Genomic DNA, 114169 nt, shown 5'->3' with positions numbered 1-114169 from the left:
CTCTGACGAACCCGAATGGCAGCATGAACAGCATTGCCGGTATTTTAAGTCAGAACACCCGTATCTGTGGCATGATGCCTCACCCGGAGGATCTGGTTGATCCTCTGATGGGCGGAGAAGATGGCCTGCCATTATTTACTGGTCTTGTGGAGGCGATTGTCCGGTGAAAAAGACTGTTGATGAAGCTCTGGCGCAGGAATTTGGCCTGACGTCAGAAGAATACGCCCGTGTTATTGATATTATGGGCCGCACCCCAAGCCTGACAGAGCTGGGTGTGTTCTCTGTCATGTGGTCAGAGCACTGCTCCTATAAATCTTCACGCAAATGGCTGCGTACGCTGCCGACTACGGCACCATGGGTTATTCATGGACCGGGTGAAAACGCAGGCGTTGTTGATATTGGCGAAGGCTATGCTGCCATTTTCAAAATGGAAAGTCATAACCATCCGTCATTCATCGAGCCTTACCAGGGAGCTGCAACCGGCGTTGGCGGCATTCTGCGTGACGTCTTTACCATGGGTGCCCGACCTGTTGCCAACCTGAACGCCCTGCGTTTTGGCAGCCCCGAAACCCCCAGAACACGTCAGATTATTGATGGCGTTGTGCGTGGTATTGGCGGTTATGGTAACTGTGTTGGCGTGCCAACAGTGGGGGGTGAAATTAACTTCCACCCGGCTTATGACGGTAACCCGCTGGTTAACGCCATGACAGTTGGTATTGCCCGCAAAGACCGCATCTTCCTTTCCGCCGCAGCTGGTATTGGCAACCCGGTCGTTTATGTCGGTTCGCGCACAGGACGTGATGGCATTCATGGTGCCACCATGTCTTCTGCCGAGTTTGACGAAAATGCACTGGCAAAACGTCCGACTGTTCAGGTTGGTGACCCCTTCATTGAAAAACTGCTCATTGAGGCCTGCCTTGAGCTGATGGCAACTGACGCAATTGTTGCTATTCAGGATATGGGTGCAGCTGGTCTGACCTCATCTTCTGTCGAAATGGCGGGCAAGGGCGGCGTTGGTATCGACCTCAACCTTGACGATGTGCCACAGCGTGAACCTGGCATGACAGCTTATGAAATGATGCTGTCTGAAAGCCAGGAGCGTATGCTCATGGTGCTCAAGCCTGAACGCACTGAAGTTGCCCGTAAAATCTTTGAGAAATGGGAACTCGATTTTGCGATTATCGGGCATCTGACAGACACAGGTCATATTGTTGTCAGGCATAAAGGTCAGGTTGAGGCTGATATTCCACTCGACCCGCTGGCTGAGCAGGCCCCGATCTATGATCGCCCGGCCACACGTACAGCTCCACCCGCACCGGTAGCAGACATTCACGCTCCTCTGTCGCTTGAAGATATGCTGCTGAAACTTGTTGCCTCTCCCGACCTGGCGTCTCGTTCATGGGTATGGAACCAGTATGACAGCACCGTTGGTGGTCAGACAGTTCGTCGCCCCGGAGCGGCAGATGCTGCCATTGTCAAAATTGAAGACACCTCACTGGGCCTCGCCCTGACAACCGACTGCACGCCACGTTATTGCCAGGCTGATGCCAAAACCGGTGGTGCCCAGGCTGTAGCCGAAGCATGGAGAAATATTACAGCAGTTGGCGCACGCCCCTTAGCTGTGACAGACAACCTGAACTTTGGTAACCCTGAAAAACCTGAAATTATGGGGCAGTTTATTGCCGCTATTGAAGGTATGGGCGATGCCTGCCGTGAGCTCGACTTCCCTGTCGTGAGCGGTAACGTCTCACTCTATAACGAGACACGCCAGCCGGATGGATCAACCATGTCCATTCTGCCAACACCGGCTATTGGTGCTCTGGGCGTGCTTGAAGACGTAAACAAGGCCATTGGTCTGGCCATGCAGGATAACGCGGATATCGTTCTGATTGGCGACACCAAAGGTGAGCTGGGCCAGTCCGTCTGGCTGCGCGAAATTCTTGGGCGTGAAGAGGGAGCTCCTCCGCCGGTCGATCTGAAAACAGAAAGACGGAATGGTGATTTTGTCAGGCAGGAAATTCTGGCAGGTCATGTGCTCTCCTGTCACGACCTGGCTGACGGTGGCATTCTTGTCGCCCTGGCAGAAATGGTCATGGCTGACGGTGTTGGCTGTACTCTTGAAAGCCCGGCATCAGGTATCAGACCTGAAGCTTTCTGGTTTGGTGAAGATCAGGCCCGCTATATCGTCTGCGTTAAAAATGCGCCTGACCTGTGCGCCCGCGCTGAAAAAGCCGGGGTTCCGGCACGCGTGCTCGGGCGTTCAGGCGGCAGCGATTTGATTTTGCCAAGCGGCGTTACCATATCAGCAGCACGTCTTCGTACAGCGCATGATTCTTTCTTTCCGGCTCTTATGGCCAGCTGAGAAATACTAAAAAGGTTTTTTGACTATGGCTATGTCCGTCTCTGAGCTTGAAGGTTATCTGACCAAAGCTTTTCCTGATGCACAGATCAAAATTACTGATCTGGCAGGCGATGGTGACCATTATTCCTGCGCGATTGTCAGCGAAGCCTTTCGCGGACTTTCGCGCGTCAGGCAGCATCAGCTGGTTTATCAGGCTCTTGAAGGGCACATGGGTGGAAAACTTCATGCTCTTGCACTCCAGACCTCTACGCCTGAAGCGTAATTTTTAAAGGATCTACCATTATGTCTGATACCGCTCAGCAGATCATTCAGAAAGAAATCGACTCAAACCCGGTTGTTCTGTTCATGAAAGGCGATGCAGATTTTCCACAATGTGGATTCTCTGCCCGTGTTGTACAGATCCTGTCTCACCAGGGCGTACCATTTAAAGCCATTAATGTTCTGGCTGACCCTGCCATTCGCCAGGGGATTAAGGACTTTTCAAACTGGCCGACTATTCCTCAACTCTATGTTAACGGGGAATTTATTGGCGGATGCGACATCGTGACTGAGATGTTTCAGTCCGGGGAGCTCCAGAAACTCCTGGATGAAAAAAAAGTTAGTTAACCTGTGAAATCCTGATTTTTCGGTTGTCAGGATGATGGTGGCCCGTGTAGTTTATTTTCAGATTTCATGGGCTGCCTGGGGTAATATCATAATGCGTTTTTCGTCTGTTCGTTGTGCTCTGTTCGTTGCAGGCATGAGTGTCTGTGCAATTACAACAGGGCCCAGCGCCCATGCTGAACGCATTATCTCTGATTATGAAGCGACCAAACTGACCTTTGCTTCTTTAACAGCGCCGCCTCCGGTTATTCATGTGCGTCGCAAGGCACATGCTGTGCCTGGCTACCGTCTGGCAAGCACACGCCATACCTCAGCACGTAACATGGTTCATCTGGTTTCTTACCCGGTGAAACATAACAGAGTGCATGTTGTCCGCCGCCATCATACCTGATAGCTGGCTTTTCTACTTCTTCTTCAGAGAGATCCTCTTCTCTGAAGAAGAACTTTATTCCACATATTAATATTCTCTGAGAATATCTTTCACCTGATATTCGTTACCTTTTGCGTCCGTTACGATCAGGTCAAAGCGAATATTTTCATAGTGCCAGTCGGAATAAACTGACAAAAGATATTCAGCCGCTTTATACAGGCGCCTTTGCTGTTGTGGCCGAAGGCTACAGAGAGCCCCCTCTATAGTTCTGCGCTTTTTGACTTCTATAAAGCATAATAAATTTTCTTTTAAAACAACCAGATCAATCTCTCCGCAGGGTGTTCTTGCGCGCTCAAGTAAAATCTGCCACCCTGAGATAATCAGCTTCTCTTTAATATCATGTTCTGCCTGCCTGCCACTCTGATGAGCCAGAGCACCGTTCAGACGGCGCTTTTCCTTCAGATATCCCGGCGTGCTGCCTGTGATATCTTTTGATGTAAGCAATCGTTTACTCCTTATGCAAATACGAAGCCATGATCCCTTTTGATATTCTGCCACATCTTCCGTTCATCACAGCGGCTATTATACGCTTTATACTGGTTATAACGGTTTCTTTGCATATTTTACTTACAAAAAGAAATACATCATCAGCTATAGGATGGATAGGTATTTGTATCCTTATGCCTGCCATGGGTACAATACTATATCTTATGTTTGGCATTAACCGGGTGCGCAGACTGGCCCGGAAACTGGTCGACAATTCTCAGCTCGATACGTCAGGCTCAAACCATGCATCACAATGGATACATAACCCCCAGGGAGACCTCGCTCCTCTGGCCGTTATGGTGCGTAAATTAACTGATCGACCATTAACCGAACATAATAAAATTACCTGCCTGCATGACGGAGATAATACATACCCCCTGATGCTTCAGGCCATTGCAGATGCTGAGCAGAGCATTCTTATATGCTCTTATATTTTTCGTAATGATAAAACGGGCCGTGATTTTATTGAAAAATTATCTCAGGCCCACAAAAGAGGGGTGCAGGTTCGCGTGCTGGTAGACGGCATAGGAAGCGGTTATTTCCTCTCCCCGGTTTATCATCGGCTCAGGCGGGCAGGGGTTCCATGCTCACGCTTTATGCATTCTCTGCTTCCCTGGCGTATGCCTTTTATCAACCTGCGCAACCACCGAAAAATTCTCGTTGTTGATGGTAAAATCGGCTTTATGGGGGGGTTAAATATTGCAGATGAAAATCTTGTCTTACAACATCCCAAAGAGCCTGTATCAGATACGCATTTCCAGCTTGAAGGACCGATAGTCAGGCAACTGGCGGAAGTTATTGCCACCGACTGGTGTTTCTCTACCGGAGAGATACTTAAAGGCGATATTTACTTCAAAGAACATGTAGCAGATTCCAACATTGCCGCACGTATTGTCACTGCGGGCCCTGACAGTGACCTTGAAAAAATAGAATTTACAATGATGCAGGCTGTTACGCTCGCCCGCAAACAGGTCAGAATTATGACCCCTTATTTTTTGCCCGGGTCACGCGTCTTATCCGAACTGGCTCTGGCTGCCCTGCGTGGTGTTGAAGTTGATATCATTATCCCTCAGCACAGCAACCATCCGTTGATGGACTGGGCCTGTGCCGCCAACATAGGGCCTGCACTTGATGCCGGTGTGAAAGTGTGGCTGGTTAAGCCACCCTTTAATCACTCCAAACTCATGGTTGTGGATCGTAAATGGACCTTCGCTGGCAGCTCAAATATGGATATAAGAAGCCTGCGTCTGAATTTTGAAATTAATTTTGAAAGCTACGATGAAACACTGGCAGGTAATGTCGATGATTTTATGAGTAAACATAAACATATAAGACTGACCCACCATCACCTGGATCAGCGACATAATCTGATAAAAATCAGAGATGCAGCAGTACGACTATTTATGCCTTATCTGTAGAGTTAATAAACCAGCCTGACAGCAATTGGCCTGTGATCGGAAGCAAATACAGGCAGCACCTGCGATTCAACACAATGCATGCCGCTTACCAGGCAGCGGTCAATACGAATGGGAAAAACTGAGGCCATATTGTGTGTTGGCGCTTTAGGCCCGGCGTCCTGAAAGCCAGGAACCATCGTTGGGCCAATCAGGTTAAAGTCACCCAGAATTGCACAGGGCGCAGGCATAAGTGCCGCGATACGCCTTAACTGCCGCCTGTTTAAAACCTGCCCATGCGACAAATGTACATTAGCAAGAGAAAACCCGGGATATTCAATGATCAGGGTATGACGCTTAACAACAGCCCCTGAGGGAATAATACAGGCTCGTGGCTGCCTGAGAAACTCTCTGCGGCTCCAGCAGGCAACTCCGTGAATACGCCCGGGCAAAGGAGCGCGCTCATAATAGCCGCCCATAATTTCAGGTAACAGATCAATTTCTTCAGTTGCTTCCTGCATCAGAAGAATATCAGGCTGCTCTGCCTCAATCAGCTGGGTTACATCGTGAACCGTAGCTCCTGTACGGCGCAGCAAATTCCAGCTGATAATTTTTACCGCATTGCCAGCAACATGAATATGTTCAGGTATCAGCCCTTGCTTGGGGCGCAGCATCTGCGTAAGCGGTTCTAAACGTAAACGACGGCGCATCATGAAGACACACTCCTGCTATCACTCTCAGACATAAGAGACGAGGGGCCACGCCCTGCATATTCTATCGTCAGCGTATACCCGACAGCCAGCAAAACAGGTCCTATAAACACACCTAATGCGCCAAAAGACACAACGCCACCAATGACGCCCATTATTGTAAGCAGGTAAGGCATTTTTGCACCACGGGCAATAAAAAACGGTCTGATGATATGGTCCGCTCCGGAAATAAATATAATACCGAATAAAAGTAAAAAAATACTTTTTATTATCTGATGATCAGCCATCAGCCATATCCCTGCCGGAACCCACAGCAGAGGCGCGCCAATCGGAAGAACAGCCAGAAAAAATGCAATAACACCAAACATCACCGGGTCAGGAAGAGCAACACAGCGAAAGCCAATACCTGTCAGCAGGCCCTGAATAATTGCTGTACCTAAAATTCCATACACGGTGCCACGTACCGTACCACCTATCAGATGCAGATGTCTTTCGCCATGACGCCCGGCAATACGGGTTGCGATAGTGTGCAAGGCATCAACCATCGACAGGCCACTCAGCCAGAAGAAAAAAGAAATAAAGAGCGCCATAACCAGATGCAGAGCCCCACTTGCAAGCTGCATAAAAAGGGCAAATGACGCTTCAACCATTTTATCAGCATAAGGGCCTATCTCTGGCCTGAGATGATTAATGGCATACTCCAGCCTGATCCATTTTTTGCTTAGCTCATGCCCCACCATGGGCAGTTGTGTCAGCCAGCCCGGTAACGGGGGTAGGGTATGCTGCACACTAAAAATATCCATCAGCTTTTCAGCCCAGCGCGGGCTGACTGCTATAATAGTCGAAGCCAGAAATGCCAGTGGCATAACGACGCACACACTACACAAAGCAACCATGCTCAGGCTGGCTGGCACGGGTTTCATCCGTCGCCTTAAAAACCGAAAAACAGGCCATGTTGTGTAGGTAATCACTGCCGCCCACAAAATCGATTCTGACAAGGGTGTCAGAACCACAATGCAGCCAAAAGCAATAGCACCAACCAGAAGAGTCTGTAGTATCCGCTCGGTCGTAATTCCGGAAGGACCAGTCATCGTTTCAGCTAACCGTACAATTTATTTCTCTCACCCTGATCATGACCAGAATGAGCCGACATGCAAGCCGGCACCTTTATATGCCTGTTTTATATACCCTGAGATTATGAAAAGTGATTGCAGAGAAATAAATCTTCGGTAACATCGGAGAAATATTATTTTTTCCTGCCCTGCCGCCTTCAGGGTGCTGTTTCAAAGTTGGTAACATGATGTCACCTCTTATTTCTGTGGCTGCCCTGCAAAAGCATATCAGCGATCCTAAGATACATATTCTTGATGCCACGGCACTACTTCCCGGGCAGAACTTCAACCCCCGGGAGGCATTTACCGGCAATCATATCCCCGGCAGTGCATATTTTGATATCGACCTGTTCTCAGACCCGGAAAGTACACAGCCGCACACAGCGCCGGGAGCTGCACATTTTGAACAGCACTTTGGCGCTCTGGGTATATCTCACGCTGATACGGTAGTTTTTTATGACCAGGGCAATGTTGCTTCATCCTGTCGGGGCTGGTGGCTGTGCAGATTATTTGGCCATGACAATGTTTACGTTCTTGATGGCGGATTACCGGCCTGGGTGAACCATGATTTACCGACAGAGCAAGGCATCTCTCCGGCTAAAGCTGCCGCCGTTTATCACAGTAAGACCCACTACAGTCGCATTAAAGGGCTGGGGGATATGCTGGATTGCGTTCTTGATGGCTCGAACCCGGTTCTGGATGCCCGCTCAGCGGACAGATTTTATGGCCGCGTGCCGGAACCCAGAGCCGGAGTTGCTTCAGGCCATATGCCAGGAGCCGTAAACCTGCCTTACCAGAATGTTCTTAACGCCGACAAAACCTTCCTCAGCACCGAAAAACTATGTGATATTTTTAGTCAAGCCGGGGTCTCTGCCTCCGGTGCGCCTGCTATCACAACATGTGGCTCCGGCATGACAGCAAGTGTGCTGAGCGTTGCTCTTGCTCACGCCGGGCTGCCTCAGGGCGCACTTTATGATGGTTCGTGGGCCGAATGGGGCGCGCGCACTGATACACCTATAACTAAAGACAAATAGCACCATGACATCAGATCATTCCGTCAAAAACGGCTGGCAGGCTCTTGCAACGCTGCTCACACATCAGGCCAGGCCGGAACAAAATGCTGCGGGCACTTCTGTAAACGTCCCCCTGACACGAGGCTCAACAGTTCTCTTCCCGACACTGGAGGATATGAACGCCAGGGGGAAGCTCCGGTATGAGCATGAATATATTTATGGTGCTATGGGCTCACCTCCGCAGCATGAGCTTGAGAAAATTCTTGCGACGATAGAAGGTGGTACCCACTGTCAGGCTGTCAGCTCAGGCCTTGCGGCCTGCACTATGCCTTTTCTGACCTTTCTGAAAACAGGTGATCACTGCCTGCTGCCCGACAATGTCTATGGCCCGACCAGACGCTTTGCCAACCACACACTCAAACGCTTTGGGGTAGAAACCACCTTCTACCCACCATCTCTTTCACCTGAAAAACTCCAGGCGTATTTTCGCGACAACACACGTATGCTGTTTACGGAAAGCCCAGGCAGCCATACCTTCGAAGTGCAGGATATTCCTGCACTTGCAGCACTCGCACATAAAAACAATGCTCTTCTGACACTCGACAACACCTGGGGCTTTGGCATTTTCAAACCGTTTGAGCATGGCGTTGATATCTCAGTACAGGCCCTGACCAAATACCCTTCAGGGCACTCAGATGTCATCGCCGGGGCCATTATCGTTAACACCCCAGAGCACTGGAAAATATTACGCGATACGGCCATTGAACTTGGGCAGCTTGCCGGTGCTGATGACTGCTGGCTGACATTACGCGGCCTGCGTACAATGGGTGTCAGGCTTGCGCATCAGTCTCAGTCCGCTCTGGCTATTGCTCAATGGTTAACAACCCGACCTGAAGTAGAAAAAGTTCTTCATCCGGCGCTGCCTGACTGCCCTGGGCACGAATTCTGGAAGCGCGACTTTAAAGGCGCTGGCAGTTTATTTGGCGTCATTCTGAAAGCGGACTATGCGCAGAGCGCTATGGAGCGATTTATCAATAACCTGCAGCTTTTCGGTATTGGCGCCTCATGGGGCGGATATGAAAGCCTGGTTCTGCCAACATCAGGCGGTATGATTACCCGCAATTATGAGGCCCCGACAGATGGTGCCGGGCCGTCCTTCAGACTGCAGATCGGTCTGGAAAATATCGAAGACCTTAAAGCTGATCTCTCACAGGCTTTTGTGCTTTTAAAATCATAAAATGGTCAATTAACTTCCTGACCTCGAACGATAGATCGCGGCCTCCGCAATATGCGGGGGCCCTATATTTTCTGCGCAGGCGAGATCGGCTATTGTCCGTGCAATGCGTATCATACGTGTGTAACCACGTGCTGAAAAATGAAAACGGGCCGCTATTTTCTGTGCCGTAGCTTCAGCATCGGCTGACATGCTCATGTTTTCTGGCTTTGCCTCAGCATTTTTCACATCGTCCTGCCTGACCTGCTGCCGCTTACGAGCAGCAAGCACACGCTGAGCCACAGCAGCGCTGCTTTCACCTGCTGGCCGGACCATATAATCAAGCGGTGTGAACGGATTAAACGCTACGAACAAATCTATTCTGTCCAGCAACGGCCCCGACAGCCGGGCCATATAATCCTCCGCACAACGCGGGGCTTTTCTGCACTCTTTTTCTGCATCACCCATATAGCCACACCGGCAGGGATTCATCGCTGCAACCAGCTGAAAACGGGCAGGGTAGGTCACATGAGCCGTTGCCCTGGCAATACTGATACGGCCTGTTTCAAGCGGCTGACGTAAAGCCTCAAGCACGGTCCTTGAAAATTCAGGCAGCTCATCCAGAAACAACACACCATGATGCGCCAGGCTAATCTCTCCGGGAGCGGCTTTCATGCCTCCGCCAGTTAAAGCGGCCTGACTGGCGGAATGATGAGGGTCACGTACAGGGGGGCGCCTGAGAGGTCGCCCGCCCTGCAACAACCCGGCAGCGCTATAAATACGTGAAACCTCAAGACTTTCCTGCGCTGTTAAATCTGGCAAAAGAGAGGGCAGGCAGGCTGCAAGCATTGACTTTCCTGCACCAGGAGGACCTGAAAATAAAAGAGAGTGCCCGCCTGCAGCAGCTATTTCGAGCGCGCGCCTGCCTGTCTCCATCCCTCTGACGTCTGATAAGTCAGGGAGCTTCTCTGAGTGTGCCTCTGTTTCGGGGGAAGAAAAAACCGGCTGCGGCAAGACCTGCGCACCATTGAAGTGATTAACCAGCTCAAGCAGATTAGTCGCTGCCAGAACCGGAATATTGCCCCCACACAGAGCTTCTTCTCCCTGCGCATGCGGACAAATAAGACCCAGCGTCATTGAAGCCGCCTCAATCGCAGCTGATAAAACACCTGCGACAGGATGCAGAGAGCTGTTTAACGACAACTCTCCTAACGCTGCGAACTCAGTTATTTGTTCTGGGGGGATAATACCCATAGCGACAAGAAGAGCGAGTGCTATAGGCAGATCGAAATGTGAGCCTTCTTTAAGAAGGTCCGCCGGCACCAGATTAACAACGATACGCTTAGGAGGGAGAGATAACCCGACGGAAGCAAAGGAGGCTCTGACCCGCTCACGCGCTTCACCAACGGTTTTATTCGGCAGGCCAACAATCTGAAACGAAGGCAGACCTGTCGAGATCTGGACTTCAACCCAGACAGGCCTTGCCTCGATACCTGAAAAAGAAAAACTGCGGATACGAGCATTAATCATATCCGCATTTATTACATAAAATTAATGACCTTTATAGATCAATCTTGCGCGGATTGTACCCTCAAGAGAGCGCAGAGCGGCAAGAATACGGTCATCAAGCTCTGTGTTACGCTGGGTATCAGCTTCAATGACAACATAACCAATTTCACCATCGGTCTGAAGAAACTGTGCGGTTACGTTACTTTTTTCCTGAAGGAAAATTTCATTGAGGCGCATCATCATGCCGGGCACATTATGGTGCACATGCATAAAGCGCGTACCTCCGGGGCTTTCAGGCAACTGAACACCCGGGAAGTTCACGGCACCAAAAGTCGAGCCAACATCAGAATACTCAACAAGCTTACGGGCTACTTCAACCCCGATACGCTCCTGCGCTTCAGCGGTAGAACCACCGATATGCGGTGTCAGAATAACATTCTCCAGGCCAAGCAGCGGAGATTCAAATTTTTCAGCCGGGCCTTTAGGCTCTTTAGGGAACACGTCAATTGCAGCACCGAGCAGGTGGCGGCTTTTGAGAGCCTCAGCAAGAGCATCCAGATCAACAACATTGCCACGTGCATTATTGATGAGAAAGGAGCCTTTTTTCATAGCCTTAATCTGGCTGGCACCCATCAGATTTTTTGTAGATGGCAACTGCGGCACATGCAGGCTGACCACATCACTTTCTGCCAGCAGTTCTTCCAGCGTATCAACGGCTCCCGCGTTGCCATGCCCCAGCTTATCTGTCACGTCAAAATAAATAACGCGCATGCCAAAGGCTTCAGCGAGCACAGAAAGCTGTGAGCCAATAGAGCCATAGCCAACAATACCCAGAGTTTTACCGCGCACTTCCCAGCTGTCAGTCGCTGATTTATTCCAGTCACCGTTATGGCAGCCGACTGAACGGGGGAAAATACGGCGCATCAGCATAACGATTTCACCCATCACCAGTTCGGCGACAGAGCGTGTGTTACTATATGGCGCGTTAAAAACCGGAATACCGTTCATCCGGGCGGCTTCAAGGTCAACCTGATTGGTACCAATGCAGAAACAGCCGATAGCAATAAGGCGATCTGCTTTTTCTATGACCTCTTTTGTCAGCTGTGTGCGGGAACGGATCCCGACAATATGCACACCTTCAAGTGCTTTTGTAAGGGCCTCCCCCTCCAGGGCTCCCTTATGACGGACAACATTCTCGTACCCGCTGGCTTTAAGCAGCGCGACGGCACTGTCATGCACGCCTTCAAGCAGAAGAATGCGAATCTTATCCTTAGAGAGAGATAAGTGTGTATTCATGTCGGAATGACCATCCCTGTTGTGGCAACGCGATCACATATCGCATAACGAAGAAAAATTCCAAGCTCTGCCCTGTCAGATATCCTGAGAAGACCGTAACATTCTGACTGCTTTTTCATGCAGCACGGCGTTACCGGCTGCCAGTACAGTCCTGTCACCATCTGCTCTCAGGCTGCTCCCGTCCCAGGCTGTAATTTTACCACCGGCCCCCTCGATAACAGGCACAAGTGCAGCCCAGTCCCATGGGTTCATATCACATTCAGTAATGAGGTCGATCTGCCCCAGCGCAAGGAGGCCATATGCATAGCAGTCCCCCCCCCACGTCATACGAGCAGTATTCTGCTTAAGCACTTTCCAGCCTTCATGGGGTGCCATTTCAAGCATCTCGGGGGAGGTACATGACATTTCAGCCTGTGCCAGCTCATGACAGGCGCGGGTCTGTGCATTCCCTCCCAGCGGGGAAGTAAAGAGTGTTTTCTGGCCTTTTACACCCAGCCAGCGCTCCTGGGTGACAGCCTGATCGATAAGACCAATAACCGGCTCTCCATCCTCCAGCAGCGCGATCAGTGTGCCAAATAAAGGCCGGCCTGTCACAAAGGACCGTGTGCCATCAACCGGGTCGAGCAGCCAGCGATAGCGTGCCTTCTCATTCTCAAGGCCGAACTCTTCACCAAACACGCCATGTTCTGGCAAAAGTTCAGCCAGTATTGCCCTCATAACCCGTTCTGCAGTGCGGTCAGCCACAGTAACCGGGCTTTTATCAGCCTTACTTACAACGTCAAAAGGTGCCCTGAACCAGGGACGGATGACTGTGCGGGCCGCATCAGCCATCATTACAGCAACATCACGAAAAAAATCGCAGGTATCAGGCTTCATGGCTCAGTCTTTACTGCGCTGGCGGTGATGCTTTTTCATCAGCATGACCAAGAGTATGAAGGAATGCGATCAGGTCAGCGCGCTGATCGGCTGAAGGCAGGCCGGGAAATGACATACGCGTACCGGGGGCAAAATGCATGGGTGATGTCAGCCAGTCTGATAATTTCTGATCTGTCCATGACTGATTATTCAGAGCCACCAGAGCAGGGGAGTATGAATAAACCGTCACAGAAGCAATTTTTCGTCCTGCTATGCCGGCGAGGTCGGGGCCTACACTTTCCTGTCCCGCTTTAAACTGATGGCAGATGCCACAAAACTGCTGAGCCAGAACAGCACCACGTTCAGCATTGCCTTTTTTCAGCGCGACCTCTGCAGAGGCTTTTTCCATTCCAGGAACAGAAAAAGCCGGATGAGCAGGGGCCGTATCAGGCACCACGGCACTACCCGCAGCCCAGGAAACTCCTGCCATACCCAGACTAAGCACAACTGCGGCACCCAGCCTGTTAAGAAATATACTCTTCATCTTCTGCTCAACCCACGCCTCTGGTTGCGTTTCATGCGCACCTTTTCTAGACTGCAAACCGCTTCATTCTGAGGCGTCCGCTCCGCATCCTGCTGCGGGTCCAGTATTCACTGCTTAATTCAAGGCTATAATCTGTGGCTGAATATCGAGCAAGCCGATGACATCACCTCTTGTCATCATTCCTGCGAGGCTTGCCTCTACGCGCTTACCGGGCAAACCACTGGCTGATATTGCCGGGAAGCCGATGATTTTGCATGTCATGGAAGCCGCACAGGCGGCAGGAATCGGTCCCGTCATTGTTGCCGCAGCTGACCAGGAAATCTGTGATGTCGTCATCAACGCCGGTGGTCAGGCGTGTCTGACTCCTCCTGAACTGCCATCAGGCTCAGACAGAGCCTGGCATGCAGCCCAGCTGGTGGACCCTGCCGGCAACCATGACCTGATTATTAATCTGCAGGGGGATCTGCCAACATTTGCCCCTGAGCACCTGCACACCCTGGCCCGGGTCATGGACAACCCGGCTTATGATATTGGTACACTTGTCGCTCCCATTACTTCAGATGAAGAAAAAACAGCTTTCTCTGTCGTTAAAGTGGCCTGTAACTTTCGCGAAAATGCCACCAGCGCACTCGCTCTTTATTTCTCCCGCAATGTTATTCCGTGGGGCGAAGGTGTATTCTGGCATCATGTCGGCGTGTACGGATGGCGCAGAGAGGCACTGAAGCATTTTATCAGCCTGCCCGAATCCGGCCTGGAAAAACGTGAAAAACTCGAACAGCTTCGCGCCCTTGAAGCCGGGTTATGCATTGGCTGCGGGCATATCTCTCATGCTCCCTTTGGTGTAGATACCCCCGAAGACCTTGAGCGCGCCCGCAAAGAACTGGGTAACGGCATAGCATGACAAAAAATACGATAGCTTTTCAGGGGCGTCCTGGCGCTTATTCCGATCTGGCCTGCCGCGCAGCCCGACCGGGATGGATTACTCTGCCATGCAAAACCTTTGCTGAAGCCATTGACGCCGTGCACCAGGGGCGGGCAGAGCAGGCTATGCTGGCATGCGAAAATAGCCTGGCAGGCCGGGTTCCTGACATTCATACGTTGCTGCCTAATGCCGGCCTTTCAATTATTGGCGAGCATTTTCAGCGTGTTGAGCACTGCTTACTCGCTGTTCCAGGCACAAAAATAGAAGATATCAAAAGAGTTCATACGCATTCTGTCGCTATGGGACAGATCATGGGACTGCTGCACGACTATAAACTCACGCCGGTTGTGGAATTTGACACTGCCGGTGCTGCAGAAATGGTTGCTGCATGGAACAACCCGGAGGAGGCTGCCGTAGCGTCAGAGCTGGCAGGCACACTCAACGGGCTGACTATTCTGAAGCATAATGTTGAAGATGCCCGACACAACACGACACGCTTCTATATCGTCTCGGAAACAGCAGCCCGGCCAGCAGCTGACGCTAAAAATATTATGACTACGCTTATTTTTAACGTCAGAAATATTCCCGGCGCACTCTATAAAGTGCTGGGAGGCTTTGCGACCAACAACATTAATATGACCCGCCTTGAAAGCTACATGTCGCCAGGGGATTTTGCTGCGACGCGCTTTCTGATGGATGTAGAGGGGCATCCTGAAAGTCCCTCACTTTCAAAGGCTATTGCCGAGCTTGAATTTTTCTCCCGCGAGTCAAATATCCTGGGTGTCTATGCCCAGTCGCCCTTTCGCCGGGAAATTACCGATATCACTTCTGGTACGACACGCACCACCACCACCGCCCAGGACAGCTGACAGATTATGTCTCATACACGCTTTACCGGCTCAGTTACGGCCCTTATTACTCCCATGAATCAAGACGGAAGCCTTGATTTTCCTTCTCTGGAAAAGCTGGTGGACTGGCAGATCAAAGAAGGCACGTCGGCGTTATGTGCTATGGGCACAACCGGTGAAAGCCCGACACTTTCGCATGACGAACACCATGCCGTGGTGGAGCGAACCATCAAAATTGCAGGCGGACGGGTACCCGTTATTGCCGGAGCAGGCTCGAACAGCACAGCTGAAGCTATTGACCTGGCCAGACATGCAGAGAAAGCCGGGGCTTCTGCTGCTCTTGTTGTTACGCCTTACTATAACAAACCTACGCAGGAAGGTCTTTACCGGCATTTCACAGCAATTGCTGACGCCATTTCCATTCCTGTTATCCTCTATAACATCCCTGGTCGTTCTGTCGTTGAAATCAGCGTTGAGACGTTTGCCCGCCTGGCGAAACATGGCAATATCACCGGGGTAAAGGACGCAACAGCTAACCTTCTGCGCCCCCTTCAGCTCCGCCGTGCCATCGACAAACCCTTTAACCAGCTCTCAGGTGAAGATGGCACAGCAGTTGCCTTCCTTGCTGCCGGCGGGGATGGCTGCATCAGCGTGACATCCAATATTGCTCCTGCTTTATGCGCTGCGGTGCAAAAAGCATGGCAATATAATAAAACAGATGAAGCCATTGCCTTACAGGATAAGCTGCTACCACTTCATGATGCACTGTTCTGTGAAAGCAATCCCGCGCCTGTAAAATACGCTGCCAGCCTTCTCGGACTGGCCGGCGAAACGACTCGTCTGCCGCTTGCCCCCCTGACAGAAACCTCACGTCAAAAGGTTAAACAAGCACTTATGGATACCGGATTACTCAGCTAATGGCCCAGAAACCTCGTAAAAGCGCGATGATCTCACACGGTATCGCCGCGCAGAATCGTAAAGGGCGCTTCAACTATGCCATTAAAGAGACAGTTGAAGCTGGCCTGGTACTTAAAGGCGCTGAAGTAAAAAGTTTACGTCTTGGGCGCGCAACAATTACAGAGGCCTATGCAGGCGAGCGTGACGGTGAGCTGTGGCTTTTTAACAGCTATATCCCGGAGTATCAGGGGGGAGTACTCTCGCGTTTTGATACGAAGGCACCTCGCAAGCTGCTGCTGCACCGCAAGCAGGTACAAAAATACCTTGGCGCTGTTGCCAAAGAGGGCGCCACTCTGGTGCCGCTGGATATTCATTTTAATCAAAGAGGTGTTGCCAAAGTCACTCTTGGCCTTGGTGAAGGCAAGAGAAATGTCGATAAGCGCCATGCTATTGCTGAGCGTGACTGGCAACGAAATAAGGCTCGGGTTTTACGTGACAAGGGCAGGGGAGACTACTGAGGAATTCCCTCTCCCGGACTCAGTCATTTTTTATAAAATCTGACCAATAAAAAACCCCGCATAAAGCGGGGCTTTTCATTCTGATTACTCAGAAAAATCAGGCAGGGTCAACCTGAGCTGCTTCCGGGCCTTTCTGACCCTGAACAACTTTAACGTGGGTTGACTGTCCTTCATTAAGGCTGGTCAGACCTGAACGCTCAAGGGCTGAAGCGTGAACAAAAATGTCCTTACCACCGCCATCAGGTGTAATAAAGCCAAAACCTTTTGTGGAGTTGTACCATTTAACAGTACCGCGCACTTCTTCTGCATGCGACATATCCGGAGCCGGGCGAGGCGCACGGGCAAAACCACCGCGGTTACCACCACCTGCGTTAAAACCGCCGCGTGGACGATCTGACGCTTCCTGTGCTGTCGCTGTGCTTTCGTCAACAGAGATAACCTCTGCAACCTGACGACCTTTAGGGCCCTGACCAATACGCACAACCAGAGTTGCACCTGGATTTACACCGTCATGGCCGATCTGAGAAAGGGCATTGGCATGCAGGAACACATCGCCTGAACCGTCAGACAGCTCAACAAAGCCGTAGCCTTTTTCATTGTTAAACCATTTGACTATAGCGCCAATCTCTGCGCCAGAGGCAATAACCTGCGGGCCACCACCACCAGCTGGTCTGCGGGGAGCGAAGCCCCCACGGTCACCAAAGGAAGGGCGCTCGCCATATGATGCTGGCGGTGCAGACATAAAATCATCGTCAAATCCGCCGCGGCGCGGAGAACGAGAGCTGCGGTCGGTCCTGTTACTTCTCAACGGTCTTGATCCTGGAACATGGAGACAGGTTTTACCTTCTCCAGATATTGAAAAACGGAAAGCTTGCCAAACGGCAGTGCAGGTTCCGGCATCATTTTTATAAAACTGACCATGAACTGCACGACATACACCCTTTGGAATAACTTCCTCGCGTCAACGCTAGCATAACTAACCGCAACGCCGCTACAGGAAAGCACGAAAACCAAAAGATTTGCATCATCTTTGTAAAGATACTCACAAAAACGTGAAAAAAACCTTAAAAACTTAGTGGCCAGCTGCGGAGTATGCGCATCAGTAAGGCAAATAGCAGCTTTACCTGGCACATAATTTTCAATTAATAAGGAGTCCTTGCTGATATCCTGCTGTATTAAAAATCAAAGAGAGTGATAATGCCCGCCATCGCCGCCCCTTCTGCGCTCCGGCATAAAGCCACAAAGACTCTCCTGCTGACAGGATGCCTCTTTATAAGCGTCAGTGCAGCGAAAAGCGCGCATGCCACACCTTTACAGGATAAAACAGGGACATGGACTGTCCAGGGTGAGAACGATGCGGTCTCAACTCTGAAAGGTACATCCGATCAGTATTATACCAGTGGCCTGCGCATAAACTGGACATCGGGCACAGATACGCTTCCCGCTCCTATTGCGAAAATCAACAAAGCCATTCTGGGTGAAGGTGTGCAGCGAATCAGCATGGGTATACAGCAGCTGATCTTCACCCCAAGTGACACACAGGTTCGCAGCCCCTGGGCACCCGGGCAGCCACATAACAGCCTGTTACGCACACGCCCCTACAGCGGCGTCTTGCTGGGAACAATCAATCTCATCAACGATACCGATTTATCCCGCAGCGTTTTTGGTATTCAGGCCGGCGTTATGGGACCAGCCTCTCTGGCCAGACAGGTTCAGAACGGCTTTCACAACATGATTGGCGACACAACCAACAAAGGCTGGAGTCATCAGCTGCAGAATCAGATCATCTTCCAGGTTCAGGCTGGTCGGGTCTGGCGCCTGCCAATTGTCAAAGTCTACGGCATTGAGATGGATACCCTGCCATCAGTTGCGGCCGCAGCCGGCGATTTTCAGATTTATGGCAAAATCGGCGACATGATTCGCATCGGTCAGGGGCTAAACAGTGACTTTGGTGTTCCCACTATCACTGCATCAGGTACAGACGGAACAGATGCCTATAAAGCAACGCGTCCCTTTGCATGGTACGTCTTTGGCGGCGTAACAGGGCAGGCTGTTGCCTATGATGCCAGCCTTCAGGGCAACACAATGCGCAGCAACTCTCTGCACGTTGATAAACGGTGGGATGTTGGTGAAATTCACGCCGGTCTGGCCGTCATGTTTTACGGCCTTCGTGTTTCTTACAGCCAGGTATGGCAGACTCAGCAGTTTAAAGGAGCGCGCTCAGGCCTGTTTAACTACGGCTCTGTCATGATCTCTGCGAAATTTTAACACGAAAGCCTAAAAAATAAACTATTGATTAATTTTTAGGCAATTATTTTACCTTCCACTCAAGGTGGTGTGTTTTTTGTGCAACTCAGGCTCTTTTCTGCCTCTTTTGGAGGCGAAAAAGAAACTTTACCGTAGCGGTCCGGATCTGCATCCGATACAAACAGAGGCAACACAGCGCCTCTGATAATGTAATGACAGGATGTAAGATTATGTTGCACACGAACGAAGCATCGTCCGCCTGCCAGATACTTCCATTCCAGCTGGAAATCCTCCCTCATCACCGCGACTATCTTTCACGCTGGCTCGAAGCCGGCCTGCCAATGGGCCTGTGTGATGCAGATGTATTTTCTTCGACCGAGAAACGTGCAGGCTCATCGTCTGAATATGTCGTTGTATGGGTGCGCGAGACCGCTGATCCGGCTTATAAAATTTTCTCTCTTGGCAATAAATGGGTCGTGGTCGATGCCATACGGGAAAATTCACTCGGTCAGTTTTCTTCTTTTGCAGATGCCCTGCTGATGATCCGCCCCGTGCTGCCACGTCAGGAAAAAATTGTTGCAGCAGGCTGATACCGGCTCTGCCGGTATAGTTTTCACCATTTTCTGTCGCTTTACTGCATATTAAGGGCAGAAACTTATTTTAAGGGATTGCATCAAGGGCTTTCTGCTGCTGCAACAACTTTAATCTTAGCTGTGCTGCCAGGGAACCCTTGAAATGACAACCACTCTTACGCTCGCTCATCCGGAAAACACGATACATGAAGCGACTGCAGCGGCCATTATCCGCGTCATTGAAGCGCATGATATTGAACCTGAAGTCACAATTGGTCCTAAAGATATTCTCGGACAGATGCTCAGCGATGGCGAAATTGATCTGTATATCTCTGCCTGGCTGCCAGGAGCTGATGACGCCCTGATTACAAATGGTGTAACGCAGCTTGGCAATTTATTTCAGCCTGGCACGCGCTGCTATCTGCCAGACAGCAACTCAGGGTTTGCGTCGCTTAACGACCTGACAGAAAAAGAAATTCCTTTCTCTCGCACGATTATTGTACAGGATTCCCTGCGCCAGCAGGCCGAAAAAATTATTACCGCATATAACCTGAATGAAGTCGGTTTCACCCTGCAGAGCATGCCAGACGATCAGGCTCTTTCAGCTCTCGCAGACGCGTTAGATAACAATACCGCGTCCCTTATGATTCTGACCGATCCGTGCTTCCTCCTTCATCAGGCCAGCCTGTCATCCCTTGATGAGCCAAAAAACGTTCTTCCTCAGAATAAAGCTGCCCATATGCTGCTTCGCCCGGGCCTCGCTGAAGAAATGGATATTGACCTGCGCGACGAACTTGATGAACTTATGCTCAGCACTAAGATCATCAGCGCCATGGATTACGCCATGCGCACAGAGGGCCTCTCTGCTGATGAAGCGGCTGAGGCATGGCAGCGTGGCAAACTGATTCCGCGCTAAAAGGGGAGCGGACCTTGTCACAACACAACACAACTGATGAGCGCGACAATAGTCTGGCTGCACAGTATGAGTCTTATCCTTACCCTGAGCGCAACCCGCTGGACGAACGAAAAAGGCTGCTGATTGGCAGCCCCAGTCACCTCAGAGAAATTGATTACTGGGTTTTCAAAGCGAGGCGACCACGCACGACCCCACTGAACGTATTGATCGCGGGATGTGGCACAGGTGATGCCGCCATTATGCTTGCGACACACATGACACGAGCTGACCGTTCGGGTGAGGTGCTTTGTCTTGACCGTTCCGATAAAGCGTTATCTGTAGCAAAAGCGCGGGCAGAAGAACGAAAACTTACAAATATCCGCTTCATTCAGGCTTCGATAGATCAGATTCCCTCTCTTAATCTCGGGCTGTTTGATTATATCGACTGCTGCGGTGTGCTCCACCATCTTCCTGACCCTGAAGCCGCGTTACAAATACTGAATAACTCCCTTGCTGCTGATGGCGGCATGGGCCTTATGGTCTATGCACCTTATGGCCGAACGGGGGTTTATATGCTGCAGGATGCGTTGCATCAGCTTGCACCTGTAAGCGACGCGCCAAAAACACGGCTGGACATTGCACGCCGCGTTATGCGTTATCTGCCGGCAACCGCCTGGCTCCGCCAGAATGGTAATTTCGGCGATCATCTGAGCGGTGGTGATGCTGGCTTGTATGATCTCCTCCTCAACCCGAGAGACCGCGCTTATACCGCGCCCAGGTTTCTTGATCTGATCGACAACGCCGGTCTGAAAACAGCATGCCTGCTTGAGCCTGCGCGTTATAATCCATCGCTCTTCCTGCCCGACGCAAAATTACGCGCTGTCATTTCTTCTCTCAACTTCAGAGAGCAGGCGGCTCTTGCCGAATCTCTCGCAGGGAACATGGCCACTCATGTTGCCTATGTCGTAAAAAATACTAACCCGACATTGCCACCGGATTTTATGGCCCATGATTCTGTGCCGGTCATGAGAGAAATCCCCGGTACAGAACTCGCGATGCAAATGACGCCTGATCATATATTACCATTTTCCTTTGGTACGCTGGTGGTTCCCATCGCTCTTCCGCCTCAGGCACGTGGTATTTTACCTTTAATTGATGGCGTTCGGTCTGTCGGTGACATTGCACAGATTCTTGCAACCCGGGGCGTTCCTGACACTAAATTCGAGACAGTATGGCGTGAAACTTTCTCCGTTCTTGAAAGTCTCAACCGCGTACTGCTTCAGGCTCCGTCATAAGCAACGCCTCTGATATCATCTTCTATAATATCAGAGGCAATGCTATGCGAAGGTCTTCGCTTCCATAACAAACACCATCCATTTTTGAGCAAAGTAAAAAGACTATGACCGTTTATGCTTTTGTTTTTCCGGGGCAGGGCAGCCAGTCAGTTGGCATGGGTGCTGACCTTGCAGCCGCTTTTCCCGCAGCCCGCGCTGTCTTTGAGGAAGTTGATGAGGCTCTGGGCGAAAAGCTTTCGAAGGTCATCTTTGAGGGACCGGCCGAAACTTTAACTGCAACAGATAATGCACAGCCAGCCCTTATGGCTGTTTCAATGGCTGTTTTACGGGTTCTTGAAACTGAAGGTGGTCTTGACCTTAAAAAGAAAGCCACTTTTCTGGCGGGGCACTCACTGGGAGAATATGCCGCACTTGCCGCCGGACGCTCACTGAACATAGCAGAGACGGCACGTTTGCTGCGCCTTCGTGGTCAGGCGATGCAGAAAGCCGTGCCGGCAGGTGAGGGTGCTATGGCTGCTATTATTGGCGCAACCCCTGAGCAGGTAAGAGAAATCTGTAAAGCTGCCAGCAGTGACGGAATTGTTGAAATCGCAAATGATAATGGTGGCGGGCAGACTGTTATTTCAGGGCAGACTGACGGCATTGAGAAAGCCATTCTCATAGCGAAAGAAATGAAAATTAAACGTGCTCTGAAACTGCCCGTCTCAGCCCCGTTTCATTGCTCCATGATGCGTCCGGCCCAGGAAACGATGGCTGAAGCTCTGGCTAAAGCCCCTGTTATGCCACCGGTCGTACCTGTTATTGCTAACGTCACCGCCGAGCAGGAAACGGATACTCAAACAATTCGTACAAACCTGATCAACCAGGTCACCGGGCAGGTTCGCTGGCGCGAAAGTGTGGAAAATATGGTATCTGCCGGCGTTGAGTCTTTTATTGAAATCGGAGCAGGCAAAGTGCTCTCCGGGCTGATTCGCCGGATCAGCAGCGAATCATCTGTTCTTTCCGTCGGCACACCGGCTGATATAGAAAATTTTCTGAAAACACTTTAATAAAACACGTTAATTATAAGAGGAAAATTGCAGAATATGTTTAATCTGGAAGGAAAAGTTGCTCTGATCACCGGCGCGACAGGTGGTATAGGCGGCGCTATTGCAACAACACTCCATGAGCATGGCGCTCATGTTGTTCTTACCGGCACGCGTGAACTGGTTTTACAGACGCACACAGAAATGCTGGGTGACCGCCGCGCCAGCTACGTTGTCGCTAATCTTTCCTCCCCCGAAGAAGCCGACACTCTGATTGCCCGCGCTGAAGAAGCCGCAGGGGCTCCTGTTGATATTCTTATCAATAATGCCGGTCTGACACGCGATAATCTTGCCATTCGCATGAAGGACGAAGAATGGGATCAGGTAATTAATCTCGATTTGTCTTCTCCTTTCCGTTTATGCCGTGCTGCCCTGAAAGGTATGCTCCGCAAAAGAAAAGGACGCATTGTCAATATTGCCTCAATCGTGGGGGCAACAGGCAATCCTGGTCAGGCCAATTACTCTGCCGCCAAAGCTGGTCTGATCGGCATGAGCAAATCTCTTGCTCAGGAAGTCGGCTCACGCGGTGTGACGGTTAACGTCATTGCCCCGGGCTTTATTGATACCCCGATGACAAGTGTACTGACGGATGCCCAGAAAGAAAAACTTCTGGCAAAAATTCCGCTGGGAACGCTCGGTGAGCCAAAGGATATTGCAGCAGCAGCACTTTATCTATGCTCTGATGAGGCCAGATGGGTGACAGGCGCTGTACTACACGTCAACGGCGGCATGGCAATGCTCTGACTTTCAGATAACAGCCCATAGAAATCGTGCTTTTTTTTTTCAAATATGCCAGGTAGACATATATGATGTTCTTGCATGAAACCATCTGGAATATATTTTGAGTGGTTGATACTGGCTTGTGTATAAAAAACATGCTATGGGCCGGCACTCTTGTTTTGAGTGGCTATGAGCGTTAAGGCTCAGACCGTAAGTTGCATCAGGATACGACGGACCGCTTTAGGTTCGGATAACCAGTCCCAATTATATATTGGGCACACAGGAAATAGATACAAATGAGCGAAATCGCTGACAAAGTTAAGAAAATCGTCGTTGAACATCTTGGCGTTGAAGAGAGCAAAGTAACACCTGAAGCGTCTTTTATTGACGATCTGGGTGCAGACAGCCTCGACACCGTTGAGCTGGTAATGGCTTTCGAAGAAGCTTTTAATGTCGAAATCCCTGAAGATGCAGCTGAAAAAATCGCAACAGTAAAAGATGCGATCGATTATATCGAAAAACAAAAAGCTGCCTGAAATAAGTATTAGCTTATTCAGGTCTTTAAGAGGGTCCCTCTGATCTGTTGAGGGACCACATTAATTATTTAAATGTGGAGCCATTTCATTTGCGACATTCAGCCAAGGACCGTAGACGCGTTGTCGTTACAGGCATGGGCATTGTGGGGCCTCTGGGCCTCGGCGTAGAGAACGTATGGTCTCGTCTGATTGCTGGTGAAAGCGGTATCGCTCAGATCAGCGCATTTGATCCTGCCGGTCTTCCCTGTCATGTCGCTGGTGAAGTGCCTGAAGGGCCAGCCGCAGAGGGAAAATTAACTCTCTCTGAGTGGATTTCCACCAAAGACCAGCGTAAAATGGACCGTTTCATTTGTATGGGGATGATTGCGGCCACAGAAGCTGTTCAGGATTCCGGCTGGGTACCATCAACTGAAGAAGAGCGTTGCGCAACAGGTGTAATGATCGGCTCAGGCATTGGTGGTCTGCAGACGATTTATGAAACATCATTACAGGTTGCAGAAGGTCGCGCTAACCGCGTTTCACCTTTCTTTATTCCATCTGCTCTGATTAATCTGGTTTCAGGTCATGTTTCTATTAAATATGGCTTTAAAGGACCTAACCACGCTGTGGTAACAGCATGTGCCTCAGGTGTACATGCTATTGGCGATGCTGCTAAAATCATTGCTCTGGGCGAAGCTGATGTAATGGTTGCAGGCGGCACGGAAGCTGCTGTCTGTAAATTAGGCATTGCAGGGTTTTGTGCAACAAAAGCGCTTTCAACCAGTTTCAACGATACGCCTCAGAAGGCATCCCGTCCATGGGACAAAGACCGCGATGGCTTTGTCATGGGAGAGGGTGCCGGGGTTGTTGTGCTCGAAGAATACGAGCACGCCAAAGCCCGCGGTGCAAAAATTTATGCTGAAGTTATCGGCTATGGCATGTCTGGCGATGCTTATCATATTACAGCACCGGCAGAAGGGCATGATGGTGCTTTCCGCGCTATGACTGCCGCCCTGAAAAGTGCAGATATCACAGCCTCTGATATCAACTATGTTAATGCTCATGGCACTTCAACCATGGCAGATGATCTGGAGCTTGAAGCTGTTGAGCGTCTGTTTGGTGATTCTGCCAGGTCCCTGGCTATGTCATCAACGAAATCAGCAACCGGGCATCTGCTGGGTGCAGCTGGCGCTATCGAAGCGATTTTCAGCATGCTTGCCATTCGTGACAATGTTGCCCCACCTACACTGAACCTCGATAATCCATCTCGTGAGAGTGTGATCGATCGGGTAGCGCATACTGCGCAGCAAAGAAAAATTGATGTGGCACTTTCTAACAGCTTTGGCTTTGGTGGCACCAATGCCAGTCTGATTGTACGTCGCGTCTGATAAAGTTTTTTATTTCTGCCGGAAATTAAAAACTAATGCGTAAATTTTTCGTCCTTTTGTGCTTTCTGCTCCTTGCCGGAGCAGGAGGCACATTTTTTTTGCTTAAAAAAGCATATGTCGTACCAGGTCCACTAAGACAGGACACCGCAGTACTGGTACACCATGGCGATCACGCCCGCATTATTAATACACTGCAGCATGAAAGCGTTATCCCTCAGGGGGCCCTCTATGCACGCCTGACCTCTTTCTTTATTTTCCTTACAAAAAAAGACGGGCAGCTACACGCTGCAGAACTTCTTTTCCCTGCCCATGCTTCTATAAAACAAACACTTTCTGTTTTACGTCATGGCCGCCCTATTATGCATAAGCTGACAATTCCGGAAGGTTTATCAGCAGCACAGATACAGGCATTAATTAATAACGCCTCTTTTCTGAGCGGGCATATAACAAGACCAGAGGAAGGGAGTGTACTGCCTCAGACCTATCTTTACCTGCGCAATACCTCTCGTGATGAACTTCTGAAACGCACTCAGGAGGCTATGACCCACGCCGTAGAAAAAATCTGGGAAGATCGTGAGGCAGATGAAAAAATACCGGACAAAAATGCGCTGATCACTCTGGCATCTCTTATCGAAAAAGAAACTTCTGTGCCGTCTGAACGCTCTAAGGTCGCTGGTGTTTTCCTTAACCGCCTGCACAAGGGGATGAAACTACAGACTGACCCTGCCGTGATTTTTGCTCTTACTAATGGACTGGAGCCACTTGACCGGCCTTTAACACATGCTGATTTACAGATCGAAAGTCCCTATAATACTTATCTGCATAAAGGGCTGCCTCCCGGGCCAGTCTGCTCACCTGGTTTTTCCTCTCTTTATGCTGCAGCGCATCCGGCAAAAAGTTCAGACCTGTATTTTATGGCAACAGGTGAGGGAGGTCATAATTTTACGAATGACCTTAAAGAGCATAATAAAAATGTTGAAAATTATTATCGGAACAAAAGAAAATAAGGGTTTTTTCAGGTAAAAGAAAAAACCCTTTATGCGTTAAAGGCTACTTAGCCGGAGACAAAGATTCACTTTTCACCGTGCCAACACCTTTAGATGCTGAGTAAGAAGGCACTGTGTCAGATACAACTGCATCTGAGGCCGCAGCAGAGGTCTTCACTGCCGATGTCGCCTGCTTAACGCCCGCAAGCTTGCTGTAACGCATCAGTACACTTCGCAGCGGATCGGCACCCTGATTATTAACTCTCATTGTAATGAGAATATCTTCCGGGCCAACAACCTGTTTATAATATTGCCGGTTTGCATCGCTGTTTACTTTCAGCTTGCTGCCACCAATTGAAACTCCGGCAAAAGCCCCCTGCGATTTCTGTGCAACATAAATGTCAGTGTTTCTGGCTCCGGCATTACCTGCTTCAGCATTCGTGCTGATCGTTGCAAAATTTGCACTGGCATTCGCATTAAACTGAAACTGACTGTCAAGCAGAGCCTGCAGCCCGCGATCTGTCATAATAAAGAACATCGTCTGAGAGTTCTGAATGCCCAGCTGAATACCAAAAGATCCGGAGCTCATTGTATAAAATGCCGGATCAGACCATGAGCCCCGGGCATCACGTGCCAGCAGTACGCAACCACCGCCGGAGCCACCGAACACGACTGACATTCTGAAAATTGAAGGGCAGATCATGACAGCACGCGCTTTTGCCAGATCAACCGCAACAGCACTGGTCGGCTTTACCCCAAGAAAAATATCCTGAACAGTCAGAGCGGCTTTATCAACCAGTGTCTGATAATCCTGAGCTGCGCTCGCATAGGACGAAGAAGAGCCGGAAAGGGCCACTGCACCGACAGCTAAAGCACAAGCAGAAAAACGACGAACTGACCGCATAATTATGATCTCCATATACCCGGGCAGAAAAACATCTGGTGTGTTTTTCCTTTGATTTTATTAAGCTAACAGAGAGAGGATGAACTGTAACCTCTTATTCAAGAGGAATATTCACTGCCTCAGAAAGAGGGCGGGCAATATGAGGTGCCGCAGCCAGAATAGTTGCGGCACCGGTTAACCCGCCTGTTTTCAGGAAGGGAGAAACGCAGGCTCCCGCTTCAGCCAGCAAAGGCAGGGCAGCGGCAACATCCCATAAGTTAATAACAATCTCGACATACCCATCGAGACGACCACAGGCGACATCTGCCAGTGCCAGAGCGCCGGACCCGCCTGAGCGAGGCATAGCACCCAGCCCCATAATGGCGTCAGTTTTTTCAATAAAAACATCTTTGGGAACGCGATTACTCCAGCCCATTTCAATCATGGCACTGGCCGGATCTTTAACCGAAGAAGCCTGAATGCGCCTGCCGTTAAGAAATGCTCCATGTCCTCGCAGCGCTGTATATACTTCACCCAGAGCAGGCGCCTCTATCACACCGGCAACTGGCTCATCACCTTCAAGCAGCCCCAGAGAGACGCACCAGCGATTGCGACCACGCGCATAGTTTGATGTCCCGTCAATCGGGTCGACAACCCAGCGCAGAGCACCGGCACGTACGACACCTTCTTCCTCCCCCTGAAAACCATCATCAGGGAATAACGTTTTCATCCGCTCTGCAATAAAGGCCTCAACGGCACCGTCAGTCTCTGTCAGCCAGTCCTGGGCAGATTTCTGCGTTGCAACCGGCCCGCCTGAAGGAGGGCGCATCGACATAGCAAGACGAGCTGCATCACTTACAACTGCGCGCGCTGCCTCCAGACGATAAGCAACAGAGGGGCTCAGAACAGAAGACATACCATGCACTCCGACATATAAATTCAGCTGGGATCTGTCTCAGCGTGTTTTACGATATAACGATTTAGGCCAGCGCCGATGTAACCACAACCAGCTTTCAGGCTTTTGTCTTACCCAGCTTTCAAGGCGGTCATTAATCATCTGCACTAATGTTGCCAGATCCTGCTGTTTATCGCCTGTTTGCGGCAAAACCATGGGCGGCTCAACCACAATGCGCAAACGGGCAGGGCCAAGACGCACAACATACCCCGGAATAACCGGGCAACGATATTTAAGTGCCATACTGGCCAGTGCAGGGGCCGTCATAGCAGGCAGACCAAATAAGCGCGCTTCTATGCCGTCATTCATTTTCTGATCAACCAGCATGCCCAGCCTGCCACCTTTTGCCACATAACGTAAAGCCGCCCTGGCGCCCTCAGCTCCTTTAGCAAATAATGGCACAGGGTCGGGGCCCATCGCGGCATCACGCAAAGAACGGATCATCGCATCAACCTTCCGGTTGCCCGCCGCTCTGTAAAACGAAGCAAAAGGAGTGCCGTAACGTGCAACAGCCGGGGGCAGCATCTCCCAGTTTCCTATATGGCCTGAGACAAACAAAACAGGCCCCTGATGTTGAGCCAGTGCCTTCAGATGCTCAGCTCCCTGCACCTCATAACCAGGCTGCCCCTCAGGCGTATTTTCTCTGAGTGTGGAAAGATGAGGAAACTCGCCAGCAGTACGCCCAAGGTTTTCCCATACTCCACGAATAATGTCCTGCCTTTGCTTTGATGTCAGCTCAGGCATAGCCATCTGCAAATTACGGTCAGCAATTTTTGACGGCGGCAGAAACGGACCAAGAAGCCGACAAAATTTTCCGGCTATGTCTGAAGCCCTCACAGGACCTGCTTTTTTCAGGCATGCCAGCACAACAGAGCAAAGCAGAGCCTCAGCTTTCATCAGAGCCGTTTTCTTATTAAAAAAGCTCACAAGCCTGTCTCCGGCATGAGTGTATGCAAAATTTTCTCAGGCACTGCATCATCCTGCCAGACCAGCTCCACATCTGTTACGCTGACAACGGAGCGAAAAAACTCCGGTAATCTGGCATAATCTTTAGGCGTTGTCACAAGCTGTGCCTGATGTTCACCCGCCAGAGCCTGCAAACACTCAAGCTCTGCAGTTTTATAAAAATGATGGTCAGCAAAAGATATGGTTTTCACCAGGGTAATACCAGCCTTCGCCAGGCTGTCAAAAAACTTACCAGGTCGGCCTATACCGGCAAAAGCAATACAGTTTTTATCTCTCAGCGCAATGCTGTCAGCAAAACAGGTTTGCAAACCCGCCTGTATGATTTTTTCTGGCGGGAAACTACCTGCATAACGTGACAGAAAGCCTGTCTTATCCTCACCAATTATCATAATCGCAGAAGCACGTGACAGTGCCCGCTGCGGACTTTCCCGCAACGGACCGGCAGGAAGAACCTGTCCGTTTCCCAGGCCTGCCGCACCATCAATAATCAGCAAAGAAAAATCTTTATGGAGGGTAAAGTTTTGAAAACCATCATCCATAATCAGGCACTGTGCACCACGGGCCACGGCCGCACGCGCTGATAAAGCACGGTTTCCACCGATCCATGTCGGGCTCACTGCTGCGAGCAGCAGTGCTTCATCCCCTACATCTTCAGCTGTATGACGTGTCAGATCAACCTGAACAGGCCCTTTGAGTTTGCCCCCGTAGCCACGCAGTAAAATATGCGGGGTAATATTTTTATTTTTTAAGCGAACAGCAAGGTCGATTACGACCGTTGTCTTACCGGTGCCTCCGGTTGTTATATTACCACAGCATAAAACCGGCACAGGCGCCTTAAAACTGCGCTGCCTCTCTTTTCCTGCGGCAATGAGCTTAACGCCCCAGGCTAAAGGTGAAAGCAGTAATGACTGCCAGCCTGTTTGCTGTTTTTGCCAGAAAAGAGGCGATTGTCTCATGCCTGCACCAGGGCCATAATTTTTTCTGTTAACGTCATCAGTAAACCTGAGTGACCGGCAATAGCTTCTTTAGCGGCGACCGCACGCGCCATCATCACCTGTTTGTCTGACAACACAGAGATGACCCACTCTGCCAGGCTTTCTGCTGAACGCGTTACTGTGACACTCTGACCAAGCATTTCAAAAGCATCGGTAAAGTTTTGGATCAGCGGCCCCGTGGCCAGGGCATTATCAAGCCGGGCAGGCTCAAGCGGATTATGCCCGCCACCATGCCCCTTAACCTCTTCCAGGCTGTTGCCGATAAATACGCAGTCTGAAACACGGTAAAACAAACCCAGCTCATCCAGAGTATCACACACCCATACGGGCATAGTGCTATCAGGGAGCGCCCCCATCGAACGGCGTGGCGCCCCCCCGGCAAGAGCGGCAACAACATTACCACGCTCAGGATGCCGGGGAACGATAACTGTCAGAAGTTGTGGTATTTTTTTTCTTGCAAAAGCAGCCGCCTGCAAAATGATCTCTTCTTCACCCTCATGCGTGGAGGCTGCCAGAAAAACCGGACGCCCCTCAGTGCATTTTTTCACCTGCAGCAAAGCTTTTTCATCAACAGGCAGAGGCGGGGCGGCCATTTTAATATCGCCTGTGGGGCCATAATTCAGACGGCCAAAGGCGGAAAAATGCGCTTTATCCTGCGCCGAGCGCGGAAAAACCCAGCGACACCGCTCAAGCATACGACGAATAACATCAGGTGCTTTTGACCATGTGGCCAGTGAACGCTCTGACATTCGCCCGTTGACCAGGATTACCGGAAGATTTTTAGCATGACACAGGCCGAAAAGATTTGGCCACAGCTCACTCTCAGTGAAAACGGCAACCTGAGGCTGCCAGTAAGACAAAAATCTCTTACCCCAGCGGGGCACATCAAACGGCACAAACTGATGAATGATATTATTATTTGTTTTTAAAGTATTTTTTCTTTTTTCGACAAGCTGAGCAGCTGTCACCGTACCTGTTGTCACAAGCGCATGACAGTCAGGATTATATGTCAGACAACTTTCGACAAGCGGCAAAACTGAAACAACTTCACCAACACTGGCGGCATGGAACCATATCACCTTTCCACTGGGACGAGAGCATGTCGCAAACCCCATTTTCTCACGTACACGGGATGGCAGCTCTTTACCTTTGCTCTGACGCCAGCGAAGGAGAAATGGCAAAGCAGGTGATAAAACGCTTGCAGCACCATACCACAAGCGTGATGGAACAACTTTAACTGGTTTAATAAAAGAAAAATTCTGTGCTGTTTTGCTACTGCGTCTTTTTTCTTCCGCCAGCGTCATTTGCCTGGTCAGACTTTCGGTCAGCTGATGTGTTGCTTTTTCGTTTTTTCTATCGGGATAAATCGGATCTCCACAAACAAAAACACCCCGGCCAAACGGCAGAGGGAAAAACATTTTATCCCATGATTTTAAACGAAAATTTAAACAAGATGCGCCTACGGGTACCACCGGTTTATCCGCCATAGAAGCAATTGCCATGACCCCTTGCTGCACCACACGTCGAGGTCCCCGAGGTCCATCAGGCGTAATGGTAACCAGGCTGCCATTTTTTAAACATGCGCGCATACGGCGTATAGCCGCTGCACCACCTTTATTTTTTCCTTTACGATCAGAAGAGCCTGCAATAGAGCCCACCTGCCATTTCCTGACGATTTCTGCAATAAGCCGCCCGTCAGAGTTCCGGCTGATGAGCACATTCACGCGCAGCAAAGGATTTTGCTGTTTAGCCCACCACCATATTGCCGGAGAAAGTGGTAAGTTTTCGTGCCAGAACGCTATAATACATGTCTGGCCATCCTGCCCGATAAGTAATGCCCGCGTTTTTGGCGCAACCTCAAAACTCCACCGCGTTGTTTTTAAAGCAAAACCAAGATAGGCTCTGACAATATTTGTCAGAGCCTTCTGAAAAAAAGCCTCTTTAACAGAGGGCGTTTTGAGCCGGTCAGAAATGAGACAGCTCTAAAAAAGACGGCGACGCAAAGCAAAGCCTTCAGCGCGTTCGTTCTGCACTGAGGGCTGGTAAGCTACGGTAAAGGCTTTATGCGCACGCTCCCATGCGGCGACATCAGCCCCTTCAGGCAGAACAACATCGGTTACACCACAACGCAGCAAAAACTCATACTGGTCAGGCAGGATATGACCAGATGCGCGAATATCACCGGCAAACCTGAGATGCTCGCGCAAAGCACGCGCCTGGGTAAAACCACGACCATCACGAAACACAGGAAATACCACCTCTACGGCATCAAGCTGAGAGACAAAATTCCGTAAGCTCTCAACCTCATCACCAGAGGCCAGGACGACACCAAGACGCCCCTCTCTGCCATTTTTCTGCCCGATACCAGCATCAAGCTGACTGAGCGGTACAAGGATATCCCCCGATGGCAGAGTATCCTGCTCTGAAACTACAACCCAGGTATCATCCTGAATCTGACCATTTTTAAGCAGAGGCATAAACGGCATCCTTGAACAGTGCATTACCTAAACGGCGGCACGTCTCAATAAACTGCTCACCGGCCTTACGGCTGGCAAGATAGGTGTCAATGATACGTGCAATCGCATCAACGGTTTCATCTTCAGACAGTGCTGAGCCGAGGATCTGCCCGATGGACACTTCGCTCTGGTCAGACGCGCCACCAAGAGTAATCTGAAACGCTTCCTGTCCGCGTTTATCTACACCGAGAATGCCGATATGACCAGCATGGTGATGACCACAGGCATTAATGCAGCCCGAAATATTCAGGCGCAAAGTGCCAATTTCGCGCTGCAGCTCGGGGCTGGAGAAGCGTTCGCTGATTTTCTGAGAGATGGGAAGGGAGCGCGCATTAGCAAGCGAGCAGTAATCCAGCCCCGGGCAGGCAATAATATCAGTAATAAAGCCCGCATTTGCAGTTGCCAGAGCATAGGTCTGAAGGGTTTTCCACAGCGCATAGAGCGCATCCTGGCGCACATGACCCAGCACAACGTTTTGCACGTGTGTAATACGCAGCTCACCAAAACTGTACTGATCAGCAAGATCAGCCAGAACATTCATCTGTTCAGCCGTCACATCGCCGGGAATACCACCCGGAGGTTTGCATGAGACGGTAACAGAAATATAGCCAGGCTGTTTATGCTGATGCGTATTGGTATTAACCCAGGCATCAAACTCCTGGTCAGCTTTACGCTGATGAGCAAGCTTCTCTGCCGCATCTTCAGGAGGCAGAAAAACAGGAGCACCAAAACGGGCACGGATATCCTCCACCACGCTTTCAGGCAGTTTGTAGCGGGCTTTATCCATCGCAGCGAATTCGGCATTAACATGCTCAAGGAATTTTTCGGCACCAAGAGCCTGCACCAGAATTTTAATACGAGCCTTATAGATATTATCGCGACGGCCAAAAGCATTATACACACGCAAAATCGCCTCAAGGTAAGCGATCAGATGTTCTTCAGGCAGGTCGTCACACAGCTTAACGCCGACAACGGGGGTACGCCCAAGGCCACCACCGACATAAACCTCGAAAACAGTACGGCCATCTTTGCCCGGATGCGCTTTAAGGCCAATATCATGGAAACGTGCTGCAACACGGTCTCTTGGGCTGCCTGAAATAGCAATTTTGAACTTACGCGGCAGAAAGGTGAATTCCGGGTGCAGGGTAGACCACTGACGCAAAATTTCAGCATATACACGCGGGTCGAGCACCTCATCACTGGCGGCACCGGCAAACTGATCTGCCGTTACGTTGCGGATACAGTTGCCGCTTGTCTGAATAGCGTGCATTTCAGTTTCGGCCAGAAGCTCAAGAATTTCCGGCGTATCTTCAAGCTTAATCCAGTTAAACTGAATGTTCTGCCTGGTGGTAAAATGCCCGTATCCCCGGTCATAACGCTCTGCGATATGCGCCAGAGTGCGCATCTGTGAAGAGCTGACAACACCATAGGGAATAGCAACACGCAGCATGTATGCATGGAGCTGCAGATAAAGGCCATTCATCAGTCGAAGCGGTTTAAACTCTTCTTCCGTCAGCTCACCGGACATACGGCGTGCCACCTGGTCACGAAACTGGGCAATGCGCTGCTTTAAAAAAGCTTTATCAACAGCATCATAAGAATAGCGCCCGACAGACAGGGCAGGGTGAGGAGTTTGGGGCATTTTTTACCGACTTTGACTGAAGAAGAAAAATAAAATCCAGACAGGCAGATCAGGAGGCCGAAGGAGCAAACTGAGGGTGTGTGCTTGGGCCATCAGCACGTATAATTTCACGTGTTGTCACAGGCACCGGCCCCGCATCTGTCAGAGTGACCTGCACCCCATAAATGCCAACCAGACCTTCCTGCTGAGCCAGACCCTGATATTTGGGCAGAATCTGCTCAATTTCAGTATTATCAAACACTCTGGCCTGTTTGAGGAAAGGCTGCCACGATCCATCTGCCGCCAGCCAGACAATACGACCATCAAGCAGATTGTTCGCGGTCAGAACACTCGACCCTTCTGTGTCACGGCGGTTATTTCTACGGTCCATTTCACACTCTCACAACACATCTGAAGCCAGGCCGGCAGAAATTCACGCCGGCATATCGTTGATAAAATACTGTTATCTGACGAAAAACAGCCAGTATATACTGCATAATAACAGTTTTTTACGTGAAATCAAACAATCCTCTGTCCATTTCTGAAAAGACGGGCCTCTGCAATATTTAACCCCTGGCAGGAATCAGAAATGGACTGGTGCTTTGTATGCACCGGAAAAAATACTGGCACACTACGCTCAGGCAACTGTGCTGAATAATGCAGAAAACCATTGCGCCGGCCATGACGCACCAGCGCAATCTTACCCCCGGTTGCTGCATTTTCAGGAAAAATCTCAAACGGTCGTATCATTGCTTCTGCCGGGCCGGCAGGACATGAGGTTGCAAACGGCAAAACACCGGCTTCGTCAGGTATAAAAAGACCTGTATCAGCCTGGATGACACCTTTGAAACTGACGGCTTCTCCCAGAAACTCCATCACAAAGGCTGTTTCGGGTGCTTCATCAAGCTGGGCCGGGCTTGCATTCTGCACAATACGCCCGTGCTGCATCACGACAATACGATCCGCAACTTCAAGTGCTTCTTCCTGATCATGAGTGACGAGAATAGTTGTCAGGCCAAGCTGATCATGTAACGCACGAAGCCAGGTTCTGATTGCACGGCGCACAATCGGATCAAGAGCACCAAAAGGCTCATCAAGCAGCAACACATCAGGACGCGTTGCGAGCGCACGGGCAAGGGCCACGCGCTGACGCTGACCGCCAGACAGGCGGGAAGGGTAAGCCTTACCCAGATCAGGAATCTGCATAAGGTCTAATAATTCCTGCACACGAGCCGAAATCTCAGATGCTGACGGACGCTGCGCCTTTGACAAAACATCCAGGCCGAAACTGATGTTACGGGCAACTGTCATATGCGGAAAAAGTGCGTAGCTCTGAAACACAAAACCGACTTTTCCCGCTCTCTCCTGAATGCTGGCCAGGGTCTCTCCGTTCAGGGAAACAGTTCCTGAATCATATTTATCAAGGCCGGCGATAGCGCGCAAAAGGGTGGTTTTACCTGCACCTGATGGCCCGACAAGGGCAACAAATGCACCGCTTTCGACTGACAATGACACATCACTGAGTAATATGCGCTCACTACCGGGAGCACATCTGATCAGGTTTTCAACAACAACACTCATGAGGGATCTTCCCGGGTGCGGTTCATAAAATCAGGAAGTGAACGTAAAAAAACAACGGTCATCGACATAAATGCAAGCAGAGCTGCCATCGTGAAGGCTGCCACCGTCTGATAACCATTATACAGGCTTTCAATATGTAAAGGCATTGTTTCTGTCAGTCCCGGGATATGCCCTGACACCACAGAAACCGCACCAAACTCGCCCATTGCACGGGCTGTTGTCATGAGAACACCAGAAAATAACGCGACCCGTGCACCAGGCAATGTCACTCTGAACAAAATTTGCCAGAACCCTGCACCTGCCAGAGTTGCGGCCTCTTCAGCATCGCGTCCCTGCTGCTCCATCAATGGGATAAGTGTGCGCACAACATAGGGCAGGGTAACAAATAATGTCGCCAGAATGATACCAGGCACCGCAAAAGCGATCTGGATCCCCATACGATCAAGTGCAGAACCCCACCAGCCCTGCGCACCAAACAACAAAAGCCAGACCAGACCAGAAACAACAGGAGAAATGCTCAGAGGTAGTTCGACCAGCACCAGCAACAGACCTCGCCCCGGAAAACGAAAGCGGGTCAGAAGCCAGGCTGCAAGAATGCCAAATATCGTATTCAGCACGACCGCAACCACAGTCACCTCAAGTGTCAGCTCAATCGCTGCAATACCATCCGGGTCCTGAAGCGTTTTCAGAGCGGGCATAATGCCATGACTCAGTGCTTCAGCAAGAATAACAGCTGGTGGCATCAGCAAAACCAGGCCTATCAGGCCCCAGGTTGCGCACCACAGAAAAAAGCGGGTCATGATGCAGATGTCCAGACTGAGAGTTTTTTGCGAACGGCGCCGACAAAAATCAGAGACAGAAAAGAAATAAGCAACAAAATAAGAGCGATAGCCGTAGCACCGGAATAATCGAACTCCTGCAGGCGCACGACAATAAGTAAAGGTGCTATTTCACTTTTAAACGGCTGATTACCTGCAATAAAAATAACAGAGCCATATTCGCCCATACCCCGCGCAAAAGCGAGGCCAAATCCGGTTATAACTGTGGGGATAAGGGGTGCGAGCAGAACCCGTCCTATAACCTGCCGGGGTCTGGCGCCAAGAAGTCTGGCTGCCTCTTCAAGCTCGTGGGGCAGGTTTTTTAAAACAGGCTCAATTGTCCTGACCATAAAAGGCAGGCCAACAAACATAAGAGCCAGAACAATACCCGTGCGGGTATAGGCAACATCAATGCCTATTTTGGACAGAGGAGCACCAAGCCAGCCTCTGGGGCTGTAGAGCGTAGCCAGTGTAATGCCTGACACCGCAGTTGGAATAGCAAGTGGCAGATCAATCAGAGCATCAGCCATTTTACGGCCAGGAAGATGACCGCGAACCAGCATCCATGCCAGAAACAAACCCAGAGGAATATTTAAGAGTGCAGCAGCAACCGCACTCGAAAAACTGGTCCATAACGCTGCAAACATACGTGTATCATGCAGCTCGTTCAAAACCATGCCAAAACCATTTTGCCAGGGACGTAATGCCAGAGCAAAAAGAGGCAAAATAATAAAAAAACCGGTCCAGACGAGTGTCACAGTAAGTGACAGACGATAGCCGGGCAGGGTGGAATCTCCTCCCTGCCAGAAGAGAGCAAAAGCTTTTTTCATTTTTCCGGCTACCATAAGCAAGCGTTAGCCCATGACACTAAACAGGTGACTACAGAGTTTTACGCGCAGATGCAGCAAGAGCTACATTGCCTTTAATAAAGTCTGTCAGTTTTTTTACACCCGCATCAGCACCATTGTCAGCTGTTTCAAGGCGCAGGGCAGGACTTTCAGGAGCTTCATACGGCGCATCGATACCGGTGAAACCTGAAATTTTTCCGGCACGGGCTGCTGCATATAACCCTTTAGGGTCACGCTGTTCACACACAGAAAGAGCAGCATCAACAAAGACTTCATTAAAATCTGAGCCAATAATCTGCTGTGCGAGAGCACGATCAGAACGTAACGGGGAAATCAGGGCGACAAGAACAACCTGACCTGCATCACTCAGAATTCTGGCCACTTCAGCTGCACGACGAACATTTTCTGTCCGGCTTTCTTCTGAAAAACCAAGGTCTTTGCACAGGCCTGCACGCAGCGTATCCCCATCAAGCACACTTACATTAAGGCCCTGAGCAAAAAGCTGAGCCTCAGCACCGCGGGCCAGAGTACTTTTCCCTGAGCCGGAAAGCCCGGTCAGCCAGTACACGCCACTGCGATGACCAGCCTGACGTGCACGGTCAGCCTGCGTTACTCGGCTTGCACTGGGGTGAATAGCATTTTCGCCCTGAGCAACTGCAGCAGCACCAATCAGCGGTGCACCGCCAACGATACGCTGCTGACGATCAACCAGAACACCACGACCATCAGCGGTACCCGGTGTAAAAGGGTCAAACAGAATATTTTCTGAAGCGGCAAGTGTAACCTCAGCAAAACCTTCAGCAGGCACTTCATCGCCAGGGTTCTGTGTCAGATTCTCAAGGTCAAGCACACTGTCAATCGATGCAATTGTTACATCATGCTCTGCTGTCGCCAGGCGCAGCTTAAAGCTCTCACCAACATGCAGCGGTTCCTGACGCAGCCAAAACAGACGGGCTTTAATGCGTGATGCACTCACAGGAGATGCCTCGGGCTGAAACAGAATATCACCACGATCGGGGATAACATCCGGCTCAAGCGTTACAGCGACAGACTGCCCTGAAACGGCAGAAATCTGCGGGGCTGTGTGCCAGCTTTCGATAGAGGCAATACGGGCAGGTGTTTTCTGTGTGCCAATAATGACCGTTTCACCAACGCGAACACGACCACGTTCGATACGACCGGCAACATAGCGTTTATCTCCGAAACGATAAACATCCTGCACCGGCAGACGCAGAGGCAGCTCGTTACGGGATTCAGGTGAGGGAACAGCTGACAGCGCTTCTGTCAGTGTCGGACCTTTGTACCATGGTGTACGCTCTGAACGTGCCGCAATATTATCACCATCACGAGCAGAAGCCGGAACAAAAACGGCAGCTTTCAGATGCAGTTTCTCCAGCAGGTCAGTCACTGACTTCTGAACGGCCTCAATTTTTTTCTGATCAAAATCAAGAAGATCAGCTTTATTAAGCAAAACGATGACATGCCTGATGCCGATAAGATGCAGCAACATTGCATGACGACGTGTCTGCTCCTGAGCGCCTTCGGCTGCATCAACAACCAGCACAGCGGCCTCTGCATCGGCGGCACCGGTTATCATATTACGCAAAAACTGACGATGGCCGGGGGCATCAACAATAACAAATTCACGTTTGTTCAGATGAAACGGGATACGGGTTGAATCAACCGTAACGCCCTGGTCACGTTCAATCTGCAAAGAATCGAGCAGAAAGCTCCACTCAATTTTGAGGCCACGTTTTTTAGATGATTCAATAATCTGGGCGACCTTACCATCCTGCAGATTATCTGTATCGTGCAGCAGCCGGCCAATAAAAGTAGATTTACCATGATCGACATGGCCAACAATAACAATTGGCGTTGCTGCTTCGTGAGAAAAAGTATTGCTCTGGGTCATGATCTTTCCTGTCCGCACTAAATATCAGAGATAACCTGCAACACGCAGACGTTCGAAGGCATCTTCAGACTCATGATCCATCGCGCGGCCTGAACGCTCAGATGTCCGTGTCGTTTCCAGCTCTGCAATAACCTCAGCAAGTGTTGAGGCATTACTTTCAACCGGACTGGTAATATCCTGATCACCCAGAGAGCGATAACGTTTACCATCTTTTGCAAAATACAGATCGACCAGGGGGATACCTTCACGCTCGATGTAACGCCAGATATCAATCTCTCTCCATGAAAGAAGAGGGTGAACACGAATATGCATACCTTCTTCATGCGGGGTGGCATACTGGTCCCAGAACTCGGGAGGCTGATTGCGGATATCCCATTTATGGCTGGCACCACGAGGGCTGAAAACGCGCTCTTTAGCACGGGTACCCTGTTCGTCACGACGAATGCCGGCAATAACACCCTGCAGGCGGTGCTTCTCAATCATAGCCGCAAGACCAGCCGTTTTACGGGCAGCCGAACGGGCAGCCGGAGGAAGAGAAGGGTCCATTTCCTCTACAGGCGGGCAATCCCCAAGGAGCAGATCAAGCTCCCATTTTTTTGTATATTCATCGCGAAATTCGTACATTTCACGAAATTTTTTGCCTGTATCAACATGCATGACAGGAAAAGGCACACGACCCAGAAAGGCTTTTTTCGCCAGCCACACCATGACGTTTGAGTCTTTGCCCAGAGACCATAACATGGCCAGAGGACGCAATTTACGATAGGCCTCACGCAGAATGAAAATGCTCTGAGCCTCAAGCTGATCTAAATGGTCCATAATGGATAAAAACCTGTTTCTAAAAAGTAAATTAAACCGTCACAGCATGCACCTTAGCGGGCTGTGTGAATACCGCATTCTGTCTTGGCAAGGCCGGCCCATCGTCCTGACCGTGCATCCTGCCCCTCTTTTACAGAATGTGTGCATGGCGCACATCCGATTGAAGGGTAACCCTCAGCAACCAGGGGGTGCGGAGGCAGGTCACGACGCACCATTTCCTGCCTGATCTCATCAGCTGACCATGCGGCAAGAGGATTGAGACGAACCTGGCCGTCATCTTTAACTTCGACAACAGACAAGGCCTGCCGTGTTATGGCCTGACCACGTTTACGCCCGGTAACAAGCACAGGATAAGGCAGGCAGGCCGTATCAAGCGGCTCAACTTTGCGAATACGGCAACAGGCGTCAGGGTCGAAAGCCCACAGCTCACCTGTAGGATCGAATTCGGCAATTCGGGCAGGGGGCGGAGCCGCGTCCTGCACGTTTGTCAAACCCAGTCTCTCAGCCAGCTCCTTACGGTAACGTAAAGTCTCAGGAAAATGCTGACCTGTTTGCAGAAAAATCACAGGCAAAGCCGGATCAGCCTCAGCGACGAAGGCCAGCAACAGCGCAGATTCAGCGCCAAAAGATGACATGACAGCAATCTTACCAGGCAGCAGTTCAGATGCCCGCCTTAAAAGATTAACCGGATCGTCTTCTGATTTCTTCAGTTCCTGAAGCACACTGGCTGTGACTGTCATCTGATTTCCCTCAAAAACAGGGTCTATGTTCTGATAGTGACTTATTCATTCGTAGTTTGAAATGCAAGCAACCAAATAATTCACTTTCTGATCAGTATTTAAGATTTTAACCGGATTAATGAAAAAAATTATAAAAATTCCACTTCAATAGCGTTGAACCCACAAATTACATATGGTGCTCTCCCGTCGTATTATCATTTAGTTGGCATAATATATCTTATAGGATTTATATATCAGAGGGGGAAACCGATAGTCTCCCGCAACTGAATAATGTTATTTCGATGCTCCTGCCGCTGCCTGATCAGGATTGTTCTGACGAAACAAGGTCCACTGTTCGGTCACTGTACCATCTGGCAAGTGGCAGTATGTTATCTGTCCCTTGCTTTCATTGCGTATCTCAATAGTCCCTTTCTGCTTTATGCAATACACGGTTGCAGGATTAGGCACTCTCAGAGTGCGAACCTGTGTCGTCTTGGTCAGAGATGCATCGGCAGATGGTTGATCAGGATGGCTGCATGCTGTCAGTCCTGCTGCCAGTGCGAAAATAACCATTCCCTTTTTAAAAGATGAAAAATGAATCTGCATATCCTTGAGATACCCCCTTAAATTTCAAGAGAAATGACCTGATATATAAGATCATTTAACACTTTTTTTACTGCTTATTATGAACTATAACTTAAAAAATTAACAGGTGCAGGCCGGACTTCCTTCTCTGTAGCAGAGGGCATCTCTCCTGCTGGCTTTCATGTTATAAAGCGACTATACTCGCCCCATTCTCTATCTCTCAATATTCAGGATTGCATATATTATGGCTGACGGTTCGCCTATCGCCCCCTTCTCTTCTGGTGCACCCCAGTGTCGCAATGACTGGACTGTTGCTGAAATTCAGGCCCTGCTTGACCTCCCGTTTCCTGAGCTGATGTTTCGTGCACAGGCAATACATCGTGCCAGCTTTGACCCGACCGATATTCAGATCTCAACTCTTCTCTCTATTAAAACCGGTGGATGCCCTGAGGACTGTGCCTACTGCCCACAAAGCGCCAGGCATGAAGAAAGCGTGAAAGCTGACCGTCTGATGGCGGTTGAAAAAGTTCTGGAAGAAGCACGTAAAGCAAAAAGCGCAGGTGCAAGCCGCTTCTGCATGGGGGCCGCCTGGCGTTCGCCTAAAGAGCACGACCTGGAAACAGTCTGCTCTATGATTGAGGGCGTGAAGGAACTGGGACTTGAGACCTGTGTAACGCTGGGTATGCTCGATACAGACCAGGCTGAGAAACTTAAAAAATCAGGCCTCGATTATTATAACCACAACCTTGATACATCTCCTGAATTTTACGGTGAAATTATTACAACCCGCACCTATCAGGATCGTCTGGATACACTCTCAAACGTACGTGACGCAGGTATTAACGTCTGTTGTGGCGGTATTGTCGGCATGGGAGAAAATGAAACAGACCGTGCTGGCCTGATTGCTGCCCTGGCTACCCTGCCCGTTCACCCTGAAAGCGTGCCCATTAACCTGCTTGTACGCGTTAAAGGAACCCCTCTGGGTGAAGCTGAAACCGTTGATCCCATAGATTTTGTACGCATGATTGCTGTTGCACGAATCACCATGCCAAAAAGTCGTGTGCGTCTGGCAGCAGGTCGTGAAAACATGAGCGATGAGACACAGACCCTGTGCTTCCTGGCGGGTGCTAACTCAATCTTCTACGGTGAACGCCTGCTCACAACCCCAAACCCTCAGGCGCAGAGAGATCGTAAGCTGCTTGATCGTCTTGGTATGCATACAACAGGTATCGGCCTGGATGCCGTACCAGTACACGCACCTGCATGAGCAACCATAAACCGGCTTTTATTTGATGACGTATTCAGTAAAGGAAATCTTTCTGACACTTCAGGGTGAAGGTGGTCAGGCCGGACGAGCCGCCGTGTTTTGCCGTTTCACAGGATGCAACCTGTGGAGCGGTCGCTCTGAAGACCGTGAAAAAGCACAGTGCCAGTTCTGCGATACTGATTTTATCGGCACCGATGGCCCTGGCGGCGGTAAGTTTGAAACAGCTGAAAATCTTGCCTCTGCCATTGCTTTGCAGTGGCCTGCTGATAGCGATTCTTACAGCCATCGGCTCGTTGTTTTTACCGGGGGCGAGCCACTCCTTCAGCTTGATGACGCTCTGATCAGTGCTATGCACAAACAGGGCTTTTCAGTAGCTGTCGAAAGCAATGGCACTATTGCCGCACCCGAAACGATAGACTGGGTATGTATCAGCCCCAAAGCAGGCACTGACCTTGTCCAGACGAGTGGCACTGAGCTGAAGCTGGTTTATCCTCAGCCTGGGCTTGATCCCGCGTCACTTACCGCTCTTGATTTTAAACATTTCTGGCTCCAGCCAATGGATGGCGCCAATCAGCAGGACAACATACAGGCCGCTATCCGCTACTGTCTGCAGCACCCTCAATGGGGTCTGTCTCTGCAAACGCATAAACTGACAGGTATCCCCTAAGTTATGACCTTTCCGTCGCATTATCTGAATGAATCTGCTCTCGTACTATTTTCAGGTGGTCAGGATTCTGCAACGTGTCTCGCCTGGGCGCTGGCTCAGTTCGGCCGTGTCGAAACGCTTGGTTTCGATTACGGTCAGCGCCATGCTATTGAACTTGAGTGTCGCAAAACCCTCAGAGAGGGTATGACGGTGCTTAATCCATTATGGTCTGAACGCCTTGGTGAGGATCACACCCTTGCTCTGGGGGCTCTGGGCGATATTTCTGAAACGGCACTGACACGCAATGCAGAAATTGCGATGGCCGAAAACGGATTGCCCAATACCTTTGTACCCGGCCGCAACATTATTTTTCTGACTTTTGCCGCAGCTCTGGCTGCCCGTCGTGGTATTCGTCATATTATTACCGGCGTGTGCGAAACAGACTATTCCGGCTATCCGGATTGCCGTGACGATACGATTAAAGCCGTGCAGGTCGCGTTAAATCTGGGCATGGAAAGTCGCTACGTGCTGCACACTCCTCTGATGTGGATCGATAAAGCCGAAACATGGCGCCTGGCAGAAAATATTGGCGGGCAATCCCTCGTCACACTCATCAATCAGGAAAGTCATACCTGCTACATGGGTGAACGTGGCCCGGCTCATGCATGGGGGCATGGGTGCGGTCACTGCCCTGCCTGCGACCTGCGCAAAGCTGGATGGGAAAATTATAACGGGCCTGCGCCACATGCCTGATCTTGTTTTTACCCGTCGTTTTTCCATGGGGCACAGACTGATACACGGAGCAAGCGAGCGCTGCGCCCTTCCCCATGGTCACAATGAATTTGTAACTGTGCGCCTCGCCAGCACAAGCCCTGCTCCGCTTGATGGTTCTGGCAATATGCCGGTCTCTTTTCAGCAGGCAAAAAGTACCTGGCATCATTTCATTGATGAAAAACTCGACCATGCCCTGCAACTGGCAGAGGATGACCCGCTACTATTATGGTTTAAAGCAAACGAACCCGAACGTGCTCAGCGCATCGTCGTCACCCCGGGAGATCCCACAACGGAACTCATGGTCTGCCTGATGATGGCAAAGCTCAATGCCTTTTTAAAGGCAGAGGGCGGACTGTTAGTATGCACTGAGGTCTCATTACAGGAGACCCCCACCAACACTGTCACTTTTGATGGTAACCCGGAGGATTTTTTACCTCGCCCCCGGGCACCTGAACAATGCTGGTGGTACAGGCCGGATATGTCGATATCTGACCCGTTATAAGAGGTCTTTTCAGACCTCTGCCCGCCCTGGGTTGTTAAGTTTCAGTATTTCAGATGTCTTCTCACGCAGCTTGCGACACAGTTCAGGATTATCAGCCAGTTTCTGACCGTAAGAAGGCACAATTTCCTTAAGCTTAGCGTCCCATTCAGGCAATTTATCTGCAAAGCATTTCTTTAGCACTGACAGCATAATCGGGGCTGCAGTTGATGCACCGGGAGAAGCACCAAGCAGTGCAGCAACCGAACCATCCTGGCTCGAAATAACCTCAGTACCGAACTGAAGCACGCCACCTTTTGCTGCATCTTTTTTAATAATCTGCACACGCTGGCCTGCTGTAACCAACTCCCAGTCTTCAGCTTGTGCATCAGGAATAAAATCACGCAGCGCGTTAATACGCTCTTTATTTGATTCCATTACCTGCTGAATCAGATACCGTGTCAGGTCCCAGTTATCACGGGCAACCGCCAGCATTGGCAGAATATTGCCTGTTTTAACAGATTTAGGCAGGTCGAGGAGCGAACCTTTTTTAAGGAAGCGTGTTGAGAACCCGGCATATGGTCCGAACAGCAGAGCACGCTTGCCATCGATCATTCTTGTATCAAGATGAGGTACAGACATTGGTGGTGCACCAACTGATGCCTTGCCATACACTTTGGCACCGTGACGCGCGATGATGTCAGGGTTTTTACACCGCAGGAATTGCCCGCTCACCGGGAAACCACCTACACCGCGTGATTCAGGAATACCGGTTTTCTGGAGTAATGGCAGAGCACCACCACCGCACCCGATAAATACAAACTTCGCCTTAACAGTAAACTGTGTGTTGACTGTCAGATTATGCACTCTGAGCTGCCAGCCACCCGCCGGGTCACGTGTAATATCCAGAACATCATGACCGGTGTTAATGGTGCAGTGACCACTCTCTTTAAGATATTTTGTCAGCAGATGTGTTAAGGCGCCAAAGTTAACATCTGTACCATTAAGGCTGCGTGTAACGGCGAGTTTTTCACCAGGTTTACGATTCTGCATCACGAGAGGCATCCACTCTGCCATCTGTGCAGGATCTTCCGAATACTCCATCCCTTCAAACAGCGGGTGCTGACTCAGCGCCTCGTAGCGTTTACGCAAAAATTCAGTATTTTTTTCACCCCATACAAAGCTCATATGCGGGATAGGCGTAATAAAATCCTCTGGATTTTTAATGAACCCGTTTTCAACCAGAAAGCTCCAGAACTGCCTGGAAACCTGAAAGGCCTCATTCACACCGACAGCTTTGCTGATATCAACGCTGCCATCTGGTTTTTGTGGCGTATAATTCAGCTCACAGAGAGCTGAATGCCCTGTGCCTGCATTATTCCATGCATCTGAACTCTCCTGAGCAACATCCTCAAGACGTTCAAAAATGCTGATCTTCCAGTCTGGCTGCAACTGTGTGAGCAGGGTTCCCAGGGTGGCGCTCATCACGCCTCCGCCGATTAAAGCGACATCAACCGAGGATACATTACTGGTTGGGGTGGAACTCATGATGATCTCCGCAAATAACAAACTTTGCTTTTAACCCGCAAACGATACGAAAAGACCTCAAAAAAAAATATCATCTGACAAGCAAAAACATCAGGCTCATACTAAAAGCACCGTTAAGATGGTGAATATATGGCACAGCTTACACCATCTGCCTTCTCATCTCTGCGAGAGGTGGCATGAATTATAAAATTTATTTAGAAAATAGCGCCAGGCAGGGTATCACAATGATACTCCGGCCTGGCACGGGCGCTTAGCGGCCTGTCTGGCCTCTGTGACGCAAAAGATGATCTGCGAGAACACAGGCCATCATAGCTTCACCAACAGGCACCGCCCGAATGCCAACGCAAGGGTCATGACGACCTTTTGTAATAACTTCTTTCTCCACACCATCGCTTGTGACTGATGGTACAGGAGTAAGCATCGAGCTGGTTGGTTTTACTGCAAAACGTGCAACCACTGGCTGACCGGTAGAAATACCACCGAGAATACCCCCTGCATGGTTAGCACCAAACGCAATCTGACCATCTCGCATAAACAGCGGGTCTGCGTTTTCAACTCCGGTTAAGGCAGCAGAAGCAAAGCCATCACCGATTTCAACACCTTTGACAGCATTAATGCTCATAAAAGCCGCTGCCAGATCTGAATCCAGCTTGCCATAAATGGGCGCGCCTAACCCGGCCGGCACGTTCTCGGCCACAACCTCAATCACGGCTCCGGCTGACAGGCCATTTTTACGGATGGTGGTCAGATACTCTTCCCATGCAGGCACGACAGAGGCATCGGGTGAGAAAAAGGGGTTATTGTTGACCTCACTCCAGTCCCACCCTGAGCGATCAATTTTGTGCGGGCCAAGCTGTATCAGGGCTGCACGTATTCTGACCTGCTCACCCAGAATGCGTCTCGCAACAGCGCCGGCAGCGACGCGCATTGCCGTCTCACGTGCAGAAGAGCGGCCACCCCCCCGATAATCACGAATGCCGTATTTAAGGTCATAGGTCAGATCAGCATGACCTGGCCTGTATGTCTGTGCGATGTCACCATAATCTCGTGAACGCTGATCTGTGTTTTCAATCAGAAGAGAAACAGGTGTGCCTGTTGTCTTCCCCTCAAAAACACCCGAAAGAATCCTGACAGCATCGGGCTCCTTACGCTGTGTCGTAAAAGAAGATGTGCCTGGTTTTCTGCGGTCCAGAAAAGGCTGAATATCAGCCTCTGATAAAGCAAGACCAGGCGGACACCCATCGACAACACAGCCAATAGCCGGCCCGTGACTTTCCCCCCAGGTCGTTACACGAAATAAATGCCCAAAAGTATTATGAGACACCACGTTCCTCTTATTCGATGGAAATATCCGGTGCTGAAGGGTTTTTCATACCAACGATGTGATACCCACAATCGACATGATGAACCTCCCCTGTCACACCGGCGGAAAGATCAGACAACATGTAAAGGCCTGCCCCACCAACATCGTCAAGAGAAACATTACGCTCAAGCGGTGAATTATGCTGGTTCCACTTAAGAATGTAGCGGAAATCGCCAATACCACTCGCGGCAAGGGTTTTGATCGGACCTGCCGAAACAGCATTAACACGAATGCCATCAGCCCCAAGATCGGCTGCCATATAACGTACTGACGCCTCAAGAGCTGCTTTGGCAACACCCATCACATTATAATGTGGCATTACCCGTTCTGCGCCAAGATAACTCAGCGTTAAAAGTGAGCCGCCTTTTTTCATCAGCCTTGAAGCACGCTGCGCAACAGCTGTGAAAGAAAAGCATGAAATATCGATTGCCGTAAGGAAAGCTTCTCTTGGTGTATCAACATAACGGCCGCGCAAATATTTTTTATCAGCCCAGCCGATAGCATGCACAACGAAATCGAGCTCTCCCCATTCTTTTTCCAGACGTTCAAACACGGCATCAATAGCCGCTTCATCTGATACATCGCAGGGCAGAACCAGCTGAGAGCCAACACTTTCAGCCAGAGGGCGCAGACGCTTACCTAACGCCTCACCCTGATATGTAAAAGCAAGCTCACCACCCTGAGCCGCTACAGCACGAGCAATAGCCCAGGCGATAGAATGGTCGTTAGCTACGCCCATAATAAGACCTTTTTTGCCCTGCATCAGTGTACCCTGTGTTGTACAGGCTGTCGCGTGCTCTGTTGTCATGCTCTATTCCTCAATTAAAAATATTGGGTTATTTAAAAATACGGGGTCATTTAAAGCCGGAGGCATCTGCCATACCCCAACACCCACTGATTTGCCTTTCCCGAAAACTAAAAGCAAGTGTATTCTCCCGGTTGACAAAGTGAAAACTAAGGCACTGTGTCTGACGAGCGATACCCTGAGAGATAAAAGAGCGACATATGGGCGATTATTCTCAAAATACAGAAAACACTCAGACGCTTCTTGACCTGAAGTCTGACCCCTTCGATTTATTTACTGACTGGATGGAAGAAGCAGAGGTCAGTGAACCATCAGATGCTAATGCTATGGCTCTGGCGACCAGTACACCCGATGGTCACCCTTCCCTTCGGGTTGTTCTCCTCAAGGGTGTCGACCGAAACGGTTTTGTGTTCTACACGAACAAAGAAAGCCGCAAAGGCCTTGAACTGGCAGAAAACCCTTTTGTTTCCCTGCTGTTCCACTGGAAAAGCCTTCGCCGGCAAATCAGAATTGAAGGCACCGTCTCCCCTGTTTCGGAGCAGGAGGCAGATCTCTATTTTGCCAGCCGCAGCAGAATGTCAAGGCTGGGAGCCGTTGCCTCAGACCAGTCACGCCCGCTTGAAAACCGTGAAATCTTTAAAAAACGCATTCAGGAAGCTGAAGAGCGCTACGAAGGACAGCAGGTGCCTCGTCCTGCCAACTGGTCAGGTTACAGAGTGAAGCCTTCAGCCTTTGAGTTCTGGCAGGAGCGTCCCTACAGATTACATGACAGAGCCCGCTGGACACCTGAAGCGAACACCTGGAGCGCGACAAGACTTTATCCCTGATTGTGATATAACAGCCAAAACAGAGTTAAGGAGTGTTACGCTAATGAAAGATGTAAGAAAGATTTTACTTCCTTTACCCAGTACCTCCAACGCAGAAGCCGCGCTGATACGCGGCTATAATTTTGCGCGGCGCTTTCATGCTCATCTTGCTGTTTTGCACATCAGATCTGATGGAAGAGACATAGCTCCCCTGGCCGGCGAAGGCCTGTCTGGTGCTATGGTTGAGGAGCTGATGCGCTCAGCTGAACATGAGAGTGCGCGAACCGCACACGACGTCCATCATCTGTTTGTCAGGTTTGTTGCCGAGCATAAAGATATCGAAGTTGTGCCCCCGCATTCGCCATTCCCGGCTGATAAAGCAAGCATCAGCTTTTGTACGCTAACGGGCAACCCGGCAGAAATTATACCCTATCACGCACGCCTCTCTGACTTCACACTGGTGCCTCATCCTCAGTCCGGCGAAGAAGTGTCTTCTTCAGAAACCCTTCATTCAGTGCTGTTTGACAGTGGTCGCCCGGTTGTTATCGCACCACAAACGCCGACGACCGGCCTTATCAAACGTGTCTGTATCGCATGGAATGGCACAGCAGAGGCCTCATCAGCACTCCGCGCGGCTCTGGCCTGGGCTGTTGGTGCTGACGCCGTGCGTGTTCTCTACTGCGATGACTATCAGCGCAAAGGGCCTGACGTTGCAGATGTTATAGACTATCTGTCATTCCACGATATCAGGGCTGACACTGTAACATTTGCGCCTGTTAATAAAGATGTTGGCAAAGGGCTGCTCGCGGCCTGTAAAGACTTTGATGCTGATATGCTGGTCATGGGTGCTTACTCCCACTCCAGGCTCAGGCAGCTTATCCTTGGCGGTGTAACACGCCATGTCCTGGAGCATGCCGACATCACAGTGCTTATGAGCCGCTGACTTTTATAAATACTCAGAAAACGTGCGTGGAGGAGAAATCAGATCTCTTCCATGTCACGCTCTGCCTGTGGAAGACTGAGTTTCATACCATCCCAGGCCGCCTCAATCCCAGATGGCAGATTTTTCTCCATCCACTGCCAGTCCATATCAGGCCCCATATGCGTAAGAATAATACGCTGTGGTTTTATAATTGCCTGCCACTCGACAATACGCTCAAGCCAGGCATGAGCAACATGTGGCTCGCGCTGAAAACAGCCAACGACCCAGGTTTCCACTCCGGCAAGAGCCTCCAGAGCCTGATCACTTAACTCAACAACATCGGTACTATAGGCAAAACGGCCGCAGCGAAGGCCAGCGGAACTTACCTTGCCGTGTATTTGCCCGAAAATCGTAAAACGATAGCCTGCCATGTTAAAATGACCGTAATCTGGCAAACAATTTGCTTCAACAACAGCCCGAAAAAATGAGGGCGGTGTCCAGGGCTGAAACACATAGCCAAACTTATTCCGGATATCATCGAGTGTTTCACGGCGGGCAAACGCTTTGATCGGCTCTTTTATAACTCTGTTTATCCCACGCACATCATCAAGACCAGCCACATGATCAGCATGGGCGTGCGTGAAAAATAACCAGCGAAAGGCACTGATACCGTTTGACAGAAGCTGATGACGAAGATCAGGCCCGGTATCAATCAGAATATTTTCGCCATTATCCATCTCAAGGAAAATGGAAGCGCGCGTACGCCTGTTGCGGGGTTCAGACGGATCGCAACATCCCCATATGCCTGAACCGTCATCTCCGCCTATCATTGGCACACCAGCTGACCCGCCGCACCCAAGAATGGTGACTTTCATCTCTGAACCACCTGCCCTGTTATGCTGCTTTTCGGAACAGCCTGAAAAAATTCTCAGTCGTCATGCGGGCAAAATCCTCTTCGCTTTGCCCAAACTCACGGGCAAGGCAGGCCGCTGTATGCGCAACAAAAGCAGGCTCATTTCGTTTGCCACGTTTAGGAACAGGCGCAAGATAGGGTGAATCTGTCTCAACCAGCACCCTCTCCCCTGGTAAAGAGCGGGCTACATCGCGAAACTCACCACATTTCGGGAAAGTCGAAATACCAGAAAAACTGACATAACCACCAAGATCAACCACACACCTGGCCAGATCTGCCCCTGATGCAAAACAATGCAGCAACATCGGGAAAGCACCCTGCTCCGTCTCTTCGCGCAGAATATGCGCAATATCGTCATCAGCCTGCCGGGCATGAATAACGAGCGGAAGACCAAGTTCACGGGCAGCGCCAATATGCCGCCTGAAACTCTCCTGCTGCAAAGGTCTGACCGCTTCTTCACCGTGAAAATAATCGAGACCGCTTTCGCCAATACCGATAACTTCCGATGCGCTGGCGATCTGAACGATATCTTCAACCTCAGGCAGAGTTTCTTCCCCGACGGAATCAGGGTGTGTACCCACTGTGCACCATATACGCACATCTGGCGTTGAAAAACGTGTCAGAGATTTTTGCTGAGCCGCACGTGACAGATAGGTCCCTATCGTGACCATACCGCTGACACCTGCGGCCTGAGCTGCGGCAAGCAGCCCCGGTATTTCTTCATCTTTAAAATGATCAAGATGACAGTGAGAATCAATCAGACCGGTCATAACTCAGCCAGCTTCCTGTTCGACATAACGGGGGAAAATACCCTGAGGCGCTGGCAGACTACGACCAGCCGGCAGCAGAACCTCAAGAGCAGCAAAGCTTCTCTCATTTTCATTAACACCCAGCTGCACCAGCATTTTCTCCATGCTCTGAGGCATAAAGGGCTGAAGCACTGTTGCGATACTGCGCAGCGTATCAAGCAGCACACGAAGAACGTCTTTCATACGCTCCTCATCGGTTTTACGGAGTGCCCAGGGTGCCTGATGGTCGATATAGGCATTACCTGCACGAATGACTTTCCACACATCTTCAAGAGCATCAGTCAGAGCACAGGCTGCCATGCGATCACTCAGAAGCTGCGGCAGAAGAGAAGCCTGACCAAGAAGCTGCTTATCTTCATCCGTCAGTACCCTGCGCTCAGGCACGACACCTCCACAGTTACGGGCAACGAGAGAGAGCGTGCGCTGACACAGGTTGCCCAAATCGTTCGCCAGCTCAATGTTATTTCTCATAATCATTGATTTACGTGACAGATCGCTGTCGCCGCCAAAAGGGACTTCACGCAGCAGAAAAAACCTGACGCTATCCAGACCGAATTCTTTTACAAGTTCACGTGGGTCAACAACATTACCCAGTGACTTGCTCATCTTCTGGCCTTCAACAGTCCACCAGCCATTTGCAAAAATCTTCTCAGGCAGCTCAATACCAGCAGCCATCAGGAATGCAGGCCAGTAAACGGCATGAAAACGAGCAATATCTTTGCCAACAAGGTGCAGACTGGCCGGCCAGAAAGCAGCTTTTTCTGCTGACATATCAGGATAATCAAGCGCGCTCAGGTAATTTGCCAGTGCGTCGAACCAGACATACATCACATGGTCTTCGTCACCTGGGACAGGGACACCCCATTTAAAGCTTGTACGGCTGACAGAAAGATCGCGCAGCCCCTGTTTTACAAAGCTGATAATCTCACGACGTGTGCTGTTTGGCCCTAAAAATTCAGGATTTTTCTCATACAGCTCAAGCAGTCTGTCCTGATATTCTGACAGTTTAAAGAAGTAAGACGGCTCCTTAACCCACTCAACCGGGGCACCGGTAGGAGCTGTTTTTACACCATCTGCACCGGTAACAAGCTCGTCCTCACCATAAAAGCACTCATCACGCAGCGCGTACCAGCCCTCATAAGCACCAGAGTAAATGGCACCATTTTCAGCCACTTTCTGCCACAAAGCCTGAGCACTTTTTATATGGCGCGGCTCGGTCGTGCGAATAAAATCGTCGTACGAAATAGCCATTACATCAGCCATATCGCGAAAATCTGCAGAAATACGATCAGTAAAAAGCTGTGGTGCTATGCCAGCATTCTGCGCGGCCTGTTCAACTTTCTGGCCATGTTCATCTGTTCCGGTCAGAAAGAAAACCTCATGCCCGGATAAACGATGAAAACGTGCGAGAACATCTGCCGCAACCGATGTATAAGCGTGCCCGATATGGGGGGCTCCGTTAACATAATAAATCGGCGTTGTGACGTAAAAACGACTGGTCATACTTTACCCGCAATCATCATCGCTTCGAGAAGCGCTTCCTGTTTATCAAGATTAAAATGGTCGGTCTCATTCTGAAGACGCATAACATTCTCCCACGCCTTAGCGAAAAAGACTGACTTTGTCAGTCCCTGCCTGGCTGAAGAACGGGCCTGTTCCTGCAGGACATTTGATAACAGACTGAAAAATAAATTAAAACCATTCTCTTTTTTCAAAACTGTTTCAGCCACTATGTATGCATCACTTACTGAAACACCGTTAAGGGCCTGCTGCACCAGACCCGCCATCTGCCCGCCTTCATCAGCCAGAAGATCAAACACCCGCCCGGGAGAGCCCTGCGCTGCGGATAAAGCCCGCTCAAGCTCAGCCGGTGCTGTGCCCGGCGCCTCACGCGCGATCACGGCTGCCAGCTCGGAAGAGGACAAAGGTTTAAGATCAATACGCTGGCAACGGCTTCGTATTGTTGGCAGCAACCGCCCTGGTGAGGAAGATGTCAGCAACAACAGTGCAGACGGAGGTGGCTCCTCAAGAATTTTCAGTAACGCATTGGCAGCGTTACGGTTCATCCACTCGGCACCATCAACAATCACGACACGCCAGCCGCCCTCCGCCGCAGTGCGATGAAGGAAATCATTAACCGGACGCACCTCGTCCATAACAATTTCACCACGGTAACGCTGGCGTTTTTCGTCATAACTACGACTGATAACAAGCAAATCAGCATGTGTTGCCGCAGAGATGCGACGACCGGCAGGGCTTTCAGCACTTTCCCCTCCCAGCACCATCCGGGCCAGATGAAATGCCAGAGTTGCCTTACCAATGCCCGGAGGGCCAGTCAGCAGCCAGGCATGCGGCATACGCCCTGAACGCTTAGCCTCTGTGAAAAGCTGAATCGCCGACTGATGCCCCTGTAAATGCAGGGAGGACAAACGGGGATCTTCTCCGGGTGACGTCATTCTACGGCAATCTTGATAAAATATGTTCGACGATTACAGCATTTACTTTTTCAGCCGGCATATGCTCTGTACTCAGGACAATAACCCTGTTCTTATTTTGTTCCGCTATCGTGCGAAAGCCCTCCGCCACACGAATATGAAAGTCCTCATCGGACTTTTCATAACGATCCGTAGGCTTACCTCGCGCTGCAAGCCGCCTACGTGCCGTATCACGCGACACTTCAAGCAGAAACGTCATATCAGGCTGACGACCCAGCTGCTTTTGCAGGTTATTAATCAGAGACAACGTTCCTACTTCACCCTCAGCGCGGCCATAGGCCTGATAAGCCAGAGTTGAGTCAGTAAACCTGTCACACACCACCAGCTTACCTGCAGCAAGAGCCGGTTCTATAACCTGATCAACATGATCAAAGCGTGCGGCAAAATGTGTAAGAATTTCAGAGCGGCGCGAAAAGCTGTGCTGACCAAACAGCAAAAGATTACGTAAATCCTCAGCGACTGGTGAGCCTCCTGGTTCACGCGTTACCAGTATATCCAGCCCACGAGCCTGCAAAGCGCGCTCAAGGAGGGCAAGCTGCGTTGACTTACCAACGCCCTCACCACCCTCCAGTGTAATGAAAAGTCCCTTCGTCATATCTTAAAGATGCATCCGGCGGGCAGCACGTCCAAAGACACCAAGAGCTTGTACGCTTTGTCCGACAATAAGCGGCACGGTCATCTGACGGTTACCGGAGAGAGCGATGGTGACTGTTCCCACAGCCTGCCCCTGCACCAGAGGTGCTGGCAAAGGAGACTGATAATCGAACGACACATGGGTATCATTACGCCAGCCATGAGGCAGCAGCAGAGAGACATCCTGAGCAACCATAAGCGGGACTGTTTTTTCATTCCCCATCCAGACAGGAGCCTGGGTCACCACAGTGCCATGCTCAAGAATTCTCGCTGTCTCGAAATTTGCAAACGACCACCCAAGCAAACGCTCACCCTCACGGGCGCGGGCAGATGATGTCGGCATACCGTTAAGTGCCATCACAACCCGACGACCATCACGCAGCGATGACGCACACAGACCAAAACCACCGGCATCTGTGTGGCCGGTTTTCAGGCCATCAGCCAGACCTTTAACAACGAGGGTATTACGATTTTCCTGACGTATCTTGTTAAAGAAGAACTCTTTTTCTGAGAAGAAATGATAATATTCCGGAAAATCATGGATCAGGCGCACTGCCAGATAAGCGACATCCCGCGCTGACATATAATGCCCTTCAGCAGGCCAGCCCGTTGCATTCATAAAGTGCGAATTTTTCAGCCCCAGCTTTTCAGCTGTTGCATTCATCAGAGCGACAAACTGTTCCTCAGAGCCGGAAATGCCCTCCGCCACCACGATACAGGCATCATTTCCTGACTGAATAACCATCCCCTGAATCAGATCCTGAACAGGAACAGACGCACCAAGAGGCACGAACATGCGTGACCCCTGCATACGCCAGGCCCTTTCACTGACCAGCAGAGACTGGTCGAGCTTAAGGCGCCCTGAACGCAGCATCTCGAAAGTGATATAAGCCGTCATCATTTTTGTCAGGGAAGACGGCGGCATGCGCTCATCAGCTGCTTTTTCAAGCAGAACAGAACCGCTGTCATAATCAAGAATGCAGGCCCAGCGTGCAACCGTATCAACCGGACCAACCGGTGTAATCGCGGCACCTGTCGAAACATCTGCAGCCGATGCTTCAGCAGCATGATTCTTTTTTAAAGATGGAGCATGCCCTTTACGAGCCTGTGCTGCCAATGAGTAGCCACTGCCAGCAAGAGCTACCCCTCCTGCAAGAAGAAACCGCCGAGTATGCACGCTGTATCCTATTCAACAACAATATGAGATCCGGTCTGACCAGCGGCAAGAGAACCTCTCAACGCTGCATCAGCCTCATGTATAGTCGAAAAAGGGCCTAGTCGGACAGACCACATTTGCCCCTGAGGCGTAATTGTTGGCACCACCAGCGCTCCCTGCCCCGCTGCGGCTCTCTGCGCCGTGTAACGTGATGTGAAATTTGCCGTCTCAACCCACAAGTCTGACGCCGGTACGGGTGCTCCCTCCTGCCACACAGCGGGTAAATCCGGCAACGACGTTAACGGTCTGCTTTCAGGGTTCACAGCCGCCGCGTGAGAAACTGCCCCGACAGCATGCGGGGCTTCGCTGCTATCCAGGGTATTCTGCAACACTTCTTTGACAGGCATAGCCGCGATCTGAAGTGCGGGACCACCCGGAAGCTGACCTGCAAGTTCACGGCTGACAGTTTCATTTTCAACAATACGCACTCTCACCGGCTCATGCCCTATACCGAGCACTGATGCGACTCTGGGTGTTACGGCAAGAAGGCGACCAGCCTGGTCTGGCCCGCGATCATTAAGGCGAACAACTGCCTGGCGGCCATTTTCCAGATTAGTCACAGTCACAATCGCCGGCAGCTGCAAAGTCTGATGCGCAGCTGTCATGGTCAGATCGCTTCTGACCTCTCCGTCAGCGGTTAAAGGCGTCGCCCCCTTTACTTTTGGCTGTACGACGGCAAGCCCGGTCTCAGCATATGAAAATGTCTCACGCGGATAAAACCACCGGTTTTCAGCATGCCACGCAGAACCAACCACATAATGGAGAGAGGGCTGTGGTGCCGGCCCTGACTGGTGCGACGTATCGCACCCGAACAGCAACAAACAGGCACCAGACAAAATCAGTTGTTTTTTCACGCTATGGCATCCCCCAGCAGACCAACAGCTAATGCGTAAAAATCAGAGGGATTGTAACGTCTGATAACGTTAAAATTTGCATAGACGATAAAAGCCTCACCACCTGGCCCATCCGGACGAACAATAGCGCCAGGCAGGTCAGGGCGCGCAAAACTGCCCCCCAGTACAGGCGTCACCCCCTTACTGACCCAGTATGATGAAGGACGAACGATCGTACGGCCTGTCTCGCTTTGCGCGAGTGTCTCCGGCGTATGCACTGCTTCTCCCCATGGCTCACCATAGCGCCAGTGGCACTTAGCAAGGTAATTCGCAACTGAGGCAAAAACATCGGCCTCATTCGTCCAGATATTACGTCGCCCGCCTTCGGGAAAACTCACTGCATAACGCTGATAGGCACTGGGCATAAACTGCGGCTGCCCCATAGCCCCCGCATAGCTGCCCAGCATGGCAGAAGGTGTTATGTCACCCTGGTTAAGAATTTGCAGCGCCTTAAACAGCTCGGCACGAAAAAAAGAGGAACGACGCCCGTCAAATGCCAGAGTCGCAAGCGCATCAATCACATGATAGGTGCCTGTTTTTTTACCATATGCTGATTCCAGCCCCCATATACCGGCAATCGCACCTGTGCTGACTTTGTAAAGCGAACTCACCTGAGAAAAAAGAGACTTGCGCTGCGCCACCGCAGACTGACCATCAAGGATTTTTTTATCTGTAAGAACACGCTCTTTATACTGAGCCCAGGTCAGCGTAAATTCCGGCTGGTGCCTGTCAGCTTTGAGCACTTTTGCATTGGGCGCGGGTGTAACCGCCAGAGCGGCATCAACCACAGAAGCAGACATCCCCTGCCTGATGGCTTCACCTCTTACCACACTCAGAAAGCGGGCATAACGACGCCGCTCCGCAGCATCAACAGTATAATCGCTCATAGTATGCGCTGATGCTGCATACGCACCAGCCGGAAGCGCCAGCAATGAAGCGACCCCGCAAACAAATTGCCTTTTTTTGATATTCATCATTGGCTTACTTTAGTTTTATGTGGTTATTCAGCAAAATTAAAAAAATCAGCTGATCCGGTTCAGCGCGGCGAGGTTTTTATGTTCCTTCTTCTTCACTATAAAAGTAAATATTTTTATACAGATCTCTTACTATAACAAGCTGATGTCCGACGATATTTATCTTTCTCAAATCTGACAAAGCTCTTTTTCGATAGTTATATGATACACTCCCTTGAGAATTTTCTGGCCTCCTCTGCGCATTCTCCCATTATTCAGATCCTCATTGTCATACTTGCCACTTTTATTCTCGAGGATGCAGCCACTGTCATAACGGCAATACAGGTCAATTTGCACACACTGGGAGCAGGTGAAGCCCTCATTGCCCTTTATATTGGTATCGTCACAGGAGATATCGGGTTATACGGCATGGGGTATCTGGCAGCACGCTGGCCGCCTGCCAGAAGGTGGGTGGAAACCCCCGACCGGGCCATGCAAAAAAAATGGCTGACCAATAACCTGTTCAGAGTTGTTTTTGTCAGTCGCTTTATACCGGGCACACGCCTGCCACTTTATACCGCCTGTGGTTTTTTCAATGCAGGCCTGAAAGTCTTTACTCTTGCAACCTTTTTCGCAACCCTGATCTGGACTTCAGCTCTCTTTGCCTTATCTCTGCACATAGGCAACCTGCTGCTAACGCACCTTGGACAATGGCGATGGGCAGGCATTGCTGGCTTCGTACTGATTATTATCCTGATGGGGCATCTGGCCACACGTATTCAAAAGCAGAAAAAATGACTTCTCACTCCCCTTCACTCCAGGGTAATTCCGGCCATCCTTTATCCAGCTTTGAAACAATGCCTGACTGGCTGTTTTATATCCCTGTCGTGACTTACTATATCCTGCTGGGTCTTCGTTATGGCGATTTGTGCCTGCCAACAGCGGCTAATCCACGCATTGAAACCGGCGGGCTGTGCGGTGAAAGTAAAAGTGGCATCCTTGATCTTGCCGGCTCTGTCGCCTCACAATGGATAGCCCCCTACGTCACAGTCACAACAAGCACAAAAGACTATGAACGCGCCCTCGAAAGTATGAAGAAAAAGGGCCTGACTCTTCCGGCTGTTGTTAAACCTGATATTGGCTGCAATGGCAGTGGCGTCAAACTCATCAGGACATATGAAGAGCTGGCAGATATTCTTGCTGCGTTTCCAAGAGGCGTTAAACTCGTTATCCAGAAGCTTATCCCATACAGGCACGAGGCCGGTCTTTTTTATATTCGACACCCCGACCGCCCCAATGGCATTATTTCTTCGCTTACATACAAAGATATCCCAACACTCACAGGCAATGGCCGTGACACCATACTCTCCCTTCTCAGACAGGACCCTCGCGCAAGCCTTCTGCTTGATGTTTATACCCCTCGTCTGAAAGACCGGCTTGAAGAGGTTTTGCCAGAAGGTCAGACACTTGACCTGGTATTTGCGGGAAATCATTGCAAAGGCAGTATTTTTCGTAATGGCAAAGACGATATCACACCAGCTCTTACCCGCCGGCTTGATGAAATTATGAAAGATATTCCCGACTTCCATTTCGGAAGAGTCGATGTGAAATTTGATAGTGTTGAATCCCTCCGCGAAGGCAAAAATTTCGAAATTATCGAAATTAACGGCATTGGTTCAGAAGCAACGCATATATGGGATTCAAAAACGACCCTGAGGGAAGCCTACGCCACACAGTTTCACCATTATCATGAGGCTTTCCTTATCGGAGCCAAAAAACGAAAAGAAGGCTGGAAACCCTGCCCTCTTTTCTATGGATTCAGATTATGGTTCAGGCAAAGAGACCTGATTGCCTCCTACCCTCTGAATGACTGATATTCAGCCTCACTCATCACATTCCCGCCCGATGCGGGAATGTTTGCGGCCATAAAAATAATAACTGGCCCACCCAAGGGTGAGATATACAAACAGCAGGAACACAGGCACCGGATTGCCGGAAAAAGACGCGGCCACCATGTCGATAAACAAAGGTGCTGTCATAACAACGCACAGCACCATCCCCATCACCGGCACGTAGCCTATCCATACCCCTCTGATCGTCATACCTCCTCCAGGCACTGAAAATACCCGCGGTGTATCTGGTGCAGTATTACGCACCCATATAACGGTAAAGCAGACAATACCAAATGCTGTCGCTGTACCCAGGCTGACAAGGTCACTGATGATATCAATTGGCAAAACTGCTGTTGCCACGGCTGTTATAACACCGAGCACAATCGTGCCGAGCCATGGCGTTTTAAATCTGGGGTGCAGCGCACTAAATAATGGCATAAGCAAGCCGTCTTCAGCCATCGCAAAAAAGACGCGACTTTGCGCATAAAGCAGCCCAAGCAGCACCGAACAAAGACCTATAACCGCGCCAATTTTTACAAAAAACGCAAGCCAGGGCTGATGCATCGCATTGACAGCAATAGCCAGAGGGTCAGCCACATTCAGTGTTTTCCATGGTACAACACCAATTAATACGGCCGCCACCACAATATAAATCAGTGTACAGATCAGCAATGAACCGACGATACCTGCCGGCACATCTTTACGTGGGTTACGTGCCTCTGCTGATGCTGTTGAAACAGCCTCAAAGCCAACATAGGCAAAAAAAATAATCGATGCTGCCCTGAAAATGCCAGGCACACCATAACGAAACCCCCCTTCATGGGGAGGGATAAAAGGAACCCAGTAAGAAGGATGAACTGCCCGAAGCCCCAGTACAACAAAAACGACCAGAACACCGACCTTAAGAAAGACAATCGCAGTATTGACCCTTAAAGATTCCTGCACTCCTAAAATCAGAAAGCAGGTCACAACTACGACAGAAAAAGCGCCAACCAGGTCAGCCTGCATTCCTGAACTCAGAATACCCTCAAGAGAAACCTGGAACGTCGTAGCACTCACCTGATGGGGAATAACAATGCCAAAATCCTGCAGCAGGCTGACAGCATATCCCGAAAAACCGGCAGCGACCCCGGCACAGGAAACACCATATTCAAGCAAAAGAAGCCAGCCTACACCCCAGGCGCAGGCCTCCCCCATCGAAACATAAGCATATGTATAAGCTGAACCTGAGACCGGCATGGCAGAAGCCAGCTCACCATAAGATAAAGCTGTAAACAGGCAGGCCAGCCCGGCGACAATAAAAGAAAGTAAAATGGACGGCCCTGCATAATTTGCAGCAGCCGTACCGGTCATCACATAAATACCGGCTCCGACGGTGGAGCCCACTCCCAGCATTGTCAGCTGCAATGCCCCCAGCGAGCGCGACAGGCGCTGTGTTTTGTTCTCTTTTTCTATTCTTTCAAGAGATTTACGCCGCGGGTTCCTCTGCTTTACTGATATGTCTCCCATGAAAATTTATATACCCCTCCGAAACAGGTATCAGCACTGTCAGATTGAGAAATGTAAAAGAACGCTCGAAAGGATACCCGCACAGATGCAGTAATAAGCAAAAGGTGAAAGTGCCCATTTGTCGTGATTCTGAAAATAGCGCATCAGAAACGCTGTGCTCAGAAGCGCCACACAGCCGGCGACCAGAGCGGCAAAAAAAGCGACTGAGAGCTGAGAAACATCAAGGTGGAGCGAACGCATCTTCAGGCCTTCTTTAGCCGTTGCGGCCAGAATGACCGGTTCGGCCATTAAAAAGGCAAAGCGTGCCGCTGTATCATGACGCAGCCCCTGAATAAGACCACCGCATATAGTAGCCCCTGAGCGCGAAAAGCCGGGGAAAAATGCAATACACTGAAACAGCCCTATCACCAGGGCATCACGGACAGTCATATCCGCAACAGTACGAACGCCGTATCGCCCTCCAAGCCCCCGCAATTTTTCAGCAATCAGGAGCATCAGCCCATTCAAGATCAAAAAGATCGCGGCAGAAGATGCCGAACCAAAAAACTGGCGCAGGACGTGCTCAAATAAAGCGCCGATAATAACTGCGGGAATTGTCGCAATGACCAGAAGGAGAAGAATATGAACACTCTCGCGCTGAATTTGCCTGCCTTCCAGGCCAAGCGTCCCCCTGAACAAGGCCATCCAGTCACTCCAGAAAAAAATAAGAAGTGCAATTGACGTGCCAAGATGCAACATAACGAGGAACGGCAGGAAAGAAATATCGTGCAGATCATAAGACCAGTGCAGTAAGGCAGGAAGAATGACGGCATGGCCAAGGCTGCTCACGGGAAAGAGCTCTGTTGCGCCCTGTAAAATTGCTATAAAAATCGCCTGTAAGAAAGACATTATTACTTATTCCAGATCGGCTCGTACTAAGCTTGTCCTTGCACCAAGAGCCAGTGTGCTGCAAGCATTGATCGACACAGATCCTGATTATAGATAACAACTGACGGAATTTAATACCCTATGAGCCGAAGAAGTCGCACAGGCGCCAAACTCTTTAGCTATGCGATCCTCGCAGGCACCCTGTCCTTTGCTGTTTATGCAGAATCCACTCAGATGGCATTCGGGAAAAAACAGTATGATCTTTCAGCACGGTTTGTCTCAGCTAATGGCCTGAGCAGAGGTGCGGATGTCGATATGGGGGGCATTCCTGTCGGGCGTGTCACGTCAATCACCCTGGACCCCGCCTCACAGATGGCAATCGTAAATTTTCGCGTTAATGCTGAACTTAAAATTCCCGATAACAGCCAGCTGACAATTGGCAGCCCCTCTCTCTCAGCAAACAACGCACTCATCATAGAACCCGGGAACGCACATACCTATGCCTCAGCGGGCAGCCTGATCACCAGCACACAGGAGCCATCGAGCCTGGAACAGCAGGTCAGCAACTATATTTTTGGCGCGGGAAATCTGGGGCAGTAACCCGAAACAGGCAAATAGCAGGCATATTTAAAAAAAATTGCAGGAATATGCGCATATAGCCTTGACGCCCTCCCTACATCGAAGTAGATCAGGGCCACCAGATTATGGCGGCGTAGCTCAGTGGTAGAGCAGGGGAATCATAATCCCTTGGTCGGCGGTTCAAATCCGTCCGCCGCTACCATTTTCTGGATCTCCCTTTAAATATTAAATAATAAAACTCATATCGTTTTACTATTTAATATACTCAAAAAATCCGGAAACAAAAAAGAGTGATTTCCCGAAAGAAACCACTCCCCATTCTGACACCACGTCTTAATCAGGTGTCAGACAATTCTGGTTGTTCCTGAATATCAGGCTGCGGCTCATCCCCTCTTATGGGACGGTTCACCTCACCTCCTTCAGCATCTTCCTCAGCACTTGCCGCCATACGCTGCTGACGCGCTGCCTGACGTTCTGCGCGCTCCTGCTGGCTTTGCTGTGCAGCCTGAGCCATCGCATTCATGATGCGAAAGAAATGCTCTGCATGCTGAAAATAAGCCTCCGCAGCAACGCGATCTCCGGAACTGGTCGCATCACGGCCGTGCTGAAGATATTTTTCAAAAAGCTGCTGAGCGGTTCCTCTTACTCGTACATCAGGTCCATGGCTATCAAACACATGGTTACGGTTCATCGGAATCTGACCGTTCAGATGGCGACCTGAACCGCCGCCGCCGCCACTCCCACCACCAGGCCGATGATTGCGGGTTCGCATCCGTTTTACATTCATGAGCTATTGCAGCACTTTCTCTTTATGGCATTCGAAAGCAGGAAACTGCCTTGTGTTCAAAAGGGCATATTTTCCGCATGAAGCCTGAATTGTCTGTCTTGAGCGGGCAACCAGCTGGCAAATAATTGCCAGGCAAAGTGTCCTGGAGGCTTAACCTGAGAAATAAACATCTCAGCCACCATAAGCCTTCGGGATATTAGCAAGCCTCAGTCATAAAGCCAACCTGTTTTTTTAACTACTCTTATGTCCGGACTTTCAGAGTAACAGCACGCTCGATGCCGGCCAGGTCAGCACACACCTGCACGACTTCCAGCCCCGCATTTTCTGCAACCGCCTGCAGATCCGGACGCTGATGAATACCTATTTCAAAAATTGCGACACCCTGAGGTGACAGTAAAAATGGCAGACGACTGCATAAAAAACGATAAGCATCCATACCATCAGCCCCGCCATCAAGAGCGGCAACCGGCTCATATAACCGAACATCCGGCATCAGAGTCTGTAAATCAGCTGTCGGAATATAGGGAGGGTTACTGATCACAACATCAAAGCGCACATCCCCTTTCAGGGCATGATCCCAGCTGCCGGCAAAGAAAGATGCACGGCGCGACAGATCACATGATCGTGCGTTTCGGGCGGCAAGCAATGCTGCATCAGGGTTAATATCAATACCAAGCCCCCATGCGTAAGGATATTCATCAAGAGCAGCCAGTAGCAGACATCCCGTCCCTGTCCCCAGGTCTAAAAAAGAGTATGCCCCCTTTTTATCTGCCAGCGCCCCGCTGAGAGAGGAGATAACGGCCTCACTATCAGGCCGGGGGATAAGCGTAGCCGGAGACACCGCGAGATCGAGCGTCCAGAACCCCTGCGCGCCGGTAATATAGGCCATGGGTTCGTGCGCAACCCGTCGAGCAACACAGGCAAGAAACGTAGTTGCCGGCACTATCTCCATCGAGTTGCGCTTTAAAAAAATATGATCAGAACTTTCCCCCAGAGCATACGCCATAAGCATACGGCTTTCCCTCGCAGGGTTTTCTATACCCGCCTGCTCAATCTGCTGCGCTCCGTAAGTCAGAAGCTCTTTCAGCGGCTGGCCTGATATATTATTTTCTGCTCTACTCACGCTCTCTTCCTGTTTTTCCGAAATGGTTATTGCAAATATGTTCTGCGCCCTCCGCAAAGCCACCCTTGCACTCCCGCGGCTACCCGCTGCCCTGACCAGTCTGATGCTTTTGCAGGCCTGCGCAGCACATGCCGGTGAATTTCATATATCTGATAGCAAAGCCAGTGACGAACTCTCTGAAGTTACACGTATTTATATTGACGGGACACTGGCTGCGACTATCAGGCTGGACGATAAAACTCAGGAAAAAACTGTTAAAGTCATGACACCAGCCGGACGGGTTGAGCACACTTACACGCTTTGCGGGCAAATTACGATACGAAACCCCGAAGGTATGGTTGAAACACACGAGGTCAGCAGCGACGGCATCCTCCATCATCCCGACGGCCGCCTGCTTTACGCACTGGGAAGCAACAACTTCACCGAATTCTACCTGCTTGACCCTGATGATCCTGACGCATCAGAACACCATACATCACATTCACGGGTCTGCTCTACGCCCGTCAGTTAGCAATAAAAAAAGCCCCGGCGAAAACCCCGGGGCTTAGCAAAGCCTGCAAAAACAAATCAGGCTACAGCAATTTTGTCGCCATCCTTATCTTTTTTCGCCATTTTTTCAATCGCAACCGGCAGCACTTTAGCAAGGACAGGCAGCAGCGGCGCCAGAGGGAGCCCTGTGCAGCTGGCAATAAGTTTTGCCTGATCACTCGTCAGAACACGCTGCAATTCCTCTGTTGTTAAAGGCTGCGCCGGCCCTGGCCCCACCCATGAGCGGGCCTTATCACCCAGACCAACACTATCAAACTGCTGAATAAGTTTCTCGACACCAGCCTGACCGACACCAGACCCAAGCACCTTTGTCAGCGCGTCTGTTGCTTTGTCTTCAAGCCCCGCAGAGCTTAAAGCTTTATCTTTAAGTTTATTAAGAAAACCACTCATTTGCTTTCTCCCAGTAATCCCGAGAAAAAATTTTCAGCCTCAGGATCTGAAATCGGAAATAAAATAAAAAAATCAGGATAAAACCTGAGATTTAAATAATTATTATAAATAAATATAGCAATAAATTTAATGTAAATATTTCAATTAAAAATAAAATCTATTATTGTTATATAAATCTTAAATATTTTAGAAATATATAACAAAAAAACCCTCTCTGCTTTAACACCAGAGAGGGTCTGTCATTTTAACCAGCTAAAAACGGTATCAAATACCCTGTGCCGCAAGCAAAGCAGCCTGTTCTTCCTGGGTCAGTGCATCAACAAACTCATCAATTTCGCCCAGCATAATACGGTCAATTTTATAAAGCGTCAGATTTACACGGTGATCTGTCACCCTGCCCTGCGGAAAATTATAAGTTCTGATACGCTCTGAGCGGTCACCCGTACCAACCTGAGATTTCCGGTCAGCCGCACGGCTCGCATGGGCCTGTGCACGTTCCTGCTCATACAGGCGGGCCCGCAAAATCTTCATCGCTTTCGCACGATTTTTATGCTGGCTTTTTTCTTCCTGCATTGCCACGACAATACCTGAAGGAATGTGCGTAATACGCACCGCGCTTTCTGTTTTATTCACATGCTGCCCGCCTGCGCCGGACGCACGATAAACATCAATACGTAAGTCTGTCTCAGAAACTGTTACATCAACTTCTTCAGCTTCAGGCAGTACAGCGACGGTCACCGTTGAAGTATGAATACGCCCCTGACTTTCAGTCGCCGGCACACGCTGCACACGGTGCACACCTGATTCGTATTTAAGGCGGGCAAAAACACCACGACCTGTAATTTCGGCAATACCTTCGCGCAGGCCGCCAAGCTCACTCTCATCATAATCCATAACCGAAAACTGCCAGCCCCTCAGGTCAGCATAACGGCGATAAAGATCAAACAGCTCGGAAGCAAACAGGGCAGCTTCGTCGCCCCCTGCAGCCGGACGTATTTCAAGAATAGCACTTCGCTCGTCAGCTTCATCACGCGGCAGCAATGCGAGGCGAACACTCTGACGCAGCTCGGGCAAACTCTCCTGCAAACGAGAAAGTTCCCCTTCAGCCAGCTCTTTCATTTCAGGGTCAGAAAGCAGCTGCTCAGCCTGCTGCGCTTCTTCTTCAGCCTGACGCAAAGCATTAATACGCTCCACAACCGGGCCAATATCAGCATATTCCCGTGAAGCCTGGGTAAACGCCTCACCACTGACACCGCTGGCAAGAATATTCTCAAGCTCAAGAGCGCGGCTTACAATTCTGTCGAGCTGCTCATCAAAATTCATCAGATGGCGGCCTTTTCACCCGATAAAAAGAATGTCGCCGCATCTGATAACACGCTGTCGAGCGTAACTTCGCTCTCCTGCCCGCTTTCCATATGCTTAATACGGCATACACCCCGCTCTACCTCATCTTCTCCCAGAAAGAGAACATAAGCTGCATTCTGCTTACCTGCCCGTTCCATGCGTTTACGCAAAGAACCGCGATAACCCATTTCAACATACACACCCTGCTGACGCAGAGACTGCAAGACCTTAAACACCGTACCTTCAGCGGGAGAGCCAACCGGCACAATAATCACGGGGCGTGCGGACTCAGGTGCTGTGTCAAGCAGCATTGACAAACGCTCAACACCGGCTGCCAAACCAACGGAGGGTACTGCCGGGCCACCCATCTGCTTTACCAGACCATCATAACGGCCACCCGCCATAACAGTACCCTGAGACCCCAGCTTATCTGTCACAAATTCAAACGTGGTGTGATTATAATAATCAAGGCCACGCACAATGCTGGTATTGACCCTGTAAGAAATACCAAAATTATCGAGCGTACGACGCAGATCATCCCAGAATGTGCTGGCCTCAGGCGTAAGAAACTCAGCCATCTGCGGAGCATCAGCCACCAGCGCACGGTCGCTTCGGTCCTTACTGTCGAGAATACGCAGAGGATTTTTTTCAAGACGGACACGACTGTCCTCTGACAGCTGGTCCTTATAACGCGAGAAATACGCGATAAGGGCTTCACGCCAGGCCTCACGACTTGCAGCGTCACCCAGTGTATTCAGCTCAAGCGTAACGTGTTCAGCCACGCCCAGATCCTGCAAAATCTGATACCCTAAGGCAATAACCTCAGCATCTGCCTGAGGTTCGGCAGCGCCCATCAGCTCAACACCAATCTGATGAAACTGACGGTAACGCCCTTTCTGCGGCCGCTCATAACGGAACATCGGGCCGGCATAAAATACCTTCTGCGGCAAAGACTGTGTCAGACCATTTGTCACCAGAGCACGACAAATCGCGGCCGTACCTTCAGGACGTAATGTAATGCTTTCCCCATCACGGTCACTAAAAGAGTACATCTCTTTTGAGACCACATCTGACGTATCCCCCAGTGAGCGCGAGAATACCCGTGTATCTTCAAAAATCGGGGTAGACCACTCTCCAAAGCCGTAAAGCGCAGAGATACGACGTGCTGCAGACACAACATGGCTGTGACGTCTCTGGTTCTCACCGATAAGATCGTGCGTTCCTCTGACGGGCTGGATAGTGCTCACGGGATATAATCCTGACAGATGCCACCGCACCTCTGACCTGAGGCGGGCTTAGTTTTTTTAATACAAATAACAGTTTTCTCAGGCAGAAATACCACCTGAGAAAACCTTACAAAAAGAGATCTGATTATTTTGTAATCAGGGCTTCAGCACGCTCTTTTTCAGCTTTTTCTTTTGCCTCTTCGGCCTGGATATTAGCAACACGCTCTTCAACCAGTTCAACGACATGCTCAATCATATCAGCGGCCGGGATGGTATGATCCTGCTTACCGGCTGAGTACACCATGTGACGACCTGAACCACCACCGGTAACACCCAGGTCAGTCATCAGTGCTTCACCAGGGCCATTGACCACACACCCGATAATAGAGAGTGTCAGTGGCGTTTTAATATGGGCAAGGCGGTCTTCAAGTGTCTGAACCGTCTCGACAACATTAAAGCCCTGACGCGCACAGGACGGGCAGGAGATAATTTTTACACCGCGATGACGCAGCCCCAGTGACTTGAGAATATCCCAGCCAACAAGCACTTCCTCTTCCGGTGCGGCAGAAAGAGACACACGCATTGTATCACCAATACCAGCCCAGAGCAGATTGCCCAGACCGATAGAAGACTTAACAGTACCTGCGCGTTTACTGCCAGCTTCTGTAATACCGATATGGAGGGGATAATCACAGGCCTCAGCCAGCTGCTGATAAGCTGCAACAGCCATAAAGACATCAGATGCTTTTACGCTGATCTTAAATTCACGGAAATCATGATCTTCAAGGATTTTTGCATGCTCGAGTGCACTGTCAACCAGAGCCTCAGGGTTAGGCTCACCATATTTTTCAAGCAAATGCTTCTCAAGAGAGCCGGCATTCACACCGATACGGATAGAGCAGCCATAATCCTTAGCTGCATTAACAACTTCTCTCACACGTTCCGCGCTGCCAATATTACCCGGGTTAATACGCAGGCAGGCAGCACCAGCTTTAGCAGCCTCAATGGCGCGCTTATAATGAAAATGAATGTCAGCGACGATCGGCACATTCACTTCACGTACGATTTCTGCAAGCGCTGCCGTGCTTTCCTCATCAGGGCACGAAACACGTACAATATCCACGCCAGCCAGCTCTGCACGGCGGATCTGTTCAATAGTCGCCTGGGCATCGCTCGTCAGCGTGTTGGTCATTGTCTGCACTGAAATCGGTGCATCTCCGCCCACAGCAACTTTGCCAACGTGAATTTGCCGGGATTTGCGACGTTCGATATGCTGGTAAGGCCGGTAGCCGCTCATCTTGCATCCTTTTGTCAATACGACACTTGGTTAAACAGACCACAACATCACACTGCGTGGCCCTGGTACTACTATGGTGCCTTCCTGCCAAAAACAGTCCGGTTTGGCTATATGAAAGCACATAACAAAAACACTTAGTGCTCTTTTATATGACTTAACTGACCTGCGTTAAGATCATCAGCTGTAGTTTTTTCTGAGGATCCGGAATGTCTTAACGGTCTCACCGCCATCTGAGGTGAAGACGCAACAGGCGCCGCACTATTATTTATCACGCCCTCCTCTGCCCTCTCAGGAGAAAACACGGGGGCTGATAAATCAGCCTTTTCCTCTTCTGTCCGGGCAGCCGGCGCGGCCACCTGCCGTGCAGGCACTGGCACAGCTGTTCCCATAGACGCAGGAGCAGTTACCGCTGCTTTCCCGGCAGATGCCTGATCAGTTTCAGCGGCGGCGGCTCTTACAGCCTCAGGGGTAAGAGACAGACCACGTAACACGGCACCATTTTTACCAAGCGGCAATGTTGTAACATTCCCGGCCTGTAAAACGATACCACCGGCATTACCTGTTGTCATGATGTAGGGGCCATTCTGCAACGGCACACTCCACACATCCCCGGGCTGCATTATATGGTCATATACCACATGACCCTGAGCATCTTTAACCTGTATCCAGCTGGCAGCCGTAGCACGAACACTCAGATCTTCCATGCTGCCTTCTGGTACAGCCAGAGTTTCGGGGGATTGCACAGCCCCTGGGGAATTTTGCCCCTGTGGCACAACAGAAGGCGGCACATCACCGGGCTGTGGTGAAGTTTCTGCAGCCGAATTATCAAATGGTTCAGCTGACGTTGCAGCTGGTGGCGCTTCATTTTTATCAGCCTGAGGAGGGGCTGGAATAACAGGTAATGAACCAGGCTCAGGCAAAAGAGACGCAACCTGAGGTGACGGTGCATGCGCCACTTTCTCCCCTGGAATAACCTGAGCAACAGGGGGAACATGCTCTGGCATAAGCGGGGTGTGGTCCATAAAATGGTACCAGCCTATATAAGCCCCGATAAGAACCACAATACCAAGAGAAACCGTAACGCGTGGCGGAATGCGCCGGTCAGGTGGCGGAGCCGGAAAAGTCAGCTCAGGGGCGCGTATAACAACGGAGCGCCGCTCCTGTTTATAGCAATTCACAACGTGCCCGACATCAAAGCCCAGTGCCAGCGCATAAGATTTAAGAAAGCCAAGAGCATAGACCTCGGCAGGAAGGTCCTGCGTACGCTCTGCTTCAAAAGCTTCAAGATAAATTATACGAATACGCAGCCACTCAGAAAGCTGAGGCAGTGTCCATCCAAGCTGCTCCCGACGCTTGCGCAGCGCGGGCCCTACCCTCAGGCTGTTAACATCAGGCAGCTCATGATAAACGACAGGGAGTTCTCCCTGTCCGGTGTCGGTATCATTGTCAGGCATCAGCATCCAGACGTCGCTTGCGGCGCACAATAGCCTCCAGCGCCTGGTCAACAAGATCTGCTATAATTTCAGCAACAGGCTGTACTGAACGAACCAGTCCGACAGACTGCCCCGCCATAACAGAACCGTGCTCAACGTCTCCGTCTATAACTGCGCGCCTGAGAGCACCAGCCCAGAAATGTTCAATTTCAAGCTGAGCTTCCTCACGAGTGAGGGCGCCACTCTGGAAACGGTTAATGACATCAGCCTGGTGCACGATAAACTGCTGGCTGCCTTCATTACTGAGACCACGCACAGGAATAACAGGAAAACGCGGATCAAGCTGCACCGAAGCGACTGCATCACGGGCGTTGCCGCGCACAAAGGCCTTTTTAAACTTCTCGTGTGCAATGCTTTCTGATGCTGCGGCAAAGCGTGTTCCAAGCTGCGCCCCTGATGCCCCCATATCAAGATAGGAGACCATCGCATCACCGCGACCAATTCCGCCAGCAACAAAAACCGGCACTTCTCTGATAACGGGGAGAATTTCCTGCGCAAGAACCGTCAGTGAAACAGGGCCGATATGTCCACCGGCTTCTGCGCCTTCGATAATCAGAGCATCGACACCCATCTTAATAAGACGCTTTGCAAGCACCAGAGCCGGTGCAAAGGCAATAACCTTGGCACCACCATCTTTTGCCGCCTTAATAGCCGCAGCTGGCGGAATGCCACCAGCAAGCACAATATGACCGACACTGTTTTTAAGACACACATCAACCAGCTCAGAGAGCTGAGGATGCATTGTAATCAGGTTTACGCCAAACGGGCGGTCAGTCATGGCGCGGGTTGCCAGAATTTCAGCCTCGAGCAACTCAGGCGACATCGCTCCGCAGGCAATAACCCCAAAACCACCGGCGTTGGAAATTGCTGAAACCAGATGACGCTCACTCAGCCACGACATGGCTCCACCGAGAATAGCGTATTCAGACCCCAGAAAAGCACTCCCCCGCTGACACGCACGGTGCAGGCTATGCCGTGCAAACTCTTTTTCAGTATCTGTCACAGGAGCGTAAATATTCTCTTCCATAACTTCAGACACCATCCAGACCGTAAGCGGTATGCAAGGCTCTGACAGCCAGCTCAGCATAATCAGCTGAAACCAGAACTGAAACCTTGATTTCGCTGGTTGAAATGACCTGGATATTAATAGAGCGCTCAGACAATGTGCGGAACATAGTGCTGGCAACGCCGGCATGAGAACGCATACCTGTACCAACAACACTGATTTTCACAACGTCATCATCAGTCAGAAGTTCTTCGTACTGGACATTATCATGCACAGATTCAAGCGTGCTGATTGCCCGGGGCAAGTCGGCTTTACCTGTTGTAAATGTCATATCAGTCGTACCGTCAGCACCTGTGCTCTGCACAATCATATCGACGTTCACGCCAGCCTCACTTAACGGACCGAAAATAGCAGCGGCGATCCCTGGACGATCAGGAATGCGTCTGACTGACACTTTGGCTTCATCACGCGAATATGCAATCCCGGTGACCAGTTTATCTTCCACTATTTCGTCCTCATCTACAACCAGAGAGCCTGGGAGTTTTCCTTCAACCAGGGCCTCTCCCTCTACAAAGCTAGACAGCACCTGAACGCGCACTCCCTCGCGCATCGCAAGCCCGACACTGCGTGTCTGCAACACTTTTGCCCCAACTGAAGCCAGCTCAAGCATTTCCTCATAAGTAATTTTATCGAGTTTGCGAGCCTTAGCCACAATACGCGGGTCCGTCGTATAAATACCGTCAACATCGGTATAAATATCGCACCGGTCTGCTTTAACCGCGGCTGCAATCGCAACGGCGGATGTATCAGAGCCACCCCGCCCCAGCGTCGTTATACGCTCATCCGGGCCAATACCCTGAAACCCTGCGACAACAGGCACAATACCATCAGCCATATCAGCCAGCAGGCTTGTACCATCAACAGAAACGATCCCCGCTTTACCGTGCGCCGAATCGGTAACTAACGGAATCTGCCAGCCAGCCCGTGAACGTGACTTCACACCCAGTGCCTGCAAAGCAATGGCCAGAAGCCCGCTTGTCACCTGCTCGCCGGTAGCAACAATAGAATCATATTCTTTTGGGTCATGTAACGGAGATAGTGCGTTACAGTATCCAACCAGTTTATTGGTTTCACCGGCCATAGCAGAAACAACAACAACAACATCGCAGCCAGCATCTTTTTGCTGCTTAACGCGTGCGGCTACTGCTCTGATGCGCTCCAGATCACCTACGGACGTTCCGCCGAACTTCATCACGATCCGAGGTACGGAACCGGGCATAGTCTTCACTCCACTAAAAAACAGGCAAATCAGCGCTCTTTTAGTCTCTTACCGCTTCACATGCAGATATGAAAGACGCAAAAGGAGAGTTATGAAGCCTTGCAAGGCGCGCCACATACTCTTTAAACCCTCTCTCGTCCAGCGGGTAAGCTCCGCAGGAAAGGAATTTTTCACAGTATGACCACCTCCAGCTCCGATTCTTTCTCCTCCGTCGCTCCGGATGAAATCTCACGCTTTAGTGCTCTGGCTGAAAAATGGTGGGACCCACGCGGCCCTATGCGCCCGCTCCATGCCATGAACCCTTTACGCATCAGCTGGGCATGTCGCCATATACCGGTTCAGGGCCGGCATAGCAGACGGGTCTCAGCCCTTGATATTGGCTGCGGTGCGGGGCTGGCCAGCGAAGCTCTCGCTAAGGCAGGTCATAATGTGACGGGCCTGGATGCCTCAGCAAACGGCATTGCCGCCGCCAGAAAGCACCTGGAGACGTATCCGCTGCCACGGGGTGCCGGCTCACTGTCTTACCGTGAAGGCAGCGCAGAAGAGCTTGCAAAAGAGGGCGCAAAATTTGACGCTGTCATAGCGTTCGAAATTATTGAGCACGTTACTAACCCGGCAGCTTTTATGGCCACACTCTCTCAGCTGCTTGAACCAGGTGGCACGCTCATTGTCTCGACAATGAACCGCACTCTCAGCTCACTTGCGGTTGGTAAAATCGGCGCTGAATATTTACTCCGCCTGCTACCCACCGGCACACACACGTGGAAAAAATTTGTCACCCCGGCAGAACTGGGTCGTTACGCACGGGCTGCCGGCCTTACAATTGAAGCTATTGCCGGCATGAGCCCCACAATAACGGGAGACTGGAAAGAAAGCCGCAACCTGAGTATCAATTATATCGCAGCTTTCAGAAAACTCTGAAAGCTGCGAGAGCATATGCCTGTCAGGCTGCGGGCAGCCTGAGAAAAGCAAAACATGTGGGGCTGCCTGCTGGCGTAAAGTCCCACGTGAAGCTTATTTTCCCGGTCGTTTTATCAACACGGAACGAAGTAATCGTATCGCTGCGCTGGTTGGCTACATAGAGATAGCTGCCAGAAGGATCAAAGCTCAGCGCACGGCCGTAATCTGCATGTGTCCAGATTTCATCAACCAGCGTTAAACCGCCATCCTTTGCCATCTGAAACACTGCAAGTGAATCACCAAGCCGATTAGAAACATAGAGGAAGCGCTCATCTGGCGATAAAACAATACCAGCAGCCAGAGTACTTCCTTTAAAATGAGCCGTAACTGTACTGACTGTCTGCCTCGGCGCAATTTTGCCGGTATCAGGATCAAAATCAGCAACAACAACTTTAGAATCCTGTTCACACAGAATATAAAGCCGCCTGCCATCTGAACTGAAACAAAAATGGCGTGGAGCAGAGCCCGGCGTCATATTGGTGAAAGGCACAGCTGCCGGCTTAAGGTGGCCCGTATCGAGGTCGATCGTCCAGACATACATACGATCAAGGCCAGCATCAGCGGCCAGAACAAACTTACCTGTCGGATCAGCCTGCACCATATGCGGATGCGCGGAAGAGTGATCACTGACCGCAAAATTACCTGTCGGGTTATCAGCCGCCCTGTCAGGCATTCTCGGGCCGGAATCATGTATCAGCTCGGTTGTATGCCCCAGTGACCCATCCGCCAGAACGTGAATAACACTCACGGTTCCCCCGGTATAATTGGCAATAAATACATATCGCCCCGAAGGGTGCACACTGACATAAGCGGGGTCAGCCCCGCCGGACGCAACCGTATTCAGCTTGGTCAGGGCTGCCGTTTCATGATTGACAGAAAACGCTGTGACAGAGCCACTATGCGTTGTGTCAAAGTCACTAACCTCACTGACGGCGTATAAAAAACGTTTATCGGGAGAGAGCACGATATAAGACGGGCTGTCTATATCGGTAAACGTCATGACATTCGTCAGCGAACCGGTTTCAGAATTCATTTCGAAAACTGTAATACCTGCCCCGTTCCCGCCGGGCGGGCCATGCTTTGTATATGCCCCGAGATAGCAGAATGTTTTCTGCTTTGATGGCGTAGTATCCTGCTCCGGCGCTTTTGCTGTATCATCCGCAGCAAAAGCACTGTGACTCCCGGCCACAGCTACGCCAGCCAGTCCTCCCAGCCCAAACAGCCGGCGAGAAAGAGAATTTTTCATTTAACGCGTTACCTTCACCCTTGATATCAAGGCAGCATCTTACATTCTGGCCCAATTTTCCCCGGTGTCTGATAACGGCTCCAGACCTGCGTCTCACCAAAAAGAGGCAAGCCTATATAGCCACGCAGCTTGAGCACATTATGTGAGGAGAGCCATATCTGAGCCTGATAAACAGCCCCGCTGTCGGGATCAAGAATTTTCCCGGACCACCGCTTACCGTCAGTCGGTTTAAAATCTGTCAGCATCAGCAGGTTACATTCTGACTTGCCATTTTTGTCACGGGGCACATTTGTGCCTTCGTACTGCAGTGCAACAAGGCGACCACATAATTTATCGCCGCATTCCTCCAGCCTGAACACACCATCCCGTTCCTGGCTCAGCCAGTATCCGTGAAGAGCCGCTTTATCAGACTGAGAAATACTTTTTGCCTGCACTGCAGCAGAACCAAATGGCATAACTGCACCGACACAAGCCAGAGCGGTTACCATCAGCGTAATAAAACATCTTTTTTTTCTGACCACTCTGACCTCACTCCATCTTCCGGAAGTATAACCTGCCGTCAGGACAGACAGTGACACTTCAACACCGCATCCTGCTGCACTCCTGACGATCAACCAGTTTTATGAAAGCACATTCAGCATATTAATATAAACTAATTAATACCCAGCAAATTATCGAGCTTGCCTGCACGATCGAGGCCCATCAGCTCTGTGCAGCCACCCAGAGCCTGATCACCGATAAAAATCTGCGGTACAGTCTGTGCTCCACCTGAACGCTCAATAGCCTCCTGACGCTCAGCCGTGCCACGAGGAGCGTTAATTTCTTTCATTTCCACACCCTTGCTTCGCAGCAGATCGACTGCACGCACACAGTAAGGGCACCCCGGCTGGGTATAAATTTCTACGACTGGCATTACGCCCCCTTTTAAAAAAAATCACAGGTGGCTTCATAAGTAGTGAAAAAATCATTCGTCTTCCAGAATGGATAACCCGAAATCTGCATTTTTTTGCAAAACCACACGTGCAGCAACAAGCAAAAACACCGAACGCACTCCGGCCTGTAACAATGCCTTCGTACAGGCCGAAGCCGTTGCTCCGGTCGTGAGCAGATCATCCACCAGTACAACGTCACGCCCGGCCATATCTGACACATAAGCAGAACGAACAGTGATAGCCCCTTCCATCTCCTGCTGTCGTTCCGCTTTCGTAAAGCCCGCAAGTCGCCCTGTGACACGACGCCTCTCAAGGCCGTCAGGCAAACATCTGAGCTTCGCACAACGGGCAACAGCCCACGCCAGCAACGCAGCCTGATTATAACGCCTTTCCATCAGGCGTTTTTTATGGACAGGAACCGGTATAACCAGGGATCCCTGGCGCAAAACGTCTTCTCCTGCCTGCCACATATAACGCCCGGCAAAGCTGGCATACTCAGGACGGTCCGCATATTTAAGACGCAGTAATAAGTCCCGTGCTGTTTTTTCATATACAAATGCTGAACGTGCAGCATGCCAGGGGGGAGGATGCTGTACACATTCAAGACACTCCCCTTCTGCATTCAGACACTCTGCGGAAGATTGCGGCAAAGCGCATCTGACGCAAAATGGCTGACCAACTGACACAAGATGCGCAAAACAACCTGCACACAGAAGACCTGACTGCTGTATTTCCTCACCACACAGAAGACACGCAGGCGGAAAAATAACATCTATGCCAGCAAGCGTTGCTTTTCTGGCCAATGCTGACAGCTTGCTCCATACTACATGTCTGCTCATTTTACTCTCTCAGTTCTGAAAGCGTGTCTCTGAGACTATGCAAGCTCCTATTATTTTCGATCGCAAAGCAATACGCCAGTATAAAGACAGGGCAGCAGATAGTCTGCATCATGTTGCCCCTGTTTTTGAGGCTGCGGCTGATATTCTTCTCGACAGGCTGAATGATATAACGCGCACGTTTGATACGGCCCTTGATATCGGTGGCAAGGGATTTATTGCACCACATCTCGCCGCAAAAGGTATCACTGTCGTGCAGTGCGAAAGCAGCCTTAAACTAGCGAGAGCCACATCCTCCCGAAGCTGGCACACCCTCTGCGCTGATGAGGAACAGCTTCCCTTTGCGTCTGAAAGTTTTGACCTGGTAACGGCCAGCCTGTCGCTGCACAGCATTAATGACCTTCCCGGCACCTTATCGCAAATACGCCACATATTGCGCCCTGATGGCCTGTTACTCGCCAGTATTCCCATACTGTCAACGCTGCGCCCGTTAAAACAGGCACTGGAAAACGCGGAGCTGGCTCTGTGCGACGGCCTTTCGCCCCGCGTTGCACCTTTGCCAACACAGCACAGCTGCGCAGCACTTTTGCAACGCTGCGGCTTTGCTTTGCCCGTTGTGGATACTGAAATTATACCCCTGCGCTACAAATCGCTCACTGGCCTGCTGCAGGATTTACGCCATGCCGGAGAGAATAATGCTCTGGCATTTCGTAGTAAAAAAATACCACCACGCATGCTGTTCCCCGCGGCAGACGCTGAAATAACCTATGATGAAGACGGTCGCTTCGCCATGCCGCTGCATATGGCAGTACTGACAGCCTGGAGCCCTGCCCCGACACAACCCAAGCCGCTGCAACCCGGACAGTTTACCCACTCTCTGGAAAGCGCGCTGAACGCAGCCCACCCGGACAAAGAATAAAATTACCGTCTTTAACCGCCGGTTACGCTCATATGCCGGGCCGGCCCCGACACTCTGCCCATTTTTTCATCAAGCAAAAAAGTGTGACCTGTGGGCTTACGGGAAATCGCTTCTTCGATACCCGTCAGAATAGCGGCATCATCACCGCCGCTGCGCATAATCTCACGCAGGTCTATACCATCCTCCTGGCCAAGGCAGGTATAGAGACGCCCCGTGCATGAAAGTCGTACACGGTTACAGCTACTGCAGAAATTATGACTCATCGGGGTAATAAACCCGATGCGCTGCCCGGTTTTTTCAACGCGCATATACCGTGCAGGCCCGCCTGTTCTGTCGCTCAGGGGGGTAAGAGACCAGCGTGTACGCAACTGCTCCTGCACCCGTGAGAGCGGCAGGTAAGAAGCTGTGCGATCCTCGCCTGTTTCCCCCATAGGCATGGTTTCAATAAGACAGAGATCAGCACCAATTTCGCCACACCATGACAGCAGCGCGTCAAATTCGTCATCATTGACGCCGGCCATCGCCACGGTATTAATGCGCACGGCAAGACCCGCTGCCCGCGCAGCACGAATACCATTCAGCGTAGTTGCCAGATGCCCCCGGCGCGTGATTTGCCTGAAACGCACATCATCCAGAGTATCAAGACTAACATTAACCCGCCTGACGCCCGCCTTATATAAAAGCTCAGCATAATCGGCCAGCAGAGTGCCATTTGTGGTAAGGGTCAGTTCATCAAGCATACCCTGCTGATCGGAATGATGCAGCCATTGCCCAAGCTCTGTGAAAAACTCTCCTATGTCACGCCTGACCAGAGGCTCCCCCCCGGTAATACGCAAGCGCCTGACACCCTGACGGATAAAAACACGCGATAACCGCAGAAGCTCCTCGAAAGACAAAACATCTTCACGAGGCAAAAAACGCATGTTCTCAGACATGCAGTAAACACACCGCATATCACAGCGATCTGTCACCGAAACGCGCAGGTAGGAGATATGTCGACCATCACGGTCGGTCAAAGAGGACACCATAGGTCCTTTAAGTAACAAAAAAGCTGACCGTTGTCGAAAAATTTAATGTGCCGACGACTGACATAACACAACTATATAAATACGTTATGTCAGTCGTTCAGCCAGTTTCAGCACGCTGGCTGAAATATATGCATATCAGCTATATTTTTTAAGAAACTCTTTAACCTCGCCGGCAAGATCAGGGCGATCAAGCGAGAACGCAATCTGCGCTTCAAGGAAGCCGATTTTATTACCACAGTCAAAACGCTCACCTTCATAGCGCAGGCCATGGAAAGGTGCTTCACCAATGGTTTTTGCCATAGCATCTGTCAGCTGGACTTCACCACCGGCGCCTTTTTCAAGCTTAGCCAGGTACTTCATCACGTCAGCCGTCAGAATGTACCGTCCGATGACTGACAGATTAGAAGGAGCGTCTTCAGGCTTTGGTTTTTCAACAAGCCCCTGCACTTCAACCAGACGGCCGTCGTCTTTACCGGTTTTGAGAATACCATAACGATTGGTATGCGCGCGCGGCACTTCTGTCACGGCAACAACACTGCCACCTGTCTGATAATAGGCATCAGCCAGCTGTTTCATGCAGGGAACGCCGGATTTAACAATGTCATCTGGCAGCAAAATAGCAAACGGGTCATCACCGATAAAGCTGCGGGCACACCAGATAGCATGACCCAGCCCAAGCGGCTCCTGCTGACGCACGGCAACGAGGGATCCTGCCTCGATCGAGCTGGGCTCAAGGGCTTTAAGTGCATCAGTCTTGTTACGCTCACGCAGTGTAGACTCAAGCTCATAAGCAATATCAAAATAGTCAATCAGCGAATCTTTGCCACGACCTGTGATAAGGCAAAACTCTTCAATCCCGGCAGCGCGTGCTTCATCAATGGCATACTGAATGAGCGGACGGTCAACAACCGTCAGCATTTCTTTTGGCATGGCTTTGGTCGCCGGCAAAAAGCGCGTACCCAACCCTGCTACCGGCAGGACTGCTTTACGTAAAGGCTTAGGTCTGGACACGAATACAACACCTTAAAGAATTTAAAGTTTAAATCCGGCACGTCACACGCATCAAAGCTTTTAGCAGCACTGTCACAACGAACAGGGGCAGAGCAACATGCTCCCGCAGTTCGACACAGAAACGAACACAGGAAGTAATTTGATAAACATATAATGAGGAAATTAAAAGGCAGGATCGTATGACAGTTAAAAAAACTGATATTTTTTCGTATAAAAAAGGCAAAAAAAACAGGCCTGAAGCCCGCTTTTTTTGTAACATTTTCAGTTAAATGGTGCGGCCGAGAAGACTCGAACTTCCACGGGGTATTCCCCCACAAGCACCTCAAGCTTGCGCGTCTACCATTCCGCCACGGCCGCACACGTTAACCTGTATCAGAAACTCCAACACCGTGTTACTGAAGAGGCGTATAACCCAACACGTATCAGGCCGCAATGACCAAAAAGCATTTTTTATGGGAAATAAGCAAAAAAACTATTTCCTACCCGTTTGCCTTCAGTCGCATGCAGGAAATCTCTCAGAAAATCAGGCAGGAAGGTGCGGCAGAACGCGTATGGCTGCTTGAACACCCCCCCCTCTATACAGCAGGTACATCAGCAAAGCAGGAGGACCTGTTTAACCCGCAAAATTACCCCACTTATGATGCCGGGCGCGGCGGGCAATGGACTTATCACGGCCCGGGCCAGAGAATCGCTTACGTGATGATGGACCTGCAAAAGCAGCACGGTACCATCCCTCCGCGTGATTTACGCGCTTATGTTCACGGCCTTGAAAAATGGGTTATCAGCACACTTTCAGACCTTGGTGCAGAAGGCGAATGTCGTGACGGGCGGGTTGGCGTATGGGTTACCGACCCCAAAACCGGCAAAGAGGAAAAAATTGCCGCTATTGGCGTAAGGGTCTCCCGCTGGGTCAGCTGGCATGGGGTTTCCATCAACCTGTCACCTGATCTGAATGATTTTGATGGCATTGTACCGTGCGGTATTCGTGAATATGGCGTCACCAGCCTGCAAAAACTCGGGCTTTCTTATACAAAGACACAGCTTGACCAGGCACTGATGAAAAACTGGGCAAAGATTTTCGGATCCCTGCCCTCTGCCTTTACCCCTGTTGAAGAAGATGAACCTCAAGCGTACGCCTGCGCTCATCCGTCACATGAATATCAGACAGGCTAAGTGTATTGTTTGAATCGGCAAATGTCAGTGTCACCAGCCCCTGGGAAGGGTTAGCTGCTCTTGCAAGTGAGATCTGCAAAACACCAGGCTGCTGCCTGACGTCAGTCACCATCACAGCACCTGAAAGCACAATGGGGTTGCCCATCAGTAATCCAAGCGGATTATGCGCAAGCCCCATACTGGTTTCAGAGCCATTCTGCCCATCTTTATACACAGCGTGCAGCCCTCTGGCTTTCAGCTCTGTGCCCGGGGGATCCTGATAAAACAGATACAGATAGCCAGGGCTGTAGGTCAGTTGCCCCATGCCTGTTGCACCATCAGGCCATAGCTGCGTAAACGGCACGGCATTAAGGTGTACAGTGCGTAAATACTGCTCGACGCGGTTAATCTGCACCTGCCTGCCAGCATCAGACGGCTTTTTTGTGCCCGCACAACCAGCCAGACTGAGCATCCCGCTCCATACCAGAACCTGACGACGAGATACTCTCCCCGCAGATATCACGTCGGACATGCTGCATCCTCCTCAGGTGTACGCAGCACCATCGCCAGGGCGTGTAAACCACTATCAAATTCAGGCTGAAGAATTTCATGCACCTTCCTGAAACGGTTAACACGGCTGACCCCTTCAAAGGCCGGACTGACCATCAGCAGACGAAAATGTGTCTCTGTTGCATTCTCTCCTGGTCCGCGCGCCATCGGCGCATGATGTGCATGACGGCTGCTTTCATCAAAAATTTCTAATTTCTGCGCACCAAAAAATTCAGTCAGCTTTTCACGAACACGCACAGAACGGGGGCCTGACGCCTCCTGCCCTGAAGCTTTACGACCAGAACCACTCATATCTTTCCCCTTGCACTGAAGCCTTCATAACGCACATAACCGCAGATGATGAAGCAAAGGAATACCCGACATAAGGCATTCGACCCTGATCCGGATGCACCACAACGATGCTGCGATATGCCTGACTGTACAGAACAGGCAGGATATCGGGCCCCTCGCTCGCGCGATACGCTCAACCAGTATTTCTGGTTTTGCCTCCCGCATGTCCGTGAATATAATTCACGCTGGGACTATTATAAGGGGATGAGCCCGGGGCAGATTGAAGCCCACCTGCGCGCTGATGTATCGTGGGAGCGCCCGTCATGGGCCTTCGGGCAAAGCGCGGCACGCCCAAAACATACACGATTTAATGAAGAGGATGTGCTTGACCCGCTCAACATCCTCAACCGCAGCCGTCAGGCCCGGGCTGAGCAATACCGCAGAAACGCCACGCCACGCGCACCGGCAGAACTGCGCGAACATCTGGCAATACTGGGGCTGAACTGGCCTCTGACCCTGACCGATGCGAAAGCGCGTTATCGTGACCTGGCCCGCAAATACCACCCTGACCGCAATAACGGAGACCGCCAGGCTGAGGAACGCCTGAAAGATATTAATATTTCCTATACAATAGTTAAGGCGCACCTTGATGTCTGAGGGGCTCGAAAAAATACACAAGCCGTGGCATGCTCCCCTCATGCGTTCTTAAAGATCAGCACAGGCAGAGGCTGCATCGTTTTTTCCAACACCACACGCACAAGATGGATAAAGAATGACCGATTCTTTCATTTCTGATTCAGCGGATTCACTTCCTCCTATTTCCGTTCTTTCTGCCCCTGACCTCGAAGTGTCCGCGCGTGACGTCTTTGGTATTGATGCAGACTTTAAAGTGCCGGCCTATTCTGTTCGCACCGAACATGTACCCGATATCGACCCGGCTTATCTGTTCGACCACGATACCACCCTCGCCATTCTGGCAGGTTTTGCCTGCAACCGTCGCGTTATGGTGCAGGGTTTTCATGGTACTGGTAAATCATCCCATATTGAGCAGGTTGCTGCCCGCCTGAACTGGCCCTGTATCCGTATCAACCTCGACAGCCACGTCTCTCGTATTGACCTGATTGGCAAAGATGCCATCGTGGTCAGAGACGGTCAGCAGATCACTGAGTTTCAGGAAGGCCTGCTGCCCTGGTGCCTGCGCCACCCCTGCGCTCTGGTGTTTGATGAATATGATGCCGGCCGCCCTGATGTGATGTTCGTTATTCAGCGCGTACTCGAAATAGAAGGTCACCTGACATTACTTGATCAGAATCGGGTGCTGAAACCACACCCATGGTTCCGCATCTTTGCCACGACCAACACTATTGGCCTGGGCGACACAACCGGGCTGTATCACGGTACGCAGCAGATCAATCAGGGGCAGATGGATCGCTGGAACATTGTTACCTCACTCAACTACCTGCCCCATGCGCAGGAAGTCGGGATCATTCTTTCCCGCATGAAAACCGCCCCGCAGAACAAAGAGGCCCGCAACACGATAGAAAGCATGGTTGCGCTGGCAAACCTGATCCGTGCTGGTTTTATGGCAGGCGACCTCTCTACTGTCATGTCACCGCGTGCGGTCATTACATGGGCTGAAAACGAACGTATTTTTAAAGATATTGCTTTTGCCTTCCGCGTCACATTCCTCAATAAATGTGATGAAGCTGAACGCAATATCGTTGCTGAATATTATCAGCGCTGCTTTAACACCAGTCCGTTTGCAAAATAAGGATGCCTGCGTTTTCTGAAAGAAGGATCGTCATATTATGACTGACAGCAGGACAGGCCCGCAGCCGCCCTCTCCGGGGCATAACCAGACGTCTGCCTCTCATCAGGATAAGCAGGTCGAGGCTTTCAGACAGGCGACAACAGCAGCCTTTCGTGCACTTGGCGGCACAAAAGAAACTGAAGTTTCTTTTCTGACCGGCAACGCACCTCTTGCACCTCTCAGCCATGAAGGTGCGACGGCCCGACTACCCTCGCCCTCCCGCCGCCTGAAAGAGGAGGAGATTTTACGTATTCGTGGTGCTGCTGATGCCCAGGCACTGCGCCTGAAGCACCATAATGCCAGGCTGCACCGCGCCAGGCTGCCTGAAGACAGCACTGCACGCGAGGTTTATGACGCACTTGAGCAGGCCCGAATCGAGTCTGTCGGGGTACGACACCTGAAAGGAGTGGCCGCAAACCTGCGCCACCGCCTTGAAGCGGAGTGTGAAGAAAGTGGCCTGGGTAAAATCACCAGCCCGGCACAGCTCTCACCAGCCGTTGCTCTCTCCCTGCTTGCACGTGAAGTCATGACAGGTGAAGCACCACCTGCCGCGGCAAAAAATATTCTCGAACAGTGGCGTCAGGCTATGCCGGCCAAAGCACTGACAGCTCTGACGCATCTGAAAGAAACACAGGATAATCAGGAGAGCTATGCGCAGGCTGCCCGCCAGCTTATGGGAGCCTTTGCCCTGGCAGAAGAGGAGGAGGAAGACGACACCCCCTCTGATGAACAGGACGATGATCTGCCCGCTGACGAAGCCGCCCCACCTGAAGAAAGTGAAACGCCCGAAACAGAATCAGACGAGACTGAAACCACCCCTGAGGCACTGGAGGAGCAACCCTCGGCTGAAACAGGTGAGAGCTCGCCTGACACGCCGCAGGAGCATGAAGAAAGCGTAAAAAGCGCAGGGGAATCAGCCGGACACGGTCACCACGAAGATTCACCCTCAGACGATACTCCGCCTCCTTACAAAGCCTATACCACACAGTTTGACGAGGAAGTTCCGGCTGAATCGCTGTGTGATCCACAGGAGCTCACCCGCCTGCGTCGTCAGCTGGACCAGCAGCTCACAACCCTGCAGGGCGTTGTGTCGCGGCTGGCTAATAAACTGCAACGTAAGCTTATGGCTCAGCAAACCCGCTCGTGGCAGTTTGACATGGAAGAAGGTCTGCTGGATGCCGGGCGCCTGTCACGCATTATTGTTAACCCAATGCTGTCGCTGTCTTATAAGCAGGAGAAAGATACCGAATTTCGTGACACAGCCGTCACCCTGCTTATCGACAACTCGGGGTCAATGCGTGGACGCCCCATTTCAGTTGCTGCGTCATGCGGTGATATTCTGGCCAGAACACTCGAACGATGCGGTGTTAAGGTCGAAATTCTCGGCTTTACAACCCGTGCCTGGAAAGGTGGACAAAGCCGTGAAAAATGGATTCAGAACGGCAAGCCAGAACAGCCTGGCCGGCTGAATGATCTGCGTCATATTATTTATAAAGCGGCAGATATGCCCTGGCGCAGAGCCCGTGCGAATATGGGACTGATGCTGCGCGAAGGTCTGTTAAAAGAAAATATTGATGGTGAGGCCCTGCTCTGGGCCTATCGCCGCCTGCGCGCACGCCCTGAAGCGCGTAAAATTCTTATGGTCATTTCAGATGGTGCTCCGGTCGATGACAGTACCTTGTCGGCAAACCCGCCTTCATACCTGGAGGATCACCTCAGAGAGGTCATCCATATGATCGAGAATCGCACCCCGGTCGAATTATCAGCCATCGGGATCGGGCATGATGTCGGCCGCTATTACGGGCGGGCTGTGACCATTACTGATGCCGAAGAGCTGGGGGGCACAATGCTCCAGTCTCTCTCAGCATTGTTTGATGACACTTACAAAAGCGGCAAAAACCGCAAAAGCAGATAAGGCAAATAGCCGGTTTATTAACCGGCTATTCTTCTGACAGGGCAGCACCTGCGGCGGCTCTTCTTTTTGTCACCTCAGCGAAGCGACGTGCCAGAATAGCGCAGATAAAAAGCTGTATCTGATGAAAAATCATCAGCGGCAGCACGATAATACCAACACTTGCTGCCGGAAACAGCACGTTAGCCATGGGTACGCCTGATGCGAGAGTTTTCTTTGAACCGCAGAATATAACCGCGACCTCATCACGGAACGGCAGCCCGGCCAGACGGCAGGTCAGTGCCGTAACAATCAGCACAATAGCCAGCAAAATAAAGTCAACGACTGCAATCATGCCCAGCTCACTCAGCGGCAGCTTGTGCCATAGCCCCTGCATCACGGCATCACTAAAGGCGGCATAAACAACAACCAGAATTGAACTGCGATCAGTCAGAGACAACAGCTTTTTATGCCGGCGTGCCCAGTTACCAATCCATGGCTGAAGCAGCTGCCCCGCAATAAAAGGCAACAAAAGCTGAAAGACGATATCAAGTCCGTTACTATCCTGCGCTCCATGCCGAGCAAGGATAAGCCCGACCAGAACAGGTGTTATAAAAATACCAAAGATATTAGAGGCCGTAGCTGCACAGACCGCAGCGGACGTATTACCCCCCGCGATAGAGGTAAATGCAATGGACGACTGTACTGTTGAGGGCAGGCAGCATAAAAATAATACACCAAGCCAGACATCATTCTGCAACAGCCCTGGAAAAGCCGCATGAAAACCAAGGCCAAGCAACGGAAACAAAATAAAGGTGCAGCATAAAATTAAAATATGCAGGCGCCACGCTGTCAGCCCGTCGACAACAGCGCTGCGGGAAAGCCTGGCACCCTGCAGGAAAAACATAATGCCGATGACAATAATCGCCAGCCAGTGAAAAACTTCAACACCCGCGCCATGACACGGCACAAATGTTGCAAGGAGAACGGTGCCTATGAGGCTAAGCAAAAACGGATCAACACCAAACATGTGACTTCATACTTTCACATCCAGAGCTCAGAACATGGGCTATGCAAAAAACGCATAATACAAAAAATTTCCGCCTCCAGAAACTCGTTGCACCAGGCGCCTGCTTGAGCCACCCTTACACCAAATGAAAACACGCCACATCCTCCCCCTTGCCTCTCTCACGTTTGTGAGCGTGGCTTTCTCACCGCGTACGTTTGCAGCCCCACCGGCTGCGTGCGCTATTGTCAATCACGGCGGCAAGCAGGTTACTGATAAAAATATTACATATACCTCTTCCACAATCTCCACGCCGGATCACAAAACCTCTCTCTCTATAGGAGAGATGAGTTACACGATTTCAGCCGCGGCCTCTGCGACTGACCTGCAGGATCAGGCAGATGCGGCATCATTGCTGCTGGTTTCAGCTATGGTCGGGCACCATAATGCCGCCTGTTCAGCATGGCTAAAAAAACAGGGACAGGCCATTGCAACCGGCCTTGAGGCTGGTCAGTCTTATAACCTGACATGGAGCAACGCTTCTATCAGCCACCAGAAAACTGGTATCAGCCTGAGCTCAGCAGCACTGTCCCTGTCGGGTAAAACCGGCGAAGGCAATGCAGCTGCTTCACTGGCTATGCAGGGGCTGGCCTATAAAAACATTGCCAACCAGGATCTCCTCCCCGAATCAGCACATGCGGCCTTCTCTCTGCCTTCTTCCGAGCTGCCAGGACTGATGGCTGCTATCGGTGGCAAAACAAAAGAAGCTCCGGCTGTTCACGTTACAATATCGGATTTAAGTGCACAAAATAGCGACATCACCCTGGGTGGTCATGGCTCAGCCGTATTAACGGGTAATGTCGATGCAACCTCGGCAGAAGGTCATCTGGAAATACAAAATATTGAGAGCCTCATTCAGAAAGTGCGCGCTATTGGCCAGCTTAAGCTTGCTGCTGCACTCGTTATGGCCCGCTTTGTCAGTCATCGCGAATCTGATGGTGGCAACTCATGGAACGCAACCTGGTCTGGCGGTATACTGACCGTTAACGGTATTCCCCTACCCATCAAATAAAAAAAGGGTAGAAAATCTCCCCTTTTTTAACACCTGCGACTATATCAGGGCTTACCAGCCGGGGCCATAGCCAACGAAACCTGGTCCCCATGGAGAATCCCATGCGCCCCATTCGTTCCAGTTCCACTGCGCATCTTCATATGTCTGTGCTGTTGTTGCCTGCTCGTTCAGCAATGCTTTTGTCTGAGCATATTGCTGGTAGCGATCATAGGCAGCCTGATTGCCAACATACAGGCAGTCGCACACGACCGGGTCAGCATAGACATAGTAAACGTCTTTACCTTTAACACGACTGACAAAATGATGTGCCGGAAGACGGGCCAGCATCGCTTTTTGTGCTGCTGTCGTAGCGGGCTTATCAAGAAAACCTGCCGCCGCAAGGTGATCTTCTTTAGCAGCAACTGCCTGCTTTGCAGACTGACAGCCTGGCAAAACGACCAGTGCCCCCAGAACAAAGGCTGCTACACCACCTTTTAATACATACTTCATAATGTATTCCTGTTTTGTACCAACGAACAGGCAGAGCCCTCCGCCTGTTCTTTAGGCAGGCGATATTTGACAGACAGCTCGCCTGTACCAGATCACGACAGATATCAGAGTATTGATTTCTTCTGATAATTTTTATCATTAAAAATTTAACAAAATCAACCTAATAATACCCTCTAAGAATTTTTCTCTGCCAGGCGTGCAAAATCACGCAGAACCCTCCGCGCCAGATCAATACGCTGTACATTTGTCAGCTCGCGCACCACCGCAAGTTTATGATCAGCACGCAGCCTGACTGTGCCATCCTTCCAGCGGTTCATCCATCCTGCCAGCCCCTGCGGGTCACAGAACTGATTTTTACGGAACTGAAGCACCATACCTTTTGGCCCGGCCTCAACACGTTCAACACCGGCACTACGGCACAGACGTTTAAGATCAACAATATCAAGCAGGTTCTTCACTTCAGCTGGGACAGGACCAAACCTGTCAACCAGCTCAGCCTCCATCGCCTCAAGTTCTGCATCACTGGCAAGACCGCTGATCCGCCGGTATAGTCCCAGCCTGACAGGCAGGTCAGGCACATACTCAACAGGAATAAGAACAGGCAGACCGACGATAATGTTAGGGGTCCAGTCTCTGTCCTCAGCGCGTTTGCGTTCTTTATCAGCACGCAGCTCAGCCACGGCATCCTCAAGCATCTGCTGATAAAGTTCTATCCCGACCTCGCGCACATGACCTGACTGCTGGTCACCCAGCAGGTTACCGGCACCACGCAGGTCAAGATCGTGCGATGCCAGGGTAAAGCCTGCACCCAGCGTATCAAGCGTTTGCATAATTTCGAGACGCTTCTGTGCAGAAGCTGAAAGTACGTGCGTTTGTGGCCATGTCAGATATGCATAACCACGCTGCTTACCACGCCCCACACGCCCGCGCAGCTGATAGAGCTGCCCCAGACCGAACATATCTGCACGATGAATAATGAGCGTATTCACCGCAGGCATATCCAGCCCGCTTTCAACAATATTAGTTGAAAGAAGAATATCATACCGGCCATCAGAAAACTCTGTCATGACCTGCTCAAGCTCCGTCGGGCTAAGACGGCCATGAGCCTGAACCATACGAGCGTCCGGCACAATTTCTGCCAGGCGCTTTGCCAGATGGTCAAGGTCTTCTATGCGCGGTGCAACACAGAAAATCTGCCCCCCCCGGAAACGCTCCCGCTGAATTGCTTCACGGATCACCACACTGTCAAACGGCATGATAAAAGTGCGTACGGCCAGCCTGTCAGTCGGTGGGGTGGCGATCAGACTCATCTCCCGCACACCGGAGAGGGACAGCTGCAATGTGCGCGGCAGCGGTGTGGCTGAGAGTGTCAGCACATGGACATCCTCGCGCAGGGCTTTCAGTTTCTCTTTGTGCGAAACACCAAAATGCTGCTCTTCGTCAATAATCAGCAGGTCGAGAGAAGTAAACTGTACGGTTTTTGCCAGCAGCGCGTGAGTACCAATGACAATATTCACTGAACCGTCGGTAATACCCTTACGAACCTGTGTTGCCTCTTTACCTGTCACCATACGCGAAAGCTGTGCGACCTTAACAGGGAAGCCCTCAAAACGTGAGAGAAAGGTTTTATAATGCTGGCGGGCCAGCAGGGTTGTCGGCACAACAACAGCCACCTGCCCGCCCGACATCGCAGCCACAAAGGCGGCGCGTAATGCAACCTCGGTCTTGCCGAACCCAACATCTCCACACACCAGGCGATCCATCGGACGACCAGAGTTCATATCCTCCAGAACATCGGCAATCGCCCTGGCCTGATCATCTGTTTCAACAAAAGGAAAACGTGCACAAAACTCATCCCACAGCCCTTCGGCCGGTGCGAGAGCCGGTGCCTCCTTCATTGCACGGGCTGCAGCTGTACGAATCAGATCAGAAGCCATATCGCGAATGCGCTGCTTCATACGCGCCTTACGACCCTGCCAGGCTACTCCTCCCAGCTTATCCAGCGGTACACTGGCCTGGTCAGAACCAAAGCGGCTCAGCAGCTCAATATTCTCAACCGGCAGATAAAGCTTTTCATTTCCGTCATAAAGCAAACGCAGGCAGTCATGTGGCGCAACACCAACACTTACAGTCTCAAGACCATCATAACGGCCGATACCATAATCCTGGTGCACAACGAGGTCACCGGCAGTAATTTCGCCTGCCTCAGCAATCAGTTCATCAGCACGGCGGCGGCGGCGCGGCGGACGGCCAATACGCTCACCCAGCAGGTCCTGCTCTGAAACAAAGGCCATATTGTCAGCAACGAAGCCGCGTTCCAGCCCCAGAGTGAGCAATCCCACCACACCAGGTTTTGCTTTTTTTGCCTCAGCCCAGCTGTCATAACTCTGGCTGGTCACACCATGCTCGCGCAGCAAAGTCGCAATACGTTCGCGTGAACCACGCGTCCAGGCTGTGACATAAGCCCGGCGTTTCACCTCACCCCACTCGCGCACCTGTTCACCCAGAAGGCCAAAAACCTGCTCGCGCTCAGCACCTGCAACGATTTTAGAGAACATTTTACCAGGGCGGCCACCGACATCGAGGCCACTGGCACCATCGGGCATAGCAAACGGGCTTAATGTCACACAGGGGAAACGGGCGAGAGCAGCATCCCACCCCTTCTGATCAAGATAAAGCAAATGTGGCGGCAAAGCCCTGTAAGGTGTTTCTCCTTCGCGCACAGGCTGACGGCGCGCCTGATAATGATCTTCGATCATCTCAAGGCGTGCATGAAGTATTTCACCCACCTGATAATCGAGAGAGACTGAAGCCCCCGGCAGATAATCAAACAGGGTTTCAAGATTTGTATGGAAAAGTGGCAGCCAGTGCTCGAGGCCCGGATAGCGTCTGCCTTCAGAAACATACTCATAAAGAGAATCAGATGCTGCAGCAGGACTGAACACATCGCGCCAGCCTGTACGAAAACGTGAAATACTGTCGGAATCGAGAGAAAGCTCAGAAACAGGCCGCAGCGTAAGCTCTGTCAGGTGGCCGGTTGAGCGCTGACTGCCCGGGTCGAATGTTCGGATATTTTCAACTTCATCACCGAACAAATCAAGCCTGACCGGCTCTGATGCACCTGCAGGGTACAAATCGAAAATACCACCACGGGTGGCAAATTCACCCGGCTCCATCACGGTGTCAGTGCGGGTATAGCCATTAGCAACCAGCAGCTCACACAAAAATTCCTGATCGAGGCTCTCACCCTGCTTTATGGCAAGAGACTGCCCCTCGAACGTACTGCGGGGTGATACTCTCTGCACAAGGGCAGCTGTTGTTGTCAGCACAAGCCGGGGTTTCCCTCCGGCTGGCTCAAGCAGGCGCGTAAGTGTTGCTACCCGCTCAGCAACCAGGGCCGGGTTAGGTGACACCCGGTCATAAGGCAGGCAGTCCCAGGCCGGAAAACGCAGAACCTCAACATCATCAGCCACATAAGCCAGCAAATCAGCAAGCCGGGCAACGGCGGCATCATCACGGGCAACATGTAAAACGACGTTTTTATGCTCTCTCGCTCTGCGGGCCAGCAAAAAGGCATCATAGCCTTCTGTCACACCCCATACAGAAACAACCTGACGCTCTGAGCCTGCCTGTGCAGTCATTACTATTTATCCGTTATTTTTGGCACGGCAGCTCTCAACCATGCGGCGCAACATAGGGTTCACATTCTCTGCGGGCAAAGGCAATCGTCCAAACAGCCAGTCTGTCAGTTCAGGGTCTGGCATCTGCATCACAGCTTCCATATCGGTCAGTTCTGCTTCTGTCATGGTAGCCACAGTGTCTCTTACAAAATCACCGATTATAATATCGGTTTCAAAAGTACCTCTGTGGTTAGCACGAAAGATCAGCCTGCGACGACGTGCAACGAGTGGATCATTTTCTGTCATGATGTTACTATCATTGTGGTTCATAATGCTGATGTCCTATAGCGTTGGCAGTTCCATCTGTCAGCTGCCCAGCAAAGGCCTGAGTTTCTCCGGTGTCCAGTCCTGTCCCTGTCATAACTGAGTCTTCTCACGCATCTGTCAGCACGACAAGACTTGCCCCCTTACTGGCTCCGCCTGAAAGCCTGTCTGGCGTCAGTGCTGCACGCGGCAAGCTTATAAGACGTATCGCCAGAGGTTCGCGGGTCATCGACCTTTTGTTCTGCCTGCCCGACAGCATTACAGACCGCCGCCTTGCCCCGCCGCTGGCAGAAATAAAACCAGACAACATTGTCACAGTAACAGGCACTATCAAAACCATACGCGCACCGACTCCGCGCACCCGCCAGCCATGGCGTGTTACCCTGTATGACGGGACCGGCGTGCTTGAGGTCGCCTTCTTCTCTCCCTGGCAGGCGAAACAGATTGCTGAGGGGGAGGATATTGTCGTCTCAGGTAAAGCTGAATTCTTTCATGATAAGCTCTGCATTTCAGCTCCGGACTATGTTTTGCCGGCCCGTTCTGCCGGGCGCATTCCACGTCTTGACCCTGTCTGGCCACTTACAGCAGGCCTGTTCAGCGGGCAGGTCAGACAGGCCATGGTACATGCGCTCTCACTGATACCTGAAGGCCTGCCTGAATGGCATGAAACCAGTCTGATTTCATCACACCACTGGCCTGATTTCATCACCGCACTGAATCAGGTCCATTTTCCTGACAACATTCCTGGTAGTGAAAGCGGTGACGCATGGCGCAAGCAATATGCGCTTGCCCGCGCACGCCTGGCCTGTGACGAACTGCTGGCTGACCAGCTGGCAACACGTATCGCACAACGCGCCTCTCAGCACAGGCCTGGTCGTATCATTAAAGGAACCGGGATTTTACAAAAACAGGCCCTGGAAACTTTTGGTCATGCACTAACCCCGGGGCAAAGCAAAGTACTCAGCGAAATAGAGCATGATATGGCGGCTCCGCACCGCATGAATCGCCTGCTCCAGGGCGATGTCGGCGCGGGTAAGACACTGGTTGCCCTGCTGGCCATGCTCAGAGCTGTCGAGGCCGGGGCGCAGGCAGCCCTGATGGCCCCCACTGAAATTCTGGCACGGCAGCATGCGAAAACTTTTAGCAGGCTGACATCCGTTCCGGTTGCCTATCTTTCTGGTTCAGTCAAAGGCAAAGCCCGCAAAACAGTGCTGCAAAGCATTGCTGACGGATCGGCTCCTCTGGCAGTTGGCACGCATGCACTGATGCAGGAGGGAGTATCTTTTTCTGACCTGGCTCTGGCTGTTGTTGATGAACAACATCGCTTTGGTGTTGAGCAACGCCTTGCCCTGGTTGAAAAAGGTCATGAGGCTGACATGCTGGTCATGACCGCCACACCCATTCCCCGCACACTTCTGCTGACACGCTTTGGTGACATGCAGACAAGCCGGCTTGAAGGCAAACCGGCAGGCCGTAAACCTGTACGGACATCTCTGCACAGCATCAGCACAATGCCTGATATCCTTGATGCTCTTGAACGTGCACTGGCAAAAAAGGCACAGATTTTCTGGGTTTGCCCGCTCGTAAGCGAGAGTGAAGCCCTCGATATCGCCGCAGCCGAGGCACGCCACGCAGAGCTGAGCGCACGTTTTGGCCCGCACACCGGCCTGGCCCATGGGCAGCAGGACACTGCGGTGCGCGAAAAAGAGCTGGATGAATTTGCCCGGGGCAATACCCGTTTGCTGGTTGCTACGACAGTCATTGAGGTGGGCGTCGATATACCGGCGGCAACAATTATGGTTATTGAACATGCTGAACGCTTTGGGCTTGCTCAGCTACACCAGCTGCGCGGGCGCGTTGGGCGTGGCAGCGAAGCCTCTTACTGCCTCATGCTGCACGATGATAAGCTCGGCCTGACAGCACGCCGGCGCCTGAACTGTCTGCGTGACACAGAAGATGGGTTTATCATTGCCAACGAAGATTTTCGCCTGCGTGGCGGAGGGGATGCCACAGGGCACCGCCAGTCAGGCCTGCCTGAATACCGCATAGCTCAGGAAGATCTGTTCGATGAACTGCTTGACCTGGCACATAAAGAAGCCGGTTATTTATTTAAACGCTGCGCCTCTGAGCATCAGGCGTCACTCTCCCCTCCGCTTAATATTCTGTTGACGTTATTCAATAAAGCAGATGCCGCACGCCTCTTTTCCGGAGGGTAAACCAGGGCATTGTCAGGACAACACATGAAAAACATGCTTTGCAAACAGGCCAGAGTATTTTGCATCCATATATCAATGGCTGCGGCGTGTTGTTTTAACACGCAGGCAGCCACAATGCCCTCTCTGAAACTTAAAGCTCAGCCCGATTTTGCGAAAAATATCAACAACTTCCCTCTACCGGCTGAAAATAATGCAGTTCTGGATAAAATACGAAAAGATATCATTCTCAACGACAAAACATTCAAAGAGAGCCTTCTTAGCTGCCGCGAAGAATCTGGAACAGGTGCTGATAACTGGTTTCGTAATATATCAGTCACCATGGCTGGCCCTCGTTATCTCAGTTATGTCGTTTTTGAAAACTCAACCTGCGAGTGGGCACCTGAGTTTGAGTATAATCAGTATTCTCTCGTTTATGACTTAAAAACCGGAGAACGCGTGGACTGGTTCGCAGTCCTGCCCAAAAACCTAATTGGCAACAAACCCCAAAATTATAAAACAACAGACAGGTCTATCAGATCGACACAGAGCACTCTCAAAATACTGGCACTCTTTAAAACACAGTATATCAAGGAGATGGATGATACAGAAAACGAATGTTGCGACTGCCTTAATATAAGAACTAATTACTGGGATAAACAGTCAAAAAAAATAGCTCCGTTTTCCTTTTTACTATGGCTGAACGCGAAAGAACATAGCCTTACTTTAGTGCTCCAGGATAATCTTCCTGCTCATGAGATGCGCGAATGCGGCACGGCCTCGGTTAATGTAACGCTCAATATGCTAAAACAAAATGGCGTTTCCCGCGACTTTCTCAACACCCTCAAAAATGCGACAGCCGTGCCAGAAAAGTTCAGAAACGCAGCTGCAGATTAAGCGCCGGCTTCAGTCAGCCAGCGTTTAATCTGCCCCTCCGGGTCAGCATGCTGTGTAAATGCCGACACCGCAGCAACACTGTCAGCACCGGCATCAAGACAAGGCTTAAGCCCCTCAAACGCCACCCCGCCAATAGCAACAAGTGGCAGGTCACCGATCAGCTTCTTCCACTCAGTCAGCTTTGCAACACCCTGAGGACCAAAAGCCATTTTCTTCAGGCGTGTTGGCCAGATCGGGCCAAGAGCCACATAATCAGGTTTAAATGACAGGGCACGGTCAAGCTCTTCGTGGCTGTGTGTACTCAGTCCAAAACGAATACCCGCCTTACGTACAGCCGCGAGGTCGGCTGTATCCAGATCCTCCTGCCCAAGGTGTATATAGTCTATCCCCTCTTCGAGTGCGATCTGCCAGTAATCATTCAACACCAGGCAAACACCATGAGTCCGGGCAAAAATATGCGCCTGACGAATCTCCTCACGCAGCGCCTCACCCTCCAGCTCTTTTACGCGCAGCTGAATGAAACGGGCACCTGCTCCGCCCAGACGATCAACCCAGCGGGCGGTGTCAACAACAGGATATATTTTTTGAGGAAGTCCGCTCACGACAGCATAGCCTTTCCGATAACAGGGGTTGAGGGAACAGCCATATCACGTTCTTCCATCGGGTCGGCCTCACGTGCCAGCACGCCGGCCTCTACCGCCAGGCTGAAAGCACGGGCCATCGTGACCGGATCTCCGGCACCGGCAATGGCAGTGTTAATCATCACAGCATCATAGCCCAGTTCCATCGCACGCAATGCGTGAGAAGGCACACCAATACCCGCATCAACGACAAGAGGAACACCAGGGAAATGGGCACGCAGGGCACGCAGGCCAAACACGTTATTTAACCCCTTACCCGAACCGATAGGCGCCCCCCATGGCATCAACACTTCGCAGCCGGCAGCCATCAGCTTTTCAGCGACGATCAGATCTTCTGTCGTGTAGGGGAAAACCTTAAACCCATCTTCTGACAGGATACGGGCCGCTTCAACCAGGCCGAACACATCAGGCTGAAGTGTGTCAGGCTCGCCAATCACTTCAAGCTTGATCCACTCTGTATTAAAAACTTCGCGGGCCATATGCGCGGTAGTTACTGCTTCCTTAACGGTATAACACCCGGCCGTGTTAGGCAGCACAGACACATTAAGATCACGAATGAGCGACCAGAAGGACTGACCTGCCTGCTCTCCCGCTGACTCGCGTCGCAGTGAAACAGTCACAAGACCAGGCAAAGCTGCCTGCACTGCCTCACGCAGGATCTCAGGAGACGGATACTGCGCCGTGCCCATCATCAGTGGTGAGCGTAAAGAAACCCCATAAAATTCCGCTGACATTTACTATCCTCCCTGCATCGGGGCGACAATTTCAATGCGCGCCCCCTCATGCAAAGCTGTCTCACCACGGCGGGCCAGCGGTATAAACCCTCCGTTCAGTGCTGTCGCAATACGTGCCCCGCCATACCCCAGCTCTTCAACCAGGGCCGCAAGTGTGGTGGCCCGCACATCATGCGCTTCATCATTAACCATAATTTTCATGGTCATTCTCCCTGCGAGCGTATCTCACTCAGTTCGCAGTCATCCGCCTGCATTGCCAAAAATCAGATCTGCGGCCTCACCCGCTTTTGCCGGAGAAAGCAAAAAGCCATGCCGGTACATGCCGTTAACAAAAACCTTATGCCCTTCTTGCACAACCTGGGGCACATTGTCAGGGAAAGAAGGACGAACACCTGTTCCCATTTCAACAATCTCAGCCTCAGCAAAAGCCGGATGCAGGGTCCAGGCCGCATTGAGCAGCTCCGTCACAGACCGGACGGTCATCGCCCCGGCATTTTCACTTTCTATCATCGTCGCTCCCACCATAAAAATATGGTCAGCACGCGGCACGATATAAACCGGGATACGCGGGTGCAGCATACGCACCGGACGATGTAGCGTAACATCAGGGCAGCGCAGCAAAAGCATCTCACCTCTGACACCACGCAACTCAGACAACTCTGTGCGGCCCTGCAGACCAGTGCAGTCAACGACCCAGTCAAAATCAGCACTATCGGGCGCTTTTTCTGACGCATGCACCATAGTTCCTCCCTGTTGCAGGAGGGAACTCAGGAGTGCAGGCAGCGCTTTGCGGGGGTCAACATGCCCTTCCTGCTCAAAAAACAGGCCCTTATGAAAACGACCGGCCAGATCAGGCTCAAGCGCCGCAATTTTTTTACCATCTATCATCTCGCAATGCGATGTGCGGCGGGCAAAACGTGCAAGCTCCCCGACATCACGCGGGGGAGCCAGTACAAGGCTGCCTGCTCTGGTCACGTCAGGCACGTGTGTGGCCCACCAGTCAACAGAAGCGACTGACTGCGCTGTAACCTCCGGCGGGGCAGATTCACCCTCACACCAGGGTGCAAGCATGCCGCCAGCCATCCATGAAGCTCCGGCCCCGACACGCCCGCTCTGATCGTAAACAGTAACCAGCCCGCCACGCTCAGCCAGTGTGACAGCTGTCACCATACCTGCCACACCGGCACCTCTGACCAGAATACGCGGCTTACCCTGCATATTTTATCTCCCCGCAACGCCGGCTCATAATCAAAACAAACGTGCCATCAGCACAACAAGCAGACAACTCTCCATAACAGCAACAGCTATCCAGCGCAGCCCCATATACCCGCGCGGCAGCATCCCGCGGCGCCAGCCTGCCCGCTCAGCAAGCCCCTGCAGAGGCACAGCAACAGCCAGAAGAGCAACAGCCATAACAGCTGACCACATAAAGGCGAGACAGATTGCAAGCCAGGCAAGAGCCGCAGGTATTACCCCCAGCAGCAGACGCACGACATCGCGCGATTCAGCCCCTGCTACCAGAATAGCCCGGTCTGTCTCAAGTGAAAGCCCCCACTGCACTGCCCCCCAGAAAGCCAGACAAATCGCGCCATAAGATACAAAGGCCATAAGCAGATTCGTTACCGGCACACCGGAATTAAAGAACACTATACAGCCGGCACTGAACACGAAAGGCAGCAAGCCCGCTATTGTCAGACCACCTGCGATCACAGATGTTTTTTTCATAAATTGCTATTTCACCTTTTTTGATACGCTTTTACGACAAGAGACAGGTTGACAGAGAAGCCCAACAGGAGGCCACTAGGCAACAGGCCGATGGCCCCTTCGTGTTTTTGAGACACTAAACAACAAAACAGGACCATCGCAGCCGGAGCGCTCTCTGGCTATAAGCAACGGGAATAAAAAACATGAGTGTCATTGCAGATATCGTAGCACGTGAAATTCTTGACAGCCGTGGTAACCCCACTGTTGAGGTTGATGTAGAACTCGCCTCTGGCATAGTTGGCCGGGCTGCTGTTCCGTCAGGTGCCTCAACCGGTGCACATGAGGCGGTTGAACTCAGAGATGGCGACAAAAAACGCTTTGGCGGCAAAGGCGTTCTGAAAGCCATCGAAAATATTGAAAGCGAAATCCTGCCCACACTTCAGGGTTTCGAATCGTCAGAGCAGATCGACATTGATAATGCGATGATCGACCTTGATGGCACACCCAATAAAAGCCGCCTGGGCGCCAATGCGATTCTTGGTGTCTCCCTTGCTGTTGCAAAAGCTTCAGCAGCTGAGCTGGGTGTACCACTCTACCGCTATGTAGGGGGCGTTTTTGCTCACACTCTGCCTGTGCCAATGATGAACATCGTCAACGGCGGTGAGCATGCAGACAACCCCATCGATATTCAGGAATTTATGATCCAGCCCGTTGGCGCACCAACTGTCGCTGATGGTATTCGCTGGGGATCAGAAATTTTTACCCAGCTGAAAAAAGCTCTTAAAGATGCCGGTCATAACACAAATGTCGGTGATGAAGGCGGTTTTGCTCCGGCTCTGAAGTCAGCAGACGAAGCACTGACCTTCATTTCCCGCGCGGTGGAGGCTGCTGGCTACCGCCCTGGTGAAGACATTACCTTCGCGCTCGACTGTGCCTCGACCGAATTTTATCGCGATGGCCGCTATGACATGAAGGGCGAAGGGAAGGTTTTCGATTCTGCCCAGATGGTCGCTTACCTGGAAGATCTGACAAAACGCTACCCTATCGTTTCTATCGAAGATGGCCTGGCGGAAGATGACTGGGAAGGCTGGAGCCTGCTGACCAGCACACTTGGCAAAAAAGTTCAGCTGGTTGGTGACGATTTGTTTGTAACCAACCCCGAGCGTCTGCGTCGTGGCATTGAGACTGGTGTTGGCAACTCTATTCTCATCAAAGTGAATCAGATTGGCACACTGACTGAAACACTTCAGGCCATCGAAATGGCACATAAAGCAGGCTACACTGCGGTTATGAGCCATCGCTCCGGCGAGACTGAAGACTCTATCATTGCTGATCTGGCAGTCGCGACCAACTGTGGGCAGATTAAAACAGGCTCCCTCTCCCGCTCTGACCGCACAGCTAAATATAACCAGCTGATTCGCATTGAGCAGCAGCTGGCAACGGCTGCGCAATATGCAGGGCAGACTATTCTGAAGCGCTAAAATTATCTCATCTGGTACCGCTGGCTTAGCCACGGTACCAGAGCCGCTGCATTTTATGGCAAACAAGCTTACAAAAAGTTCAAAATTCCTGGCACAGGTGGCCAGTAATAGCTTACACTGACGTAACAGGTTAAACAGCAGGAAAGAATATCAACGTGAATCTGGGCCGCATGATAAGGCGCACCGTCCGCGCTGTTGTTCCTCCGCTGGTTTTCTTAAGCATTGCCGGCTATTTTGGCTGGAACGCCACACAGGGCGACCACGGCACCAGAGCGTATAAAGAGCAGCTTGTGCTGCTGGACCAGGCAAAACAGGCTCAGCTTAACGCCACGGCAGAACAAGCCGCATGGCGCCGGCGTGTTAATGACCTGCGCGATCATTCACTCGACAAAGACATGCTGGATGAACGGGCGCGGGCTATGCTCAACCTGGCGAACAAAAATGATATTGTCATACCTTATGACAGGCATGATCCGCTTTTTTAAAACAGCGGAGACTCTTTTTCCTGAAAAGTGCCGGGAGCTGCCTGCCTTGCCCCTGCGGCAGACTGATCCCGCCCCCAAACAAAAACGGCGCCCGTAAGGACGCCGAGTCTGCTGTAATACTGTTTTAAAGAAAAAACAGATTACTTAATTTTTGCTTCGCGAAAAACGACGTGCTTGCGAGCAACCGGGTCGTATTTCTTGAGTTCCATTTTACCGGTGTGCGCACGAGCATTTTTTCTCGTAACGTAGAAATAACCGGTATCCGCCGTGGAAACGAGACGAATTTTGATAACGTTTGTCTTAGCCATAACTTCCTCAGCTGAGCATCATGGGTTAACCGGACACGATGTCCAGCTAGTATTCAATTCGACGCAAAATGCGCATACTAACGCCAAAGGTCAAGTATTCTTGCTGCATAGATATGCACAGAAGAGCCAAAAGGAGCAAAAAAATGCTGGATGTGGCAGTTGCGCGCGCCAGAATTCTCGAAAAAATCTCTCCCTGCGGCCCTGAAACCGTCTCTCTCGCTGACGCAACAGGGCGCATCCTGGTTGAACCGGTGGTCGCCCGTCTGTCTAACCCCCCTGTTTCGGTCTCTGCAATGGATGGGTATGCCGCCCGGACAGAAGACGCCATAAAGGGCGCAGTACTCACGGTTACCGGTGAAGCACCAGCAGGCCACCCCACCACGCAACACATTGCCCCTGGCACCTGTATTCGTGTTTTTACCGGCAGCCAAATACCTGCCGGGACAAGCACAATCATCTTGCAGGAGAATGTAATACGTGAAGGCGAATCTATCTCGCTGCAAACCAGCAGCGACGAACAGCAGTTTATTCGCAGGCAGGGAAAAGATTTTCAGAAAGGGCAAACCCTGCTTAGTGCCGGTAAACGACTGACTGCCCGTGACATCGGCCTGGCAGCAGCCGCTGGTTACACATGGCTCAGCGTTGCACAGCGCCCGCGCGTAGGCATTCTCTCTACCGGAGATGAACTCACCCTGCCAGGTGACCCGACACAACCCGATTCGATTGTGAACTCAGCTGCTTTTATGGTGTCAGGCCTGCTCAGAACCGTCGGAGCTGAACCTGTTATTCTGCCTATCGCACGAGACAACCATACAGCTCTGGCTTCTGCTCTGGCGCATACAACGCGCTTTGATCTCTTCATTACCATTGGTGGCGCCAGTGTTGGCACATATGACATTGTGCAGGACGCTCTGAAAGCTCACGGTCTCTCCCTCGACTTCTGGAAGATTGCTATGCGCCCGGGCAAACCGCTGATGTCAGGGCAAATTCAGGGAACACCCATCATTGGTCTGCCAGGCAACCCGGTTGCGGCTATGGTCTGCTCGGTTATTTTTGTAGCCCCTGCCGTGCACGCCCTTATGGGGCAGCCCGTCTCAGCTGACATTGAAAGTGAAAATGCGATTCTGGGGGCTGACGTCAGGCAGAACGATCACCGGCAGGATTTTCTTCGCTGCACACTGGTCAAGAAGCCTGAAAGCGATCTGCCTGTTGCAGTACCCTTTGACTCGCAGGATTCGGCACAGCTCTGCATCCTCTCCCAAAGCGATGCCCTGTTATTGCGCGCCCCGGGGGCACCACTGGCACAAGCCGGAACCCCCTGCAGGATCATACGCCTCCCCTGATTTCAGAAGGGAGACACATCACTCCAGGAGGGTAACTTCCTGGAGGCTTCAGCAACAGTTTCAGTCGAAACAACCGACTGATGCGGCACCTGTGCCAGAATGCGCACACGCCCTTTTTCTTCGATCACACGGCAATTATCTTCATCCGGTGGCCCGTTAAGCACAACACCGGCTATTGCAACACCACGGTTTCTTAAGGCCTCAAGTGTCAGCAACGTGTGGTTAAGTGTACCCAGGCCACTGCGCGCCACAACGACAACGGGCAAAGCCCAGCGAACAATCAGATCACAGATCATAAGCCTGTCTGTCACCGGCACCATAAGCCCGCCGGCACCTTCGACAACCAGTGGACGATCATTCTCTGCCTGGGGGAGAACAAGGCTGTCAGGGTCAATCTCTGCGCCTTCAGCACGGGCTGCAGCTTCGGGAGACAACGAAGCCTGAAATGCCCCGACAGAAGGCAGGCAGGAGGCGGCATCTGCCCCGGCAAGCTCCGTGACAGTCAATGTGTCACCTGGTTCATCTGCCAGGCCGCTTTGCAGCGGTTTCCAGTAAAGTGCTGACCAGGCTTTTACGAGGCAGGCAGAGATAAATGTTTTTCCTACCCCGGTATCTGTACCGGTTACAAACACACCGGCACGTACGGGCCGCTGAAAACAGCCATAAGCAATATGCCACGAGATGGCACAGCCTCCGCCCTCAAAACGGTTCATAGCCTGACGCAATGCAGCGGGCTGCAACGGCTTATAACCCGCAACAGGAACGCAGGCACCGGTCTGGCTCAGATGATGTAAAAAGGCTCTTGCGCTGTTAAAGGGCTGAATATAACAGGCCCCCTCCCAGCTGCCGGCACATAAAGCCGGCCTGCATGACTGCAGCGCTGCCAGAGTGGGGTAATCAGGTGTCCCCACTGAATGTTCAGATGTACAGGCCTGCTGCCACTCTTCAAAAGTACCCTGTGTCAGCGTGGAAAAGAAGAGCCTGCCACCCGGCTTCAGCATCTTTTCAAGGTGCAGTAAAACAGCCTGCGGGTTATCCAGCCACTGAAACACCAGACTGCCGCAGATAATATCAAAAGACCCTTCGACATCAGGTGCCGCAGCATCCATCACATGACCAGTAACCCGCTCCCCAAGGCGCGCCTGCATACGCTGTACCATTTGCGGTGCAAAATCTGTCGCGATGATCTCTGCATCAGGCCAGTGCGCTGCGAGCAAAGTGGTCAGAAACCCGGTCCCGCACCCCAGTTCAAGAATCCGGGCTGGCTGATGTTGTGCCTGAGCTGTTTTGATACGCTCAAAAAGCTGCCGGGCAACATAGCGCTGCATGCTGGCGGCTTCATCATAGGCCTCAGCATGGTTAAAGCTCTGGCAGATACGATTCTGACGAGAAATTCCGGTCATTTTTATTCAGACTGCCTTACTGATAAAATTTTTAATGTGGTCTGCACAAAACGAGACATGTGTGACGGGTAGCATATGCCCACCATCTGACTGCCAGACGATTTCCGCTTCAGCGGGTACAGCATTTCGTGTCATGGCTGGGGGAACTATCGGGTCAACCCCACCGGCCAGAAGCAATAAATTTCTTTTACAGGCAATATACTGCATCTTCTCACGCACATCACCCTCAGCCAGCAGAGCAAGCCCTTCATCAAGCACATCAGCATTGCAGGAAATACCTTCAGGCACAGGCAGGCCACAGCGCGCCCTGAAGTTTTCTGCCACGTCATACGCATTACGTGTCAGACCTGCCCGCATACGGCTGAGAACACGTGGTGACACACCTGCGGCAAACCCTTCAGTCGCGCTAAAGCGCCCAAAAGCATTGATACCTACAAAACGGCTACCTTCAGGCCAGTCACGCTGTGAAAGCAGCCATAGCAAACCAAGTGAATGACCTGTCGCCAGTATGGGCTGATCGCCTGTTTTCTGCAAAAATTCAGCTGGATTCACACTGCCATTTTGCGGTGATGGTTCAAAATATCCCAGGTCAACACGACAAACTCCGTCCCAGCCAAGCTGCTGCTGCAAAGGTGCCCATATCTCAGGCCCACAGGCCCAGCCATGCACAAAAACAGGTTTGAGACCCTGTATACTCATTGCATGCTCTTCCATGCTGTAACCAGGCAATGGGCCAGTGCATCAATCTGCGGCTCTGTATGGTTGCCATGTATCACAATCCGCAGGCGGCAGGCGCCGGGCGGCACCGTTGGCGGGCGAATCGCTACGGTCAGAAACCCCGCTTCTTCCATCAGCTGCGCAAGACGCAAAGCTGTTTGCTCACGTCCCACTACAACAGGGACAATCTGCGTTGACGACGGCCCCGTCTCCAGGCCTGCTGCGGCAACATGCTGGCGCAAACGTTCAGAGAGAGCGGCAACTTTGCATCTTACCTCTTCAGTTTCAGGCTCAGTCAGCAGATCAAGAGCCGCATCCGCCGCCCCAAGCACCATGGGAGATGGTGCTGTGGAGTAAATATAGCCTGACCCGCTCGTCCGCAGCCACTGGCACACAGCCGACGACGAGCAGACAAAAGCTCCCATCGTACCCAGTGCTTTGCTGAATGTGCCAATAACCATATCTGCATGCCCGTCAGACAGGCCTTTTCCGTTATGGCCAAGAATACCAGTGGCATGTGCCTCATCAACACACAAAAAAGCATTATGGGCCCGGCATACGTTTCCGAGCGCGGCAAGGTCCGCACGGTCGCCATCCATGCTAAATACACTCTCAGTCAGCACAATTTTCATACCCGCGGCATCGGCATGTTTTTCTAAAAGTGTGGCAAGATGCTTCAGGTCATTATGACGAAAACGAATCGGCACGATACCGGCGGCAGCGCAGCCCTGATACAGGCTGGCATGAATCAGCTTATCTGCCAGAATGACAGGCTGCGCCCCTGTTGCTGTCACGCAAAGACGCACAAGGGCCGGAACAAGAGTAGCATTTGCCTGCCAGCCTGATGAGAAAATACAGGCGGCCTCCATCCCTTTCAGAGTGGCAAGGCGTTGCTCAAGCCTGAGTGCGCCCGAGCAGGTGCCACTGACCAGGCGCGAAGCACCTGAGCCTGCACCATAACGTGCTCCCCACTCAGCCGCGCGCTGGAGTAACAGCGGGTGCCTGCGTAACCCAAGATAGTCATTAGAAGAAAAATCAGCCAGAACAGTGCCGTCAGAGCGGATAAAATTATCACCCGAGGAATCAAGGCTGCGCTGGGTACGCAAGCGCCCCTGCTCTGCCAGTTTCTGAAGTCCCTGCTGGAAAAGAGAGTCAAACCGCGTCATGACACATCTGGTGCCGGAGCTGTGCGCCACGGTCAATCTATTTCAATCAGAAAGAATATCAGGATGCCTTCACAGCCAGACCCACTCACCCTATCACAGCCAGACTGGTATGAGCAGGGCCTGCCTCATATCTGGCTGCCATACTCTCAGATGAAAACGGCAGCTCCTCCACTGGCGGCTCACAGCACACAGGGCAGCACGATTACTCTGGCTGATGGCTCGACTCTGACAGACGGGGTTGCGGCCTGGTGGACAGCCTGCCACGGATATAACCACCCCTATATTCGTAAAGCTGTTGAAAAACAGCTCAGTACCATGCCTCACATTATGTTTGGCGGCACAGTACACAAACCGGCCCTGACGCTTGCACACCGGCTGAGCAATATGCTGCCAGGTGACCTTGAGCGTGTCTTTTTTACAGATTCAGGGTCAGTTGCTGTTGAAGTCGCTATGAAAATGGCCATTCAGTACCGCCTGAACAAAGGTGAGAACGGCCGCACGAAAATGCTTGCCTTTAAAGGCGGTTATCATGGTGACACCCTGGCAACGATGGCGGTCTGTGACCCTGAAGAAGGGATGCACCATCTGTATGGCTCAGTGCTGAGTGAGCATATTATCTCCCCTCTGCCAGTCGATGAAAAAAGTACAGCCCGGTTTTTATCTCTGCTCGAACAGCATGCCCACGAGATAACGGCCATTATTACCGAACCTCTGGTGCAGGGTGCCGGTGGCATGCTGTTTCATAGCCCTGATGTTTTGCGCCACATACGCAAAGCCGCCGATGATCATAATATCTTATTGATTTTAGATGAAATTTTTACAGGTTTTGGCCGCACAGGCACTATGTTTGCCTGCGAACAGGCTGATATCGTCCCTGATATTGTTACAGTCTCAAAAGCACTGACGGGCGGGACAATACCGCTGGCGGCCACGATAGCACAACGCCATGTTTATGAAGCTTTTTTGTCAGATAACCCTGAACATGCGCTGATGCATGGGCCAACATTTATGGCCAATCCGCTGGCCTGCGCCTGCGCTAATGCTTCACTCGACCTGTTTGAGCAGGAGCCTCGTCTGGCACAGGTTAATCATATCAATACAGTTCTCACTGAAGCTCTCGAGCCATGCAGAGCACTGCCTGGTGTCAAAGATGTAAGAACATTAGGCGCTATTGGCGTGGTGGAGCTGGAAAAAATTGAGAATGCCGATGCCCTGCGTACGAAATTTATTCAGGCGGGAGTATGGGTCAGGCCTTTTCGCAATATTGTCTATCTGACGCCGGCTTTTACAATCAGCGATGCTGAGCTTCTGACATTGACAGACGCCATCTATAAAGTTTTATCAAGCTGATTATAAAAGAAATTTTTAGCTTTCAGCTCCAGAAAGCTGCGGCCTCATCATCCGCAGCTTTAGCCTCAACCCAGACACGACGACCGTCTTTAAACTGCTCACACTTCCAGAATGGAGCACCGGTTTTCAGCTTATCAATTAAAAAAGCCGTTGCCTGAAGGGCTTCAGCCCGGTGTGCCGCAGCAGCCCCGACAAAAACAATCGGGGAACCTACACCCAGCGTACCAACCCTGTGAATAATTGTACAACCCGCGAGATGAAAACGCTCAAATGCTTCAGCACTCAGATTTTGAAGCATTTTTTCTGTCATGCCAGGATAATGTTCGAGTGTCAGACTTTGAAGGTCGCCTGCCGTGTCACGCACACAACCAACAAAAATACTTACACCACCAACATGATCAGATAACTCAGCAAGTCGGGTATATTCATGCCCGACATCAAAAGCTGCCTCCTGTACCACGACATGTTGCATCAGTTTTTCATCCACCCGTCATAGGAGGAAAAAAAGCAACTTCGTCGCCAGGTTTTACCGCCGTTGTAAAAGAAACAAGTGTCTGATTCAAAGCAGCCCGCAAACGTGGAGTTTCGGTCAGCACCGCCTTAACCTGAGGTTTTTTTTCACCGAGAAGAGTAATCAGACTTTGTATATCAAAGCCTGCCTGCGGCACGTCAATGATATCCTCTGCATACCCAAGCTGCTCGCGCAAAGACGCAAAGTATAAAACCTTAATCTTTGCCATTATAATAACTCCTGCTCTGCCAGTTTCACCATCATATATGATCAGTGAGTTGCAGCCGGAGCAGCTGAAGCTTTGATCGTATACACTGAGCCATCAGGACGAATGATGGTTACAGTGCCATCACCATTAGGAATTTGAATGGCGGAGGCATTGCTGCGTTTAGCACCAAACTTACTGGCGGCATCCGGCTCAGCATCCGGCAGCTTGGCACTGGGTGCAACTTTGCTGGATGTATCAAGATTGATTTCACCACCGTCCGGCAACATCTCATCAGCTGAAGAGGTCGCACCCAGAGCTGTGCCAATACGATCTTTCTCAACATCCTCAAGCGTTGGCATAGGCGATGGAGGACCAGGCCAGACGTTACCACCCTGTGTGAGAATGGGTGCTTCAGATGCACCATACCCTTTAACCCGACGCATATTCAGATCAGACCCTAAGGGAGCATTAGGATTAGCGCCCGGCAGTGTCGCAGTATCAGAAACAAATTTGCCGAACCCTGAGCACCCTGTAATCATCAGGCACCCTCCAAGAAGCATCACTTTTCGCATCATTTAAAGTTATTATCCTATATCAATTTTATACTGACGCTGACGCTTTGCTTCATGGCACAAACCGTATACCAGAATTTTTATTATAACCAACCTTTAGCAGGCAATATTCATACTATAATGATACGTGGCGCAGGCCGGTAATCAAATAAGCCCACCCGGTGATTAAAGTTAAAACTGCCGCAATCCACAACAAAACAGCACCAATCAGCGAAACAGGCACCCATGGCAAATGTAGCAAACCAGCTGTGCTGTCACCAGCCAGTAAAAAACCAATAGCAACCATCTGAAATGTTGTTTTCCACTTTGCCAGCTGTGTAACCGGCAGAGTTGCATCTCTCCCGGCAAGATACTCCCGCAGGCCGGAAACAAGAATTTCACGACACAGAATAACAATTGCAGGCCAGAGAGAATAATAAGGCAAGCGATCATAACCCGCCAGCACGAGTATGCTCGCCGTAACCAGCAGCTTATCGGCAATAGGGTCAAACATCCGTCCAAAATCTGACAGCTGCTGCATTGAGCGTGCCAGTTTACCGTCATAATAGTCTGTTATTCCTGCCAGAATGTAGACCAGGCAGGCCAGGGCATCGGTCAGAGGGGTACCCCAGGCGGCAAGAGCCACAACCACAGGAATGACCACAATACGCGAGAGGGTCAGAATATTTGGCAGATTGATCAACATTGTCAGGACACTAACCTATTTTTCATCAGGCTGAAACGCATTATACTCTGTATTCGGCAGTCATTTCTTAAAAATTTACTATATTTTTGCATCCGTCTTATGCCGGCAACCAGTCGGGATGAAAATACCCATAAACTACTCTGGCGACCTCTTTGCTGATACCGGGCACCGATTCTAACTCAGCTATACCAGCCTGCCTGACAGCACGAACAGAACCAAATACATTTAACAACGCTTTTTTTCTACCCGGACCGATACCTGGAACGTCATCAAGCTCAGAACGCACCAGAGCCTTTGAGCGCCCGGCCCGATGCGTTGTAATTGCAAAACGATGCGCCTCATCACGCAGGCGTTGCAGATAGTATAAAACAGGGTCACGTACATCGAGCTGAAAAGCAGGGCGCCCCTGCGTATAAAACCACTCCCGCCCGGCATCTCTGTCTGGCCCCTTAGCAATACCAGCCAGTGTTACGCCTGTTACACCCAGTTCATCAAGCACCCGTCTGACAGCTGAATATTGCCCTGCACCCCCATCAATGAGCAGCAGATCAGGCCAGTTTGAGCGATCCCCCTCCTCTGCCTCTTTTAAAGCACGACCGAAACGCCGTTCGAGAACCTCACGCATCATGGCAAAATCATCACCCGGTGTGACTGGTCCTTTAATCAGAAACTTACGATAGGCCCGCCGGTCAAAGCCTTCAGGGCCGCCAACTATCATCACACCATACGCATGCGAGCCCATAATATGGCTGTTATCATATACTTCGATACGCTGAGGGGGGCTGTCCATACCAAAAACAGCCGCAACGCCTTCGAGCAGCCTGGCCTGACCTGCACTTTCTGCCAGTTTGCGCCGCAGCGCATCTCGTGCGTTGGTCACAGCATGATCAAGAACCTGCTTTTTTTCACCCCGCTGAGGGTTGAGAATTTCAACCCTGCGGCTTTTTTGCAAAGATAATGCCTCTTCAAGCAATACCGATTCTTCAGGCAGAACACTCACCAGCAGCTGGCGAGGTGGCGGTTTATCTTCATAAAACTGCACAATAAAAGCTGACATCACATCTTCCGCACTCTGCTCCTGCACATGCGCGGGAAAGAACGATCTGCTCCCGTTATTGCGTCCACCACGCACAAAAAAGACCTGAATGCAGGTTAACCCACCCTCCTGCCAGATGCCCATCACATCCGCTTCCTCCAGGGAATGCGGATTTATGACCTGAGAATCCTGCATCTGAGCCAGGGCCCGCACACGGTCACGCAACACAGCAGCCCGCTCAAAATCCATATCATCTGAGGCCTGAAGCATCTGAGAGCTGATCTCCTCACGCAGTGTGACGTCCTTCCCGGACAGGAAGTCACGAGCCTGCCTGACCAGCTGTGCATAATGCCCTTCATCAATACGACCAACACAGGGAGCGGAGCATCGTTTGATCTGATAAAGCAGGCAGGCGCGCGTTCGGCTGTTAAAATCAGAATCAGAGCATGAGCGGAGCAAAAAAGCCCGCTGGAGCAGGTTAAGAGTCTGATTTACGGCCCAGGCAGAAGCAAACGGCCCCCATAAATCAGCACCTTTAACTGTTTTACCCCGGTATTTAGTAATTTGCGGAAAGGTATGATCACCGGTCATCATCAGCCACGGATAGCTTTTATCGTCTCGCAGCAGAATATTAAAACGGGGCTTCATCCGTTTGATATAATTGGCTTCAAGCAGCAAAGCTTCAGCCTCTGTGTGCGTGGTCACAATCTCCATCGCAACTGTTTCAGAGACCATACGGCGCAGGCGCTCTGGCAGACGCGCAGTGTGCGTATAAGACACAACACGCTTTTTCAGCGCGAGCGCCTTACCAACATATAAAACCTCACCTTTTGCGCCCAGCATACGATACACGCCTGGCGAGAGGGGCATGGTCCTGAGTGCCTCTCTGATAACCTCAACACCCCGAAGAGCGGCAGCAGATTGCTCCCCCGCGCTGTCAGGTGACGCAGGTTGCGAACAAACCTCTGATGACATCAGATACCCCTTCAGCATAATCATCCACAGATTGTGTGGATAACTTTGTGTATACTATGCTCACATCTTCAGAAAACCGCAGTTTTCTCACAACTTTCACATATTGCTCACTTTTTAATCACATATACTAACATATTGATATAAAAAGATTTTGTTTAATTCAACCTGAATACAGACAGAAAATGCAGGGCGATTACCTGATAAAACCTGTGTCAAGAGGCAATGTGGACAAATAAAATAAAAATTATAGCCCTGCACATTCTTTCTGATATTTAAACCTGAGAAGCGACTTCTTCAGCATTCTTCAGAACACGTAAAAAATTCCCACCCCAGAAAGCCGCAAGCTCACTGTGATCGTACCCGCGTCTGAGCAGCTCTGCCGTCAGCGTCGCGCTCTGAGCAGCGTTACTCCACCCGTCAATAGCTCCGCCGCCATCAAAGTCTGATGAAATGCCGACATATTCAGGGCCAAGCCGTTTTACGACATAATCTATATGATCCACAAAGTCAGAGACCCCTGCTGAATGACGGGCTTCTCCCTCTTTAGGTTTCAGAAAGGCCGGCATAGCCGTAATCTGAATAACGCCTCCGGTTTCTTTCAGCAGATCAAGCTGCTCATCATCCAGGTTGCGTGGATGATCACATAAAGTACGCACGCATGAATGCGTCGCAACAACCGGCACCAGGGAAGCACGGGCCGCCTGCATCATCGTTTTTTTAGACGCATGAGAAACATCAACCACAAGCCCTGTACGATTCATCACTCTGATCGCCTCGCGCCCGAGAGCAGAGAGGCCGCCATGATTTTCAGGCTTATCTCCCAGGCTGGGGCGATGCACTGCTGAGTCAGCCAGGTCGTTATGCCCATTATGTGTAAGCGTTACATACCGGGCTCCCTTTGCCCGAAAACGTATCAAAGCCTCCGGGTCTTCGCCCATCGTATAGCCGTTTTCAACAGCAGGAATAACAGCAATAGCCCCGGCAGCATAAGCTGCTGATATCTCATCGGTTGTTGAGCATACACGCGCTGTTACACCATTATGCGTGCCCTGCATCTGGTTGATCACATCAAGCATGGCCAGGCATTGCTCGTGCGCCCTTGCACGGCCCTCAGCATTCCTGGCCCCCTGGCCAATATATGCAACAAAACAACCGGCCGAAACACCACCCTGCTTCATCTTCGGCAGGTCAGCATGGCGGGCAGCTGTGTTCTCAAAGGCATCATTCTGGTCTGGCCAGGGAATGTCGATATGACTATCGAGAGTAAACAGCGTGTTATGCACAGCCTGCGCCTCGGGCGGCACGCTATGCTCATTCTTCTGAAAAGGCGATGAGTGCGTCATACTCCATGACATGGCGCGGGCTGAGAAGCTTAACAAGTGCCAAAACACTTATATGAGCCATTCAGCCGGTTCTTACACTAAAGAATTTTACTTGCTCTGGCTGACAGGATGCGTAATGGCTCTGACATGCGACTTATCACATGGAACATCAACTCCCTCCGCCTGCGCCTGCCTCATATTGAGACACTGACGCGCACTTTCTCGCCTGATGTCATCTGCCTGCAGGAGACAAAGGTGACTGACGAGCTCTTTCCCGCCTCTGCTGTGCGGGAGATGGGCTACACACACCTGCACTATAAAGGCATGAAAAGTTACAATGGCGTTGCTGTTCTTTCCCGTCTGCCGCTAACGCCGCTGGAAAACCTGCCTGATTGGTATGGCCAGCAGGACTGCCGACATGCAGTCGTCGCACTTGAGTTGCCAGGCGGGCCTGTAACCCTGCATAATTTTTATGTTCCGGCCGGTGGTGACATACCTGACACAACGGAAAACCCTAAATTTGCGCATAAACTTGCGTTTATTGAGGAAGTAACGGCGTGGTTTGCGCAACATCCTCCCTCTCGCAGCATCCTCACAGGCGACCTGAATATTGCGCCACTTGAACATGATGTCTGGAGCCACAAACAGCTGCAGAATGTTGTCAGCCACACCCCACCTGAAACAGAACGCCTGAATAAATGGCTGAATGGCGGCTTTACTGACGCCCTGCGCCACTTTGTGCCTGAAAACGAAAAACTTTACACTTGGTGGTCATATCGTAACCGGGACTGGAAAAAATCTAACCGCGGACGCAGGCTCGACCATATATGGGTAACCCCTGACCTGACACCAGCATTAGAAAGCATGACCGTGCTGCGTGACGCACGCGACTGGTCATCCCCCTCTGATCATGTACCTGTTATGCTCGACCTGAAACTTTAGAGTATATGGAGCGCAGATTTTATAACTTACCTTCCCGCTGTTTTTTCTATTATGGATGAAAATAATGGCTGAAATGACATGGCGTGACGCTATCATCAAGGTTCTTCAGGGTAGTAACTCTGCCATGTCGTATACTGAAATTACTGATTCTATAAATGCATTGCTCATTGAGAGGCTGGAGCCCCCGCAAAATCGCAAAAGAGGCGACGATTTTAACACTACAGAATTTTTACAGGTCAAAGATCCTCGAGTAGAGCACGAAGGGCTGCTTGCGCAATTAGGTGCCCTGCGTGAAAAAATTACCGGAAATTAAGCAAGGCATATTGCGTTTTGAGTGCAGGCCACTACTGCCTGCGCTCAGAAAGTAATTGTATTGCCTTCCACCCGACAAGAATACTCAGCACAAATAACACCGCCTGCGGGGCACCAAGCCCCAGTAACACCAGGGCAGGCCCTGGGCACACACCTGTCAGCCCCCACCCAAAACCAAAAATTACAGACCCGGCTATCAGTGCGACATCAGGCGGCCACCGAGCAGGCCATTGCAGCGCGCCCTCAGACCGACGACGCAGCCACCAGAAGCCTGGCAGTGTAACAGCCACGGCCCCTCCCATTACGTATGCCAGAAGCGGTGTCCACCGGCCGGCAACATCAAGGAAACCAGTTACATTCGCCGGATCAGCCATACCGGAAACCAGCAACCCGATGCCAAAAACCAAACCACTGATACAAGCAAACAGACTTTTCATATGCTTTAGGCTCAGGACCTGTTAATTTCTTGAAGTAAGCGAGAGATTGTGATTCACAGGCTTACCGATGGAGGATGAGCCTGTGAGTGATGTATTTTTACTGTCTGAGAGCCAGAT

Annotated in this window: 120 protein-coding genes and 2 tRNA genes (1 of these 122 cut by a window edge); 47 read left to right on the top strand and 75 right to left on the bottom strand. The window is 51.1% G+C overall.

What is annotated here, in order from left to right; genetic code table 11:
* From purQ to GOB58_RS08410, 5 genes are all read left to right on the top strand, one after another.
* Positions 1-167 carry the end of a phosphoribosylformylglycinamidine synthase subunit PurQ gene (purQ, locus tag GOB58_RS08430; RefSeq protein WP_086554045.1) on the top strand. It extends 535 nt beyond the left edge of the window, so 167 of the gene's 702 nt are visible here — the last part of the coding sequence; its start codon lies beyond the left edge, outside the window; its stop codon occupies positions 165-167.
* Positions 164-2362 (top strand): phosphoribosylformylglycinamidine synthase subunit PurL, encoded by a 2199-nt coding sequence (gene purL / locus GOB58_RS08425; RefSeq protein WP_173559902.1) that lies wholly within the window; start codon positions 164-166, stop codon positions 2360-2362. Before purQ ends, purL begins: the two co-directional genes overlap by 4 nt.
* Positions 2363-2387: 25 nt before the next feature.
* Positions 2388-2624, top strand: a complete 237-nt coding sequence (locus tag GOB58_RS08420) for a BolA/IbaG family iron-sulfur metabolism protein (protein ID WP_086554043.1) — start codon at positions 2388-2390, stop codon at positions 2622-2624.
* Positions 2625-2644: 20 nt separating this feature from the next.
* Entirely contained in the window at positions 2645-2968 is a 324-nt protein-coding gene (gene grxD / locus GOB58_RS08415; protein ID WP_086554042.1) for a Grx4 family monothiol glutaredoxin, read from the top strand.
* Between the two features lie 91 nt (positions 2969-3059).
* Positions 3060-3356: a hypothetical protein gene (locus GOB58_RS08410; RefSeq protein WP_242005277.1), complete on the top strand. Its 297-nt coding sequence runs from the start codon at positions 3060-3062 to the stop codon at positions 3354-3356.
* 66 nt (positions 3357-3422) lie between these two features.
* Here GOB58_RS08410 and GOB58_RS08405 read toward each other — a convergent pair whose 3' ends face one another.
* The gene (locus GOB58_RS08405) at positions 3423-3839 is read right to left on the bottom strand and encodes a YraN family protein (protein WP_158092915.1); all 417 of its coding nucleotides are present in this window, start codon (positions 3837-3839) and stop codon (positions 3423-3425) included.
* A gap of 29 nt (positions 3840-3868) precedes the next feature.
* Here GOB58_RS08405 and cls point away from each other — a divergent pair, with 29 nt between their 5' ends.
* Entirely contained in the window at positions 3869-5299 is a 1431-nt protein-coding gene (gene cls / locus GOB58_RS08400) for a cardiolipin synthase (RefSeq protein ID WP_173559901.1), read from the top strand.
* A 2-nt stretch (positions 5300-5301) separates the two neighbouring features.
* On the opposite strand, the gene GOB58_RS08395 is transcribed toward cls, so the two are convergent.
* Both GOB58_RS08395 and GOB58_RS08390 read right to left on the bottom strand, forming a co-directional pair.
* On the bottom strand, positions 5302-5949 hold the full coding sequence (locus GOB58_RS08395) for an endonuclease/exonuclease/phosphatase family protein (RefSeq protein WP_173559942.1): 648 nt from the start codon (positions 5947-5949) through the stop codon (positions 5302-5304).
* 35 nt (positions 5950-5984) lie between these two features.
* Positions 5985-7076, bottom strand: a complete 1092-nt coding sequence (locus GOB58_RS08390) for an AI-2E family transporter (RefSeq protein ID WP_086635338.1) — start codon at positions 7074-7076, stop codon at positions 5985-5987.
* Between the two features lie 206 nt (positions 7077-7282).
* Between GOB58_RS08390 and GOB58_RS08385 the strand changes: the two genes are divergently transcribed.
* Positions 7283-8131, top strand: a complete 849-nt coding sequence (locus GOB58_RS08385) for a sulfurtransferase (protein ID WP_242005276.1) — start codon at positions 7283-7285, stop codon at positions 8129-8131.
* Positions 8132-8135: 4 nt separating this feature from the next.
* Complete coding sequence (gene metC / locus GOB58_RS08380) at positions 8136-9347, top strand: cystathionine beta-lyase (protein ID WP_173559900.1); 1212 nt, start codon at positions 8136-8138, stop codon at positions 9345-9347.
* A 9-nt stretch (positions 9348-9356) separates the two neighbouring features.
* Here the strand turns inward: metC and GOB58_RS08375 are convergent, their stop codons facing one another.
* The 4 genes from GOB58_RS08375 to GOB58_RS08360 all read right to left on the bottom strand — a co-directional run bounded on the left by GOB58_RS08375 (position 9357) and on the right by GOB58_RS08360 (position 13527).
* Positions 9357-10853, bottom strand: a complete 1497-nt coding sequence (locus tag GOB58_RS08375; RefSeq protein WP_173559899.1) for a YifB family Mg chelatase-like AAA ATPase — start codon at positions 10851-10853, stop codon at positions 9357-9359.
* A 21-nt stretch (positions 10854-10874) separates the two neighbouring features.
* Positions 10875-12128 carry a phosphoglycerate dehydrogenase gene (serA, locus tag GOB58_RS08370; protein ID WP_086554217.1) on the bottom strand — a complete coding sequence of 418 codons (1254 nt, stop codon included), beginning with the start codon at positions 12126-12128 and terminating at the stop codon, positions 10875-10877.
* Positions 12129-12203: 75 nt separating this feature from the next.
* Positions 12204-13004: an inositol monophosphatase family protein gene (locus tag GOB58_RS08365; RefSeq protein WP_173559898.1), complete on the bottom strand. Its 801-nt coding sequence runs from the start codon at positions 13002-13004 to the stop codon at positions 12204-12206.
* Between the two features lie 10 nt (positions 13005-13014).
* Entirely contained in the window at positions 13015-13527 is a 513-nt protein-coding gene (locus GOB58_RS08360; RefSeq protein ID WP_086635408.1) for a c-type cytochrome, read from the bottom strand.
* A 157-nt stretch (positions 13528-13684) separates the two neighbouring features.
* Here GOB58_RS08360 and GOB58_RS08355 point away from each other — a divergent pair, with 157 nt between their 5' ends.
* Genes GOB58_RS08355 through smpB form a run of 4 tightly spaced genes read left to right on the top strand, consistent with a single transcriptional unit; the run spans position 13685 to position 16712 of the window.
* The gene (locus GOB58_RS08355; protein WP_173559897.1) at positions 13685-14428 is read left to right on the top strand and encodes a 3-deoxy-manno-octulosonate cytidylyltransferase; all 744 of its coding nucleotides are present in this window, start codon (positions 13685-13687) and stop codon (positions 14426-14428) included.
* Complete coding sequence (locus GOB58_RS08350; RefSeq protein ID WP_086635343.1) at positions 14425-15318, top strand: prephenate dehydratase; 894 nt, start codon at positions 14425-14427, stop codon at positions 15316-15318. Before GOB58_RS08355 ends, GOB58_RS08350 begins: the two co-directional genes overlap by 4 nt.
* A 6-nt stretch (positions 15319-15324) precedes the next feature.
* Positions 15325-16215: a 4-hydroxy-tetrahydrodipicolinate synthase gene (dapA, locus tag GOB58_RS08345; RefSeq protein WP_173559896.1), complete on the top strand. Its 891-nt coding sequence runs from the start codon at positions 15325-15327 to the stop codon at positions 16213-16215.
* Entirely contained in the window at positions 16215-16712 is a 498-nt protein-coding gene (smpB, locus tag GOB58_RS08340) for an SsrA-binding protein SmpB (RefSeq protein WP_086554212.1), read from the top strand. Before dapA ends, smpB begins: the two co-directional genes overlap by 1 nt.
* A 97-nt stretch (positions 16713-16809) precedes the next feature.
* On the opposite strand, the gene GOB58_RS13225 is transcribed toward smpB, so the two are convergent.
* Entirely contained in the window at positions 16810-17520 is a 711-nt protein-coding gene (locus tag GOB58_RS13225; protein ID WP_086554211.1) for a cold-shock protein, read from the bottom strand.
* Positions 17517-17843 carry a hypothetical protein gene (locus GOB58_RS08330; protein WP_173559895.1) on the bottom strand — a complete coding sequence of 109 codons (327 nt, stop codon included), beginning with the start codon at positions 17841-17843 and terminating at the stop codon, positions 17517-17519. Before GOB58_RS08330 ends, GOB58_RS13225 begins: the two co-directional genes overlap by 4 nt.
* Positions 17844-17909: 66 nt before the next feature.
* Between GOB58_RS08330 and GOB58_RS08325 the strand changes: the two genes are divergently transcribed.
* The 9 genes from GOB58_RS08325 to mltG all read left to right on the top strand — a co-directional run bounded on the left by GOB58_RS08325 (position 17910) and on the right by mltG (position 26436).
* Positions 17910-18980, top strand: a complete 1071-nt coding sequence (locus tag GOB58_RS08325; RefSeq protein ID WP_086554209.1) for a lipid A deacylase LpxR family protein — start codon at positions 17910-17912, stop codon at positions 18978-18980.
* 209 nt (positions 18981-19189) lie between these two features.
* Positions 19190-19549, top strand: a complete 360-nt coding sequence (locus tag GOB58_RS08320; protein WP_086554208.1) for a hypothetical protein — start codon at positions 19190-19192, stop codon at positions 19547-19549.
* Positions 19550-19694: 145 nt separating this feature from the next.
* Positions 19695-20447, top strand: coding sequence for a glycine betaine ABC transporter substrate-binding protein (locus GOB58_RS08315; RefSeq protein WP_173559894.1), 753 nt, complete (start codon positions 19695-19697; stop codon positions 20445-20447).
* A 14-nt stretch (positions 20448-20461) separates the two neighbouring features.
* Positions 20462-21721 (top strand): class I SAM-dependent methyltransferase, encoded by a 1260-nt coding sequence (locus tag GOB58_RS08310; RefSeq protein WP_242005275.1) that lies wholly within the window; start codon positions 20462-20464, stop codon positions 21719-21721.
* A 104-nt stretch (positions 21722-21825) separates the two neighbouring features.
* Positions 21826-22770 (top strand): ACP S-malonyltransferase, encoded by a 945-nt coding sequence (gene fabD / locus GOB58_RS08305; RefSeq protein WP_086554205.1) that lies wholly within the window; start codon positions 21826-21828, stop codon positions 22768-22770.
* 36 nt (positions 22771-22806) lie between these two features.
* Entirely contained in the window at positions 22807-23550 is a 744-nt protein-coding gene (fabG, locus tag GOB58_RS08300; RefSeq protein ID WP_173559892.1) for a 3-oxoacyl-[acyl-carrier-protein] reductase, read from the top strand.
* Positions 23551-23822: 272 nt separating this feature from the next.
* The gene (locus GOB58_RS08295; protein WP_006557907.1) at positions 23823-24062 is read left to right on the top strand and encodes an acyl carrier protein; all 240 of its coding nucleotides are present in this window, start codon (positions 23823-23825) and stop codon (positions 24060-24062) included.
* Between the two features lie 89 nt (positions 24063-24151).
* Positions 24152-25429, top strand: coding sequence for a beta-ketoacyl-ACP synthase II (gene fabF, locus GOB58_RS08290; protein WP_255375961.1), 1278 nt, complete (start codon positions 24152-24154; stop codon positions 25427-25429).
* A 35-nt stretch (positions 25430-25464) separates the two neighbouring features.
* Positions 25465-26436: an endolytic transglycosylase MltG gene (gene mltG / locus GOB58_RS08285; RefSeq protein ID WP_173559891.1), complete on the top strand. Its 972-nt coding sequence runs from the start codon at positions 25465-25467 to the stop codon at positions 26434-26436.
* A 43-nt stretch (positions 26437-26479) separates the two neighbouring features.
* Here mltG and GOB58_RS08280 read toward each other — a convergent pair whose 3' ends face one another.
* The 15 genes from GOB58_RS08280 to GOB58_RS08210 form a co-directional block, all read right to left on the bottom strand.
* The gene (locus tag GOB58_RS08280; RefSeq protein WP_173559890.1) at positions 26480-27319 is read right to left on the bottom strand and encodes a lipid-binding SYLF domain-containing protein; all 840 of its coding nucleotides are present in this window, start codon (positions 27317-27319) and stop codon (positions 26480-26482) included.
* A 94-nt stretch (positions 27320-27413) separates the two neighbouring features.
* Positions 27414-28214 carry an inositol monophosphatase family protein gene (locus GOB58_RS08275; RefSeq protein WP_173559889.1) on the bottom strand — a complete coding sequence of 267 codons (801 nt, stop codon included), beginning with the start codon at positions 28212-28214 and terminating at the stop codon, positions 27414-27416.
* A gap of 39 nt (positions 28215-28253) precedes the next feature.
* Positions 28254-29150 (bottom strand): lysophospholipid acyltransferase family protein, encoded by an 897-nt coding sequence (locus GOB58_RS08270; RefSeq protein WP_173559940.1) that lies wholly within the window; start codon positions 29148-29150, stop codon positions 28254-28256.
* A 26-nt stretch (positions 29151-29176) separates the two neighbouring features.
* Positions 29177-30175, bottom strand: coding sequence for a tetraacyldisaccharide 4'-kinase (lpxK, locus tag GOB58_RS08265; RefSeq protein WP_173559888.1), 999 nt, complete (start codon positions 30173-30175; stop codon positions 29177-29179).
* Positions 30172-32124, bottom strand: a complete 1953-nt coding sequence (locus GOB58_RS08260) for a glycosyltransferase N-terminal domain-containing protein (RefSeq protein ID WP_265793104.1) — start codon at positions 32122-32124, stop codon at positions 30172-30174. The genes lpxK and GOB58_RS08260 overlap by 4 nt, the downstream gene beginning before the upstream one ends.
* Positions 32125-32196: 72 nt before the next feature.
* Complete coding sequence (locus GOB58_RS08255; RefSeq protein ID WP_173559887.1) at positions 32197-32691, bottom strand: DUF934 domain-containing protein; 495 nt, start codon at positions 32689-32691, stop codon at positions 32197-32199.
* Positions 32678-34372: a nitrite/sulfite reductase gene (locus GOB58_RS08250; protein ID WP_173559886.1), complete on the bottom strand. Its 1695-nt coding sequence runs from the start codon at positions 34370-34372 to the stop codon at positions 32678-32680. The genes GOB58_RS08255 and GOB58_RS08250 overlap by 14 nt, the downstream gene beginning before the upstream one ends.
* A gap of 49 nt (positions 34373-34421) precedes the next feature.
* A complete protein-coding gene (locus GOB58_RS08245; RefSeq protein WP_086554196.1) occupies positions 34422-34742 on the bottom strand; it encodes a DUF2849 domain-containing protein in 321 nt (106 codons plus the stop codon).
* A 128-nt stretch (positions 34743-34870) separates the two neighbouring features.
* Positions 34871-35932 (bottom strand): sulfate/molybdate ABC transporter ATP-binding protein, encoded by a 1062-nt coding sequence (locus GOB58_RS08240; RefSeq protein WP_173559885.1) that lies wholly within the window; start codon positions 35930-35932, stop codon positions 34871-34873.
* Positions 35929-36732, bottom strand: coding sequence for a sulfate ABC transporter permease (locus GOB58_RS08235; protein ID WP_173559884.1), 804 nt, complete (start codon positions 36730-36732; stop codon positions 35929-35931). The genes GOB58_RS08240 and GOB58_RS08235 overlap by 4 nt, the downstream gene beginning before the upstream one ends.
* Positions 36729-37580 (bottom strand): sulfate ABC transporter permease subunit CysT, encoded by an 852-nt coding sequence (cysT, locus tag GOB58_RS08230; protein ID WP_086554193.1) that lies wholly within the window; start codon positions 37578-37580, stop codon positions 36729-36731. The genes GOB58_RS08235 and cysT overlap by 4 nt, the downstream gene beginning before the upstream one ends.
* A gap of 49 nt (positions 37581-37629) precedes the next feature.
* Complete coding sequence (gene cysC / locus GOB58_RS08225; protein ID WP_173559883.1) at positions 37630-39510, bottom strand: adenylyl-sulfate kinase; 1881 nt, start codon at positions 39508-39510, stop codon at positions 37630-37632.
* Positions 39511-39534: 24 nt separating this feature from the next.
* Positions 39535-40329, bottom strand: coding sequence for a sulfate adenylyltransferase subunit CysD (gene cysD, locus GOB58_RS08220; protein ID WP_086554191.1), 795 nt, complete (start codon positions 40327-40329; stop codon positions 39535-39537).
* A gap of 53 nt (positions 40330-40382) precedes the next feature.
* Positions 40383-41069, bottom strand: a complete 687-nt coding sequence (locus tag GOB58_RS08215) for a phosphoadenylyl-sulfate reductase (protein WP_086635355.1) — start codon at positions 41067-41069, stop codon at positions 40383-40385.
* Between the two features lie 273 nt (positions 41070-41342).
* Complete coding sequence (locus GOB58_RS08210; protein WP_242005274.1) at positions 41343-41654, bottom strand: putative hemolysin; 312 nt, start codon at positions 41652-41654, stop codon at positions 41343-41345.
* A gap of 223 nt (positions 41655-41877) precedes the next feature.
* Between GOB58_RS08210 and bioB the strand changes: the two genes are divergently transcribed.
* Genes bioB through GOB58_RS08190 form a run of 4 tightly spaced genes read left to right on the top strand, consistent with a single transcriptional unit; the run spans position 41878 to position 44822 of the window.
* Positions 41878-42900, top strand: coding sequence for a biotin synthase BioB (gene bioB / locus GOB58_RS08205; protein WP_173559882.1), 1023 nt, complete (start codon positions 41878-41880; stop codon positions 42898-42900).
* A 25-nt stretch (positions 42901-42925) separates the two neighbouring features.
* Positions 42926-43567: a 7-carboxy-7-deazaguanine synthase gene (queE, locus tag GOB58_RS08200; protein WP_086635357.1), complete on the top strand. Its 642-nt coding sequence runs from the start codon at positions 42926-42928 to the stop codon at positions 43565-43567.
* A 3-nt stretch (positions 43568-43570) separates the two neighbouring features.
* A complete protein-coding gene (queC, locus tag GOB58_RS08195; protein WP_086554187.1) occupies positions 43571-44299 on the top strand; it encodes a 7-cyano-7-deazaguanine synthase QueC in 729 nt (242 codons plus the stop codon).
* Positions 44292-44822: a 6-pyruvoyl trahydropterin synthase family protein gene (locus GOB58_RS08190; protein ID WP_173559881.1), complete on the top strand. Its 531-nt coding sequence runs from the start codon at positions 44292-44294 to the stop codon at positions 44820-44822. The genes queC and GOB58_RS08190 overlap by 8 nt, the downstream gene beginning before the upstream one ends.
* A 9-nt stretch (positions 44823-44831) precedes the next feature.
* On the opposite strand, the gene GOB58_RS08185 is transcribed toward GOB58_RS08190, so the two are convergent.
* The 3 genes from GOB58_RS08185 to fabI all read right to left on the bottom strand — a co-directional run bounded on the left by GOB58_RS08185 (position 44832) and on the right by fabI (position 48517).
* Positions 44832-46346, bottom strand: coding sequence for a malate:quinone oxidoreductase (locus GOB58_RS08185; RefSeq protein WP_086554185.1), 1515 nt, complete (start codon positions 46344-46346; stop codon positions 44832-44834).
* A 250-nt stretch (positions 46347-46596) separates the two neighbouring features.
* Positions 46597-47670: a chorismate synthase gene (aroC, locus tag GOB58_RS08180; protein ID WP_173559880.1), complete on the bottom strand. Its 1074-nt coding sequence runs from the start codon at positions 47668-47670 to the stop codon at positions 46597-46599.
* A 10-nt stretch (positions 47671-47680) separates the two neighbouring features.
* Positions 47681-48517 carry an enoyl-ACP reductase FabI gene (gene fabI / locus GOB58_RS08175; RefSeq protein ID WP_173559879.1) on the bottom strand — a complete coding sequence of 279 codons (837 nt, stop codon included), beginning with the start codon at positions 48515-48517 and terminating at the stop codon, positions 47681-47683.
* A 197-nt stretch (positions 48518-48714) separates the two neighbouring features.
* On the opposite strand from fabI, the gene pdxH reads away from it, so the two are divergent.
* Both pdxH and GOB58_RS08165 read left to right on the top strand, forming a co-directional pair.
* A complete protein-coding gene (gene pdxH / locus GOB58_RS08170; protein ID WP_173559878.1) occupies positions 48715-49341 on the top strand; it encodes a pyridoxamine 5'-phosphate oxidase in 627 nt (208 codons plus the stop codon).
* A gap of 43 nt (positions 49342-49384) precedes the next feature.
* Positions 49385-50263, top strand: coding sequence for a universal stress protein (locus GOB58_RS08165; RefSeq protein WP_086635362.1), 879 nt, complete (start codon positions 49385-49387; stop codon positions 50261-50263).
* A 38-nt stretch (positions 50264-50301) separates the two neighbouring features.
* Here GOB58_RS08165 and GOB58_RS08160 read toward each other — a convergent pair whose 3' ends face one another.
* Genes GOB58_RS08160 through GOB58_RS08125 form a run of 8 tightly spaced genes read right to left on the bottom strand, consistent with a single transcriptional unit; the run spans position 50302 to position 58178 of the window.
* The gene (locus tag GOB58_RS08160) at positions 50302-51117 is read right to left on the bottom strand and encodes an MBL fold metallo-hydrolase (RefSeq protein WP_086635363.1); all 816 of its coding nucleotides are present in this window, start codon (positions 51115-51117) and stop codon (positions 50302-50304) included.
* Positions 51118-51136: 19 nt separating this feature from the next.
* A complete protein-coding gene (locus GOB58_RS08155) occupies positions 51137-51925 on the bottom strand; it encodes a TatD family hydrolase (protein WP_173559877.1) in 789 nt (262 codons plus the stop codon).
* 3 nt (positions 51926-51928) lie between these two features.
* Positions 51929-53467 carry a methionine--tRNA ligase gene (gene metG, locus GOB58_RS08150; protein ID WP_173559876.1) on the bottom strand — a complete coding sequence of 513 codons (1539 nt, stop codon included), beginning with the start codon at positions 53465-53467 and terminating at the stop codon, positions 51929-51931.
* Positions 53464-54420, bottom strand: coding sequence for a DNA polymerase III subunit delta' (locus tag GOB58_RS08145; protein ID WP_173559875.1), 957 nt, complete (start codon positions 54418-54420; stop codon positions 53464-53466). The genes metG and GOB58_RS08145 overlap by 4 nt, the downstream gene beginning before the upstream one ends.
* 1 nt (position 54421) lies before the next feature.
* Positions 54422-55054: a dTMP kinase gene (gene tmk / locus GOB58_RS08140; RefSeq protein ID WP_086635366.1), complete on the bottom strand. Its 633-nt coding sequence runs from the start codon at positions 55052-55054 to the stop codon at positions 54422-54424.
* Between the two features lie 3 nt (positions 55055-55057).
* Entirely contained in the window at positions 55058-56269 is a 1212-nt protein-coding gene (locus tag GOB58_RS08135; RefSeq protein ID WP_173559874.1) for a D-alanyl-D-alanine carboxypeptidase family protein, read from the bottom strand.
* Positions 56270-56277: 8 nt separating this feature from the next.
* Positions 56278-57162, bottom strand: coding sequence for a septal ring lytic transglycosylase RlpA family protein (locus GOB58_RS08130; RefSeq protein ID WP_265793061.1), 885 nt, complete (start codon positions 57160-57162; stop codon positions 56278-56280).
* Positions 57159-58178: a lytic murein transglycosylase gene (locus GOB58_RS08125; protein ID WP_407651743.1), complete on the bottom strand. Its 1020-nt coding sequence runs from the start codon at positions 58176-58178 to the stop codon at positions 57159-57161. The genes GOB58_RS08130 and GOB58_RS08125 overlap by 4 nt, the downstream gene beginning before the upstream one ends.
* Positions 58179-58376: 198 nt before the next feature.
* On the opposite strand from GOB58_RS08125, the gene GOB58_RS08120 reads away from it, so the two are divergent.
* Both GOB58_RS08120 and GOB58_RS08115 read left to right on the top strand, forming a co-directional pair.
* Complete coding sequence (locus GOB58_RS08120; protein ID WP_173559873.1) at positions 58377-58952, top strand: DedA family protein; 576 nt, start codon at positions 58377-58379, stop codon at positions 58950-58952.
* Entirely contained in the window at positions 58949-60028 is a 1080-nt protein-coding gene (locus GOB58_RS08115; RefSeq protein ID WP_086635369.1) for an ATP-grasp domain-containing protein, read from the top strand. The genes GOB58_RS08120 and GOB58_RS08115 overlap by 4 nt, the downstream gene beginning before the upstream one ends.
* 9 nt (positions 60029-60037) lie before the next feature.
* Here GOB58_RS08115 and GOB58_RS08110 read toward each other — a convergent pair whose 3' ends face one another.
* Positions 60038-61555, bottom strand: coding sequence for an amino acid permease (locus GOB58_RS08110; protein ID WP_086635370.1), 1518 nt, complete (start codon positions 61553-61555; stop codon positions 60038-60040).
* 39 nt (positions 61556-61594) lie between these two features.
* On the bottom strand, positions 61595-62443 hold the full coding sequence (locus GOB58_RS08105) for an undecaprenyl-diphosphate phosphatase (protein ID WP_086554171.1): 849 nt from the start codon (positions 62441-62443) through the stop codon (positions 61595-61597).
* Positions 62444-62563: 120 nt separating this feature from the next.
* Between GOB58_RS08105 and GOB58_RS08100 the strand changes: the two genes are divergently transcribed.
* Both GOB58_RS08100 and GOB58_RS08095 read left to right on the top strand, forming a co-directional pair.
* Complete coding sequence (locus GOB58_RS08100; protein WP_086554170.1) at positions 62564-63022, top strand: MlaD family protein; 459 nt, start codon at positions 62564-62566, stop codon at positions 63020-63022.
* A 106-nt stretch (positions 63023-63128) separates the two neighbouring features.
* Positions 63129-63203: transfer RNA gene (locus tag GOB58_RS08095), tRNA-Met, on the top strand.
* A 135-nt stretch (positions 63204-63338) separates the two neighbouring features.
* Here the strand turns inward: GOB58_RS08095 and GOB58_RS08090 are convergent.
* Positions 63339-63788 carry a DUF4167 domain-containing protein gene (locus tag GOB58_RS08090; protein ID WP_086635372.1) on the bottom strand — a complete coding sequence of 150 codons (450 nt, stop codon included), beginning with the start codon at positions 63786-63788 and terminating at the stop codon, positions 63339-63341.
* Between the two features lie 241 nt (positions 63789-64029).
* Positions 64030-64911, bottom strand: a complete 882-nt coding sequence (gene prmC, locus GOB58_RS08085) for a peptide chain release factor N(5)-glutamine methyltransferase (protein WP_173559872.1) — start codon at positions 64909-64911, stop codon at positions 64030-64032.
* Positions 64912-64948: 37 nt separating this feature from the next.
* Between prmC and GOB58_RS08080 the strand changes: the two genes are divergently transcribed.
* Positions 64949-65422, top strand: coding sequence for a hypothetical protein (locus tag GOB58_RS08080; protein WP_233127664.1), 474 nt, complete (start codon positions 64949-64951; stop codon positions 65420-65422).
* 56 nt (positions 65423-65478) lie between these two features.
* Here the strand turns inward: GOB58_RS08080 and GOB58_RS08075 are convergent, their stop codons facing one another.
* The 7 genes from GOB58_RS08075 to GOB58_RS08045 all read right to left on the bottom strand — a co-directional run bounded on the left by GOB58_RS08075 (position 65479) and on the right by GOB58_RS08045 (position 73495).
* Positions 65479-65850 (bottom strand): YidB family protein, encoded by a 372-nt coding sequence (locus tag GOB58_RS08075; protein ID WP_086635374.1) that lies wholly within the window; start codon positions 65848-65850, stop codon positions 65479-65481.
* 264 nt (positions 65851-66114) lie between these two features.
* On the bottom strand, positions 66115-67173 hold the full coding sequence (prfA, locus tag GOB58_RS08070) for a peptide chain release factor 1 (protein WP_086554166.1): 1059 nt from the start codon (positions 67171-67173) through the stop codon (positions 66115-66117).
* Positions 67173-68441: a histidine--tRNA ligase gene (gene hisS / locus GOB58_RS08065; RefSeq protein WP_173559871.1), complete on the bottom strand. Its 1269-nt coding sequence runs from the start codon at positions 68439-68441 to the stop codon at positions 67173-67175. The genes prfA and hisS overlap by 1 nt, the downstream gene beginning before the upstream one ends.
* A gap of 124 nt (positions 68442-68565) precedes the next feature.
* Positions 68566-69717 (bottom strand): flavodoxin-dependent (E)-4-hydroxy-3-methylbut-2-enyl-diphosphate synthase, encoded by a 1152-nt coding sequence (gene ispG / locus GOB58_RS08060; protein ID WP_086635377.1) that lies wholly within the window; start codon positions 69715-69717, stop codon positions 68566-68568.
* Between the two features lie 134 nt (positions 69718-69851).
* Positions 69852-71171 (bottom strand): helix-turn-helix domain-containing protein, encoded by a 1320-nt coding sequence (locus GOB58_RS08055; protein WP_173559870.1) that lies wholly within the window; start codon positions 71169-71171, stop codon positions 69852-69854.
* Positions 71164-72252 (bottom strand): NAD(P)H-dependent flavin oxidoreductase, encoded by a 1089-nt coding sequence (locus tag GOB58_RS08050; protein ID WP_086554163.1) that lies wholly within the window; start codon positions 72250-72252, stop codon positions 71164-71166. Before GOB58_RS08050 ends, GOB58_RS08055 begins: the two co-directional genes overlap by 8 nt.
* A complete protein-coding gene (locus GOB58_RS08045; RefSeq protein ID WP_086635378.1) occupies positions 72242-73495 on the bottom strand; it encodes an aspartate kinase in 1254 nt (417 codons plus the stop codon). The genes GOB58_RS08050 and GOB58_RS08045 overlap by 11 nt, the downstream gene beginning before the upstream one ends.
* 177 nt (positions 73496-73672) lie before the next feature.
* Here GOB58_RS08045 and ubiG point away from each other — a divergent pair, with 177 nt between their 5' ends.
* Positions 73673-74416, top strand: coding sequence for a bifunctional 2-polyprenyl-6-hydroxyphenol methylase/3-demethylubiquinol 3-O-methyltransferase UbiG (gene ubiG / locus GOB58_RS08040; protein WP_173559869.1), 744 nt, complete (start codon positions 73673-73675; stop codon positions 74414-74416).
* A 22-nt stretch (positions 74417-74438) separates the two neighbouring features.
* On the opposite strand, the gene GOB58_RS08035 is transcribed toward ubiG, so the two are convergent.
* The 4 genes from GOB58_RS08035 to GOB58_RS08020 all read right to left on the bottom strand — a co-directional run bounded on the left by GOB58_RS08035 (position 74439) and on the right by GOB58_RS08020 (position 77472).
* Positions 74439-75701, bottom strand: coding sequence for a lactonase family protein (locus tag GOB58_RS08035; protein WP_173559868.1), 1263 nt, complete (start codon positions 75699-75701; stop codon positions 74439-74441).
* 26 nt (positions 75702-75727) lie between these two features.
* Positions 75728-76279, bottom strand: coding sequence for a DUF2147 domain-containing protein (locus GOB58_RS08030; RefSeq protein WP_233133311.1), 552 nt, complete (start codon positions 76277-76279; stop codon positions 75728-75730).
* 74 nt (positions 76280-76353) lie between these two features.
* A complete protein-coding gene (grxC, locus tag GOB58_RS08025) occupies positions 76354-76614 on the bottom strand; it encodes a glutaredoxin 3 (protein WP_086554159.1) in 261 nt (86 codons plus the stop codon).
* 51 nt (positions 76615-76665) lie between these two features.
* On the bottom strand, positions 76666-77472 hold the full coding sequence (locus GOB58_RS08020; protein WP_173559867.1) for a ComF family protein: 807 nt from the start codon (positions 77470-77472) through the stop codon (positions 76666-76668).
* Positions 77473-77509: 37 nt separating this feature from the next.
* Here GOB58_RS08020 and GOB58_RS08015 point away from each other — a divergent pair, with 37 nt between their 5' ends.
* Positions 77510-78388: a methyltransferase domain-containing protein gene (locus GOB58_RS08015; RefSeq protein ID WP_173559866.1), complete on the top strand. Its 879-nt coding sequence runs from the start codon at positions 77510-77512 to the stop codon at positions 78386-78388.
* 11 nt (positions 78389-78399) lie between these two features.
* Here GOB58_RS08015 and moaA read toward each other — a convergent pair whose 3' ends face one another.
* The 3 genes from moaA to GOB58_RS08000 all read right to left on the bottom strand — a co-directional run bounded on the left by moaA (position 78400) and on the right by GOB58_RS08000 (position 80784).
* The gene (gene moaA, locus GOB58_RS08010) at positions 78400-79416 is read right to left on the bottom strand and encodes a GTP 3',8-cyclase MoaA (protein WP_086554156.1); all 1017 of its coding nucleotides are present in this window, start codon (positions 79414-79416) and stop codon (positions 78400-78402) included.
* 135 nt (positions 79417-79551) lie between these two features.
* A complete protein-coding gene (gene galU / locus GOB58_RS08005) occupies positions 79552-80427 on the bottom strand; it encodes a UTP--glucose-1-phosphate uridylyltransferase GalU (RefSeq protein ID WP_173559865.1) in 876 nt (291 codons plus the stop codon).
* Between the two features lie 270 nt (positions 80428-80697).
* Positions 80698-80784, bottom strand: a tRNA-Leu gene (locus GOB58_RS08000).
* 75 nt (positions 80785-80859) lie between these two features.
* Here GOB58_RS08000 and lipB point away from each other — a divergent pair.
* Positions 80860-81600 (top strand): lipoyl(octanoyl) transferase LipB, encoded by a 741-nt coding sequence (gene lipB, locus GOB58_RS07995; RefSeq protein WP_173559864.1) that lies wholly within the window; start codon positions 80860-80862, stop codon positions 81598-81600.
* Here the strand turns inward: lipB and GOB58_RS07990 are convergent.
* A complete protein-coding gene (locus GOB58_RS07990) occupies positions 81527-82111 on the bottom strand; it encodes a LolA family protein (RefSeq protein WP_173559863.1) in 585 nt (194 codons plus the stop codon). The genes lipB and GOB58_RS07990 overlap by 74 nt on opposite strands.
* Positions 82099-82440 (bottom strand): BolA family protein, encoded by a 342-nt coding sequence (locus tag GOB58_RS07985; protein WP_173559862.1) that lies wholly within the window; start codon positions 82438-82440, stop codon positions 82099-82101. Before GOB58_RS07985 ends, GOB58_RS07990 begins: the two co-directional genes overlap by 13 nt.
* A 45-nt stretch (positions 82441-82485) precedes the next feature.
* On the opposite strand from GOB58_RS07985, the gene GOB58_RS07980 reads away from it, so the two are divergent.
* The 3 genes from GOB58_RS07980 to cobT all read left to right on the top strand — a co-directional run bounded on the left by GOB58_RS07980 (position 82486) and on the right by cobT (position 86144).
* Positions 82486-83076, top strand: coding sequence for a J domain-containing protein (locus GOB58_RS07980; protein ID WP_086554151.1), 591 nt, complete (start codon positions 82486-82488; stop codon positions 83074-83076).
* Positions 83077-83191: 115 nt separating this feature from the next.
* On the top strand, positions 83192-84190 hold the full coding sequence (locus tag GOB58_RS07975) for an AAA family ATPase (RefSeq protein ID WP_173559861.1): 999 nt from the start codon (positions 83192-83194) through the stop codon (positions 84188-84190).
* Between the two features lie 37 nt (positions 84191-84227).
* Entirely contained in the window at positions 84228-86144 is a 1917-nt protein-coding gene (gene cobT / locus GOB58_RS07970; protein ID WP_173559860.1) for a cobaltochelatase subunit CobT, read from the top strand.
* Positions 86145-86169: 25 nt separating this feature from the next.
* On the opposite strand, the gene GOB58_RS07965 is transcribed toward cobT, so the two are convergent.
* Complete coding sequence (locus GOB58_RS07965) at positions 86170-87150, bottom strand: bile acid:sodium symporter family protein (RefSeq protein WP_086554148.1); 981 nt, start codon at positions 87148-87150, stop codon at positions 86170-86172.
* A gap of 124 nt (positions 87151-87274) precedes the next feature.
* On the opposite strand from GOB58_RS07965, the gene GOB58_RS07960 reads away from it, so the two are divergent.
* A complete protein-coding gene (locus GOB58_RS07960; RefSeq protein ID WP_173559859.1) occupies positions 87275-88198 on the top strand; it encodes a hypothetical protein in 924 nt (307 codons plus the stop codon).
* 51 nt (positions 88199-88249) lie between these two features.
* Here the strand turns inward: GOB58_RS07960 and GOB58_RS07955 are convergent, their stop codons facing one another.
* From GOB58_RS07955 to GOB58_RS07945, 3 genes are all read right to left on the bottom strand, one after another.
* Positions 88250-88687 carry a hypothetical protein gene (locus GOB58_RS07955; protein ID WP_233127668.1) on the bottom strand — a complete coding sequence of 146 codons (438 nt, stop codon included), beginning with the start codon at positions 88685-88687 and terminating at the stop codon, positions 88250-88252.
* Between the two features lie 173 nt (positions 88688-88860).
* The gene (gene mfd / locus GOB58_RS07950; protein ID WP_173559858.1) at positions 88861-92328 is read right to left on the bottom strand and encodes a transcription-repair coupling factor; all 3468 of its coding nucleotides are present in this window, start codon (positions 92326-92328) and stop codon (positions 88861-88863) included.
* 6 nt (positions 92329-92334) lie between these two features.
* Positions 92335-92613: an FAD assembly factor SdhE gene (locus tag GOB58_RS07945; RefSeq protein ID WP_086554145.1), complete on the bottom strand. Its 279-nt coding sequence runs from the start codon at positions 92611-92613 to the stop codon at positions 92335-92337.
* Between the two features lie 92 nt (positions 92614-92705).
* Here GOB58_RS07945 and recG point away from each other — a divergent pair, with 92 nt between their 5' ends.
* Both recG and GOB58_RS07935 read left to right on the top strand, forming a co-directional pair.
* Entirely contained in the window at positions 92706-94847 is a 2142-nt protein-coding gene (gene recG, locus GOB58_RS07940) for an ATP-dependent DNA helicase RecG (protein WP_173559857.1), read from the top strand.
* A 114-nt stretch (positions 94848-94961) separates the two neighbouring features.
* A complete protein-coding gene (locus tag GOB58_RS07935) occupies positions 94962-95720 on the top strand; it encodes a hypothetical protein (RefSeq protein WP_173559856.1) in 759 nt (252 codons plus the stop codon).
* On the opposite strand, the gene GOB58_RS07930 is transcribed toward GOB58_RS07935, so the two are convergent.
* Genes GOB58_RS07930 through GOB58_RS07910 form a run of 5 tightly spaced genes read right to left on the bottom strand, consistent with a single transcriptional unit; the run spans position 95717 to position 98820 of the window.
* Entirely contained in the window at positions 95717-96322 is a 606-nt protein-coding gene (locus tag GOB58_RS07930) for a thiamine phosphate synthase (protein WP_173559855.1), read from the bottom strand. The genes GOB58_RS07935 and GOB58_RS07930 overlap by 4 nt on opposite strands.
* Entirely contained in the window at positions 96319-97095 is a 777-nt protein-coding gene (locus tag GOB58_RS07925) for a thiazole synthase (protein WP_086554142.1), read from the bottom strand. The genes GOB58_RS07930 and GOB58_RS07925 overlap by 4 nt, the downstream gene beginning before the upstream one ends.
* A 3-nt stretch (positions 97096-97098) precedes the next feature.
* On the bottom strand, positions 97099-97296 hold the full coding sequence (gene thiS, locus GOB58_RS07920) for a sulfur carrier protein ThiS (RefSeq protein ID WP_086554141.1): 198 nt from the start codon (positions 97294-97296) through the stop codon (positions 97099-97101).
* A gap of 39 nt (positions 97297-97335) precedes the next feature.
* A complete protein-coding gene (gene thiO / locus GOB58_RS07915; protein WP_173559854.1) occupies positions 97336-98313 on the bottom strand; it encodes a glycine oxidase ThiO in 978 nt (325 codons plus the stop codon).
* A 30-nt stretch (positions 98314-98343) separates the two neighbouring features.
* Positions 98344-98820 carry a DUF3429 domain-containing protein gene (locus GOB58_RS07910; RefSeq protein WP_086554139.1) on the bottom strand — a complete coding sequence of 159 codons (477 nt, stop codon included), beginning with the start codon at positions 98818-98820 and terminating at the stop codon, positions 98344-98346.
* A gap of 182 nt (positions 98821-99002) precedes the next feature.
* On the opposite strand from GOB58_RS07910, the gene eno reads away from it, so the two are divergent.
* A complete protein-coding gene (eno, locus tag GOB58_RS07905) occupies positions 99003-100280 on the top strand; it encodes a phosphopyruvate hydratase (protein ID WP_173559853.1) in 1278 nt (425 codons plus the stop codon).
* A 155-nt stretch (positions 100281-100435) separates the two neighbouring features.
* Complete coding sequence (locus GOB58_RS07900; protein ID WP_086554137.1) at positions 100436-100765, top strand: FtsB family cell division protein; 330 nt, start codon at positions 100436-100438, stop codon at positions 100763-100765.
* A gap of 140 nt (positions 100766-100905) precedes the next feature.
* Here GOB58_RS07900 and rpmG read toward each other — a convergent pair whose 3' ends face one another.
* On the bottom strand, positions 100906-101073 hold the full coding sequence (rpmG, locus tag GOB58_RS07895; protein ID WP_086554136.1) for a 50S ribosomal protein L33: 168 nt from the start codon (positions 101071-101073) through the stop codon (positions 100906-100908).
* Between the two features lie 68 nt (positions 101074-101141).
* Here rpmG and GOB58_RS07890 point away from each other — a divergent pair, with 68 nt between their 5' ends.
* Positions 101142-102416, top strand: coding sequence for a molybdopterin molybdotransferase MoeA (locus GOB58_RS07890; protein WP_173559852.1), 1275 nt, complete (start codon positions 101142-101144; stop codon positions 102414-102416).
* Positions 102417-102418: 2 nt separating this feature from the next.
* Here GOB58_RS07890 and bioD read toward each other — a convergent pair whose 3' ends face one another.
* Genes bioD through GOB58_RS07875 form a run of 3 tightly spaced genes read right to left on the bottom strand, consistent with a single transcriptional unit; the run spans position 102419 to position 105702 of the window.
* Positions 102419-103819: a dethiobiotin synthase gene (gene bioD / locus GOB58_RS07885; RefSeq protein WP_173559851.1), complete on the bottom strand. Its 1401-nt coding sequence runs from the start codon at positions 103817-103819 to the stop codon at positions 102419-102421.
* A gap of 6 nt (positions 103820-103825) precedes the next feature.
* On the bottom strand, positions 103826-104518 hold the full coding sequence (locus tag GOB58_RS07880; protein ID WP_173559850.1) for an alpha/beta fold hydrolase: 693 nt from the start codon (positions 104516-104518) through the stop codon (positions 103826-103828).
* On the bottom strand, positions 104515-105702 hold the full coding sequence (locus GOB58_RS07875) for an aminotransferase class I/II-fold pyridoxal phosphate-dependent enzyme (RefSeq protein ID WP_173559849.1): 1188 nt from the start codon (positions 105700-105702) through the stop codon (positions 104515-104517). The genes GOB58_RS07880 and GOB58_RS07875 overlap by 4 nt, the downstream gene beginning before the upstream one ends.
* Before the next feature lie 63 nt (positions 105703-105765).
* On the opposite strand from GOB58_RS07875, the gene GOB58_RS07870 reads away from it, so the two are divergent.
* Complete coding sequence (locus tag GOB58_RS07870; RefSeq protein WP_173559848.1) at positions 105766-107052, top strand: adenosylmethionine--8-amino-7-oxononanoate transaminase; 1287 nt, start codon at positions 105766-105768, stop codon at positions 107050-107052.
* Between the two features lie 22 nt (positions 107053-107074).
* Here GOB58_RS07870 and GOB58_RS07865 read toward each other — a convergent pair whose 3' ends face one another.
* The 6 genes from GOB58_RS07865 to GOB58_RS07840 form a co-directional block, all read right to left on the bottom strand.
* A complete protein-coding gene (locus GOB58_RS07865; protein WP_407651740.1) occupies positions 107075-107524 on the bottom strand; it encodes a molybdenum cofactor biosynthesis protein MoaE in 450 nt (149 codons plus the stop codon).
* Between the two features lie 7 nt (positions 107525-107531).
* Positions 107532-107792, bottom strand: a complete 261-nt coding sequence (gene moaD, locus GOB58_RS07860; RefSeq protein WP_086554230.1) for a molybdopterin converting factor subunit 1 — start codon at positions 107790-107792, stop codon at positions 107532-107534.
* Positions 107793-107833: 41 nt separating this feature from the next.
* Complete coding sequence (locus GOB58_RS07855; protein WP_233133310.1) at positions 107834-108346, bottom strand: hypothetical protein; 513 nt, start codon at positions 108344-108346, stop codon at positions 107834-107836.
* Between the two features lie 112 nt (positions 108347-108458).
* A complete protein-coding gene (pgsA, locus tag GOB58_RS07850) occupies positions 108459-109028 on the bottom strand; it encodes a CDP-diacylglycerol--glycerol-3-phosphate 3-phosphatidyltransferase (RefSeq protein WP_086554130.1) in 570 nt (189 codons plus the stop codon).
* A gap of 97 nt (positions 109029-109125) precedes the next feature.
* Positions 109126-111039, bottom strand: a complete 1914-nt coding sequence (gene uvrC / locus GOB58_RS07845) for an excinuclease ABC subunit UvrC (protein ID WP_173559847.1) — start codon at positions 111037-111039, stop codon at positions 109126-109128.
* Between the two features lie 272 nt (positions 111040-111311).
* Positions 111312-112382: a dipeptidase gene (locus GOB58_RS07840; protein WP_173559846.1), complete on the bottom strand. Its 1071-nt coding sequence runs from the start codon at positions 112380-112382 to the stop codon at positions 111312-111314.
* 126 nt (positions 112383-112508) lie between these two features.
* On the opposite strand from GOB58_RS07840, the gene xth reads away from it, so the two are divergent.
* Both xth and GOB58_RS07830 read left to right on the top strand, forming a co-directional pair.
* Positions 112509-113303, top strand: coding sequence for an exodeoxyribonuclease III (xth, locus tag GOB58_RS07835; RefSeq protein ID WP_173559845.1), 795 nt, complete (start codon positions 112509-112511; stop codon positions 113301-113303).
* Positions 113304-113367: 64 nt separating this feature from the next.
* Complete coding sequence (locus GOB58_RS07830; protein ID WP_173559844.1) at positions 113368-113616, top strand: hypothetical protein; 249 nt, start codon at positions 113368-113370, stop codon at positions 113614-113616.
* A gap of 31 nt (positions 113617-113647) precedes the next feature.
* On the opposite strand, the gene GOB58_RS07825 is transcribed toward GOB58_RS07830, so the two are convergent.
* On the bottom strand, positions 113648-114052 hold the full coding sequence (locus tag GOB58_RS07825; protein WP_173559843.1) for a DUF6691 family protein: 405 nt from the start codon (positions 114050-114052) through the stop codon (positions 113648-113650).
* Positions 114053-114169 lie beyond the last annotated feature (117 nt).

Origin of the sequence: Acetobacter thailandicus, assembly GCF_011516655.1 — a bacterium.
Taxonomy (GTDB): domain Bacteria; phylum Pseudomonadota; class Alphaproteobacteria; order Acetobacterales; family Acetobacteraceae; genus Acetobacter; species Acetobacter thailandicus.
Note: the sequence above shows the minus strand (reverse complement) of the source record. Positions and strands in the feature narration are given on the sequence as shown.

Bases quoted from the DNA above. Each gene is read 5' to 3' on its own strand.
- uvrC (WP_173559847.1), bottom strand. From the start codon at position 111,039: ATGTCATCAGAGGTTTGTTCGCAACCTGCGTCACCTGACAGCGCGGGG.
- cysC (WP_173559883.1), bottom strand. From the start codon at position 39,510: ATGACCCAGAGCAATACTTTTTCTCACGAAGCAGCAACGCCAATTGTT.
- GOB58_RS07875 (WP_173559849.1), bottom strand. From the start codon at position 105,702: ATGACGCGGTTTGACTCTCTTTTCCAGCAGGGACTTCAGAAACTGGCA.
- GOB58_RS07890 (WP_173559852.1), top strand. From the start codon at position 101,142: ATGCGCATACTAACGCCAAAGGTCAAGTATTCTTGCTGCATAGATATG.
- GOB58_RS08395 (WP_173559942.1), bottom strand. From the start codon at position 5,949: ATGCTGCGCCCCAAGCAAGGGCTGATACCTGAACATATTCATGTTGCT.
- GOB58_RS07865 (WP_407651740.1), bottom strand. From the start codon at position 107,524: ATGCAACATGTCGTGGTACAGGAGGCAGCTTTTGATGTCGGGCATGAA.
- GOB58_RS08365 (WP_173559898.1), bottom strand. From the start codon at position 13,004: ATGAAGCCTGATACCTGCGATTTTTTTCGTGATGTTGCTGTAATGATG.
- GOB58_RS08145 (WP_173559875.1), bottom strand. From the start codon at position 54,420: ATGACGTCACCCGGAGAAGATCCCCGTTTGTCCTCCCTGCATTTACAG.
- GOB58_RS08035 (WP_173559868.1), bottom strand. From the start codon at position 75,701: ATGAAAAATTCTCTTTCTCGCCGGCTGTTTGGGCTGGGAGGACTGGCT.
- metC (WP_173559900.1), top strand. From the start codon at position 8,136: ATGACATCAGATCATTCCGTCAAAAACGGCTGGCAGGCTCTTGCAACG.
- GOB58_RS07825 (WP_173559843.1), bottom strand. From the start codon at position 114,052: ATGAAAAGTCTGTTTGCTTGTATCAGTGGTTTGGTTTTTGGCATCGGG.
- GOB58_RS07990 (WP_173559863.1), bottom strand. From the start codon at position 82,111: ATGTCCGACGTGATATCTGCGGGGAGAGTATCTCGTCGTCAGGTTCTG.
- tmk (WP_086635366.1), bottom strand. From the start codon at position 55,054: ATGACGAAGGGACTTTTCATTACACTGGAGGGTGGTGAGGGCGTTGGT.
- GOB58_RS08125 (WP_407651743.1), bottom strand. From the start codon at position 58,178: ATGATGAATATCAAAAAAAGGCAATTTGTTTGCGGGGTCGCTTCATTG.
- queC (WP_086554187.1), top strand. From the start codon at position 43,571: ATGACCTTTCCGTCGCATTATCTGAATGAATCTGCTCTCGTACTATTT.
- GOB58_RS08410 (WP_242005277.1), top strand. From the start codon at position 3,060: ATGCGTTTTTCGTCTGTTCGTTGTGCTCTGTTCGTTGCAGGCATGAGT.
- metG (WP_173559876.1), bottom strand. From the start codon at position 53,467: ATGACCAGTCGTTTTTACGTCACAACGCCGATTTATTATGTTAACGGA.
- GOB58_RS07880 (WP_173559850.1), bottom strand. From the start codon at position 104,518: ATGAGTATACAGGGTCTCAAACCTGTTTTTGTGCATGGCTGGGCCTGT.
- GOB58_RS08385 (WP_242005276.1), top strand. From the start codon at position 7,283: ATGATGTCACCTCTTATTTCTGTGGCTGCCCTGCAAAAGCATATCAGC.
- GOB58_RS08050 (WP_086554163.1), bottom strand. From the start codon at position 72,252: ATGGTGTCTGAAGTTATGGAAGAGAATATTTACGCTCCTGTGACAGAT.
- queE (WP_086635357.1), top strand. From the start codon at position 42,926: ATGACGTATTCAGTAAAGGAAATCTTTCTGACACTTCAGGGTGAAGGT.
- GOB58_RS08045 (WP_086635378.1), bottom strand. From the start codon at position 73,495: ATGCCCGGTTCCGTACCTCGGATCGTGATGAAGTTCGGCGGAACGTCC.
- GOB58_RS08165 (WP_086635362.1), top strand. From the start codon at position 49,385: ATGAAAGATGTAAGAAAGATTTTACTTCCTTTACCCAGTACCTCCAAC.
- GOB58_RS08375 (WP_173559899.1), bottom strand. From the start codon at position 10,853: ATGATTAATGCTCGTATCCGCAGTTTTTCTTTTTCAGGTATCGAGGCA.
- GOB58_RS08020 (WP_173559867.1), bottom strand. From the start codon at position 77,472: ATGAGCAGACATGTAGTATGGAGCAAGCTGTCAGCATTGGCCAGAAAA.
- xth (WP_173559845.1), top strand. From the start codon at position 112,509: ATGCGACTTATCACATGGAACATCAACTCCCTCCGCCTGCGCCTGCCT.
- GOB58_RS08390 (WP_086635338.1), bottom strand. From the start codon at position 7,076: ATGACTGGTCCTTCCGGAATTACGACCGAGCGGATACTACAGACTCTT.
- GOB58_RS07855 (WP_233133310.1), bottom strand. From the start codon at position 108,346: ATGATGCGAAAAGTGATGCTTCTTGGAGGGTGCCTGATGATTACAGGG.
- GOB58_RS07980 (WP_086554151.1), top strand. From the start codon at position 82,486: ATGATGAAGCAAAGGAATACCCGACATAAGGCATTCGACCCTGATCCG.
- GOB58_RS07955 (WP_233127668.1), bottom strand. From the start codon at position 88,687: ATGAAGTATGTATTAAAAGGTGGTGTAGCAGCCTTTGTTCTGGGGGCA.
- GOB58_RS08245 (WP_086554196.1), bottom strand. From the start codon at position 34,742: ATGGACCGTAGAAATAACCGCCGTGACACAGAAGGGTCGAGTGTTCTG.
- GOB58_RS08215 (WP_086635355.1), bottom strand. From the start codon at position 41,069: ATGACAGTCACAGCCAGTGTGCTTCAGGAACTGAAGAAATCAGAAGAC.
- fabI (WP_173559879.1), bottom strand. From the start codon at position 48,517: ATGACAACAGAGCACGCGACAGCCTGTACAACACAGGGTACACTGATG.
- GOB58_RS07985 (WP_173559862.1), bottom strand. From the start codon at position 82,440: ATGAGTGGTTCTGGTCGTAAAGCTTCAGGGCAGGAGGCGTCAGGCCCC.
- GOB58_RS08080 (WP_233127664.1), top strand. From the start codon at position 64,949: ATGTTCTGCGCCCTCCGCAAAGCCACCCTTGCACTCCCGCGGCTACCC.
- fabG (WP_173559892.1), top strand. From the start codon at position 22,807: ATGTTTAATCTGGAAGGAAAAGTTGCTCTGATCACCGGCGCGACAGGT.
- cysD (WP_086554191.1), bottom strand. From the start codon at position 40,329: ATGGACCATTTAGATCAGCTTGAGGCTCAGAGCATTTTCATTCTGCGT.
- GOB58_RS08275 (WP_173559889.1), bottom strand. From the start codon at position 28,214: ATGTCTTCTGTTCTGAGCCCCTCTGTTGCTTATCGTCTGGAGGCAGCG.
- GOB58_RS07870 (WP_173559848.1), top strand. From the start codon at position 105,766: ATGCCTTCACAGCCAGACCCACTCACCCTATCACAGCCAGACTGGTAT.
- GOB58_RS08270 (WP_173559940.1), bottom strand. From the start codon at position 29,150: ATGAAAGCTGAGGCTCTGCTTTGCTCTGTTGTGCTGGCATGCCTGAAA.
- eno (WP_173559853.1), top strand. From the start codon at position 99,003: ATGAGTGTCATTGCAGATATCGTAGCACGTGAAATTCTTGACAGCCGT.
- GOB58_RS08240 (WP_173559885.1), bottom strand. From the start codon at position 35,932: ATGAGTGTTGTTGTTGAAAACCTGATCAGATGTGCTCCCGGTAGTGAG.
- GOB58_RS08325 (WP_086554209.1), top strand. From the start codon at position 17,910: ATGCCCGCCATCGCCGCCCCTTCTGCGCTCCGGCATAAAGCCACAAAG.
- GOB58_RS08155 (WP_173559877.1), bottom strand. From the start codon at position 51,925: ATGACCGGTCTGATTGATTCTCACTGTCATCTTGATCATTTTAAAGAT.
- thiS (WP_086554141.1), bottom strand. From the start codon at position 97,296: ATGAAAATTATGGTTAATGATGAAGCGCATGATGTGCGGGCCACCACA.
- GOB58_RS08185 (WP_086554185.1), bottom strand. From the start codon at position 46,346: ATGAGTTCCACCCCAACCAGTAATGTATCCTCGGTTGATGTCGCTTTA.
- GOB58_RS08055 (WP_173559870.1), bottom strand. From the start codon at position 71,171: ATGCCTGACAATGATACCGACACCGGACAGGGAGAACTCCCTGTCGTT.
- GOB58_RS07840 (WP_173559846.1), bottom strand. From the start codon at position 112,382: ATGACGCACTCATCGCCTTTTCAGAAGAATGAGCATAGCGTGCCGCCC.
- GOB58_RS08075 (WP_086635374.1), bottom strand. From the start codon at position 65,850: ATGAGTGGTTTTCTTAATAAACTTAAAGATAAAGCTTTAAGCTCTGCG.
- GOB58_RS07935 (WP_173559856.1), top strand. From the start codon at position 94,962: ATGCCCTCTCTGAAACTTAAAGCTCAGCCCGATTTTGCGAAAAATATC.
- cls (WP_173559901.1), top strand. From the start codon at position 3,869: ATGATCCCTTTTGATATTCTGCCACATCTTCCGTTCATCACAGCGGCT.
- thiO (WP_173559854.1), bottom strand. From the start codon at position 98,313: ATGCAGGGTAAGCCGCGTATTCTGGTCAGAGGTGCCGGTGTGGCAGGT.
- ubiG (WP_173559869.1), top strand. From the start codon at position 73,673: ATGACCACCTCCAGCTCCGATTCTTTCTCCTCCGTCGCTCCGGATGAA.
- pdxH (WP_173559878.1), top strand. From the start codon at position 48,715: ATGGGCGATTATTCTCAAAATACAGAAAACACTCAGACGCTTCTTGAC.
- GOB58_RS08190 (WP_173559881.1), top strand. From the start codon at position 44,292: ATGCCTGATCTTGTTTTTACCCGTCGTTTTTCCATGGGGCACAGACTG.
- GOB58_RS07925 (WP_086554142.1), bottom strand. From the start codon at position 97,095: ATGTCAGCGGAATTTTATGGGGTTTCTTTACGCTCACCACTGATGATG.
- GOB58_RS08250 (WP_173559886.1), bottom strand. From the start codon at position 34,372: ATGCCCCAAACTCCTCACCCTGCCCTGTCTGTCGGGCGCTATTCTTAT.
- GOB58_RS08160 (WP_086635363.1), bottom strand. From the start codon at position 51,117: ATGAAAGTCACCATTCTTGGGTGCGGCGGGTCAGCTGGTGTGCCAATG.
- GOB58_RS08360 (WP_086635408.1), bottom strand. From the start codon at position 13,527: ATGAAGAGTATATTTCTTAACAGGCTGGGTGCCGCAGTTGTGCTTAGT.
- GOB58_RS08235 (WP_173559884.1), bottom strand. From the start codon at position 36,732: ATGACCCGCTTTTTTCTGTGGTGCGCAACCTGGGGCCTGATAGGCCTG.
- lpxK (WP_173559888.1), bottom strand. From the start codon at position 30,175: ATGAGACAATCGCCTCTTTTCTGGCAAAAACAGCAAACAGGCTGGCAG.
- GOB58_RS08255 (WP_173559887.1), bottom strand. From the start codon at position 32,691: ATGCCTCTGCTTAAAAATGGTCAGATTCAGGATGATACCTGGGTTGTA.
- serA (WP_086554217.1), bottom strand. From the start codon at position 12,128: ATGAATACACACTTATCTCTCTCTAAGGATAAGATTCGCATTCTTCTG.
- lipB (WP_173559864.1), top strand. From the start codon at position 80,860: ATGACCAAAAAGCATTTTTTATGGGAAATAAGCAAAAAAACTATTTCC.
- cysT (WP_086554193.1), bottom strand. From the start codon at position 37,580: ATGAAAAAAGCTTTTGCTCTCTTCTGGCAGGGAGGAGATTCCACCCTG.
- GOB58_RS07910 (WP_086554139.1), bottom strand. From the start codon at position 98,820: ATGAAAAAAACATCTGTGATCGCAGGTGGTCTGACAATAGCGGGCTTG.
- GOB58_RS08320 (WP_086554208.1), top strand. From the start codon at position 19,190: ATGTTGCACACGAACGAAGCATCGTCCGCCTGCCAGATACTTCCATTC.
- smpB (WP_086554212.1), top strand. From the start codon at position 16,215: ATGGCCCAGAAACCTCGTAAAAGCGCGATGATCTCACACGGTATCGCC.
- GOB58_RS08115 (WP_086635369.1), top strand. From the start codon at position 58,949: ATGACTTCTCACTCCCCTTCACTCCAGGGTAATTCCGGCCATCCTTTA.
- GOB58_RS08295 (WP_006557907.1), top strand. From the start codon at position 23,823: ATGAGCGAAATCGCTGACAAAGTTAAGAAAATCGTCGTTGAACATCTT.
- GOB58_RS08090 (WP_086635372.1), bottom strand. From the start codon at position 63,788: ATGAATGTAAAACGGATGCGAACCCGCAATCATCGGCCTGGTGGTGGG.
- GOB58_RS08105 (WP_086554171.1), bottom strand. From the start codon at position 62,443: ATGTCTTTCTTACAGGCGATTTTTATAGCAATTTTACAGGGCGCAACA.
- prfA (WP_086554166.1), bottom strand. From the start codon at position 67,173: ATGAATTTTGATGAGCAGCTCGACAGAATTGTAAGCCGCGCTCTTGAG.
- GOB58_RS08420 (WP_086554043.1), top strand. From the start codon at position 2,388: ATGGCTATGTCCGTCTCTGAGCTTGAAGGTTATCTGACCAAAGCTTTT.
- fabD (WP_086554205.1), top strand. From the start codon at position 21,826: ATGACCGTTTATGCTTTTGTTTTTCCGGGGCAGGGCAGCCAGTCAGTT.
- GOB58_RS08280 (WP_173559890.1), bottom strand. From the start codon at position 27,319: ATGCGGTCAGTTCGTCGTTTTTCTGCTTGTGCTTTAGCTGTCGGTGCA.
- bioB (WP_173559882.1), top strand. From the start codon at position 41,878: ATGGCTGACGGTTCGCCTATCGCCCCCTTCTCTTCTGGTGCACCCCAG.
- moaA (WP_086554156.1), bottom strand. From the start codon at position 79,416: ATGGTGTCCTCTTTGACCGACCGTGATGGTCGACATATCTCCTACCTG.
- GOB58_RS08110 (WP_086635370.1), bottom strand. From the start codon at position 61,555: ATGGGAGACATATCAGTAAAGCAGAGGAACCCGCGGCGTAAATCTCTT.
- bioD (WP_173559851.1), bottom strand. From the start codon at position 103,819: ATGACCGGAATTTCTCGTCAGAATCGTATCTGCCAGAGCTTTAACCAT.
- GOB58_RS07830 (WP_173559844.1), top strand. From the start codon at position 113,368: ATGGCTGAAATGACATGGCGTGACGCTATCATCAAGGTTCTTCAGGGT.
- GOB58_RS07945 (WP_086554145.1), bottom strand. From the start codon at position 92,613: ATGACAGAAAATGATCCACTCGTTGCACGTCGTCGCAGGCTGATCTTT.
- GOB58_RS08120 (WP_173559873.1), top strand. From the start codon at position 58,377: ATGATACACTCCCTTGAGAATTTTCTGGCCTCCTCTGCGCATTCTCCC.
- mltG (WP_173559891.1), top strand. From the start codon at position 25,465: ATGCGTAAATTTTTCGTCCTTTTGTGCTTTCTGCTCCTTGCCGGAGCA.
- ispG (WP_086635377.1), bottom strand. From the start codon at position 69,717: ATGAGCGGCTACCGGCCTTACCAGCATATCGAACGTCGCAAATCCCGG.
- pgsA (WP_086554130.1), bottom strand. From the start codon at position 109,028: ATGTTGATCAATCTGCCAAATATTCTGACCCTCTCGCGTATTGTGGTC.
- grxC (WP_086554159.1), bottom strand. From the start codon at position 76,614: ATGCCAGTCGTAGAAATTTATACCCAGCCGGGGTGCCCTTACTGTGTG.
- GOB58_RS08315 (WP_173559894.1), top strand. From the start codon at position 19,695: ATGACAACCACTCTTACGCTCGCTCATCCGGAAAACACGATACATGAA.
- GOB58_RS08355 (WP_173559897.1), top strand. From the start codon at position 13,685: ATGACATCACCTCTTGTCATCATTCCTGCGAGGCTTGCCTCTACGCGC.
- grxD (WP_086554042.1), top strand. From the start codon at position 2,645: ATGTCTGATACCGCTCAGCAGATCATTCAGAAAGAAATCGACTCAAAC.
- GOB58_RS07975 (WP_173559861.1), top strand. From the start codon at position 83,192: ATGACCGATTCTTTCATTTCTGATTCAGCGGATTCACTTCCTCCTATT.
- cobT (WP_173559860.1), top strand. From the start codon at position 84,228: ATGACTGACAGCAGGACAGGCCCGCAGCCGCCCTCTCCGGGGCATAAC.
- rpmG (WP_086554136.1), bottom strand. From the start codon at position 101,073: ATGGCTAAGACAAACGTTATCAAAATTCGTCTCGTTTCCACGGCGGAT.
- GOB58_RS07960 (WP_173559859.1), top strand. From the start codon at position 87,275: ATGAAAACACGCCACATCCTCCCCCTTGCCTCTCTCACGTTTGTGAGC.
- dapA (WP_173559896.1), top strand. From the start codon at position 15,325: ATGTCTCATACACGCTTTACCGGCTCAGTTACGGCCCTTATTACTCCC.
- GOB58_RS08350 (WP_086635343.1), top strand. From the start codon at position 14,425: ATGACAAAAAATACGATAGCTTTTCAGGGGCGTCCTGGCGCTTATTCC.
- GOB58_RS08015 (WP_173559866.1), top strand. From the start codon at position 77,510: ATGCAAGCTCCTATTATTTTCGATCGCAAAGCAATACGCCAGTATAAA.
- moaD (WP_086554230.1), bottom strand. From the start codon at position 107,792: ATGGCAAAGATTAAGGTTTTATACTTTGCGTCTTTGCGCGAGCAGCTT.
- GOB58_RS08210 (WP_242005274.1), bottom strand. From the start codon at position 41,654: ATGCAGATTCATTTTTCATCTTTTAAAAAGGGAATGGTTATTTTCGCA.
- GOB58_RS08100 (WP_086554170.1), top strand. From the start codon at position 62,564: ATGAGCCGAAGAAGTCGCACAGGCGCCAAACTCTTTAGCTATGCGATC.
- mfd (WP_173559858.1), bottom strand. From the start codon at position 92,328: ATGACTGCACAGGCAGGCTCAGAGCGTCAGGTTGTTTCTGTATGGGGT.
- GOB58_RS07965 (WP_086554148.1), bottom strand. From the start codon at position 87,150: ATGTTTGGTGTTGATCCGTTTTTGCTTAGCCTCATAGGCACCGTTCTC.